The organism is Paraburkholderia sp. BR10937, assembly GCF_040965695.1.
Taxonomy (GTDB): domain Bacteria; phylum Pseudomonadota; class Gammaproteobacteria; order Burkholderiales; family Burkholderiaceae; genus Paraburkholderia.
This window is the reverse complement of sequence record NZ_JBFRCL010000027.1, coordinates 1-110,406: the sequence shown is the minus strand read 5'-3', so window position 1 is coordinate 110,406 and position 110,406 is coordinate 1. Positions and strand designations below refer to the sequence as shown.

108 protein-coding genes, 2 tRNA genes, 1 other RNA gene and 1 pseudogene (1 of these 112 only partly in view) are annotated in these 110,406 nt (G+C 65.7%); 63 read left to right on the top strand and 49 right to left on the bottom strand.

What is annotated here, in order from left to right; translation table 11 throughout:
* Positions 1 to 817: the 3' portion of a Gfo/Idh/MocA family protein gene (locus AB4Y44_RS22785; protein ID WP_368700951.1), read on the top strand. It extends 161 nt beyond the left edge of the window; the window shows 817 of its 978 coding nt (coding positions 162-978); its start codon lies beyond the left edge, outside the window; its stop codon occupies positions 815 to 817.
* Between the two features lie 69 nt (positions 818 to 886).
* On the opposite strand, the gene AB4Y44_RS22780 is transcribed toward AB4Y44_RS22785, so the two are convergent.
* The 7 genes from AB4Y44_RS22780 to AB4Y44_RS22750 form a co-directional block, all read right to left on the bottom strand.
* Positions 887 to 1,546 carry an amino acid ABC transporter permease gene (locus AB4Y44_RS22780; protein WP_368700950.1) on the bottom strand — a complete coding sequence of 220 codons (660 nt, stop codon included), beginning with the start codon at positions 1,544 to 1,546 and terminating at the stop codon, positions 887 to 889.
* A 122-nt stretch (positions 1,547 to 1,668) separates the two neighbouring features.
* Positions 1,669 to 2,466 carry a cystine ABC transporter substrate-binding protein gene (locus AB4Y44_RS22775; protein ID WP_368700949.1) on the bottom strand — a complete coding sequence of 266 codons (798 nt, stop codon included), beginning with the start codon at positions 2,464 to 2,466 and terminating at the stop codon, positions 1,669 to 1,671.
* 83 nt (positions 2,467 to 2,549) lie between these two features.
* The gene (locus AB4Y44_RS22770) at positions 2,550 to 3,584 is read right to left on the bottom strand and encodes a quinone-dependent dihydroorotate dehydrogenase (RefSeq protein ID WP_368700948.1); all 1,035 of its coding nucleotides are present in this window, start codon (positions 3,582 to 3,584) and stop codon (positions 2,550 to 2,552) included.
* 80 nt (positions 3,585 to 3,664) lie between these two features.
* Positions 3,665 to 4,429 carry an arginyltransferase gene (locus tag AB4Y44_RS22765; RefSeq protein WP_342920612.1) on the bottom strand — a complete coding sequence of 255 codons (765 nt, stop codon included), beginning with the start codon at positions 4,427 to 4,429 and terminating at the stop codon, positions 3,665 to 3,667.
* A gap of 253 nt (positions 4,430 to 4,682) precedes the next feature.
* The gene (aat, locus tag AB4Y44_RS22760) at positions 4,683 to 5,447 is read right to left on the bottom strand and encodes a leucyl/phenylalanyl-tRNA--protein transferase (RefSeq protein ID WP_342920611.1); all 765 of its coding nucleotides are present in this window, start codon (positions 5,445 to 5,447) and stop codon (positions 4,683 to 4,685) included.
* 26 nt (positions 5,448 to 5,473) lie between these two features.
* The gene (locus AB4Y44_RS22755; RefSeq protein ID WP_110384546.1) at positions 5,474 to 6,019 is read right to left on the bottom strand and encodes an NUDIX hydrolase; all 546 of its coding nucleotides are present in this window, start codon (positions 6,017 to 6,019) and stop codon (positions 5,474 to 5,476) included.
* A gap of 146 nt (positions 6,020 to 6,165) precedes the next feature.
* A tRNA-Met gene (locus AB4Y44_RS22750) sits at positions 6,166 to 6,242 on the bottom strand.
* 220 nt (positions 6,243 to 6,462) lie between these two features.
* On the opposite strand from AB4Y44_RS22750, the gene AB4Y44_RS22745 reads away from it, so the two are divergent.
* From AB4Y44_RS22745 to AB4Y44_RS22725, 5 genes are all read left to right on the top strand, one after another.
* On the top strand, positions 6,463 to 6,960 hold the full coding sequence (locus AB4Y44_RS22745; protein ID WP_368700947.1) for a heme-degrading domain-containing protein: 498 nt from the start codon (positions 6,463 to 6,465) through the stop codon (positions 6,958 to 6,960).
* Between the two features lie 4 nt (positions 6,961 to 6,964).
* Complete coding sequence (locus AB4Y44_RS22740) at positions 6,965 to 7,312, top strand: multidrug efflux SMR transporter (protein ID WP_042268604.1); 348 nt, start codon at positions 6,965 to 6,967, stop codon at positions 7,310 to 7,312.
* Between the two features lie 156 nt (positions 7,313 to 7,468).
* Positions 7,469 to 7,753 (top strand): DUF1488 domain-containing protein, encoded by a 285-nt coding sequence (locus AB4Y44_RS22735; RefSeq protein ID WP_069267565.1) that lies wholly within the window; start codon positions 7,469 to 7,471, stop codon positions 7,751 to 7,753.
* A 74-nt stretch (positions 7,754 to 7,827) separates the two neighbouring features.
* Positions 7,828 to 8,541, top strand: coding sequence for a TetR/AcrR family transcriptional regulator (locus AB4Y44_RS22730; RefSeq protein ID WP_342920608.1), 714 nt, complete (start codon positions 7,828 to 7,830; stop codon positions 8,539 to 8,541).
* A 72-nt stretch (positions 8,542 to 8,613) separates the two neighbouring features.
* Positions 8,614 to 9,771, top strand: a complete 1,158-nt coding sequence (locus AB4Y44_RS22725) for an enoyl-CoA hydratase/isomerase family protein (RefSeq protein WP_342920607.1) — start codon at positions 8,614 to 8,616, stop codon at positions 9,769 to 9,771.
* Positions 9,772 to 9,864: 93 nt separating this feature from the next.
* Here AB4Y44_RS22725 and AB4Y44_RS22720 read toward each other — a convergent pair whose 3' ends face one another.
* On the bottom strand, positions 9,865 to 10,290 hold the full coding sequence (locus AB4Y44_RS22720; protein ID WP_342920606.1) for a hypothetical protein: 426 nt from the start codon (positions 10,288 to 10,290) through the stop codon (positions 9,865 to 9,867).
* 412 nt (positions 10,291 to 10,702) lie between these two features.
* Between AB4Y44_RS22720 and ssuD the strand changes: the two genes are divergently transcribed.
* The 5 genes from ssuD (at position 10,703) to AB4Y44_RS22695 (ending at position 14,223) form a co-directional block, all read left to right on the top strand.
* Entirely contained in the window at positions 10,703 to 11,860 is a 1,158-nt protein-coding gene (gene ssuD, locus AB4Y44_RS22715; RefSeq protein WP_342920605.1) for an FMNH2-dependent alkanesulfonate monooxygenase, read from the top strand.
* A 35-nt stretch (positions 11,861 to 11,895) separates the two neighbouring features.
* Positions 11,896 to 12,756 carry an aliphatic sulfonate ABC transporter permease SsuC gene (gene ssuC / locus AB4Y44_RS22710; protein ID WP_342920604.1) on the top strand — a complete coding sequence of 287 codons (861 nt, stop codon included), beginning with the start codon at positions 11,896 to 11,898 and terminating at the stop codon, positions 12,754 to 12,756.
* Positions 12,753 to 13,634, top strand: coding sequence for an ATP-binding cassette domain-containing protein (locus tag AB4Y44_RS22705; RefSeq protein WP_342920603.1), 882 nt, complete (start codon positions 12,753 to 12,755; stop codon positions 13,632 to 13,634). Before ssuC ends, AB4Y44_RS22705 begins: the two co-directional genes overlap by 4 nt.
* A 55-nt stretch (positions 13,635 to 13,689) precedes the next feature.
* Positions 13,690 to 13,905 (top strand): molybdopterin-binding protein, encoded by a 216-nt coding sequence (locus tag AB4Y44_RS22700; RefSeq protein ID WP_028204871.1) that lies wholly within the window; start codon positions 13,690 to 13,692, stop codon positions 13,903 to 13,905.
* Positions 13,906 to 13,974: 69 nt separating this feature from the next.
* Entirely contained in the window at positions 13,975 to 14,223 is a 249-nt protein-coding gene (locus AB4Y44_RS22695) for a DUF6566 family protein (protein WP_342920602.1), read from the top strand.
* Here the strand turns inward: AB4Y44_RS22695 and AB4Y44_RS22690 are convergent.
* Positions 14,220 to 15,146, bottom strand: a complete 927-nt coding sequence (locus tag AB4Y44_RS22690; RefSeq protein WP_368700946.1) for a DnaJ C-terminal domain-containing protein — start codon at positions 15,144 to 15,146, stop codon at positions 14,220 to 14,222. The genes AB4Y44_RS22695 and AB4Y44_RS22690 overlap by 4 nt on opposite strands.
* A gap of 514 nt (positions 15,147 to 15,660) precedes the next feature.
* Here AB4Y44_RS22690 and AB4Y44_RS22685 point away from each other — a divergent pair.
* Together AB4Y44_RS22685 and AB4Y44_RS22680 are read left to right on the top strand one after the other, a co-directional pair.
* Positions 15,661 to 15,888 (top strand): hypothetical protein, encoded by a 228-nt coding sequence (locus AB4Y44_RS22685; protein WP_368700945.1) that lies wholly within the window; start codon positions 15,661 to 15,663, stop codon positions 15,886 to 15,888.
* Positions 15,889 to 16,417: 529 nt separating this feature from the next.
* On the top strand, positions 16,418 to 16,639 hold the full coding sequence (locus AB4Y44_RS22680) for a hypothetical protein (RefSeq protein ID WP_342920600.1): 222 nt from the start codon (positions 16,418 to 16,420) through the stop codon (positions 16,637 to 16,639).
* 1,045 nt (positions 16,640 to 17,684) lie between these two features.
* On the opposite strand, the gene AB4Y44_RS22675 is transcribed toward AB4Y44_RS22680, so the two are convergent.
* Both AB4Y44_RS22675 and dusA read right to left on the bottom strand, forming a co-directional pair.
* A tRNA-His gene (locus AB4Y44_RS22675) sits at positions 17,685 to 17,760 on the bottom strand.
* An 89-nt stretch (positions 17,761 to 17,849) separates the two neighbouring features.
* On the bottom strand, positions 17,850 to 18,851 hold the full coding sequence (gene dusA / locus AB4Y44_RS22670; RefSeq protein WP_368700944.1) for a tRNA dihydrouridine(20/20a) synthase DusA: 1,002 nt from the start codon (positions 18,849 to 18,851) through the stop codon (positions 17,850 to 17,852).
* A 417-nt stretch (positions 18,852 to 19,268) separates the two neighbouring features.
* Here dusA and AB4Y44_RS22665 point away from each other — a divergent pair, with 417 nt between their 5' ends.
* Complete coding sequence (locus tag AB4Y44_RS22665) at positions 19,269 to 19,541, top strand: hypothetical protein (RefSeq protein ID WP_028204875.1); 273 nt, start codon at positions 19,269 to 19,271, stop codon at positions 19,539 to 19,541.
* Between the two features lie 127 nt (positions 19,542 to 19,668).
* Here AB4Y44_RS22665 and AB4Y44_RS22660 read toward each other — a convergent pair whose 3' ends face one another.
* Positions 19,669 to 19,911 (bottom strand): hypothetical protein, encoded by a 243-nt coding sequence (locus AB4Y44_RS22660; RefSeq protein WP_342920501.1) that lies wholly within the window; start codon positions 19,909 to 19,911, stop codon positions 19,669 to 19,671.
* Positions 19,912 to 20,095: 184 nt separating this feature from the next.
* Here AB4Y44_RS22660 and AB4Y44_RS22655 point away from each other — a divergent pair, with 184 nt between their 5' ends.
* The 3 genes from AB4Y44_RS22655 (at position 20,096) to AB4Y44_RS22645 (ending at position 22,928) form a co-directional block, all read left to right on the top strand.
* Complete coding sequence (locus AB4Y44_RS22655) at positions 20,096 to 21,148, top strand: NADP(H)-dependent aldo-keto reductase (RefSeq protein ID WP_342920500.1); 1,053 nt, start codon at positions 20,096 to 20,098, stop codon at positions 21,146 to 21,148.
* 191 nt (positions 21,149 to 21,339) lie between these two features.
* Positions 21,340 to 22,401, top strand: a complete 1,062-nt coding sequence (locus AB4Y44_RS22650; protein WP_342920499.1) for a permease — start codon at positions 21,340 to 21,342, stop codon at positions 22,399 to 22,401.
* Between the two features lie 104 nt (positions 22,402 to 22,505).
* On the top strand, positions 22,506 to 22,928 hold the full coding sequence (locus AB4Y44_RS22645; protein ID WP_368700943.1) for a hypothetical protein: 423 nt from the start codon (positions 22,506 to 22,508) through the stop codon (positions 22,926 to 22,928).
* Between the two features lie 18 nt (positions 22,929 to 22,946).
* On the opposite strand, the gene AB4Y44_RS22640 is transcribed toward AB4Y44_RS22645, so the two are convergent.
* Positions 22,947 to 23,783, bottom strand: a complete 837-nt coding sequence (locus AB4Y44_RS22640) for an ABC transporter permease (RefSeq protein ID WP_368686393.1) — start codon at positions 23,781 to 23,783, stop codon at positions 22,947 to 22,949.
* Positions 23,784 to 23,841: 58 nt separating this feature from the next.
* Positions 23,842 to 24,756 carry a nodulation factor ABC transporter ATP-binding protein NodI gene (gene nodI / locus AB4Y44_RS22635; RefSeq protein ID WP_342920704.1) on the bottom strand — a complete coding sequence of 305 codons (915 nt, stop codon included), beginning with the start codon at positions 24,754 to 24,756 and terminating at the stop codon, positions 23,842 to 23,844.
* A 321-nt stretch (positions 24,757 to 25,077) separates the two neighbouring features.
* Here nodI and AB4Y44_RS22630 point away from each other — a divergent pair, with 321 nt between their 5' ends.
* Positions 25,078 to 25,548 (top strand): universal stress protein, encoded by a 471-nt coding sequence (locus AB4Y44_RS22630; RefSeq protein WP_069267551.1) that lies wholly within the window; start codon positions 25,078 to 25,080, stop codon positions 25,546 to 25,548.
* 61 nt (positions 25,549 to 25,609) lie between these two features.
* Here the strand turns inward: AB4Y44_RS22630 and AB4Y44_RS22625 are convergent, their stop codons facing one another.
* The 3 genes from AB4Y44_RS22625 to lexA form a co-directional block, all read right to left on the bottom strand.
* Entirely contained in the window at positions 25,610 to 26,293 is a 684-nt protein-coding gene (locus tag AB4Y44_RS22625; RefSeq protein ID WP_368700942.1) for a DUF2939 domain-containing protein, read from the bottom strand.
* Positions 26,294 to 26,389: 96 nt separating this feature from the next.
* Positions 26,390 to 26,767, bottom strand: a complete 378-nt coding sequence (locus tag AB4Y44_RS22620) for a hypothetical protein (RefSeq protein WP_133184263.1) — start codon at positions 26,765 to 26,767, stop codon at positions 26,390 to 26,392.
* 80 nt (positions 26,768 to 26,847) lie between these two features.
* Complete coding sequence (gene lexA / locus AB4Y44_RS22615) at positions 26,848 to 27,498, bottom strand: transcriptional repressor LexA (RefSeq protein WP_042268621.1); 651 nt, start codon at positions 27,496 to 27,498, stop codon at positions 26,848 to 26,850.
* A gap of 292 nt (positions 27,499 to 27,790) precedes the next feature.
* Here lexA and AB4Y44_RS22610 point away from each other — a divergent pair, with 292 nt between their 5' ends.
* The 6 genes from AB4Y44_RS22610 (at position 27,791) to AB4Y44_RS22585 (ending at position 34,009) form a co-directional block, all read left to right on the top strand.
* The gene (locus tag AB4Y44_RS22610) at positions 27,791 to 28,849 is read left to right on the top strand and encodes a sulfate ABC transporter substrate-binding protein (RefSeq protein WP_368700941.1); all 1,059 of its coding nucleotides are present in this window, start codon (positions 27,791 to 27,793) and stop codon (positions 28,847 to 28,849) included.
* Between the two features lie 143 nt (positions 28,850 to 28,992).
* Positions 28,993 to 29,892, top strand: coding sequence for a sulfate ABC transporter permease subunit CysT (gene cysT, locus AB4Y44_RS22605; RefSeq protein WP_342920495.1), 900 nt, complete (start codon positions 28,993 to 28,995; stop codon positions 29,890 to 29,892).
* Positions 29,889 to 30,857, top strand: coding sequence for a sulfate ABC transporter permease subunit CysW (gene cysW / locus AB4Y44_RS22600; RefSeq protein ID WP_368700940.1), 969 nt, complete (start codon positions 29,889 to 29,891; stop codon positions 30,855 to 30,857). The genes cysT and cysW overlap by 4 nt, the downstream gene beginning before the upstream one ends.
* Positions 30,858 to 30,859: 2 nt before the next feature.
* Complete coding sequence (locus AB4Y44_RS22595; protein WP_368700939.1) at positions 30,860 to 31,918, top strand: sulfate/molybdate ABC transporter ATP-binding protein; 1,059 nt, start codon at positions 30,860 to 30,862, stop codon at positions 31,916 to 31,918.
* 85 nt (positions 31,919 to 32,003) lie between these two features.
* Positions 32,004 to 32,930 carry a CysB family HTH-type transcriptional regulator gene (locus AB4Y44_RS22590; protein ID WP_266228933.1) on the top strand — a complete coding sequence of 309 codons (927 nt, stop codon included), beginning with the start codon at positions 32,004 to 32,006 and terminating at the stop codon, positions 32,928 to 32,930.
* Between the two features lie 50 nt (positions 32,931 to 32,980).
* Positions 32,981 to 34,009 carry an asparaginase gene (locus tag AB4Y44_RS22585; RefSeq protein ID WP_342920492.1) on the top strand — a complete coding sequence of 343 codons (1,029 nt, stop codon included), beginning with the start codon at positions 32,981 to 32,983 and terminating at the stop codon, positions 34,007 to 34,009.
* Positions 34,010 to 34,096: 87 nt separating this feature from the next.
* On the opposite strand, the gene lysM is transcribed toward AB4Y44_RS22585, so the two are convergent.
* The 4 genes from lysM to gcl form a co-directional block, all read right to left on the bottom strand.
* A complete protein-coding gene (lysM, locus tag AB4Y44_RS22580; RefSeq protein WP_069267544.1) occupies positions 34,097 to 34,606 on the bottom strand; it encodes a peptidoglycan-binding protein LysM in 510 nt (169 codons plus the stop codon).
* 450 nt (positions 34,607 to 35,056) lie between these two features.
* The gene (locus AB4Y44_RS22575) at positions 35,057 to 35,962 is read right to left on the bottom strand and encodes a 2-hydroxy-3-oxopropionate reductase (protein ID WP_368700938.1); all 906 of its coding nucleotides are present in this window, start codon (positions 35,960 to 35,962) and stop codon (positions 35,057 to 35,059) included.
* 57 nt (positions 35,963 to 36,019) lie between these two features.
* Positions 36,020 to 36,817, bottom strand: a complete 798-nt coding sequence (gene hyi / locus AB4Y44_RS22570; RefSeq protein ID WP_342920491.1) for a hydroxypyruvate isomerase — start codon at positions 36,815 to 36,817, stop codon at positions 36,020 to 36,022.
* Positions 36,818 to 36,906: 89 nt separating this feature from the next.
* The gene (gcl, locus tag AB4Y44_RS22565; protein ID WP_368700937.1) at positions 36,907 to 38,691 is read right to left on the bottom strand and encodes a glyoxylate carboligase; all 1,785 of its coding nucleotides are present in this window, start codon (positions 38,689 to 38,691) and stop codon (positions 36,907 to 36,909) included.
* 172 nt (positions 38,692 to 38,863) lie between these two features.
* Between gcl and AB4Y44_RS22560 the strand changes: the two genes are divergently transcribed.
* The 10 genes from AB4Y44_RS22560 to AB4Y44_RS22515 all read left to right on the top strand — a co-directional run bounded on the left by AB4Y44_RS22560 (position 38,864) and on the right by AB4Y44_RS22515 (position 46,658).
* Complete coding sequence (locus AB4Y44_RS22560) at positions 38,864 to 39,772, top strand: LysR family transcriptional regulator (RefSeq protein WP_368700936.1); 909 nt, start codon at positions 38,864 to 38,866, stop codon at positions 39,770 to 39,772.
* 124 nt (positions 39,773 to 39,896) lie between these two features.
* A complete protein-coding gene (locus AB4Y44_RS22555; RefSeq protein ID WP_368700935.1) occupies positions 39,897 to 40,685 on the top strand; it encodes an RNA polymerase sigma factor in 789 nt (262 codons plus the stop codon).
* Positions 40,682 to 41,608 (top strand): anti-sigma factor, encoded by a 927-nt coding sequence (locus tag AB4Y44_RS22550; protein ID WP_368700934.1) that lies wholly within the window; start codon positions 40,682 to 40,684, stop codon positions 41,606 to 41,608. Before AB4Y44_RS22555 ends, AB4Y44_RS22550 begins: the two co-directional genes overlap by 4 nt.
* Before the next feature lie 197 nt (positions 41,609 to 41,805).
* The gene (gene rpsF / locus AB4Y44_RS22545; protein WP_368700933.1) at positions 41,806 to 42,177 is read left to right on the top strand and encodes a 30S ribosomal protein S6; all 372 of its coding nucleotides are present in this window, start codon (positions 41,806 to 41,808) and stop codon (positions 42,175 to 42,177) included.
* A gap of 45 nt (positions 42,178 to 42,222) precedes the next feature.
* Entirely contained in the window at positions 42,223 to 42,522 is a 300-nt protein-coding gene (gene priB / locus AB4Y44_RS22540) for a primosomal replication protein N (protein ID WP_028204898.1), read from the top strand.
* A 2-nt stretch (positions 42,523 to 42,524) separates the two neighbouring features.
* A complete protein-coding gene (gene rpsR, locus AB4Y44_RS22535; RefSeq protein ID WP_027797225.1) occupies positions 42,525 to 42,800 on the top strand; it encodes a 30S ribosomal protein S18 in 276 nt (91 codons plus the stop codon).
* 27 nt (positions 42,801 to 42,827) lie between these two features.
* Positions 42,828 to 43,280, top strand: coding sequence for a 50S ribosomal protein L9 (gene rplI / locus AB4Y44_RS22530; RefSeq protein WP_254314096.1), 453 nt, complete (start codon positions 42,828 to 42,830; stop codon positions 43,278 to 43,280).
* 164 nt (positions 43,281 to 43,444) lie between these two features.
* Complete coding sequence (locus AB4Y44_RS22525) at positions 43,445 to 44,827, top strand: replicative DNA helicase (RefSeq protein WP_069267537.1); 1,383 nt, start codon at positions 43,445 to 43,447, stop codon at positions 44,825 to 44,827.
* Between the two features lie 183 nt (positions 44,828 to 45,010).
* Positions 45,011 to 45,637: a DUF47 domain-containing protein gene (locus tag AB4Y44_RS22520; RefSeq protein ID WP_342920487.1), complete on the top strand. Its 627-nt coding sequence runs from the start codon at positions 45,011 to 45,013 to the stop codon at positions 45,635 to 45,637.
* A 10-nt stretch (positions 45,638 to 45,647) separates the two neighbouring features.
* Positions 45,648 to 46,658 carry an inorganic phosphate transporter gene (locus AB4Y44_RS22515; protein ID WP_254314094.1) on the top strand — a complete coding sequence of 337 codons (1,011 nt, stop codon included), beginning with the start codon at positions 45,648 to 45,650 and terminating at the stop codon, positions 46,656 to 46,658.
* 63 nt (positions 46,659 to 46,721) lie between these two features.
* Here AB4Y44_RS22515 and AB4Y44_RS22510 read toward each other — a convergent pair whose 3' ends face one another.
* The 12 genes from AB4Y44_RS22510 to AB4Y44_RS22455 all read right to left on the bottom strand — a co-directional run bounded on the left by AB4Y44_RS22510 (position 46,722) and on the right by AB4Y44_RS22455 (position 60,143).
* Positions 46,722 to 47,528 (bottom strand): SDR family oxidoreductase, encoded by an 807-nt coding sequence (locus tag AB4Y44_RS22510; RefSeq protein WP_368700932.1) that lies wholly within the window; start codon positions 47,526 to 47,528, stop codon positions 46,722 to 46,724.
* Between the two features lie 136 nt (positions 47,529 to 47,664).
* The gene (locus AB4Y44_RS22505; protein ID WP_368700931.1) at positions 47,665 to 48,795 is read right to left on the bottom strand and encodes a C40 family peptidase; all 1,131 of its coding nucleotides are present in this window, start codon (positions 48,793 to 48,795) and stop codon (positions 47,665 to 47,667) included.
* A 234-nt stretch (positions 48,796 to 49,029) separates the two neighbouring features.
* The gene (locus AB4Y44_RS22500; protein ID WP_368700930.1) at positions 49,030 to 50,871 is read right to left on the bottom strand and encodes a PhoH family protein; all 1,842 of its coding nucleotides are present in this window, start codon (positions 50,869 to 50,871) and stop codon (positions 49,030 to 49,032) included.
* A gap of 399 nt (positions 50,872 to 51,270) precedes the next feature.
* Positions 51,271 to 51,732 carry a peroxiredoxin gene (locus AB4Y44_RS22495; protein WP_368700954.1) on the bottom strand — a complete coding sequence of 154 codons (462 nt, stop codon included), beginning with the start codon at positions 51,730 to 51,732 and terminating at the stop codon, positions 51,271 to 51,273.
* Positions 51,733 to 51,876: 144 nt separating this feature from the next.
* Complete coding sequence (locus AB4Y44_RS22490; RefSeq protein ID WP_028204907.1) at positions 51,877 to 52,773, bottom strand: polysaccharide deacetylase family protein; 897 nt, start codon at positions 52,771 to 52,773, stop codon at positions 51,877 to 51,879.
* A 24-nt stretch (positions 52,774 to 52,797) separates the two neighbouring features.
* A complete protein-coding gene (locus tag AB4Y44_RS22485) occupies positions 52,798 to 53,847 on the bottom strand; it encodes a bifunctional UDP-4-keto-pentose/UDP-xylose synthase (protein WP_133184282.1) in 1,050 nt (349 codons plus the stop codon).
* Entirely contained in the window at positions 53,844 to 54,800 is a 957-nt protein-coding gene (locus tag AB4Y44_RS22480; protein WP_342920483.1) for a formyltransferase, read from the bottom strand. The genes AB4Y44_RS22485 and AB4Y44_RS22480 overlap by 4 nt, the downstream gene beginning before the upstream one ends.
* Positions 54,797 to 55,903 (bottom strand): glycosyltransferase, encoded by a 1,107-nt coding sequence (locus AB4Y44_RS22475; RefSeq protein WP_368700929.1) that lies wholly within the window; start codon positions 55,901 to 55,903, stop codon positions 54,797 to 54,799. Before AB4Y44_RS22475 ends, AB4Y44_RS22480 begins: the two co-directional genes overlap by 4 nt.
* A 196-nt stretch (positions 55,904 to 56,099) precedes the next feature.
* Positions 56,100 to 57,263 (bottom strand): DegT/DnrJ/EryC1/StrS family aminotransferase, encoded by a 1,164-nt coding sequence (locus AB4Y44_RS22470; protein ID WP_368700928.1) that lies wholly within the window; start codon positions 57,261 to 57,263, stop codon positions 56,100 to 56,102.
* Between the two features lie 143 nt (positions 57,264 to 57,406).
* Positions 57,407 to 57,778 carry an SMR family transporter gene (locus AB4Y44_RS22465; protein ID WP_322033048.1) on the bottom strand — a complete coding sequence of 124 codons (372 nt, stop codon included), beginning with the start codon at positions 57,776 to 57,778 and terminating at the stop codon, positions 57,407 to 57,409.
* A gap of 137 nt (positions 57,779 to 57,915) precedes the next feature.
* Complete coding sequence (locus tag AB4Y44_RS22460) at positions 57,916 to 59,607, bottom strand: glycosyltransferase family 39 protein (RefSeq protein WP_342920480.1); 1,692 nt, start codon at positions 59,605 to 59,607, stop codon at positions 57,916 to 57,918.
* 161 nt (positions 59,608 to 59,768) lie between these two features.
* The gene (locus tag AB4Y44_RS22455; RefSeq protein WP_342920479.1) at positions 59,769 to 60,143 is read right to left on the bottom strand and encodes an Mth938-like domain-containing protein; all 375 of its coding nucleotides are present in this window, start codon (positions 60,141 to 60,143) and stop codon (positions 59,769 to 59,771) included.
* Between the two features lie 532 nt (positions 60,144 to 60,675).
* Here AB4Y44_RS22455 and AB4Y44_RS22450 point away from each other — a divergent pair.
* The 6 genes from AB4Y44_RS22450 to AB4Y44_RS22425 all read left to right on the top strand — a co-directional run bounded on the left by AB4Y44_RS22450 (position 60,676) and on the right by AB4Y44_RS22425 (position 67,048).
* The gene (locus tag AB4Y44_RS22450; protein ID WP_069267526.1) at positions 60,676 to 61,914 is read left to right on the top strand and encodes a pyridoxal phosphate-dependent aminotransferase; all 1,239 of its coding nucleotides are present in this window, start codon (positions 60,676 to 60,678) and stop codon (positions 61,912 to 61,914) included.
* A 49-nt stretch (positions 61,915 to 61,963) separates the two neighbouring features.
* Positions 61,964 to 63,295, top strand: coding sequence for a homoserine dehydrogenase (locus AB4Y44_RS22445; protein WP_368700927.1), 1,332 nt, complete (start codon positions 61,964 to 61,966; stop codon positions 63,293 to 63,295).
* Positions 63,296 to 63,305: 10 nt separating this feature from the next.
* A complete protein-coding gene (gene thrC, locus AB4Y44_RS22440) occupies positions 63,306 to 64,757 on the top strand; it encodes a threonine synthase (protein ID WP_342920477.1) in 1,452 nt (483 codons plus the stop codon).
* 240 nt (positions 64,758 to 64,997) lie between these two features.
* On the top strand, positions 64,998 to 66,275 hold the full coding sequence (gene glp / locus AB4Y44_RS22435; protein ID WP_368700926.1) for a gephyrin-like molybdotransferase Glp: 1,278 nt from the start codon (positions 64,998 to 65,000) through the stop codon (positions 66,273 to 66,275).
* 13 nt (positions 66,276 to 66,288) lie between these two features.
* Positions 66,289 to 66,546: a molybdopterin converting factor subunit 1 gene (gene moaD / locus AB4Y44_RS22430; protein ID WP_254314079.1), complete on the top strand. Its 258-nt coding sequence runs from the start codon at positions 66,289 to 66,291 to the stop codon at positions 66,544 to 66,546.
* Positions 66,547 to 66,565: 19 nt separating this feature from the next.
* A complete protein-coding gene (locus AB4Y44_RS22425) occupies positions 66,566 to 67,048 on the top strand; it encodes a molybdenum cofactor biosynthesis protein MoaE (protein WP_342920475.1) in 483 nt (160 codons plus the stop codon).
* A 100-nt stretch (positions 67,049 to 67,148) separates the two neighbouring features.
* Here the strand turns inward: AB4Y44_RS22425 and AB4Y44_RS22420 are convergent, their stop codons facing one another.
* Positions 67,149 to 67,709 (bottom strand): group III truncated hemoglobin, encoded by a 561-nt coding sequence (locus AB4Y44_RS22420; protein WP_368700925.1) that lies wholly within the window; start codon positions 67,707 to 67,709, stop codon positions 67,149 to 67,151.
* Between the two features lie 210 nt (positions 67,710 to 67,919).
* Here AB4Y44_RS22420 and AB4Y44_RS22415 point away from each other — a divergent pair, with 210 nt between their 5' ends.
* Both AB4Y44_RS22415 and clpB read left to right on the top strand, forming a co-directional pair.
* Positions 67,920 to 68,420, top strand: coding sequence for an Rrf2 family transcriptional regulator (locus tag AB4Y44_RS22415; RefSeq protein WP_368700924.1), 501 nt, complete (start codon positions 67,920 to 67,922; stop codon positions 68,418 to 68,420).
* Positions 68,421 to 68,674: 254 nt separating this feature from the next.
* Complete coding sequence (gene clpB / locus AB4Y44_RS22410; protein WP_368700923.1) at positions 68,675 to 71,272, top strand: ATP-dependent chaperone ClpB; 2,598 nt, start codon at positions 68,675 to 68,677, stop codon at positions 71,270 to 71,272.
* Between the two features lie 121 nt (positions 71,273 to 71,393).
* Here clpB and AB4Y44_RS22405 read toward each other — a convergent pair whose 3' ends face one another.
* From AB4Y44_RS22405 to AB4Y44_RS22395, 3 genes are all read right to left on the bottom strand, one after another.
* Positions 71,394 to 71,834, bottom strand: coding sequence for a YidB family protein (locus AB4Y44_RS22405; protein WP_342920471.1), 441 nt, complete (start codon positions 71,832 to 71,834; stop codon positions 71,394 to 71,396).
* A 120-nt stretch (positions 71,835 to 71,954) separates the two neighbouring features.
* The gene (locus tag AB4Y44_RS22400) at positions 71,955 to 72,539 is read right to left on the bottom strand and encodes a ComEA family DNA-binding protein (RefSeq protein ID WP_368700922.1); all 585 of its coding nucleotides are present in this window, start codon (positions 72,537 to 72,539) and stop codon (positions 71,955 to 71,957) included.
* A gap of 218 nt (positions 72,540 to 72,757) precedes the next feature.
* Positions 72,758 to 74,764 (bottom strand): sigma-54-dependent Fis family transcriptional regulator, encoded by a 2,007-nt coding sequence (locus AB4Y44_RS22395; protein ID WP_342920469.1) that lies wholly within the window; start codon positions 74,762 to 74,764, stop codon positions 72,758 to 72,760.
* Between the two features lie 475 nt (positions 74,765 to 75,239).
* On the opposite strand from AB4Y44_RS22395, the gene AB4Y44_RS22390 reads away from it, so the two are divergent.
* The 6 genes from AB4Y44_RS22390 to lipA all read left to right on the top strand — a co-directional run bounded on the left by AB4Y44_RS22390 (position 75,240) and on the right by lipA (position 81,357).
* A complete protein-coding gene (locus AB4Y44_RS22390; RefSeq protein ID WP_342920468.1) occupies positions 75,240 to 76,307 on the top strand; it encodes an NAD(+)/NADH kinase in 1,068 nt (355 codons plus the stop codon).
* A 49-nt stretch (positions 76,308 to 76,356) separates the two neighbouring features.
* Positions 76,357 to 77,133, top strand: a complete 777-nt coding sequence (locus AB4Y44_RS22385) for an SDR family NAD(P)-dependent oxidoreductase (protein ID WP_324161946.1) — start codon at positions 76,357 to 76,359, stop codon at positions 77,131 to 77,133.
* Between the two features lie 68 nt (positions 77,134 to 77,201).
* On the top strand, positions 77,202 to 78,179 hold the full coding sequence (locus AB4Y44_RS22380; RefSeq protein WP_324161944.1) for a thiamine pyrophosphate-dependent dehydrogenase E1 component subunit alpha: 978 nt from the start codon (positions 77,202 to 77,204) through the stop codon (positions 78,177 to 78,179).
* A gap of 46 nt (positions 78,180 to 78,225) precedes the next feature.
* A complete protein-coding gene (locus AB4Y44_RS22375; protein WP_342920466.1) occupies positions 78,226 to 79,230 on the top strand; it encodes an alpha-ketoacid dehydrogenase subunit beta in 1,005 nt (334 codons plus the stop codon).
* Between the two features lie 4 nt (positions 79,231 to 79,234).
* A complete protein-coding gene (locus AB4Y44_RS22370) occupies positions 79,235 to 80,356 on the top strand; it encodes an acetoin dehydrogenase dihydrolipoyllysine-residue acetyltransferase subunit (RefSeq protein ID WP_368700921.1) in 1,122 nt (373 codons plus the stop codon).
* Between the two features lie 2 nt (positions 80,357 to 80,358).
* Positions 80,359 to 81,357 carry a lipoyl synthase gene (gene lipA / locus AB4Y44_RS22365; RefSeq protein ID WP_368700920.1) on the top strand — a complete coding sequence of 333 codons (999 nt, stop codon included), beginning with the start codon at positions 80,359 to 80,361 and terminating at the stop codon, positions 81,355 to 81,357.
* A 44-nt stretch (positions 81,358 to 81,401) separates the two neighbouring features.
* Here the strand turns inward: lipA and AB4Y44_RS22360 are convergent, their stop codons facing one another.
* The 8 genes from AB4Y44_RS22360 to trxA all read right to left on the bottom strand — a co-directional run bounded on the left by AB4Y44_RS22360 (position 81,402) and on the right by trxA (position 90,305).
* Entirely contained in the window at positions 81,402 to 82,769 is a 1,368-nt protein-coding gene (locus tag AB4Y44_RS22360) for an MATE family efflux transporter (RefSeq protein WP_342920463.1), read from the bottom strand.
* Positions 82,770 to 82,776: 7 nt separating this feature from the next.
* Entirely contained in the window at positions 82,777 to 84,531 is a 1,755-nt protein-coding gene (locus AB4Y44_RS22355) for an ArnT family glycosyltransferase (RefSeq protein WP_368700919.1), read from the bottom strand.
* Between the two features lie 321 nt (positions 84,532 to 84,852).
* Positions 84,853 to 85,116: a type B 50S ribosomal protein L31 gene (locus AB4Y44_RS22350; RefSeq protein ID WP_069267507.1), complete on the bottom strand. Its 264-nt coding sequence runs from the start codon at positions 85,114 to 85,116 to the stop codon at positions 84,853 to 84,855.
* A 158-nt stretch (positions 85,117 to 85,274) separates the two neighbouring features.
* Complete coding sequence (locus tag AB4Y44_RS22345) at positions 85,275 to 86,111, bottom strand: M90 family metallopeptidase (protein ID WP_342920461.1); 837 nt, start codon at positions 86,109 to 86,111, stop codon at positions 85,275 to 85,277.
* A gap of 35 nt (positions 86,112 to 86,146) precedes the next feature.
* Positions 86,147 to 87,703 carry an MFS transporter gene (locus AB4Y44_RS22340; RefSeq protein WP_368700918.1) on the bottom strand — a complete coding sequence of 519 codons (1,557 nt, stop codon included), beginning with the start codon at positions 87,701 to 87,703 and terminating at the stop codon, positions 86,147 to 86,149.
* Positions 87,700 to 88,251 carry a MerR family transcriptional regulator gene (locus AB4Y44_RS22335; RefSeq protein ID WP_342920459.1) on the bottom strand — a complete coding sequence of 184 codons (552 nt, stop codon included), beginning with the start codon at positions 88,249 to 88,251 and terminating at the stop codon, positions 87,700 to 87,702. The genes AB4Y44_RS22340 and AB4Y44_RS22335 overlap by 4 nt, the downstream gene beginning before the upstream one ends.
* Before the next feature lie 162 nt (positions 88,252 to 88,413).
* Positions 88,414 to 89,676, bottom strand: coding sequence for a transcription termination factor Rho (rho, locus tag AB4Y44_RS22330; RefSeq protein WP_027818379.1), 1,263 nt, complete (start codon positions 89,674 to 89,676; stop codon positions 88,414 to 88,416).
* A 302-nt stretch (positions 89,677 to 89,978) separates the two neighbouring features.
* The gene (gene trxA / locus AB4Y44_RS22325; protein ID WP_027818380.1) at positions 89,979 to 90,305 is read right to left on the bottom strand and encodes a thioredoxin TrxA; all 327 of its coding nucleotides are present in this window, start codon (positions 90,303 to 90,305) and stop codon (positions 89,979 to 89,981) included.
* 456 nt (positions 90,306 to 90,761) lie between these two features.
* Between trxA and ffs the strand changes: the two genes are divergently transcribed.
* An RNA gene (gene ffs, locus AB4Y44_RS22320) (signal recognition particle sRNA small type) lies at positions 90,762 to 90,860 on the top strand.
* Here the strand turns inward: ffs and AB4Y44_RS22315 are convergent.
* On the bottom strand, positions 90,856 to 91,047 hold the full coding sequence (locus tag AB4Y44_RS22315; RefSeq protein ID WP_368700917.1) for a hypothetical protein: 192 nt from the start codon (positions 91,045 to 91,047) through the stop codon (positions 90,856 to 90,858). The two genes, ffs and AB4Y44_RS22315, sit on opposite strands and share 5 nt — an antisense overlap.
* 34 nt (positions 91,048 to 91,081) lie before the next feature.
* Here AB4Y44_RS22315 and dnaX point away from each other — a divergent pair, with 34 nt between their 5' ends.
* From dnaX to AB4Y44_RS22295, 4 genes are all read left to right on the top strand, one after another.
* Entirely contained in the window at positions 91,082 to 93,454 is a 2,373-nt protein-coding gene (gene dnaX, locus AB4Y44_RS22310) for a DNA polymerase III subunit gamma/tau (RefSeq protein WP_368700916.1), read from the top strand.
* An 82-nt stretch (positions 93,455 to 93,536) separates the two neighbouring features.
* Positions 93,537 to 93,863, top strand: coding sequence for a YbaB/EbfC family nucleoid-associated protein (locus tag AB4Y44_RS22305; RefSeq protein ID WP_028204938.1), 327 nt, complete (start codon positions 93,537 to 93,539; stop codon positions 93,861 to 93,863).
* A 176-nt stretch (positions 93,864 to 94,039) separates the two neighbouring features.
* Positions 94,040 to 94,636 carry a recombination mediator RecR gene (gene recR / locus AB4Y44_RS22300; protein ID WP_133184310.1) on the top strand — a complete coding sequence of 199 codons (597 nt, stop codon included), beginning with the start codon at positions 94,040 to 94,042 and terminating at the stop codon, positions 94,634 to 94,636.
* A 71-nt stretch (positions 94,637 to 94,707) separates the two neighbouring features.
* Positions 94,708 to 95,979, top strand: coding sequence for a CaiB/BaiF CoA transferase family protein (locus AB4Y44_RS22295; protein WP_368700915.1), 1,272 nt, complete (start codon positions 94,708 to 94,710; stop codon positions 95,977 to 95,979).
* Between the two features lie 83 nt (positions 95,980 to 96,062).
* On the opposite strand, the gene AB4Y44_RS22290 is transcribed toward AB4Y44_RS22295, so the two are convergent.
* Positions 96,063 to 97,034: an NADPH:quinone oxidoreductase family protein gene (locus AB4Y44_RS22290; RefSeq protein WP_133184312.1), complete on the bottom strand. Its 972-nt coding sequence runs from the start codon at positions 97,032 to 97,034 to the stop codon at positions 96,063 to 96,065.
* Positions 97,035 to 97,303: 269 nt separating this feature from the next.
* On the opposite strand from AB4Y44_RS22290, the gene surE reads away from it, so the two are divergent.
* From surE to AB4Y44_RS22265, 5 genes are read left to right on the top strand one after another with little or no spacing between them, the layout of a single operon-like run.
* Positions 97,304 to 98,065 (top strand): 5'/3'-nucleotidase SurE, encoded by a 762-nt coding sequence (gene surE / locus AB4Y44_RS22285; RefSeq protein ID WP_324158963.1) that lies wholly within the window; start codon positions 97,304 to 97,306, stop codon positions 98,063 to 98,065.
* Positions 98,062 to 99,123, top strand: a complete 1,062-nt coding sequence (locus tag AB4Y44_RS22280) for a protein-L-isoaspartate(D-aspartate) O-methyltransferase (RefSeq protein WP_368700914.1) — start codon at positions 98,062 to 98,064, stop codon at positions 99,121 to 99,123. The genes surE and AB4Y44_RS22280 overlap by 4 nt, the downstream gene beginning before the upstream one ends.
* A gap of 5 nt (positions 99,124 to 99,128) precedes the next feature.
* Positions 99,129 to 100,052, top strand: coding sequence for a peptidoglycan DD-metalloendopeptidase family protein (locus AB4Y44_RS22275; RefSeq protein WP_266229031.1), 924 nt, complete (start codon positions 99,129 to 99,131; stop codon positions 100,050 to 100,052).
* A 13-nt stretch (positions 100,053 to 100,065) separates the two neighbouring features.
* Positions 100,066 to 101,172, top strand: a complete 1,107-nt coding sequence (gene rpoS / locus AB4Y44_RS22270) for an RNA polymerase sigma factor RpoS (protein ID WP_342920454.1) — start codon at positions 100,066 to 100,068, stop codon at positions 101,170 to 101,172.
* A gap of 19 nt (positions 101,173 to 101,191) precedes the next feature.
* On the top strand, positions 101,192 to 101,971 hold the full coding sequence (locus AB4Y44_RS22265) for a 3'-5' exonuclease (RefSeq protein ID WP_342920453.1): 780 nt from the start codon (positions 101,192 to 101,194) through the stop codon (positions 101,969 to 101,971).
* Between the two features lie 15 nt (positions 101,972 to 101,986).
* Here AB4Y44_RS22265 and AB4Y44_RS22260 read toward each other — a convergent pair whose 3' ends face one another.
* Positions 101,987 to 102,868: an endonuclease/exonuclease/phosphatase family protein gene (locus tag AB4Y44_RS22260; protein WP_342920452.1), complete on the bottom strand. Its 882-nt coding sequence runs from the start codon at positions 102,866 to 102,868 to the stop codon at positions 101,987 to 101,989.
* Positions 102,869 to 103,146: 278 nt separating this feature from the next.
* Between AB4Y44_RS22260 and rlmD the strand changes: the two genes are divergently transcribed.
* Positions 103,147 to 104,565, top strand: coding sequence for a 23S rRNA (uracil(1939)-C(5))-methyltransferase RlmD (gene rlmD / locus AB4Y44_RS22255; RefSeq protein ID WP_342920703.1), 1,419 nt, complete (start codon positions 103,147 to 103,149; stop codon positions 104,563 to 104,565).
* 118 nt (positions 104,566 to 104,683) lie between these two features.
* Here the strand turns inward: rlmD and AB4Y44_RS22250 are convergent, their stop codons facing one another.
* Positions 104,684 to 105,580: an outer membrane protein assembly factor BamD gene (locus AB4Y44_RS22250; RefSeq protein WP_342920451.1), complete on the bottom strand. Its 897-nt coding sequence runs from the start codon at positions 105,578 to 105,580 to the stop codon at positions 104,684 to 104,686.
* Between the two features lie 41 nt (positions 105,581 to 105,621).
* Between AB4Y44_RS22250 and AB4Y44_RS22245 the strand changes: the two genes are divergently transcribed.
* The 4 genes and pseudogenes from AB4Y44_RS22245 to AB4Y44_RS22230 form a co-directional block, all read left to right on the top strand.
* Entirely contained in the window at positions 105,622 to 106,896 is a 1,275-nt protein-coding gene (locus AB4Y44_RS22245; RefSeq protein WP_368700913.1) for an RluA family pseudouridine synthase, read from the top strand.
* Positions 106,893 to 107,762 carry a peptidoglycan editing factor PgeF gene (pgeF, locus tag AB4Y44_RS22240; RefSeq protein WP_368700912.1) on the top strand — a complete coding sequence of 290 codons (870 nt, stop codon included), beginning with the start codon at positions 106,893 to 106,895 and terminating at the stop codon, positions 107,760 to 107,762. Before AB4Y44_RS22245 ends, pgeF begins: the two co-directional genes overlap by 4 nt.
* 510 nt (positions 107,763 to 108,272) lie before the next feature.
* Positions 108,273 to 110,189, top strand: coding sequence for a class I poly(R)-hydroxyalkanoic acid synthase (gene phaC / locus AB4Y44_RS22235; RefSeq protein WP_342920448.1), 1,917 nt, complete (start codon positions 108,273 to 108,275; stop codon positions 110,187 to 110,189).
* A gap of 90 nt (positions 110,190 to 110,279) precedes the next feature.
* Positions 110,280 to 110,406: pseudogene (locus AB4Y44_RS22230) on the top strand (acetyl-CoA C-acetyltransferase); the annotation flags it as partial.

Below are 110,406 nucleotides of genomic sequence, written 5' to 3'. Positions count from 1 at the left end.
GGTGTGCGAGAGCCTGGATGCGCTCTTCGCGAGCGGCATCGACGCCGTGTATATCGCCACGATGCAGGACAGTCACGCCCAGTACGCCATTGCCGCGCTCGAAGCCGGCCTGCCCGTGCTGTGCGAAAAGCCCGCCACCGTGAACGGCGCGCAGCTCGAACGCGTGCTCGACGCGGCGCGCCGCGCGCAGCGCCTCTTCATGGAGGCGATGAAGCCGCCGTTTTATCCCCTCTATCGAAAGTTGCGCGCGCAACTGGACGCCGATCCCATCGGGCCGGTCGGGCTCGTGCGCGCGGGTTGTTCGGTGGCAAGCGTGCCTGCCGAGCATCCCTCGCTGTCGTTCGAACACGCGGGCGGGGCGCTGCTCGACATCGGCGTGTATGAAATGTTTCTTGCGGTCGACTGGCTCGGTGCGCCGCGCGAAGTGCAGACCGTCGGGCGCCTCGGCTCGACTGGCGTGGATACCTTCGCGAGTCTCAATTGCCAGCATGAGCGCGGCATTGCGCAACTGTTCTGCGGGCTCGATCTGCACGGCTATGGCGACGCGCTGCTGGCGGGTCCACTTGGCAACGTGACGATCCACGCGAACTGGTGGAATCCGGCGCGCGCGACGGTGCGCTATGTCGACGGCCGCGTCGTCGAACTCGACGAGCCGTTCGAGGGCGGCGGACTCAACTACGAGACCGCGCACTTCTGCGAGCTGCTGCGCGCGGGCGCGCTCGAAAGCCCGGTGATGACGCACGACACCTCGCGCCGCATGCTCGCCATGGCCGACGCCGCGCGAGCGGCGCTCGGACTGCGTTTCCCCTGCGAGTGACAAGCTAAACTGCGGCCTGCAAGCGAAACGGCCCGCATGTGCGGGCCGTGTATGAAAACGCATGTGCTATCAGTGGCGCGCAGGCAGCGCGAGGCGCTTTTCGTACCAGTGCTGCACCCATTCGAGCACCTGGCAGAGCACCCAGTATACGGCGGCGGCCGCGAGATAGAGCGGTAGCGGCTGATACGTCGAAGCGATGATTTCCTGCGCGCTGCGCAGCAGCTCCGTCACGGTGATGACCGAAACGAGCGACGTGTCCTTGATGAGGCTGATGAGGCTGTTCGAGAGACTCGGCACGGCGATGCGCAACGCCTGCGGTGCGATCACGTAGCGCAGGGTCTGGCTGCGCGAGAGGCCGAGGCTATAGGCCGCGAGCCACTGTCCGCTATGAATGCCGAGAATCGCGCCACGCATGCTCTCCGAGAGATACGCCGCCACGTTCGCAGAAAGCGCGATCACGCCTGCGGGCGTCGGGTCGAGCGAGATGCCGACGCTCGGCAATCCGTAATAAATGACGAAGATCTGCACGAGCAGCGGCGTGCCGCGCATCAGGCTCACATACACGCGCGCGATGAAGACGAGCGCGCGGTTCGAGCTGATGCCCATGAGCGCGAGCACGGCACCGCCGATGAGCCCGAAGATCATCGAAAGCACGGCGAACTTGACCGTCAGCACCGCGCCCTGTGCGAGCACCGGCAGCGACTGGATGATGAGCGTATAGATGGGCATGGGCGTAGGTAACGAATGGAAGTGGCGCGGTTTGCAATGGATGCATATGTGCGAAGGGCGGCATCGTGCGATGCCGCCCTTCGCGTCAGCCGGACTGTGCGGCGCTCGCGATCATTGCCGGATCATTGCGAGATCGGCTTCGTCACGTCGATGCCGAACCACTTGTCCGAGATCTTCGTGAAGGTGCCATCGGCTTCGAGCTGCGTCATCGCTTCGTCGATCGCCTTGGCGAACTTCGGATTGCCCTTCTTGAACGGAATGGCCGACGGGTTGCCGGCGCCGACCGTTGCGCCCGTGCGCAGCGGCAGCTGCGAGTTCTTGAGCAGGTAGGCGAGCATCAGGCGGTCGTTCAGCGCCGCGTCGAGGCGGCCCGCTGCGAGGTCGCGCAGATATTCGGGGGCACCCGGATAGGTCTTCACGTCGATGCCCGGCACCGACTTGGCCATGTCCATGTAATTGGTGCCGAGGCCGACGCCGAGCTTCTTGCCCTTGAGGTCTTCGAGCGTCTTGAACTGGCGCGTGTCGTCCTTGCGCTGAATGAGTTGCGCAGCCGAGTACGTGTACGCCGGCGAGAAGTCGAGCGCGGCCTTGCGCTGGTCGGTCACGCCGACCTGGTTCACGATCACGTCGAACTTGCCTGCCTGCAGGCCCGCGATGATGCCGCTCCATTCGGTCGTGACGAATTCGGGCTTGAGGCCCATTTTCGCCGCGACGGCTCGCGCGATGTCGACGTCATAGCCGACCAGCTCGCCGTTGGGCGCCTTCGAGTTGAACGGCGGGAACGTGCCTTCGAGACCGATGCGCAGCGTGCCGCGCGCCTTGACCTGGTCGAGCAGGTCATCGGCGTGGGCGCTGGCTGCGACGAACGATGCGCCAACGATTGCAAGTGCAAGGAGTTTTTTCAGCAAACCGGATTTCATGTTTTCCTCTTGTTCTGCTGCTGCGATTCTGGTGCTAGTGCACAGCGCCTCCGATGCGCCATGACTAGCGTGCCACTATAGCTTTACGCGCGGCCCGAGGCCAGCGCCCGCGCACATTCGGCGACGAGCGCCGGGCCCCGGTAGATGAAGCCCGTGTAGACCTGCACGAGCGAGGCGCCGGCGGCGATCTTGGCGCGCGCGTCGTCGCCCGAAAAAATGCCGCCCACACCGATGATGGGCACGTCGCCGCCCAGCTCGGCGCGCAGCTTGCGGATCACGTTGTTCGAGGCGTCGAACACCGGGCGTCCCGAGAGGCCGCCCGTTTCGTTCGCATTTGGCATGCCTTCCACCGCTGCGCGCGAGAGCGTGGTGTTGGTCGCGATCACGCCTTCGATCTTGTGGCGCAGGAGCGTGTCGGCGATTTCCTTGATCTGCCCGTCGTCGAGATCGGGCGCGATCTTGAGCGCGAGCGGCACGAGCTTGCCGTGCATGTCGGCGAGACGCTGCTGCTTGTCCTTGAGTGCGGCGAGGAGGGCGTCGAGTTCGCCGCCGCCTTGCAGCTGGCGCAGATTCTTCGTGTTCGGCGACGAGATATTGATCGTCACGTAGCTCGCGAACGGATAGACGCGCTCGAGGCAGAAGAGATAGTCGTCGACGGCGCGCTCGATCGGCGTGTCGGCGTTCTTGCCGATATTCAGGCCGAGAATGCCGCGATAGCGCGCGGCCTGCACGTTCTTCACGAACTGCTCGACGCCGTGGTTGTTGAACCCCATGCGGTTGATGATGCCGCCCGCCTGCGGCAGCCGGAAAATGCGCGGGCGCGGATTGCCCGGCTGCGGGCGCGGCGTCACGGTGCCCACCTCGATGAAGCCGAAGCCGAGCGCGGCGAAACCGTCGATCGCGGCGCCCTCCTTGTCGAGGCCCGCGGCGAGCCCCACCGGGTTGCGGAAGGCGAGGCCCATGACGGTGCGCGGCGAATCGGGCACGCGCGGGGCGAGCAGGCCCGCCATGCCGGTGCGGCCGGCGGCGCCGATCATGCGCAGCGAGAGGTGATGGGCGTCTTCGGCGTCCATGCGAAAGAGCTGGTCGCGGACGAACGGATAAAGGGTGCTGAACACGGGGGAGAAGGCGCGGGCGCCAGAAAATGGGAACCCGCTATTTTAGCGGTAACGCGGAGCCTGGGCGATGCGCCCGGGGCTCAGGCTTCAGCCGTGAGTGCGGTCCATGCGCCGTCGAAGAGGCCTTCGAGCGGCTGGAAGCGCGCCTTGTAGGCCATTTTCGGGCTCTCGCGGATCCAGTAGCCGAGATAGACGTAAGGCAGCTGAAGGCTGCGGGCCTGCTCGATCTGCCAGAGGATGTTGTAGGTGCCGTAGCTCGTATGGAGCGTGTCCGGATCGAAGAACGTGTAGACCGAGGAGAGCCCGTCGCCGAGGATGTCGATCATGCTCACCATGCGCAACGCGCCGGGCTCGTCCGGATGCGCAGGGTCCGGCTCGCGGAATTCGACCAGCCGCGAGTTGATCCGGCTTTGCAGCAGGAACTGCTCGTACTGGTCGCGGCTGTCGCGATCCATGCCGCCGCCCGCGTGGCGCGCGGACTGATAGCGCATGTAGAGCGCGTAATGCGCCTCGTCGTAGTGCAGCGGCGCGACCGTCGCGACGAGCGCGCCGTGCCGCTTCCATGCGCGGCGCTGCGTGCGGCTCGGCGTGAAGCGCTCGACCGGCACGCGCACCGGCACGCACGCGCGGCAACCGTCGCAATAGGGGCGATAGGTGAACACGCCCGAGCGCCGGAAGCCGGCCTTCACGAGATCGGTATAGACGTCGGAATTGATGAGATGACTGGGCGTTGCCACCTGTGAGCGCGCGATGCGCCCCTCCAGGTAACTGCAGGGATAGGGCGCCGTTGCATAGAATTGCAGCGCGGAAAGCGGTGAAAGCGGCAGCTCGTTTGGATGCGTCACGTTGGCAGCTCTCGTAGCAGTTCGGATCGTCGCGTGGCGCGCGCGTCGCGCCCCCAGCCTCGCGCGCAAGCCTTGCCGGGCCATACGGCGCGCCGCACATGGCGTGCCAGGGAAGGCCGGGCGGCGACGGGTTCGCTATTGAGTCTAACATTGACGCCGAACATGTATCCATCGAATTGAGCGGGCTGTAGCAAGTGCGCACGCAGCAATCGTGCGCCGCTCATGTGCCACTCATTTACCGCTCACCGGCGATTCACGCTGCGGGCAAGAACTCGTCAGGCGCGCCTGTGCCGCCGAGCAGATCGGCGAGCACGGCTTTGTCGAATTTCCAGGGAATGGGCGCGGCGTTCACGTGCGTGCGCACGTGGGCGATGAACGCCTTGCGCGAGATTTCGCGCCCGCCGAGCGAGGCGAGATGCGCGGTGTTCTGCTGGCAATCGATCAACTCGACGCCGTGGCGGCGCAAATGCGCGACGAGCGCTGCGAGCGCGATCTTCGAGGCGTCGGTCATGGAGGCGAACATCGACTCGCCGAAGAACATCGTGCCGAGCGCCACGCCGTAGAGTCCGCCTACACGCTCGCCGCCGAACCAGGCCTCGACGCTGTGCGCATCGCCCACGCGGTGCAGGGTCGAGTAGGCGTCGATCACGTCGCCGGTGATCCAGGTGCCGCGCTGGCCGCGCCGCGGCGCGTTCGCGCACGCGCGCATCACGGCGGCGAAATTGTTGTCGACGCGAATTTCCCACGCATCCTCACGCAGTACGCGCTTGAGCGTTTTCCTGAAGGAGGGCGAGACCTTGAATTCGTCGGGGCGCAGGATCATGCGCGGGTCGGGGCTCCACCAGAGCACCGGCTGGCCGTCCGAGTACCACGGGAAAATGCCGCGCCGGTAGGCATCGATGAGGCGCGAGGGGAGCAGGTCCGCGCTCGCGGCGAGCAGGCCCGGCGCGCCGCTCGCCGCGCCGAGTGCGCGCTCGACGGCGGGAAACGGTTCGTCGGGCGAAAGCCAGGGGACCATCGTCGCGGGCGCAGTCAGAAGGGCGATCAGCCGTCGCGCAGCGAGCGCAGGACGTCGCCGGTGTGCAGCCCGAAGCTGCCCGACTGGCGATCGGCGAAGAAACAGCGCAGGGTCTGCCCGACCGTAGGGAACGCAATGTCGTCCCAGGGAATCTCGTGCTCCTCGAAAAGCCGCACTTCGAGGCTTTCCTCGCCAGCTGCGATATCGATGTCGAGCAGGCGCGCGAGATAGAACAGATGCACCTGATGCACGCGCGGCACGTTCAGGAGCGAAAAGAGGTTCTGCACCTCGACGCGCGCGCCGGCTTCCTCGAGCGTCTCGCGCGCCGCGGCTTCGGCGGTCGTCTCGCCCATCTCCATGAAGCCGGCCGGCAGCGTCCAGTAGCCGTAGCGCGGCTCGATCGCGCGGCGGCACAACAGCACCTTGTCTTCCCAGACCGGAACCGTGCCGACCACGTTGCGCGGATTCTGATAGTGGATGGTGCCGCAGTGTGAGCAGACGTAGCGTTCGCGATTGTCGCCGGGCGGAATGAGCAGGCTGACCGCCTGACCGCAAGTCGAGCAGAATTTCATGGGCACGATAGGGGGATGGGTGATGCGAGTTTATCACCGCTCAGCGGCTTCGCTCATGTGCCCAACGCTGGGAAGGCCGCGTCTTGAAGAGGCGTAAACGGAAAAAGGGTTACAGGCCAATGACCTGTAACCCTTTCGAATTCTGCTGGTTGCGGGGGTAGGATTTGAACCTACGACCTTCGGGTTATGAGCCCGACGAGCTGCCAGACTGCTCCACCCCGCGTCCGTCGAAGAAAAGATTATATGACAGTTCGCGCCGCGTTGCAACAACGAATGACGAGTGCCTTTCCAGGCGTTTGCAAAATGTTTGCAGGACGCGCGCGTCATGGCATCTTGAATCGTCAGGATAGAATCGGGGCTCGTTCGGCGCCGTGCATGCTCTTCGCAGCGTTCACGCTGCGCCTTTGCCTTCTACAGCGCACTGCGCTTCATTTGCCTCTTCCATGGACATTCCCCTCGATCTGCAATCGATAGCCGCTCAGGAGCACGCGCTGGTGTTTCCCCGTTTCGACGCCGATCGCGCCTGGCAGCTCGGCGCGCATCTGCATGAACTCGCGCGCGCTCGCGCGCTGCCTGTCGCCATCGATGTGCGCACCTTTGGCCAGCAGCTCTTCTTCTGCGCGCTGGACGGCGCCACGCCCGACAACGCCGACTGGGTGCGCCGCAAGTCGCGCGTGGTCGAGCACTTCCGGCGCAGCTCCTATGCGATCGGCTTGCGCATGCAGCAAACCGGCTCGACGCTTGCCGAAAAGCACGGCCTGCCCAGCAGCGAATTCGCGCCGCACGGCGGTTCGTTTCCGCTTACGGTGGCGGGCGCGGGCGTGATCGGCTCGATCACGGTCTCGGGCCTGCCGCAGCGCGCCGATCACGAACTGGTGGTCGAAGCGCTGTGCGCGCAACTCGACGTCGACTACGCGCAGCTCGCGCTCTCGAAGGTCTGAGACGATGCGCATTCCTCCGTTTTCGGCCTGGACCTGGCTCGTCATCGCGATTGTCGCGGAAGTCATCGCCACCTCTGCGCTGCGCGCGTCGGATGGCTTCACGCGGCTCGTGCCGTCGGCGATCGTCGTGGTGGGGTATGGCATCGCGTTCTACGGGCTCTCGCTGACGTTGCGCAGTTTGCCGGTGGGCATCGTCTATGCGGTGTGGTCGGGCGTAGGCATTGTGCTCATCACGCTCGTGGCGATGGCGCTCTATCGGCAGGTGCCCGATCTGCCGGCCGTGCTCGGGCTCGGTCTCATCGTGGCCGGGGTGGTCGTGCTGAATCTGTTCTCGAAGATGCAGGCGCATTGAAAGACGGCGGCGTAACCGGCGACTGCGTTGACCGCCGCATTGGCCACGTTCGCGCCAGACCTTGCGCCTCGCGCGTAACATGGCCGGTTACCGCCGTGTGCCGCGTCGTCCTCCGGCGGCAATGCTTTCTGCAGATTTTCCCCATTGGGGCTGGACATGATCATTCGCTTTCCCGCCGACGCGCCGCTCTATCGCGACGCCAATCTGACCGTGGTCTTTCCCGCACTCGTTGACGGCACACGCGTACCCTGTGCGATTTCCGTCGAGGCGCTCGAGGACCATTTCGGCGCGCTGCCCGCGAACCGCGACGCGTGGATGCAGGCGTTCGACGCCGGCCGCTCGCGCATCGAGGCTGTGGCACGCGCCCACCTCGAACTCAGCAACGGCACGCCGGTGCTGCTCAAGAGCGGTCACTTTCCGCCCGGACGCCTGGACTCGTAGGCTCGTACTCGTAGTCAGGCACGCCCGTTCGGGCGTCACGGGATTTTTGGTTGCCGCAACCGGCTAGCGTCGCCATGAGCATCGTCGAACGCAAGGACCGCGAACTCCACGCAAGGCAAGCAGCGCGCGCGCACGACCAGCGCGAGCGCATCCTCGACGCTGCGCGCCGCATCGTCATGCGCGAAGGCCTCGCCGCGCTTTCCATGCGCAAGATCGCCGATGCGATCGGTTATTCCCCTGCGTCCCTCTACCTTTATTTCGCCGGCCGCGACGAGATTGCCGAGGCGCTCGGCCGCGAAGGCTACGCACAACTGCTCGCGCAGCTCGAACCGCTCGCGCTGATCGCCGACGCGCGCGAGCGGCTTCATGCGCTTGCGCATGCATACGTGGCGTACGGCTGCGACCATCCGCAGACTTACGAACTCATCTTCATGGCGCACAAGGCGCGCCCGGAGCACGTGGGGCCGGCCGCCCGCCGTCAACGCGATGCGCTGGCCGATGCGGCTGGCGCGCCTGAAGCGGACGCCGCGCCGGCCTGCGGCGCGCAACTCTTTGCCGCCACGCTGTCCGTGCTGACGCCGGCGAGCGGGGCGCATGTCGATGGCACCCTGCTCGCGCAGTCGCTCTGGGCTACGCTGCACGGCGTGGTGATGCTCACGCTCGCGCGCGCTGGCTTTGAGCACGCGGCGCCCGGTCCGTTGATCGACGCCACGCTCGATGCCTGGTTCGGCACGCGCGCCGCCGCGGCCACGTTGCCGGCCGGGCAAGCGCACGGTGTGGCGTCGTGATAGCCTCAAAAAGTCTGTGCTCGCGCCTCGCCCGACGCAGGCGCCGCTCATCGTTCTGCCTTGCCAATCGCCATGTCACACGAAGCCAACGCAAGCCCGACTGCAGCCGATGCCGACTCGCACGTGCTTACGCGCGTAGCGAACCGCATCGGTTTTATCGAACTCGAGCGCCCGCAGGCGCTCAATGCGCTCACCACCGCCATGGTCCGCACGATGCACGCGGCCCTCGATCGCTGGCGCGACGACCCGGGCGTGCTCGCCGTGATCGTGCGCACGCGCCACCCGCGCGCGTTCTGCGCGGGCGGCGATATTCGCTTTCTGTACGAGTCGTACCGCGCGGGCGAACAGGCGGCGCTCGACACGTTCTTCGCCGACGAATATCGCCTCAACCACGCCATCTTCACCTTTCCGAAGCCGTACATCGCGATGCTCAACGGCGTGGTCATGGGCGGCGGCATGGGCATCTCGCAGGGCGCGCATCGCACGGGCGGGCTGCGGCTCGTGGGTCCGACCACGCGCATGGCGATGCCGGAGACGCGCATCGGCCTCTTTCCCGATGTCGGCATGGGCTGGTTCCTTGCGCGCACGCCTGGTGCGATCGGGCGCTATCTCGCGGTGACCGGCGAGACGCTCGATCAGGCCAGCGCCGTGTATGCGGGCCTCGCCGACGCGTCGCTCGACGAGTCCGCGTGGCCGTCGCTGCTCGATGCGCTGGAGAGCGAGCCGTTTGCGAGCGGCGCGGAAGTGGTCGCGCGCATCCGCCAGGCGGCCTTGCCTGCGCCCGGCTTGCGGCGCCTCGCCGAAGGGTCCTCGCTGGCCGCGGTGCGCGGCTGGATCGACCAGCATTTCTCGCTCGCCGATGTGCCGGCCATGCTGGCATCGCTTGAAGCCGCTCGCCATGCGGGCGCGGGCGACCAGGCGCAATGGGCCGGGCAGATGGTGGACGTGCTGCGCGAGCGTTCGCCGCTTTCCATGGCGGTGTCGCTCGAGGTGGTGTCGCGCGCGGAGGGCACGATGGCCGACTGCCTGCGCCGCGACCTCGACCTCACGCGCTCGAGCTTCGCGATCGGCGACGTGATGGAGGGCATCCGTGCGCGCATCATCGACAAGGACAATCATCCGCACTGGCGCTTCGCGAATAGCGAAGACGTGCGCCGCGAAGACGTCGAGCGGATGTTCGAGAGTCCCTGGAGCTTGATGGAGCATCCGCTGCGCGAACTCATCGGTTGAGCTGGCGAGGGCGAGGGAACGGTCGGGGAGGTGTGAGGGAAACGCGCGGCGGGAAAACCCGGGCCGCGCATTGCGCACGGCCCGCAGGCGGGCTCAGTCTTCGGCGGTTTCGCTCATGAACGCACGCATGAAAACCAGTGCGCCCCAGCCCCACATCGCATTCGAGGCGAAGCCCGTGGCAAGCCGCGGCAGCATGTTGCCGGTCGGCCAGATGCCGCGCAAGGGATCGACGACGAACACCATCGCCGCGGTGAGCACGATGCCGCCGAACACGAAGGCCTGAACCCACGGCGCGGGACGCGAAGGCGACACGCGCAGCAGCCACGCCATCAGCACGGCCCAGATGGCGCTCCAGATCGCATTCACGAGGAACTCGGGCAGCCCGAGCGGCTGGAACGGGTCCGTCGAAAATCCGGCCGCGTCGATGACTTGTGCGGCATGCAGGAGCGCGAGCGTCGCCTCGCGAAAGAAGAGCGACGCCAGAAAGCCGGATACGAACGGCAGAATCAGTTTTTGCATGGAGTCTTGCGAGAGCTTCTTGGCCTCGCTGCGCAATGCGCCTCATGGAGCGGTGCGCGCGCGGCGTGGCGGTGTTTTTGTGGGTGCGTGCGCCATTATATCGGCGCGCGGTGCGCGCGAGGCGCACCGTATGCTAAAGCGTCGGGCAAAGCACGAAAGTGGAAAACCTAAGCTCAAAAAAATCGTTCTAAAGGGTGCGAGCGGTCCCTAGACTGGTTCCCCATGAAGACGGCGCCGCCGTCGCCGGGCGCTCTCGCGAGGCGCACGGGGAATGCGCGAGCGCATTCCGTCTGCTGTCGAATCCTTTCAATCGAGCCACGAGCGGCGCATTCGTTTGCGCGGCGTGCCCGCGCGCGCTCGCTGGCCGGCAGTCACCCGATTCGTGTTTCGAATTTCCAGGCAGGAGCAACGCATGAATGTGTTCTGGTTCATCCCGACCCACGGCGACAGCCGCTATCTGGGCACGACCCAGGGCGCGCGCGCGGCCGATCTCGCGTATTTCCAGCAGATCGCCGTCGCCGCCGATACGCTCGGCTACGAAGGCGTCCTGCTGCCCACGGGCCGCTCGTGCGAGGACGCGTGGGTCGTGGCGTCGAGCCTCATTGCCGCGACGCGGCGTCTGAAGTTTCTCGTGGCGATCCGCCCGGGCCTCTCGTCGCCGGCACTCTCGGCACGGATGGCCGCCACGTTCGACCGGCTTTCCAATGGCCGTCTGCTCATCAACGTCGTGACGGGCGGCGACACTGCCGAGCTGGAAGGCGATGGCCTCTTCGTCGATCACGACACGCGCTACGAAATCACCGACGAGTTCCTGCATATCTGGCGCAAGCTGCTCGCGGCATCGCACGCGAACGAAGCGATCGACTTCGAGGGGCGCCATCTGCGCTCGGTGGGCGGCAAGGTGCTGTATCCGCCCGCGCAGCATCCGCATCCGCCGTTGTGGTTCGGCGGCTCGTCGCCGGCCGCGCACGCCATGGCGGGCGCGCACATCGACACCTATCTGACGTGGGGCGAGCCCCCCGAAGCCGTCGCGCGCAAGATCGCCGACATTCGCGCGCGCGCGGCCGGGCATGGACGCACGATTCGCTTCGGCATTCGCCTGCACGTGATCGTGCGCGAGACCGAAGACGAAGCGTGGGCCGCCGCCGACAAGCTCATCAGCCACCTCGACGACGAGACGGTCGCGCGCGCCCAGGCCGCGTTCGCGAAGATGGATTCGGAAGGCCAGCGCCGCATGGCCGCGCTGCACGGCGGCAAGCGCGGCACGCGCAAGGATCTCGAGGTGTATCCGAATTTGTGGGCGGGCGTGGGCCTCGTGCGCGGCGGCGCGGGCACGGCGCTCGTCGGCAATCCTGAACAGGTGGCCGCGCTCATGAAGGAATATGCGCAGCTCGGCATCGAGACGTTCATTTTGTCCGGCTATCCCCATCTCGAGGAATCCTACCGGTTTGCGGAACTCGTGTTCCCGCTGCTGCCGGGGCGCGCGGCGAAGGTCGCGGGCGGCCCGCTCTCGGGGCCGTTTGGCGAAGTGGTCGGCAATCACTATCTGCCGAAAGTGAGCCAGAGCTGAGGCGCTGGAGACAGGCAATCGTGGAGGACGCAACGATGACGCAATCCGTAGTAACGGCTGCACCCGCACGCGACCGCTCGCGCCCAGGCGGCGGCGTGCTGCGCGCCGCGCGGGCCTTCGTGCGGGCGGGCCGGCGGCGGCTCGCCCCCTGGCTCGTGCCGCTGGCGGTGCTGGCGATCTGGGAGATCGCCGCAAGAAGCGGCGCGCTCTCGACGCGCGTGCTGCCCGAGCCGCTCGCCGTGGTGCGGGCGGCATGGTCGCTGATCGAGTCGGGCGAAATGTGGGCCGACGTGCGCGTGAGCACGTGGCGGGCGCTTTCGGGGTTCGCGATCGGCGGCGGCATCGGGCTCGTGCTCGGACTGGCTACCGGGCTCTTCAAGCCCGCTGAAACCGCGCTCGATTCAACCGTGCAGATGGTCCGCAATATTCCGGCGCTCGCCATGATTCCGCTCGTGATTCTCTGGTTCGGCATTGGCGAGGAGGCGAAAGTCTTTCTCGTGGCGCTGGGCGTATTCTTTCCCGTCTACGTGAATACGTTCCACGGTATCCGCTCGGTGGACGCCAATCTCGTCGAGATGGCGCGCAGCTACGGGCTCAAAGGGTTCGCACTTTATCGCGAGGTGATATTGCCGGGGGCGTTGCCTTCGATTCTCGTCGGCGTGCGTTTCGCGCTCGGTCTGATGTGGGTGACGCTGATCGTCGCCGAAACGATCTCCGCGCAGTCGGGCATTGGCTACATGACGATGAACGCGCGCGAATTCCTGCAAACCGATGTGGTGGTGGTCGGCATCCTGCTCTATGCAGCGCTCGGCAAGCTCGCCGACTGGCTCGCGAAATCGCTCGAGCGCGTGGCGCTGCGCTGGCACCCCGCTTATCAACAGGAGAACGAAGCATGAGCGCGAGTCAACTGGCGCCGAACTACGGCGTAAAGCGGGAAGCCTTCGAGCGCGTGCAGGCGCGCGAACGCAACGACAGGGCGCAGGCGACGCGCGAGGGCGCGTCACTGCGTACACACGCACCTGAAGTGGACGCCGCCGTCGCCCTTCGCGGCGTGGGCAAGCGCTACGGCGAGCGCGCCGTGCTCGCCGGTTTCGACCTCGCGATCGAGCGCGGCAGTTTTGTGTCGATCGTAGGACGCAGCGGTTGCGGCAAGTCCACGTTGCTGCGCCTGATCGCCGGCCTCGAAACGCCGGACGAGGGCGCGGTGGAGCGGCGCGGCGCAGAGGGCGCGCCGCTCGATACGCGCATCATGTTTCAGGACGCGCGCCTCTTGCCGTGGAAGACCGTCTTGCAGAACGTGATGCTAGGACTTGGGCGCGGCGCGCGTGACGACGCCCGCGCGGTGCTCGACGAGGTGGGTCTGCTCGCGCGTGCCGACGAGTGGCCCGCGCGCCTCTCGGGCGGCCAGCGCCAGCGGGTGGCGCTCGCCCGCGCGCTCGTGCATCGTCCGAGCCTGTTGCTGCTCGATGAGCCGCTCGGCGCACTCGACGCGCTGACGCGTCTCGAGATGCATGCGCTGATCGAGCGCCTGTGGCGCGAGCATCGCTTCACCGCACTGCTGGTGACGCACGACGTGCACGAAGCCGTCGCACTGGGCGACCGTATTTTGCTCGTCGAGGCGGGGCGCATCGCGCTCGATCAGCGCGTGCCGCTCGAGCGCCCGCGGGCGCGCGTCGACGCACGCTTCGCCGCGCTCGAGGAGCGCGTGCTGCAGCGCGTGCTCGGCCACGGGCCACAGCAAGCCGCCGGACGGCCGTTGGGCGCTGTGGCTTGAATCATCGTTTATCAGGAATCCTCTTGTTTATCCTCGAACTCACGGAGCCGAGCTTATGAGCATTACCGCCATCAACGTACGCAACCAGTTTCGCGGCAAGATCAAGGAGATCATTCGCGGACCCGTCGTTTCGGAAGTCGATGTCGACACAGCATTCGGCATCGTCACCTCGGTCATCACCACGCGCTCAATCGACGAACTCGAACTGAAGGTGGGCTCGGAAGTGGTCGCGCTGGTGAAGTCGACGGAGGTGTCGATCGCGCGCCTGTGAAGCGTGCCCGCGCGTCGCGGTGTCCGGAAGTGCTAGCATGACCCGTCAGCGGACGACGGAGAGGCGAGCATGGAGCCGAAGGGCATCGACATGGGCGACTACCAGGAGCGCTACAAGGACTACGACATCGAAGTCGCGGTCGAGCAGGTGCTCACGGGCGTGAAGGCACACTATCGCGTGCTGAAGGACGATACGGTCGTGGAGGACTGGCAACTCGTGCATATCACGCGCCTCTGGTCCACCGAGCACGCGGCGGCCGAGGCGGGCTTCGAAGCGGCACGTGTGTGGATCGATGCGCGCGGCACGTCGGCGCGCTAGCGTTTGCCTTGCGAAACCGCGCCAGGCGGCTGGTTTGCCCGGCGGCCCGCGTCGGCGAACATGTCGCGTAGTTGCTGGCGCTCGGCGCCGGTCAGATGTGCGGCGGCGGCCGGCATCGTGAGCACGAGGTGCAGCGTAAGGTTGCCGTGCACGCCATTGCGGTCCGCGAGTCCAGCACCCGCCAGACGGATCGGCGTGCGCGCATTCGCGTTCGCGGGTATTTTCACATCGAACGTGCGGCCGAGCACCTTGGCCTGAACGCCGCCGCCTAGCATGGCCGTCACGAAGTCGACTGGAAGCTCGCAAGCGAGATCGAGCCCGTTGCGCGTAAAGCCCGGGCCGCAAACGATGGAGACGGAGAAAGTCGCGTCTCCCGGTGGGCCGCCGTTCACGCCGGGGTGGCCGCCGCCGGCCACCACCAGACGCTGACCGTCCCATGCGCCGTGTGGAATCTCGACCACTTCCGACTTGCGCCATGTCTTTACGCCGGTGCCGTGACATTGTTCGCAAAGCGCGCCGCGATCTTCCTGTTCGCACGCGGGACACGGACCTTTGACAGGGTAGTGGGCTTGAACGCCGCCGCCATTGAGCGCGACTTCTAGCGGCAGGAATAGCTCGACGAGGCAGTTGGCGCCGCGCATGGGCGGGGCCGCGCGGCGCTGACGCGGTTGCGCTTCGCCGTTGCGGGTCTTGCTGGCCGGACTCGCGGCGCCAGTTGTCCTCGCCGTTGGCGCGATGCGCCTGCCGCTCAGAATCTCGAAGGCCTCCTGAATGAGCTTGAAGACCGGCTCGACTGCCGCCTCGCGACCCTTGTTGCGGTCGGGGTGGTACTTCGCGCGCAGTTGACGGTAGGCGCGCTTGATTTCTGCCGGCGACGCAGTCTCCGGCAGTTGCAGCCGCCTGTAGTATTCCTCGAAGCTCAAAGGCGTTCCCGGGTGTCTCTCGTGCACAGACGCAAAAAAGCCCGCAACCAGTGCGGGCTCATTTGTTCACTGCTGAATTCTTTGGGGTGGCTGATGGGACTCGAACCCACGACAACAGGAGTCGCAATCGAGTCGTCGAACACCAAATTCAGGTTAAAAATCAAAGCCCTGTGATTTTGATTTCGGAAAATGCGCCACTTCATCGACCTGGCACTTGCGCGGGTTTGCGGCGGAGCGTTCCAAAATGTTGTTATTTTAGCCGGTCCAGCTAATTTCGTTGCTTTGGTATCCGCACTGAGCCCGAGCTTCAGGTCGCGGAACGCGCGTGCGACCTTAGGGATTCCGTTGCGATCGGTGACGAACTTCCAGCGGTTGTCCGACAGCTAGTCGATCATCATTCGCTACATGCCTTGAGTGCGTCGGTCCCCAGCTATTGGGGGCGATTACCAGTTACATGCATAGCGACGGCGCCGGCCATGCTACTATTTCCTTTCAATTTGAAAGGAGACTGCTGATGGGCTGGAACGTGCGCTTCACCGACTACCGTGGCTATGACCTTCATTCGGAAACACTTGAGTGCCCCAATGAAATGTGGGTATGGCGCGCGAAAGTAAGCAGGGGCACGGAACGCGACATCGCTTCGAGTCAAGACCTGGAGACGAGCCACAGGACTCGGGACGATGCGGAAAGCGCCGGGTTCGCTTGGGGGCGCGCGATGGTCGATGAAATCTTGACGGGCTAGGCTCGTCGCGCTCATTGCTGCCTGTAGCGCGCTCTGCGTCGCTCGCCCTTCGCACAGGCTTGCCCACAGTTTCTGTGGAGAACTGCGCGCTTTCGCCAAAACCTGTGTCACTCGGCGCTCTCGTCGCATCGGAAGGCGCGAGAGCGACTCGTTCGCCGGCGGCGATGAGTCGGCAGGCTTCGATGTGATCCGGGGCTCGACAGCGTGCAGACCTTTACCACGGCGCGAAGCGCGGCGTTGATGCGGATGTTTCGTTGATTGATGCCATCGCTTCCTCTATTCGCTACGCGGTCGTTGCTTCGCCGGCTGCTGCGATGCCCCTGCCGCGCGCTTCGCGCTTCGCTTGTCGATCTCGTTGTAATACGCAGTCATCTCTCTGCCGCTATGTGATGGGGGGATTGCCCCAAGTCGCTAAAGGTTGCTGCCACAGCCGCCGTTAACGATTTCCGTGGCGCGTCCACATTCACTTAACAATCTCTAAAAATTCAACCTCGGCGCCGGTGTTAGATTGCAACCGGGAGGAGAGCCAATGAACAATCACGTCATTCGCTACAAGGGATACATCGTCGATTTCACGCCGTTTGATGTTGGCAACGGAGAATTCGGTCCGCGGTGGGCCATCGCAATGGACGATATTGTCTGGGCTGGCAGTGTCCCGTTGTCTAGCGGTCGTTTGATGCATCGCGGTACTTACGAAGAGGCAACAGCAATCGGGAAGCTGCAAGCTTTGCAAATGATTGACCTCGACTAATGCTGCGTGTCAGGTTACGCAACCACTGCGCTGCGTATTGATTTGATTGATCTCGTCGTCGTACTTGGCCATCTCTCTGCTGTTGTGTGGCGCGGATCTGGCAGCGTACGAATGTACTGAACGCTGCCTCGAAAATCCTTGGTCGTTTCTGACGCTAATGTGTGATTAACTTGCTCCCGCTCGCGTCCATGCGAGCGGCGCAGCAAGCGTAATCGGTGCAATGGTGCGGAGAATCATTGCCAGTCGTCGGGGACAAACTTTGGACAAAGTTGACGAGCTCACAACTGCCTACGAGGCTTGGGTCGCGGCACGCGAAGCATTGGCGCGTGATCTTCCGCCGCTGATCCTCGAAAACCCAAACGACGATTTGATACGCGCCCTGATCGCACGCGAGGTCGCTACTCATCGGCAATTCGTTGCGGCGAGAGATCGCGCAAACGGCATTACTTAGGCGACGGTTCAAAAGTGTTTCATGCCTGGTTCAGGCTGACGACCCGGCCCAGCTCACTGCGGAGGCGCAATTCGCCAGACCTCAACATTTTCACGCAGCGCGCCAATGTTGCGGGGAAGCGCGAGTTCGTTGTTATGGCGATACCGAAGCACGATGTACCGAACCAGAATTCGGCGGCGGATGGCTTGAAGCATGCGATTTCAAGCGCGAACTCAACCGCGACACCTGTCGGTGCGATTGATTACGTTGACCAGGTTACCGCGGGGCACATGGGTGCAGACTGCCGCGTGCCCGATGCATATGTGCAGAACGTGCACACACAAAGGATTGCAGCCGTCGCATACGGGATCGCTTTCGCGGTCAACCGCTCGCGCCGCCTTTTGTTGACCGCCGCCGGCCGGCCACATGTAGCGCCTGGTTTTCAGAGCGGCAGGGCGCCGCATGGCGTTCACTGGATGAATCCGTCGGCTCGCGCCGCTTCGACTTGGTCTGCGGACGGTTCAGTCTGACGAAAATTGCTTATACCGGCGCTTGCACGGATTCCAGAAAGCAAAAAGCCCAGTTCATCGAACTGGGCTAAGTGCTTGAATTCTTTGGGGTGGCTGATGGGACTCGAACCCACGACAACAGGAATCACAATCCTGGACTCTACCAACTGAGCTACAGCCACCGCTGTTTTCCTCAATTAGCGCTGCTTCGAAAGCGGCGTCAATCAAGAAGGAAGATTATATACATACCAAAGCTTGCTTGCCTAGCCCTTTATTCAAGAATTTCGTCCGGAACGCGCAGATATTCGCGGGCCTCGTCGAAGATCGCGAGATCTGCCTTCGCGAGCTTGCGGCTGTCCGAGAGGATACGGCGCCAGCCGCGCGCGCCGGCCACGCCGCGATAGAGGCCCAGCGCATGGCGCACGATCGCGCCCAGGTAAGTGCCGCGCGCAATTTCGCTCGCGCAGTACTCGATTAGCTGCGCTTCCACCTCCTCGCGCGTAAGCGCAGCATCGGTCGAGCCATAAAAGCGCGTATCGACGTCGGCGAGCACGTAGGGGTTGTGGTACGCCTCGCGGCCGAGCATCACGCCATCGACATGCTGCAGATGCTGCTCGACTTCATCGAGCGTCTTGATGCCGCCGTTGATGATGATTTCGAGCTGCGGAAAGTCGCGCTTGAGCTGGTACGCGTAGTCGTACTTGAGCGGCGGGATCTCGCGGTTTTCCTTCGGGCTCAAGCCCTTCAGGATCGCGTTGCGCGCGTGCACGATGAACACCTCGCAGCCCGCTTCGGCAATCGTGCCGACAAAGTCGCGCACGAACGCATAGTCCTCGACCGTGTCCACGCCGATGCGGTGCTTGACCGTCACGGGCACGGAGACGACGTCGCGCATCGCCTTCACGCAGTCCGCCACCAGTTGCGGTTCGTTCATCAGGCACGCGCCGAACGCGCCGCGCTGCACGCGCTCGGACGGGCAGCCGCAGTTCAGGTTGATCTCGTCGTAGCCCCAATGTTCGCCGAGCTTCGCGGCGCGCGCGAGGTCGTCGGGTTCGCTGCCGCCCAGCTGAAGCGCGACCGGCGCCTCGGCCGGCGCGAACGCGAGATGGCGCGGCACGTCGCCGTGGATGAGGGCGCCCGTCGTCACCATCTCCGTATACAGCCACGTGTGCCGGGAGATGAAGCGATGCAGCGAACGGCAGTGGCGATCGGTCCAGTCCATCATCGGCGCGACGGAAACGCGGCGGGGGCTGGCTTGACGGTTGGCGGACATGGCGATGGGAAACCGATGAGTAGCGGCTGGCGTGGAACAACCTTGCATTTTAACGCATACGGGCCGCGTTCTTCGTACCCTTTGCGCACTGCGCCAATTTGCCGGATACCTCTGCAGGAAGCACGCCCGGTAGCCATTTTCGGCCGAAAAACCCTAACGCGGGTATGTAATCCGCAGGGAATTTGCTGCGTCGCGCAAATTATTTTGAGAGCTCTTTTAGGGTCTGTTCGTCGCTCAGCCCCGTCAGAACTGCCTGACAGGATTGTTGTGGAACGGAGAATAGTAAATTCGGATTATCGCGATTATTTTCCGATAGTAGGTGTATACACTGAGTTTCGTTGACGCAGCTCGTGGGCACTGACCTCCCAGGCGCGGCGCCTTCCCGATCCGCAACTGAACCTGATATTGGAGTCCACCATGAAGACCAAACTCATCGCAGCGCTGCTGGTCGCAGCTACCGCTTCTGTTGCCGCTCCGGCGTTCGCCAGCGGCTACGGCCCGGCACCGTTCTATCGCCCGGACGTCGGCGCGCCGGCTTCGCAGCGTGGCCAGAGTGTCCAGACCGTGGCCGCCGAACGCGTCCAGGAACAAGGCGCCCAAACGGCTTACGGCGGTGTCGCCGGCTCGGCTTCGCAGTCGGGCAGCCACGCGAAGGCCACGGGCCCGCAGTCGGTTTTCTTCGGCCAGTAAGTCGCGCCGAAGTTTCCGATTCGTTGCCCAGCCGCCCGTCAGTCGGGCGGCCTGAAAGCCGGATGTCATTGCGACGTCCGGCTTTTGCTTTTCTGCGCCCGTTCTGGTTTTTCCCCCGGGGCGACGCTCAGGATGCGGCGCGCACGCGCTTGTCGATCGCCTCGCGAATGCGATCGAAGGCCGCGTCGAAGGCGTTGTCCTGGGTCGGAAAGCGGCCGGCGGCGATGCCGTCGACGGGCACGTTGCCGTGTTCCGCGTCCGTGAGGCTCTGGATGATCTGCGTCGAGACGAAAAAGCCGACTTCGTGGTCGCCGTCCACGCCGGCTGTCATGTCGAAGCCCATGTATTCGTAGCTGCGTCGGTTTTCCATGCCGATTGCTCCTCGTAGGCGCCTGTGCGGATTCTGGCACGTCTGTCGCCGGGCGGCACCGCGACCGGCCGCGGCGCATTCCGCCACTTGCGGAAGAATGCGGCCGTATTCTGCAACTCCTGAAAAATTTCCCGCGTCGTGGTAGTTTCGGCGCTCCCCAACCGAACTGATGGACAACGTTTCCATGGAATACCGCACACTCGGCGATACCGACGTCAAGGTGAGCCTGATCGGGCTCGGCACGATGACGTGGGGCGAACAGAACACGGAGCGCGAGGCGCACGAGCAGATCGACTACGCGCTCGACCAGGGCGTCACGCTGATCGATGCCGCCGAAATGTACCCCGTGCCGCCGCGCCCGGAGACGCAGGGACAGACCGAGCGCTTCATCGGGACGTGGCTCGCGCAGCATCGCGCGGCGCGCGAGCGCATCGTGCTCGCCACCAAGATTGCGGGCCCGGCGCGCCAGCCGCACAATCCGCAGCACATTCGCGGGCCGCAGAACCAGTTCGACCGCAAGAATCTGACCGAAGCGCTCGACGGCAGCCTGAAACGCCTGCAGACCGACTACGTCGACCTCTATCAACTGCACTGGCCCGACCGCAGCACGATGACGTTCGGCCGCAGCATGTATCCGTATCTCGACGATGCGTACACGGTGCCGATCGAGGAAACGCTCAGCGTGCTCGCCGATTTCGTGAAGGCGGGGAAGATCCGCCATATCGGCGTGTCGAACGAAACGCCGTGGGGCGTCGCGCAGTTCCTGCGTGCGGCCGAAAAGCTCGGGCTGCCGCGCATCGTCAGCATCCAGAATCCGTACAGCCTGCTCAATCGCACGTTCGAAAGCGGCCTGTCCGAATTCGCGCACCGCGAAGCCGTGGGCCTGCTCGCGTATTCGCCGCTCGCGTTCGGCTGGCTGTCGGGCAAGTACGAGGGCGGGGCGCGTCCGGAAGGCGCGCGCATCACGCGGTTCGAGCGCTTCAAGCGCTACAGCAAGCCGGAATCGGTGGCCGCGACGACGCGTTACGTGGAACTCGCCCGCGCACACGGCTACACGCCCGCGCAGTTCGCGCTCGCGTTCGTCAACAGCCGGCCGTTCCTCACCAGCAACCTGATCGGCGCGACCTCGCTCGAGCAGTTGAAGGAAAATATCGCCAGCGCCGACGTCAAGCTCACTCCCGAACTGCTCGCGCAGATCGACGCGTTGCACGAGCAGCAGCCCAATCCGGCCCCTTAACGGGAAAGCCGGAAACCGCGCTGTCCCTTGCCGGGCCGCGCGGCGCCTTGCGAGTCGCCAACGCAGCAAAGTCGTTGGCGATTCGCAAGGCATACACTACGATCCAGCATGCGCCGCCCGGGGCGCCATCACGCCTCGCGTGACGGCGCCCCGGCGGCCGTCCATACGCTCAATCCCGGAGAATTTTCACAATGACGAGCGCACGTCCAGCGCAATCGCCCCCGTCTTACGGCTGGCCCATTTTCATTTTGCTGGCGGTGGCCGGCCTCTTCTACGTGAAGTGGTTCCCGTACTATCACCGCGCATTCACGGCCGAGGAGACGCACTCCATCGGCAAATCGATCCTGATGGGCGGCGCGGCCACGGCCCCCGACCCCTCGTTCTCCGCTGCGCTCGATTACGCCTACGCCTATGGCAAGGCGATCTGGCAGGCCATGGTGCTCGGCCTGCTGCTCGGCTCCGGCGTGCAGGCGCTCCTGCCCGTGCAGTGGGTCGCGCGCGTGCTCGGCCGGCGCGGTTTCGGCAGCGTGGCGGCGGGCGGCCTGCTCGCGGTGCCCGGCATGATGTGCACCTGCTGCGCCGCGCCCGTGGTCGTGGGCCTGCGTGCGCGCAATGCGTCGGCGGGCGGCGCGATCGCGTTCTGGCTCGGCAACTCCGTGCTCAATCCCGCCACGCTCGTGTTCATGGGCTTCGTACTCGGCTGGCAATGGAGTGCGCTGCGTCTCACGCTGGGCCTGCTGATGGTGTTCGGCCTAGGCTGGGTCTGCAACCGGCTCGTGACGCCCGAGGAATCGCGCGCCGCCGACGATCGGCTGGCGCAACTCGCCCAGCAGCACGCCGAAGGCGGCAACGTCTTCGTGCGCTGGGCGCGTATTTTTGCGCGCATGGCCGTGCGGCTGGTGCCGGAATACATCGTGCTGGTGCTGTTGCTCGGCGCGGCGCGCGCGTGGCTGTTCCCGCACATCGGCCCGGAAGTCACGAGCAGCCTTGGCTGGATCGTCACGTTCGCCGTGGTCGGCATGCTGTTCGTGATCCCCACGGCCGGCGAGGTCCCCATCATCCAGGCGATGCTCGCGCTCGGCATGGGCGTGGGTCCGGCGGGCGCGCTGCTGATGACGCTGCCGCCCGTGAGCGTGCCGTCGTTCGCGATGCTGGCGGGCTCGTTCCGGCCGCGCATGCTCGCTGTCGTGGGCACGACGGTGGTGTTCTTCGGCATCGCCGCCGGGCTCGCGGCGGTGGCCCTGGGCTTTTAGGGACGCCGGGACGAGGCAGGCGCCATGCGTTCAGCGTTGGCATTCTTGTAATACGCGGACGGTTCGCCGTCCGCCACGGAGCGGGCCGCGGCCCGAAAACCAGCATGGCAAAGCAAAAAACCAATCCGAAACTCGAGCAGGCGCTCACGCGCGGCGATCTCGCCATTCGCCAGGCCAATTCGGCCCGCGCCACGGCGGTGCTGCGTGCGCTCGGCAAGATGATCGTCGAGGCTTCGGCCACCATCGGCGTCGAGGCGGATGCCTCGATTCCCGACGGCGATCGCATCTACGACCCGGCCGACGGTCTCTGGCCGCAGTCGCTGCTGGTATCGCTCGATGGCCCGGTGGAGGAGTCGGATCCCGAAGAGATCCGCACGGTGCGTTTGCTCGCCCAGACCCAATCGACGATGTTCCGCGTGGAATGGCATCGCGCCGACGGCAAGGTCGGCCGCCAGGAAGGCGGCCCGTTCGCGACGGTTGCGTTTATTTCGGACGTCGATATTCCCTGGGGTGACGACGAGGACTGAGCGCCTCGCGGCGCCGTTTCAGCGCATCATGCGCCGGCGAAACAGCACGGATGCGATCGCGAACGGCACCACCACGTAGATCGCGAGCACCAGCAGGTGCAGGCCGGCCTGCTCGACAGGCCGGTCGAGCATGGCGGGGCGGATCAGCGCAACGGCATGCGCGAGCGGCAGCATCAGCGTGATGTGCTGCGCGGCCGCGGGCAGTTGCGCGATCGGAAAGAACACGCCGGAGAGCAGCAGCATCGGTGTGAGCACGAGCGTCTGATAGAACATGAAGAAGTCGTAGGACGGCGCGAGCGCGGTGACGATCATCGCGCAGCTCGCGAACGCGAGGCCCGCGAGCGCGATCACGGGCAGCGCGAGCAGCATGGAAGGAAAGCTCGCGTAGCCGAGCAGGCCCGCCACCACCATGATCGCCACGCCCGAGAGCACCGACTTGCTCGCGGCCCACATCACTTCGCCGAGCACGACGTCGCCGAGCGTGAGCGGCGTGTGCATGATCGCTTCCCACGTGCGCTGCACGTGCATGCGCGAGAACCCCGAGTACATCGACTCGAAGCTCGCCGACATCATCACCGAAGACGACACCGTACCCGCCGCGAGAAACGCGATGTACGAGACGCCGTCGACGTGCCCGACCATCAGCCCGAGCCCGAAGCCGAGACCGAAGAGATAGATCATCGGGTCGGCGAGATTGCCGAACATCGACGCGAGGGCGAGCTTGCGCCAGACCAGATAGTTGCGCCGCCACACGGCCATCCAGTGCGTGGCGTTCGAAGGCAGCGCGGCGCGCGGCTCGCGCACGCTCGCATGTTCGGGGCGCGAGGGCGTCGGGTTGTTGGTGCGTGTCTGCATGGTGTCCTTGGCGATTCGTACGCCGCCGTCGATCTTGCCGCCGTTAATCCTGCCGCAGTTAATCCTGCATCTCGCGGCCCGTGAGCCGCAGGAACACGTCTTCGAGATTCGCGGGCCGGTGCAGGTAGCGCAAATCGGAGCGATGACGCAGCTTCGCATGAACAGGCGCGGGGTCGTCCACATAGCAGAACAGCGTCTCGCCGCTGATCTCCGTGCGCTTCGCATCGCCCGCGAGTTCGTCGCGCAGCGCCACCGGGTCCGGTCCGTACACCTCGATCACATCGCAGCCGATCTCCGATTCGATCAGCGCTTTGGGTGCGCCCTCGGCGATCTTGCGGCCTTCCTCGATCACGCAGACGCGATTGCAAAGCCGTTCGGCCTCCTCCATGAAATGCGTAGTGAGGAGAATCGTCTTGCCGCGCGCGAGCAGCGAGCGCAGCCGCTCCCAGATCAGATGCCGCGCCTGCGGATCGAGGCCCGTGGTGGGCTCGTCCATCACGAGCACGTCGGGGTCGTTCACGAGCGCGCGCGCGAGCGTGAGACGCCGGCGCATGCCGCCTGAGAGTTCGCCCACGCGCGCGTCGGCCTTGCTTTCGAGGCGCGCGAATTCGAGCAGCGGCGCGACGAGGTCGCGCGTTTCGCGCGCGGACAAACCGAAGTAGCGGCCGAACACGAGCAGGTTCTCGCGCACGGTGAAGTCGGGGTCGAGATTGTCGAACTGCGGCACCACCCCCACGCGCTGGCGGGCGTGGCGCGCGCGCGCCGGCACCGGCTCGCCGCACAGGCTGATGCGACCCGCATCGGGCGAAACGATGCCGAGCAGCATGCGCAGCGTCGTGGTTTTCCCTGCGCCGTTCGGACCGAGCAGTCCGAAGCACTCGCCGGGAACGACGTCGAACGACAGGCCGTTGACGACCGTCCTGTCTCCGTAATGTTTGATGACCTGCTCGAATTCGATGGCGGGTGCGGGCATGGACCGGTTGAACGTGAGTCGAACGGGCATCGCGCGAGTCGCTCGACGTACCGAACGAAAAATCGCACGAAACAAGGCGGCCCATTTTAGTGCATTGCTGCGTGGCGGGTCGGGCATCGCTTACAAGCGTTTTGACGATGCACGAGGCAAATGCATGTCGCGGCAAGCATCCAGCACTGCGCAGGATCCGTACGCCGATCGGGACGCGTCTGGCGTTTTTAGATGCACACCTGGCGTTTTCCAGCCCTTGCGTGTGGATTTGCGGCGCACCATCATGAGAATCGCACAGCCTGCAAATCACGCGGGCGGGGAGAAGCGATCATGGCGAGCTATAAAAAGATTCTGCTCTGTTACGACGGCTCGCGCGAAGGCCGCAAGGCACTGCGTTGCGGCGCCGATCTTGCACTCGATCTGCAGGCTGAGACGCATTTGCTCTCGGTCGTCGACATGCGTTCGACGATTGCCCAGAGCGCCGGCCTGCTGACCGACGTGGCCTGCGGCCGCTTCGAGGAAACGGCGCGCGAGATTCTTCAGGAAGGCGTGGACTGGCTAACCGAGCGCGGCGTGCGTGCTCAGGGGCATTTCGCGTTCGGCCATCCGATCGACGAAATTGCGAATCTGGCGAACGAGCTGAATGCCGACCTCGTGGTGGTGGGTCACCGCTGCCGCACGGGACTCTCGCGCTGGTGGATGGGCGCGGGCAACACGCCGCTGCTCGACCGCGTATCGTGCAGCATTCTCGTGGCGTGTTCGTCGGCGGCTGAGGAAAAGCAGCAGCAAGCCGCCGCGTAGCGGATCAAGCGGGCCGGTTCGCACAGAACCGGCCTGTTTGCGCTTTCACTGCCGATCTGTCTCAGTTCGAGACGTTTCCTTCATTTAGCTCGACCGCCGAGAGCTTCCACGAGAAGAGCCCGTGACGCTGCAGGATGGCTGCGTAGTGCTCGCCCGTACTGCCGCGGTCCCACGTGAGCCCGAACTCATTGAGGCCGCGATAGCCGGCCGTGGTCACCGGCCGCGCCTCGGGTGCGGGGTTGCCGGATGCGGCCGGGGCCGGTGGCGCGTCGGAGGCGGGTGCCGATTGCGCCGGCTCTGCCGATTGCGTGGATGGCGCGCCGGATTCCGCTGGCGGCGGCGCGTGCGGCCGGTCGCCGGGCTTGCCCGTCGGCGGCATGCCATCGAGCAGGGCGGCCACGCCTTCCGGTGTGGCGTAGGCATCCACGAGCGGACTAATCAATGCCGCGCCAATCACGGCGCCGAGGATCAGCAACGGATTGCTGCTGTGCTGCCCCTCGACGCGCCGGTGCAGCATCTTGCCCACCTGCTGTTTCAGGCTCAGGCGCAGCGCAGGGTAATCGACGTACTCGTTGAGCGCGACGGCGTCACGCGCGTCGGCCGCTGCTTTCATGTGTTTCACCGCGATATAGGGCGACGCATAGGCGTAGCCGATCGCGGCAACGACCATTGCGACGGCAACCGTGATCGCAACGGGCTTTTTCCAGCCGTGGGTCTTACGCGGGGTAGAGAGAGATTCCGTCATCGGCAGAGAGCAAATCGTTCAAACACGGTGTTGACCGCAAACCTGGCCAAACGATCCCGCCCGTAACCTCTTCTCACATTTAAGCCGTGTTGCCGCTTACTTCGCGAGCGCCGCGGGCAGGTCGCTGTGCTGTTCTGCGATGCAGCGGTCGATCGCGCGGCATACCGCGTCGACCGTGCCGACGAGGATGAGCCGCGACGGACCCTGATAGACGCGCACGGGCGCACGACGCATGGGCTGTTCGGTATTGAGCGTGCTGTTGAGCGACACGCGCGCAAACGCGGGTTGAGCCGAGGGCAGCACGGGCAGGTCGGCCGTGCTGGCCGCCACCATCTCCGGCGAGTCTTCGAAAAGCGAGCCGCTCAGCGCGGCAGCCGAACCGCGCACTTCGCGGACCGCGCACGAGGCGATTCCACGGAGATGGCGAAGACGGCCGAATTGGCGGAAGGGCAGCAGGCGGGCAAGGCGTTCCATGACTCTCTCCAGGTAGTGCGCAGACGGTGCGTGCGCAAACTCTGCGCGAACTGCGCGCAAACTGCGCGCAGACGGATTGCTTAGAATTCGGTGGGGCGGATCAGGCCGACCGCGATGCCTTCGAGCGCGAATTCCGCGCTGCCGGCCTCGACAAAAATATTGTCGTAGTCGGGGTTCTCGGCGATCAGCTCGAGCCCGTTCGGACGGCGCTTCAGGCGCTTCACGGTGACGTCGTCGCCAAGGCGCGCCACGATGATCTGGCCGTCTTTCGCTTCGGCCTTCTTCTGCACGGCGAGCAGGTCGCCGTCGAGGATGCCGGCGTCGCGCATGGACAGGCCGCGCACCTTCAGGAGGTAGTCGGGGCGGCTCGAGAAGAGCGCCGGGTCGCACATGTAGTTCTGCGAGATGTGCTCCTGCGCGAGGATCGGGCTACCCGCCGCGACGCGGCCGACGAGCGGCAGCGAGAGCTGCATGATGCTCGGGTGCGGGAGCGTGAACTGGTGCGGCAGGTCGTCGGGCCCCGGCACGAGGCGGATGCCGCGCGAGGCGCCCGCAGCCAGTTCGATCACGCCCTTGCGCGCGAGCGCACGCAGATGCTCCTCCGCGGAGTTGGCCGAGCTGAAGCCGAGTTCCGCCGCGATCTCGGCGCGCGTGGGCGGGAAGCCCGTGCGCTCGATGGCCCGGCGAACCAGATCGAAAACCTGCTGCTGTCGTGCGGTGAGTTTGGTCATGGCGCCACTGTATGTTTGAACAGGTAACTGTATTTTTATACAGTACTCGTCACTTTTCAAGTGTTACTTGAAGTTCATCGACTGAGCGTTGCCATCAGGCCGTTTTCCCGTGTTTGCGCGGATGAAACCGCGTTCCAGCAGCGACTTCCTCTGTCCTTACCACTTTTGCGTATTAAAAAATGAGAAAACATCATTTTTAATAATGTAAGCGGATCGCTAGACTGGCCTCCATCGTTAGCTGCAACTCACCAATGAGCGCAAACGAGCACACACGAGAACGGAGAACAGATAGATGGGCACGACACATACGGGGCGCGCGGGCTGGCTGAAAACACTGGCGGCAAAACTGGTCATCGGCGTTGCGCCGCTCGTCGGGGTCACGGCGATGGCGGCCATGGCGCCCATCGCCGCTCACGCGGATACATCGCTGCTCAACGTCTCCTACGATCCGACGCGCGAGCTGTACCAGGACATCAACGAAGCCTTCATCAAGCAGTGGAAGGCGAAGACGGGCGAAACGCTCACCATCAAGCAGTCGCATGGCGGCTCGGGCGCACAGGCGCGCTCGGTGCTCGACGGCCTGCAGGCCGACGTCGTGACGCTCGCGCTGGCATGGGACATCGACGCGCTCGCCAACAAGGGCATCGTCGCGAAGGACTGGCAAAAGCGTCTGCCCGACAACGCCTCGCCGTACACGTCGACCATCGTGTTCCTCGTGCGCCAGGGCAACCCGAAGCACATCAAGGACTGGGACGATCTGACCAAACCGGGTGTCTCGATCGTCACGCCGAATCCGAAGACCTCGGGCGGCGCGCGCTGGAACTATCTCGCGGCGTGGGCGTACGAGCTGCACCAGCCGGGCGGCAACGAGCAGAAGGCGAAGGACTTCGTCACGAAGCTCTACAAGAATGCGGGCGTGCTCGACTCTGGCGCGCGAGGCGCGACGACGAGCTTCGTGCAGCGCGGCATCGGCGATGTGCTGATTGCATGGGAAAACGAAGCATTCCTCTCGCTCAAGGAGTTCGGCCCGGACAAGTTCGAGATCGTGGTGCCTTCGGTCAGCATTCTGGCTGAGCCGCCGGTTGCCGTGGTGGACAAGGTCGTCGACAAGAAGGGCACGCGCAAGGAGGCCGAGGCCTACCTGCAGTTCCTCTATAGCGAAGAGGGCCAGGAGATCGCTGCGAAGAACTTCTACCGTCCGCGTTCGGACAAGGTCCCGGCGGCGCTCACGGCAAAGTTTCCGAAGCTCAAGCTCTACACGGTCGACGACACCTTTGGCGGCTGGCCCAACGCGCAGAAGACGCATTTCGCGGATGGCGGCGTGTTCGATTCGATCTATCAGCCGCAGTAAAGCTGTCAAGCAGTCAAGCAGTCAAGCAGTCAAGCGGTCCGCATAACGACGTGACCGCATAACAACGAAGCGCGCCTACGGGCGCGCTTTTCGGCGCGAATCTGCACCGCACGAATCGCGCAACCCATGTCTGGACGATGAGCATGACAACGTTTCGATTGCGCAAACCCAGTGCGCTGCCTGGCTTCGGTTTGACGCTCGGCATCACGGTGGCCTATCTGAGCCTCGTGGTGCTCATTCCGCTTGCCGCCACCTTTCTCAAGACGGCGACACTCGACTGGAGCCAGTTCGTGCGCGCCGTGTGGTCGCCGCGCGTGATCGCGTCGTACCGGCTCACGTTCAGCGCCGCGCTCGGCGGTGCGCTGATCAATGCGGTATTCGGCTTCCTGCTCGCGTGGGTGCTCGTGCGCTATACGTTTCCGTTCAAACGGGTGATCGATGCGCTCGTCGATCTGCCGTTCGCGCTCCCGACTTCCGTGGCGGGCATTTCGCTCGCCGCCGTGTATGCGGGCAATGGCTGGATCGGCCAGTTTCTGCAGCCGCTCGGTCTGAAGATCGCCTTCACGCCGCTCGGCGTGCTCGTGGCGCTCACGTTCATCGGCTTGCCGTTCGTTGTACGCACGGTGCAGCCGGTGCTCGAGGACTTCGAACGCGAACAGGAAGAGGCCGCTGCGTGCCTCGGCGCCTCGCGCTGGCTCACGTTCCGCCGTGTCGTGCTGCCCGCGGTGCTGCCGGCGCTCCTGACCGGTTTCGCGCTCGCGTTCGCGCGTGCGCTCGGCGAGTACGGCTCGGTCATCTTCATCGCCGGTAATGTGCCGATGAAGTCGGAGATCACATCGCTCCTCATCATCACGAAGCTCGAACAATACGACTATGCGGGTGCAACCGCGCTCGCCGTGATGATGCTCTGCGTGTCGTTCGTCATGCTGCTGCTCATCAATTCGCTGCAGTGGTATTTGCAACGCCGCACGAGCCGGGGTGTTACGGCCGGCAGCGCGCCGAATGCCGCGGTGGGCGCAACCGTCGCGGGAGGTGCGCAATGAGCACGCTGCCGCAGCAACGAAGCACGCGCCGGCCGGACCCGGTCACCGAATCACCGTGGGTACGCTGGCTCCTGACTGGCATCGCGCTCGCGTTTCTCGCGCTGTTTCTCGTGGTGCCGCTCGTCGCTGTGTTCTGGCAGGCGCTGTCGAAGGGCATCGGCTTCTACTTCACGTCGCTCGTCGATCCCGACGCGCTCTCCGCGATCAAGCTCACGCTCATCACCGCGGCGATCGCGGTGCCGTTGAATCTCGCCTTCGGCCTCGCGGCTTCGTGGGCAATCGCGAAGTTCGAGTTTCGCGGCAAGGCGCTGCTCACCACGCTGATCGACCTGCCGTTTTCAGTTTCGCCCGTGATTTCAGGTCTCATCTACGTGCTGCTATTCGGCGCACAGGGTTGGCTCGGGCCGTGGCTCGAAGACCACAACGTGCAGATCATCTTCGCGGTGCCGGGCATCGTGCTCGCCACGATCTTCGTGACGTTCCCGTTCGTCGCGCGTGAGCTGATTCCGCTGATGCAGGCGCAGGGCAACGACGAAGAAGAGGCCGCGCATGTGCTGGGCGCCTCGGGCTGGCAGATGTTCCGCCGCGTGACGCTGCCCAATATTCGCTGGGGCTTGCTGTACGGCGTGATTCTCTGCAACGCGCGCGCCATGGGCGAGTTCGGCGCGGTGTCGGTGGTGTCGGGCCACATTCGCGGCCAGACCGACACGATGCCGCTGCACGTCGAGATTCTTTACAACGAGTACAACTTCGCGGCGGCGTTTGCCGTGGCGTCGTTGCTCGCGTTGCTCGCGCTCGTCACGCTCGGCCTGAAGCTGCTCGCGGAGCGCCGCCTTTCGGCGGAACTGCGCGGCGCGGACGAGGTTCCCGCCTACGCCGGCCCGCAACCTGCGGCCGTGCAACATGTTTCACAACACGCAGCGCCTCGCGCCGTGCGCCAACCGATTCAAGTAGGGGAGCAGTAAACATGGGCATCACCGTCAGCAATCTGCACAAGCGCTTCGGCGACTTTACCGCCCTCGACAACGTCTCGCTCGACTTTCCGCCGGGCGAACTGGTTGCGCTGCTCGGACCTTCCGGTTGTGGCAAGACCACGCTCCTGCGCGTGATCGCAGGCCTCGAATACGCCGACGCGGGCCAGGTCGTGCTGCAAGGCCAGGACGTGGGCGAGGTGGGCGCGCGCGAGCGTCAGGTGGGCTTCGTGTTCCAGCATTACGCGCTGTTCCGCCACATGACGGTATTCGAGAACGTGGCGTTCGGCCTGCGCGTGAAGCCGCGCAGCGAGCGGCCCTCGGAGGCCGTGATTCGCGAGAAGGTGCATGAACTGCTCAAGCTCGTGCAGCTCGACTGGCTCGCCCAGCGCTATCCGTCCGAGTTGTCGGGCGGCCAGCGTCAGCGCATCGCGCTTGCGCGCGCGCTCGCCGTCGAGCCGAAGGTGCTGCTGCTCGACGAACCGTTCGGCGCGCTCGACGCCAAGGTGCGCAAGGAGTTGCGCTCGTGGCTGCGGCGCCTGCACGACGACCTGCACATCTCGACGATCTTCGTTACCCACGACCAGGAGGAGGCGCTCGAGGTGGCCGATCGCATCGTCGTGATGAATCATGGGCACGTGGAGCAGGTGGGCAGCCCGCAGGACGTCTATGATCATCCGCAGACGGCCTTCGTCTACGAATTCCTCGGCGCCGCGAACCGGCTGCGCGGCAGCGTCGATGCACGCGGTTTCGTCGCCGAGGGCGCGGCGCAGCCGATCTCGGTGCACGCGGGCTTCGAAGGCCCGGCGCTTGCCTACGTACGGCCGCACGACCTCGTGCTGCACCGCGAATCGAGCGATCATCGCGACGGCATCGTGGTCGACGTGCGCCGCGTGGTGACGCTGGGCGGTTCGGTGCGCGTGGAGCTGGAAAGCCGCACGGGCGGCGCGCTCGAGGCCGAGCTCGACCGCGAGTCCTGGCGCGCGCTGGGGCTTTCGGTGGGCGAGGGCGTCACGGCCGTGCCGCGCGGGCTTCGCGTATTTCCGGCGCAATGAGCGCTGTAAAAAGCGGCCCAGCAAGGGTTACAGTGCTCACATCGACAAAAACGAATAATCGGTCAGCAGTCCCGGAGAGAAGACCATGAATTTTCAGCAGTTGCGTTTCGTACGCGAAGCCGTGCGGCAGAACATGAACCTGACCGAAGTGGCGAACGTGCTGTATACGTCGCAATCTGGCGTCTCCAAGCAGATCAAGGATCTCGAAGACGAGCTCGGCGTGGACATTTTCATTCGCCGCGGCAAGCGACTGACCGGCCTCACGGAGCCGGGCAAGGCCGTGCATCAGCTGATCGAGCGCATGCTGCTCGACGCCGAGAACCTGCGCCGCGTGGCGCGCCAGTTCGCCGACCAGGACAGCGGCCACCTCGTGGTCGCGACGACGCACACGCAGGCGCGTTACGCGTTGCCCAAGGTCGTGCACCAGTTCCGCGAAGTGTTTCCGAAGGTCCACCTCGCGCTGCGCCAGGGCAATCCGCAGCAGATCGCGCAGATGATCATCAACGGCGAGGCCGACCTCGGCATCTCGACTGAGGCGCTCGACCGCTTCCCCGATATCGTCACGTTTCCGTGCTACTCGTGGCATCACGTGGTGGTCGTGCCGAAGACGCATCCGCTCGTGGGCCGCGAAAATCTCACGCTCGAAGACGTGGCCGAGTATCCGGTCATCACCTACGACCAGGACTTCACGGGCCGCTCGCATATCGACCAGGCGTTCGCGAAGGCGAGCGTGGTGCCCGACGTGGTGCTGACCGCCATCGACGCGGACGTGATCAAGACCTACGTCGAACTCGGCATGGGCGTGGGCATCGTCGCGGCGATGGCCTACGACCCGAAGCGCGACAGCGAACTCGTCGCGCTCGACACGGAGCATCTCTTCGACGCGAGCACGACCCGGGTGGGCCTGCGCAAGGGCGCGTTCCTGCGCCAGTACGCGTACCGGCTCATCGAAATGTTCGCGCCGCAGCTGACCGAGCAGCAGATCGCGAGCCAGCTGCGCGAGGCAACCTGAAAAGCGCGCTGATTTTCTCGGCGGGCGGCGGATCGCTTAAAATCGCCGCCATGAATACTTCCACTTCCTCTTCCGCGGCGGCGCCCAGCGCGCTGCCGCGCATCGCCGTGCTCGCCACCGGCGGCACGATTGCGGGCTCTGCTGCAGACGCCGCGAACACCGCCGGCTACCAGGCCGGCGTGATCGGCGTCGCGCAACTGCTCGCAGCGGTGCCGGGCCTCGACGCCATCGCGCAGATCCAAGCCGAGCAGATCGCGAGCATCGACAGCAAGGACATGTCGCTTGCGCTGTGGACCACGCTCGCGCAGCGCGTGAACGAACTGCTGGCCAGCGACGAAGTCGACGGCGTGGTGATCACGCACGGCACCGATACGCTCGAAGAAACCGCGTACCTGCTGCATCTCACGGTGAAGAGCGCGAAGCCATGTATTTTGACGGCGGCCATGCGGCCCGCCACGGCGCTTTCCGCCGACGGCCCGCTCAACCTGCTCAATGCCGTCACGCTCGCGGCGAGCGAGGCGGCGGCCGGGCAGGGCGTGCTGGTGGCGTTCAATAACCGCATTCATTGCGCACGCGACGTCGCGAAGGTCAGCACCTACGCGGTGGATGCGTTCCAGTCGCCGGAAATCGGCGCGCTGGGCTGGGTGCAGGATGGCCGCGTCGAATTCCAGCGCCGCGCGCTGCGCCCGCATACGGTCGATGCGCCGTTTGCGGCGTCGGCGCAATGGCCCCAGGTCGAGATCGTGACGAGCTACGCGGGCGTGTCGCGCGCGGCGGTCGAAGCCCTCGTCGCCGCCGGTGTGGATGGGCTCGTCGTGGCGGGCACGGGCAACGGCTCGATTCACGGCGCATTGCAGCAGTCGCTCGCCGAGGCGGCCGCCAAGGGCGTGGCCGTCGTGCGCGCCTCGCGCGTCGGCTCGGGTCATGTGATGCACAACGGCGCGGCCAAGGACGATACGCTCGGTTTCGTGTCGTCGGGCACGCTCAGCCCGTACAAGGCGCGTGTGCTGCTGCTGCTCGCGCTGGCAGCGGGCACGACCGACAAGGCGGGACTGCAGGACGCGTTCGACACGTACTGAGGCTGGCCGCGCACAAGGAAGAACGGGCCTGGCGGATCGCTCCGCCAGGCCCGTTGCGTTTCTGGCCGTGCCCGCGTGCTGGCGCGCTTACTGCAGAGGCGGAATCACGAGCACCTGACCCGGATAGATCTTGTCCGGGCTCTTGAGCATCGGCGTGTTCGCCTCGAAGATCGCATCGTTCTTCGCGCCGCTGCCGTAGTACTTCTCGGCGATCTTCCAGAGGTTGTCGCCGGCAACGACCGTGTGGTGCTGCGCTTCGGGTGCAGGGTTCGTCACGGTCATCTGGTCGTCGACCTTGTCGACGTTCTGCACGTTGCCGGCTGCGACGAGGATCTTCTCCTTCGTCGGCTGGTCGGCGGCGTTGCCGGTGACCGTCACCGTGTGCGAGACGCCGTCGTAGGTCACGCCGAGGTTGTCGGCGTCGAGGCCCTGCGAGCGGATATAGGCCGCGATCGCGTCGCCGGCCTTCTGGTTCAGTTCGGCGAGATTCGCGGCGGGGTCTGCCGGTGCGGCGGCGGGTTCCGCGGCGGCGGCCGGCGCTGCAGCCGTGCCGAACAGCTTTTCGCCTGCTTCCTTGATGAAATTGATAATGCCCATCGATCACACTCCTCACGTGCTGGAAATGACTGGGTGGTCACGCGTCGGGTCTACCTTGACCCGTCTGCGTGACAGCCGGATGAAAGCACAATTCTAGAAACGCAGCCGCGAAGGCGTCCATCGGGGCAGCGTCAAAGAGTGTGAAATCGGGGAGAGAAAAGAGAGGGTAAAGAAAAACGGGCATCCGACACGCGGACACCCGATGACGACGTCTGACCGACCAAGGCTTCCCCGTCGTCACCGGGCGCCGCTTTCGGACCCCACTGGCCGCCCTCAGCCCAGAGCGGCACCGATTTGCCTCGCGGCGGTTGCCGCCGCCGCGAAGCGCCCCACGGGAGGCTCGTGCGCTTCAGTCGTTGCGCGCGAGCCGGTATGCGTGATCCGGTTCTGCGGGCGGTCCGCGCGTTGCGTCGCGCGAACCGCCGTCCTGCTACCTGCTACGGCAAAAACTCAAGCCGCCTTCACTTGCGTTTGCGGCTCGGCGATCTCGAAGTTCGCCATGATCTCGAGCGCACGGATCATGGCCGAGTGGTCCCATGCCTTGCCGCCGTTCGCGGCGCACACGCTGAAGAGCTGCTGCGCGCTCGCGGTATGCGGCAGCGCGATGCCCAGCTTGCGCGCGCCGTCGATCGCGAGGTTCAGGTCCTTCTGGTGCAGCTCGATGCGGAAGCCCGGATTGAAGGTGCGCCTGGTCATGCGCTCGCCGTGCACTTCGAGAATGCGCGACGAAGCGAAGCCGCCCATCAGGGCCTTGCGCACGCGCTCGGGGTCCGCACCCGAACGTGCCGCGAACAGCAGCGCTTCGGCCACGGCCTCGATGTTCAGCGCGACGATGATCTGGTTCGCCACCTTGCAGGTCTGGCCCGCGCCGTTGTCGCCGATGAGCGAAATGTTCTTGCCCATCAGTTCGAACAGCGGCTTGGCAAGATCGAACGACTTCTGCGGGCCGCCCACCATGATCGTGAGCGTGGCTTCGCGTGCGCCGACTTCGCCGCCCGAGACCGGCGCGTCGAGATAGTCGCAGCCGAGTGCGTTGATCTGTTTGGCGAACTGCTGCGTTTCGAGCGGCGAGATCGAGCTCATGTCGATCACGAGCTTGCCGGCCGAGAGACCCTTGGCGACGCCGTCGTCGGCGAACAGGACGTTGGCGACATCAGGCGTGTCCGGCACCATCAAGATGACGATGTCCGAGACCTTCGCGACAGCCGTCGAATCGGCGACGACTTCGGTTTGCGTGCGCAGGTCGTCGGGCACCGGGTACTTGCCGTTCACGGCGAGCGTGTGGCCGCCCTTGATGAGGTTGCGCGCCATGTGCGCGCCCATGATGCCGAGTCCGATAAAGCCAATCTTTGCCATCTTGTGTCTCCGTTAAAGCGAATGCGTGAATGTGCGTAGTTGCGTCCGATTGCGGGCTCAGGCGAGCTCGGCGGTGCGCTGCTTCGCGCTGCGCAGCCAGCCGAGGCCTTCGACGGTCGTCGTGCGCGGCTTGTACTCGCAGCCGATGTGGCCTTCGTAGCCGAGCGAGTCGAGCAGATCGAACAGGAACGGGTAGTTGATTTCGCCGGTGCCGGGTTCGTTGCGGCCAGGATTGTCGGCGAGCTGGATGTGCGCGATCTTCGCGAAGTGCTTCTTGATCGTCGCGGCGAGTTCGCCTTCCATGCGCTGCATGTGATAGATGTCGTACTGCAGGAACAGGTTGTCCGAGCCGGTCTTTTCGATCACGTCGAGCGCTTCGGCCGAGCGGTTCAGCGCGAAACCGGGGATGTCGTACGCATTGCACGGCTCGACCAGCAGGCGGATGCCTTCGCGTTTGAGCTCACCCGCGGCGTAGCGCAGGTTCTCGACGATGGTGGCGCGTGCCGTGTCGCGATCGACGCCGGCCGTCGGAATGCCGACGAGACAGTTCAGTTGCGGCACCTTGAGCGCCTTCGCGTATTCGATCGCGCGGCCCACGCCTTCCTTGAACTCGCCGCGGCGCTCGGGCAGGCAGGCAATGCCGCGCTCGCCCGCTTCCCAGTTGCCGGCGGGCAGGTTGTGGAGGACGAGCTTGAGCCCGTTGACCTCGAGGCGCTCGGCCAGTTCGGCGGCCTTGTACGGATACGGGAACAGGAACTCCACGGCGTCGAAGCCCGCTTGTGCGGCCGCTGCGAAGCGATCGAGGAAGGGCACTTCGTTGAACAGCATGGTGAGGTTCGCGGCGAATTTTGGCATGGTGCTGGGTCTCGCTGGTCGGTCAGTAAAAGAAGTCAGGCAGCGCGCCGATGCCTTGCGCGCTGCCCGTGATGCGGGCTCGAATACGCTCAGTCGAGGGCATTCATCGCGCTGATGGCAGTCGGCGCGTGCTCGGGCTTTTCGGCCAGTTCCTCGAACTCGTTGATGGCGTCGATTTCGGTGCCCATCGAGATGTTGGTCACGCGCTCGAGAATCACTTCGACGACGACCGGCACGCTGTGCTCGGCGGCGAGCGCCTGGGCCTCTTTAAGCGCCGGGGCGATCTCTTCGGGCTTGAACACGCGCAGCGCCTTGCAGCCGAGGCCTTCGGCGACCGTCACGTGATCGACGCCATAGCCGTTCACTTCAGGCGCGTTGATGTTCTCGAACGCGAGCTGCACGCAGAAGTCCATGTCGAACGCGCGCTGCGCCTGGCGGATCAGGCCGAGATACGAGTTATTCACGACGACGTGCACGTACGGCAGCTTGAACTGCGCGCCCACGGCCAGCTCTTCGACCATGAACTGGAAGTCGTAGTCGCCCGAGAGCGCCACGATGGGACGCGTCGGATCGGCTGCGCGCACGCCGAGCGCCGCGGGAATCGTCCAGCCGAGCGGGCCCGCCTGGCCGCAGTTGATCCAGTTGCGCGCCTTGTACACGTGCAGGAACTGCGCGCCGGCGATCTGCGAAAGGCCGATGGTGCTCACGTAGCAGGTGTCGCGGCCAAACGCCTTGTTCATCTCTTCGTACACGCGTTGCGGCTTGATCGGCGTGTTCTCGAAGTGCGTCTTGCGAAGCATCGTGCGCTTGCGCTCCTGGCAGTCGGCCACCCACGCGCTGCGATCCTTCAGCTTGCCCGCGGCCTTCCATTCCCTGGCGATTTCGACGAACAGTTCGAGTGCGGCCTTCGCGTCCGAGACAATGCCGAGATCCGGGCCGAACACGCGGCCGATCTGCGTCGGTTCGATATCGACGTGCACGAACTTGCGACCCTTCGTGTACACCTCGACGCTGCCCGTATGGCGGTTCGCCCAGCGGTTGCCGATGCCGAGCACGAAGTCGGAGGCGAGCATCGTGGCGTTGCCGTAGCGATGCGAGGTCTGCAGGCCGACCATGCCGGCCATGAGCGGATGGTCGTCGGCAATCGCGCCCCACGACATGAGCGTCGGGATCACGGGCACGCCCACGGTTTCGGCGAACTGCACGAGCAGGTCTTCGGCTGCCGCGTTGAGCACGCCGCCGCCCGAGACGATCAGCGGCTTGTCGCTCGCGTTGAGCAGTTCGAGCGCGGCTTCGATCTGCTTGCGCGTCGCTTTCGGCTTGTAGACCGGCAGCGGCTCATACGTGTCGATGTCGAATTCGATTTCGGCGAGCTGCACGTCGATCGGCAGATCGACCAGCACCGGACCCGGACGGCCCGAGCGCATCAGATGGAACGCCTGCTGGAACACGCGCGGCACGAGCGCCGGCTCGCGAACGGTCACCGCCCACTTGGTGACGGGCTTGGCGATCGACTCGATGTCGACGGCCTGGAAGTCTTCCTTGTAGAGGCGGGCGCGCGGCGCCTGGCCCGTGATCGCGAGGATCGGAATCGAATCGGCCTGGGCCGAGTAGAGGCCCGTGATCATGTCGGTGCCCGCGGGGCCCGAGGTGCCGATACACACGCCGATGTTGCCCGGCGTGGCGCGCGTATAGCCTTCGGCCATGTGCGAGGCGCCTTCGACGTGGCGGGCCAGCACGTGCGTGATGCCGCCGGCCTTTTTCATCGCCGAATAGAACGGATTAATGGCTGCGCCCGGCACGCCGAAAGCGGTGTCGATGCCTTCTTTTTCGAGCACCAGAACGGCGGCGTCGACGGCTCTCATTTTGGCCATGATTGTCTCCTGAATGTCTCGTATGCGAGGAATGGCGATGCGTTGAGGCCCACTTTAGGGGCGCAGGAAAGGTTTGATAAGATCAGTCCAGGTCGTTTATTCCGAAACAAAAAGTATGGAATGCCGGCGGGAGGGGGCTTTCCGGCTCGCAACCCGACGGGGGAGACACGCAATGGACCGCTTCAAGCAGATCGAGACCTTCGTGCGCGTCGCGGACGCGGGCAGCCTCGCGGCGGCGGCGCTCGAGGAAGGCGTTTCGCCGGTGATCCTCGGGCGTCGTATCGACGCGCTGGAAAAGCGCCTCGGCGTGAAGCTCATCTACCGTTCCACGCGGCGGCTCGTGGTGAGCGAGGAGGGCGCAGCCTTTCTCGAGCGCTGCCGCGGCCTGCTCGCCGACTGGGACCAGGCCGAAAACGAACTGTCCGCCGGGCGCCAGGTGGTGAGCGGCCATCTAATTGTTTCGGCGCCGGCGGCGTTCGGGCGCAAGCACGTCGCGCCGCTCGCGCCCGAGTTCCTCGCCGACAAGCCCGAACTGCAGGTGTCGTTCAACCTCACCGACCGCGTGGTCGATCTCGTGCGCGAGGGCTACGACCTGTCGATCCGCATCGGCGGCGCGGTGGACCCGAACTTCGTCGCCGTGAAGCTCGCCACCAACCGGCGCGTTGTGTGCGGCACGCCCGAATATTTCCGCAAGCATGGGCGGCCGAAAACGCTCGAAGACCTGCCGAACCACAACTGCCTCGCGTTCAACCTGCAGGGCGGCCAGAACCGCGGCTGGTACTTCAGCCGCGGCGGCAAGCTCGTCACCGTGCGCGTGGGCGGCACGCTCGACTGCAACGACGGCGAACTGCTGCACCGCTGGGTGACCGAGAGCCTCGGCCTCGGCTGGCGTTCGACCTGGGAGATCGACGCCCAGCTCGCGCGCGGCGAACTCGAAACGGTGCTCGACGAATACGCGCTGCCCGATTACGACATCCTCGCGGTGTATCCGCAGCAGCGCTACGTGCCGGCGCGCGTGCGCTACTTCATCGACTATCTCAAGGAGGTCTACGTGCGGCCGGGGTACTGGGCCGGCGCGTAGTCGCGCGTTTCGCATTTATTTTTCGTTTTCGTGCGCACGGAGCGGGAATAAACTGGCCCGAGCTTCGGTAGTGCCTGTATGCGGCCAAGGTCGCGCAAGCCAAACGAAGACGCGAGGGGACGACGTGGGAGAAACCGCGTACGAGCAGGACGAGGCCGCACGCAGCCGCCGCTTTCAGGCGCTGGCGCTGCCGCATCTCGATGCGGCCTACAACCTCGCGCGCTGGCTCTCGCGCAACCCAGGCGACGCGGAAGATATCGTCCAGGAGGCGTTTCTGCGGGCGTTCCGCTTTTTCGACGCGTTTCGCGGCGATGAAGCCCGCCCCTGGCTGCTCGCGATCGTACGGGGGGTCTGGTACGACGAATGGCGGCGGCGCGCGGGCGCGGAAGAAGTGGCGCCGTTCGACGAGTTGCGCGACGACGCGCCGCTCGAAGGCTGGGAAACGGGCGGCATCGATCCCGAGACGCTCGCGATCCGCGCCGAAGACACCCGTTATGTGCAGGATGCGCTCAGGCGCCTGCCGGTGGAGTATCGGGAAGTACTGGTGCTGCGCGAGCTGGAGGAGCTGGGCTATCGCGAGATCGCCGCGATCGCCGATCTGCCGCTTGGCACCGTGATGTCGAGGCTCGCACGCGGGCGCAGGCGGTTGGCGACGCTGCTGGCGGCGTACCACGGCGGCGAGCGCAACAGGTCGGCGGCAGGTAATGCAGTCGATGAGACTGCAGACGATTCGGTTGTCCGCGCCCACGGCTGCGCAGACGACAGGGCAGGAGTCGGGGGAAGCAGTCAAGCCAGGAGACCATCCGGCCGGGGGAACGGCGGTCGGTTCCGCGAGGAGCCGGCCGCCGACGGCGGAGCGCCGTTGCGCCCTCGCTCTCAAACCGAAGGCCCGAACGACGGAGGCGCCCGATGAACTGTAACGAAGCGCGCCCGCTGGTCGACGCGAGCGTCGACCGCGAACTCTCCGCCGCCGACGAATGGCGAGTACGCGAACACCTCGCGGGCTGCGAGCAGTGCCGCCGTGTCGCCGACGATGCGCAGGCCATCTCTCGATTGATCCGCTGCGCGCCATACCACCGTGCGCCGGCTGGGCTGGCTGCGCGTATCGTCGCGGCATTGCCGGCGACGGACGTACCGCCGGCGAAGGCAATGCCTTCGCCAACCCCCGCGCGCGCTTCGGGCGGCTGGCGCGCCTGGCTACGCAACTGGTGGCCGGGCAGCGGCGGCGGCGCGCGAGGCGAGGCGGGCGGTCGTGGCTGGGGCGCTGCGTCCGTCAACGCGGGGCCGCACGCGGCCACGCTCGCGTGGTTCGGCTGTGCGGTGTTGATCCTTTGCGCGCTGGCAGTGATTGCCACGCTGCATCTGCGCCGCCCGGCCGCTGAGACGGCCTTCGTCGACGATCTCGTTTCGAGCCACGTGCGGGCCCAGATTTCGGGCCGCGATATCGACGTGATCTCGACGGATCGTCATACCGTGAAGCCATGGTTCAATGGCCGGATCGACTACGCGCCGCCTGTCTTCGATCTGGCGCAGCAGGGCTTTGCGCTCGCGGGTGGACGTCTCGATTATGTGGGGCGCGAACGCGTTGCCGTGCTCGTCTATCACCATGGCAAGCACGTGATCGATGTCTATGTGTTCCCGCCGGGCGTGAACGGACCGGCCGTCTCGGGCGCCGCGCCGCAGAGTTCGAGCGAAGGCTACGCGCTCCTGCGCTGGCAGGCGGCGGGCATGACCTTGTGGGCGGTGTCGGACGCCGGTGCGGACGCGCTCGACGGCCTGCGCGCGGCGCTCGACGCCCGTCTCGCGGGCGGCGCGAGCGAGGCGGCCGGCAGCTAGGCTGTCGCCTCACACGGCCGCACAGGGGCGCCTTCATGGCGCTCCTCGCCGCGCAAGTCATTGAAAACACGCCCGAATCATCGCCCGAACGCACGATCTATCTTGCGTGCGTAGCCCATCCGCGCTACAATCTTCGGCTTCTCACTTGCCGCACCGGTTCCGACGCCCGGGTGGCTTAAATCCACAAGGAGTGATACATGCGTCATTACGAAATCGTCTTCATCGTGCATCCCGATCAGAGCGAGCAGGTGCCCGCCATGATCGAGCGCTACAAGAGCACGATCACCGCGCACGGTGGCCAGATCCACCGCATCGAAGACTGGGGCCGTCGTCAACTGGCCTACATGATCGAGAAACTCGCGAAGGCTCACTACGTCTGCATGAACATCGAATGCGACCAGGCCACGCTCGACGAACTGGAACACGCGTTCAAGTTCAACGACGCTGTTCTGCGTCACCTCATCGTCAAGATGAAGAAGGCCGAAACCGGCCCGTCGCCGATGATGAAGGAAGTGCAGCGCGAAGAAGCCAAGAAGGCGGCTGCCCAGCCGACCGAAGCGCAGGCTTAAGTACGTAAGCCATCAGGATTCGAGCAAAGTCATAGCCAACCCCGCGTGAACAGGCTGCAACTTACCGCTAGCGTCGTCGAACGCGAACCGGTGCGGTATACCCCCGCCGGCGTTCCGATCGCAAGCGTCACGTTGCAGCATCGCACGGAGGTCGTCGAAGCCGGCATTCCCCGCTTCGTCGAACTCACGATGCCCGCGGTCGCGGCCGGCAAGGCCTGCGGTCTCGTAGAAAGCTGTGAGATGGGCGTGGAAGCGCTCTTCACCGGTTTTCTGGCGAAAAAGCACCGCAATGCGCGAACCCTGGTGTTTCACATCACCGAAATGCAAGGCACAGGAAAGGACTAATCATGCCCCGCCCGACTGGTAAGAAATTCGACAAGCGTCGTCAGCAACAAAACCCGCTCTTCAAGCGCAAGAAGTTCTGCCGCTTCACGGCTGCAAACGTCGAACAAATCGACTACAAGGACCTCGACACGCTGAAGGACTTCATCGGCGAAAACGGCAAGATCACGCCGGCTCGTCTGACGGGTACGAAGGCACACTATCAGCGTCAGCTGGACACGGCTATCAAGCGCGCGCGTTTCCTCGCGCTGATGCCGTACACCGACCAGCACAAGGCCTAATAAGACGACGCGATAAGGAGCAATAGAATGCAGATCATTCTTCTGGAAAAAGTCGTCAACCTGGGTAACCTCGGCGACATCGTCAAGGTGAAGGACGGTTACGCACGTAACTTCCTGATCCCGAACAAGAAGGCACGCCGTGCTACGAAGGACGCAATCGCTGAATTCGAAGTCCGCCGCGCAGAACTCGAAAAGGTCGCCGCTGAAAAGCTGGCCGCCGCGCAAGCCGAAGGCGAAAAGCTGAACGGCCTGACCGTCCAGATCGGCCAGAAGGCCGGCGTGGACGGCCGCCTGTTCGGTTCGGTCACGAACGCGGACATCGCCGTTGCGCTCACGAAGCAAGGCTTCGCAGTGGAAAAGGCGCAAGTGCGTCTGCCGGAAGGCCCGCTGAAGATGGTGGGCGACCACCCGGTGCAGGTCGCGCTGCACACCGACGTCGTCGTCGACGTCACGGTGTCGGTGCTGGGCGAGCACGCCTAAGTACCCACGTGCGGTCCTCGCGGGCCGCGCGGTTTGACGCAGGACTCAGGAAGGGCAGGAGCCGCAGGGCTTCTGCCTTTTTTGTTGTGCGCTGCCTGGACGCTACGCGCGTTGCAAGTTTTCAAGCTTGTTCGAGGCACCCCCTTGTCCGATAATTGCCCTCCATGAACGCTCCGAAAGATCCCCAACTCGACTCGCTGAAAGTCCCGCCGCACTCGATCGAAGCCGAGCAATCGGTGCTCGGCGGCCTGCTGCTGGATAACGGCGCATGGGACCGGATCGCCGACTTCCTCTCGCAAAGCGACTTCTATCGCTACGATCACCGCATCATCTTCGAGCACATTGGCCGGCTGATCGCCGCCACGCGCCCGGCCGACGTGGTGACGGTGTACGAGGCGCTCGGCACCTCGGGCAAGGCGGATGACGTAGGCGGCCTCGCGTACCTGAACGCACTCGCGCAGAACACGCCGAGCGCCGCGAACATTCGCCGCTACGCGGAAATCGTGCGTGACCGCGCGGTGCTGCGCCGGCTCGTTTCCGTCGCCGACGAAATTTCCGCCGACGCCTTCAACCCGCAGGGCAAGGAAGTGCGCCAGCTGCTCGATGAGGCCGAGTCGAAGGTGTTCTCGATCGCCGAAGACGGCGCGCGCGGCACCCAGGGCTTCCTCGAGATCGGGCCGCTGCTCACGCAGGTCGTGGAGCGCATCGATACGCTCTATCACACGGCCAACCCGAGCGACGTGACGGGCACGCCTACTGGCTTCATGGACCTCGACCGCATGACGTCGGGCATGCACGGCGGCGAGCTGATCATCGTGGCAGGGCGCCCCTCGATGGGTAAGACCGCGTTCTCGATGAACATCGGCGAGTACGTGGCCGTGGAGTACGGCCTGCCGGTGGCGGTGTTCTCGATGGAAATGCCGGGCACGCAGCTCATCATGCGTATGCTCGGGTCGGTGGGCCGTCTGGATCAGCACCGCATGCGTACGGGCCGCCTGACCGACGAGGATTGGCCGAAGCTCACGCACGCCGTGCAGAAAATGAGCGAGGCGCAGATCTTCATCGACGAAACCGGCGGCCTGAATCCGATGGAATTGCGCTCGCGCGCGCGGCGTCTGTCGCGCCAGTGCGGCAAGCTCGGGCTCATCATCATCGACTACCTGCAGCTGATGAGCGGCTCGGGCACGGGCGAGAACCGCGCGACCGAAATCTCCGAAATCTCGCGTTCGTTGAAGAGCCTCGCCAAGGAACTCGACGTGCCGGTGATCGCGCTCTCGCAGCTGAATCGCGGTCTGGAGCAGCGTCCGAACAAGCGGCCGGTGATGTCGGACCTGCGCGAATCGGGCGCAATCGAACAGGACGCGGACGTCATCCTGTTCATCTATCGCGACGAAGTCTACAACCCCGACAGCCCCGACAAGGGCACGGCCGAAATCATCATCGGCAAGCAGCGTAACGGTCCGATCGGACCGGTTCGCCTCACGTTCCACGGTCAATACACGAAGTTCGATAATTTTGCCGGGGCGCAGACCTTCTACGGCGAATAACGCAAAGCGTTGCGCGGCTTGCGCCAAAGTGGCGCAAATGCCGCGTTGGCGGCTGCCGATCCATACGGTAGCTCTCGCCTGACGATACAATATTGCCGTTTCATGACAGTCAGCTCTGTCGCTTATTTTGCCGCGAAGTCACCGCTTCGTGACGGCAATCCGAGACCAATTTCCGGGATACCAATGTTCGGTCGATTCATGCCCACCGAGGGCAAGTTCTTCGAGATTTTCAATGCGCATGCGAAATGCATCGTTTCCGCGAGCCGCGAACTCGAACTCCTGATCGATAACCTCGCTGACGCCGAGGTTCACAAGCAGAATGTGCAGGCCTCCGAAAAGGCCGCCGACAAGCTCACGCACGAGGCGATCGACCTCCTGCACAAGACCTTCATCACACCGCTCGACCGCGACGAGATCCACAAGCTGATCACGACGATGGACGACTGCCTCGACCTGATGGAAGACGTCGCCACGGCCATTTCGCTCTACGACGTGCAAGCTGTGACCGCCGAGGCGAGCCAGCTGGCGCACGTGGTGACAGCCACGGCCGAGCGCGTGCAGCTGGCGGTGGGGCTCCTCTCCGACATGAAGCAGGCGCGCGAGATTCTGAAGGCCTGTGAGGACATCGACCGCCTCGAATCCGACGCCGACCGCTTGCTGCGCGCGGCCATTTCGAAGCTCTTCCGCGAGGAAGACGACGTCAAGAACCTGATCAAGCTGAAGGCCATCTACGAACTGCTCGAAGCGATCACGGACAAGTGCGAGGATGTCGCGAACATCATCGAAGGCATCGTGCTAGAGAACGCCTGAGCGCCCTGCGATGCAATCGATACAACTCGCTCTCTGGGCGGTCGCGACTCTCGTCGCCATCGCTCTCGTCTTCGACTTCATGAACGGTTTTCACGACGCGGCGAATTCCATCGCCACGGTCGTGTCCACGGGTGTCCTGAAGCCGCAGCAGGCGGTGGCCTTCGCCGCCATGTTCAACGTGATCGCCTACTTCGTGTTCCACCTGAAGGTGGCGCAGACGGTAGGCAAGGGCACCATCGACCCCGATATCGTCGACCACTACGTGGTGTTCGGCGCGCTGATGGGCGCGATCGGCTGGAACGTGCTCACCTGGTACTACGGCATTCCGTCGAGTTCGTCGCACGCGCTGATCGGCGGTCTCGTGGGCGCGGCGCTCGCGAAGTCCGGCTGGGCCTCGCTCAACTTCGACGGCCTCATGAAGACCGTGGCGTTCATCTTCATCTCGCCGCTGCTCGGTTTCGTGCTGGGTTCGTTCTTCATGCTCACGGTGTCGTGGCTGTACTTCCGCACGCCGCCCAGCAAGGTCGACCGGCGTTTCCGGCGCCTGCAGCTGCTTTCCGCGAGCCTCTATAGCCTCGGCCACGGTGGCAACGACGCGCAGAAGACCATCGGCATCATCTGGATGCTGCTGATCGCAACGGGCTACTCGGCGATCGGCTCGGACGCGCCGCCCATCTGGGTGATCGGCGGCTGCTATCTGTCGATGGGGCTCGGCACGCTGTTTGGCGGCTGGCGCATCGTACGCACGATGGGGCAGAAGATCACCAAGCTCAAGCCGGTGGGCGGTTTCTGCGCGGAGGCGGGCGGGGCGCTCACGCTCTTCACGGCTTCGTCGCTGGGCATTCCCGTTTCGACCACGCACACGATTACCGGCGCGATCGTCGGCGTTGGCGCGACGCAGAAGCTCAGCGCGGTGCGCTGGGGCGTGGCGGGCAACATCGTCTGGGCCTGGGTGCTGACCATACCGGCCTCGGCCACGCTGGCCGCGGCCGCGTGGTGGCTCGGTCACCGCTTCATGTAAAACCTGCGGCGCCTTCGGGCGCCGCAGTGTTTTTGAGGCCTTGCCCGCGCGCTGGCGGGCGCTTCAGATCAGCGGCGTACTCGCCCCATCCATCGGAATGAGCGCGCCGGTGACGTAGCTCGCGCGGCGGCTCGCGAGGAAGAGCGCGACATCGGCAATCTCTTCCGGCTTCGCATAGCGTCCGAGCGGCACCTTCGATTCGCCGCTCGCCAACGCCTCCTGTGCACCGACGCCCGCGCGTTGCGCCTCCAGCTGAACGGCCTCCTGCAGCCGTTCCGTGAGCGTCGCGCCGGGGTTGATCGCATTGATGCGGATGCCGTAGCGCGCGTGGTAGTGCGCGAGGCCCACGGTCGCGAGCATCAGCGCCGCGTTGGCCGCGCCGCCCGCGATATGGATGTCGCTCGCGAACTTGCCACCCATGCCGATGATGTTGACGATGGCCCCGGGCTCCATGCTCTCGCCCGACTTGATCCGCTGCACCATGCGGCGCAGCACCTCCTGCTGCGGGTAGATGTAGGGGAAATATTTCGCCTCCATCGTGGCCCTGAACGCGTCCGCATCGAGCATTTCCGGGTCGTAGCGGCGTGCGGCGCCCGCGCTGTTGACGAGGATATCGATGGGGCCGACCGCGGTGGAGACTTCTTCGACCACGTCGGCGGCGCTATGCGCTTCGTGCAGGTCCGCGCGCGTGAGGTGTACGTGCAGGCCAACGCTTGCCAGTTGCTCGCGGGCGCGCGCGAGATTGGCGGGGTCGCGCGAGACGATCGCCACGCGGGCACCTTCCTGCGCAAAGGCGCGCGCGCAGGCAAGGCCAATGCCCTTGCTGCCGCCCGTCACGAGTACCACCTTCTTGCTGAGTCCAAGATCCATCGTCGCCTCGCTGCGCGAAAGTATGAAAAACGGTCCCAAAACGATAGCAGAGGCGCGGGGCGCCGCAAACCGCTGCAAGCACGCTTGGCCGTCCGGCCGGGGGCAACAGGCCGCTCAGCGACGCGGCGGCGCCGCTTCAGTCGCCGCCGTTGGCAAAGCGCGCGATGGGGTCGTCGCTGGACTGGGTCGGGGCGGGCACGGCTGAGCCGGCTGTCGAGGCGCGCATGATCTGCGCGCCACCCGCGGCCGGCGACGCCGCCTGGATCGGCGTCGAGCCCACTTGGCCGGCCTGGCGCGCCGCTGCGCTTGCGGTGGGCGGCGGGGGCTCGAAGGCGTCGGCGGCGGCGTCGATGGCGTCGCGCGGGGCGCTGGCGGCGGGGCTGGCAGCGTAGGCAGGCGTGTTGTTGTTGCCGGGCGCAACCGCGGGTGCGAGCACGCCCGCGTCGCGTGCCTGCGTTTGCGCCGCGCCGAGCGAGGCGGGCGGCGGCTCGAATGCGTCGGCCGGGGCGGGGGCGGCCGGGGATGCCGTCGGCGCGGCGGCTGGCGTTGCCGCATAGGCGGGCTGCGGTGCGGCGACGATACGGTTCTGGCTCGCGGCCACGGCTCGCGGCGCGGGCTGCGCCGCCGCAGCGGGCGCGACGCTGGCCATTGCGACAGCCGGTGGCGCGGCGTTCGCACCAGGCACGCGTTCAGGCGGCGCAGACGCTTCCCAGGTCGGCGTCTCGAACGGCGTGCGCTTGGGCGGCGCCATGCGGCGGATGCCGTCGAAGCGCCTGGCCCAGTAGGGGTTGGTCAGATAGTCGAGACGCACCGTGCCGCCCGTCGAAGGCGCGTTGACGAAGCGCAGGTTGCCGACGTAGATCCCGACGTGCGAATGCGGCCGCCCCGTCGTATTGAAGAAGACGAGGTCGCCGGCGGCAATCTCGTCGGGCTCGATCGTTTCGCCGCGCATACTCATGTCGGCCGTGGTGCGGGGCAAGTCCACCGAGGCCGAGCGCGCGAGCACGTATTTGACGAGACCGCTGCAATCGAAGCCGCTATCGGGCGTATTGCCGCCCCAGCGATACGGAATGCCGACGAGGCCCATCGCCTGGATCGAGATTTCCTCGCGGCCCACGCTGTGATCGACGAAATTGGGAAAGCCCGGCGGCTTGGTGCGCCACGCGTTTTCGCTGGCAGACGAACCGCTGCGCGATACCCTTTGCGGCGCACTGGAGCACGCGGCAAGCAGGACTGCAATCAGAAGCGGAAGCCAGAGTCGACGCATGAAGCGGAGGTGGCGCGCGCGACGCTCGCGCCATCGGGAAAACGGGTCATGGGCGGATGGTAGCCCGCCTGTCAGGGCTTTCGCAAGAATTCTTCACAACTTACTTGAAGTTCGTGCGCCAACTGTTGTGCCTCGGGAACGCCCGGGCAATAAAAAAGGACCGTATCCGGTTCCCCGGATACGGTCCTCGCCATCTGCACGGGCGCCCCAGAAAGGCGGCGCCCAGCGAATGGATTACAGGATATCGGACGCGTAATCGGCAAGCCGCGAGCGTTCGCCGCGTGCGAGCGTCACGTGGCCGCTGTGCGCCCAGCCCTTGAAGCGGTCCACCACGTAGGTGAGGCCGGAACTGCCTTCGGTCAGATACGGCGTGTCGATCTGCGCGATGTTGCCGAGACACACGATCTTCGTGCCCGGACCCGCGCGCGTGACGAGCGTCTTCATCTGCTTCGGCGTCAGGTTCTGCGCCTCGTCGATGATCAGATACTTGTCCACGAACGTGCGACCGCGCATGAAGTTCATGCTCTTGACCTTCAGGCGCGAGCGAATCAGCTCCTGGGTCGCGGCGCGGCCCCATTCGCCGGCGGCGTCGTCGGTCTTCTGGAGGACTTCGAGGTTGTCGTCGAAGGCGCCCATCCACGGCTGCATCTTTTCTTCTTCGGTGCCCGGCAGGAAACCGATGTCCTCGCCAACCGGCACGGTCGCGCGCGTGACGATGATCTCGTTGTAGCGCTTCTCGTCGAGCACTTGCGCGAGGCCCGCCGCGAGTGCGACGAGCGTCTTGCCCGTGCCGGCCTGGCCGAGCAGCGTGACGAAGTCGATCTCCGGGTTCATCAGCAGGTTCAGCGCGAAGTTCTGCTCGCGGTTGCGCGCCGTGATGCCCCACACGTTGTTCTTGTGGTGGCCGTAGTCGCGCAGCGTCTGCAGGAGCGCCGTCTTGCCGTTAAGCTCGCGCACGATCGCGTGGAATGCCGGTTCGCCGTTCTGCGGCTCGAGATAGACGAACTCGTTCACGAGCATCGACAGGCACTCGGGACCCGTCACGCGGTAATACGTCGTGCCGGTCTTGGTGTCCTGCCAGGACTCCATGCCCTTGGCGTGCTTCGACCAGAAGTCCTGCTGGAGGGCGCGCACGCCCGAGTACAGCAGGTCCTTGTCTTCGAGAACCTGGTCGTTGAAGTAGTCTTCCGCAGGCAGGCCGAGCGCATGGGCCTTGATGCGCATGTTGATGTCTTTCGACACCAGGACGACGAGGCGGTCCGGCCGGTCGCGCTGCAGCGCGCGCACCACGCCGAGGATCTGGTTATCGGCCTTGCCCTGGGGCAGGCCGTCGACCGGATCGATATGCGTGAGCGTGGTCTGGAAGTACAGGCGTCCAAGCGCCTCCCGGCTGCCGAGGCGGCCGAGCGAAATGCCTTCCGAGATCGGGCCCGCATTGGCGACCAGCTGGTCGAGCGTGCGGCTCACCTGGCGCGCGTTGCGCGCCACTTCCGACATGCCCTTCTTGTGGTTGTCGAGCTCTTCCAACGTCATCATCGGCAGATAGACGTCGTGTTCCTCGAAACGGAACAGGCAGGTCGGGTCGTGCATCAGCACGTTCGTGTCGAGCACGAAGAGCTTCTGGACTTCGGTGCTCTCTTCGGGATGCACGCGCTTTTTCGCGCCGGCGCGCGCAGCGGGCGCAGCAGCGCCGCCGGAGGCTTTGGCCGAGGCGGGTTTGCCGCCGCGCGCCACGGGCGTGTCGTCAGCTTCGATGCGTGCCTCGAGAGGCTGCAGCAGCGCGGCCGCGACTTGCTTGCTGTTGTTGCGCTTGCTGCGCGCGGGCGCCGGTGCGACCGGTTCGAGCGCGGCCAGTTCGGCGCTGGCGCTCGAAAGCGGCACCGTGCGCAAGGTGGTCGCGGCGTTGGCGGCCTGCGTCATCGGCTCGGCGACACTGCCGGGGCCGTATTCTGCAACGTCGGCCGCGTCGTTCTCGCTCGCGGCCTTGCGTGTGCTGCGCGTCGTGCGGGCACGCGCCTTGTATTCTTCGGGCGGCAGCAGGTTGCCGAGCTTGCTGGGGGGAGTAGGCAAAGGCATGGTGTCCCTCGAAAAAATCGGGTCGAGTGGTCGCGGGGTTACCCAGTAAGGCGCGCTTTCGGGCGGTGCGTGCGGGTGCCGGGTAGGCCCCCGTCGTTACTGCGCAAGGTGCGCGCTCAGGTCAGAAAATGCCGGTTCGCCTGGTTTTCGATCAGCTCCTTGACGTTTGCGCGCGCCGGGTCGCAAAGCCGGCGCGAACGGGGAGAAAAGCGGGAGAGAACAGCATCGAACAAACAAAAAAGCCGCCGCCCCGGATGACGAGGCAAGCGGCTTCACTTCGGTGTTGTCCCGTTGCCTCGGATACGCACTTCCGGTCATTCCATGACCGGCTGCGAAACCGCCGCAACGCGACGTAAAAAGGGTTGGACAGGCACTCATTGCAGCCCAATATAACGCTCCTCAAAGCGCTTGTACAGCCTCCAGAACGTCCTCGACATGGCCCGGGACCTTGATGCCGCGCCACTCCTGGCGCAGCACGCCGGTCGCGTCGATCAGGAAGGTCGAGCGTTCGATCCCTCGTACCTGTTTGCCATACATTTTCTTCAATTTGATGACGTCGAAGAGCGTGCACAGCGCTTCGTCGGCATCCGATACCAAGGTAAACGGCAGTTCGAGCTTGGCCTTGAAGTTATCGTGCGAGCGCACGCTGTCGCGCGACACGCCCACGATCTGCGCGCCGGCCTTTTTGAACTTCGGTGAGAGGTCGCGGAACTGCAGGCCTTCGGTCGTGCAGCCCGGCGTGTTGTCTTTCGGATAGAAGTACAGCACCACCTTGCTGCCCTTCAGGCTCGACAGCGTGAAGTCGCCGCCGGTAGCGGGGGCGGTGAAGTCGGGAACGGGGTGGTCGACTGCGATGGTCACGTCAGGCACGTGGCTCTCCCTTTGTTATTGACTGGCGTTGCCGCAGCGCGCGGCGCCGGTTCGCCGGGACGGCGTGCCGCCCGCGGCGGGGTGTTGCGCGGGCGTGGGTCCTGGCAGGCACTGAGCGGCGCGCGGGCGGCGGATTCAGTCGGGCTGAACGATCAGCTGGCCGGAGCGGCCGGCGATCTCGCCCCAGGTGACAGGGTACGATGGCAGCGAATCCGGGTCCAGCGTCGCATGGTAGTCGCCCATCGTGGCAAACGTGTGGCCTTGCGCGCGCCAGCCGGCGAGCAGCTGCTCGAACACCGGGGCGAGCTTCTGGCCTTCGAGTTCGGCGTGCAGCGTGAAGACCTGGTCGTGCGGGTTGTTTTCGGTGCGCTTGAGCATCCAGGCGGCGACCGTATCGGTATCGACGCCATCCACACCGAGCACCTCGTCGAGCGTGGGCAGCGTGGTGGGCATCTGCACGTGGTTCAGCGTGCGGCCCGCCACCACCGGACGGTAGGGCGAATGACCGCGCCCGTCGGAGGCGTAGCGCATGCCCCACGTGTCGATCTGCTCGAAAGCGGCCTCGTTCATCTGCCAGCCCGCCGCGCCGTGCGTGACGGGCGGCGTGCCGAAGATGCGCGTGAAGCGGTCGTGGCTCTTCTGCATCTGGCGCGCGGTCCACTGCGCGTCGCGCTTGCGCACGTTGTCCTGCCAGTACACGTGATCCCACGTATGGATGCCGCACTCGAAGCCGGCCTCGTGAATCGCGCGCATTTCAGCCGCGGCTTCCACGCCGATGTCGGGGCCCGGCAGCAGCACGCCGTACATCAGCTGCTTCACGCCGTAGTGCTCGACCACCGACGTGCGCGAGACCTTCTTGAGAAAGCCCGGCCGCAACACGCGGCGCAGCGCCCAGCCCGTGTGATCGGGGCCGAGGCTGAACAGGAACGTGGCGCGCGCCTTGTAGCGGTCGAAGATGCGCGCGAGGTTCGGCACGCCTTCGCGCGTGCCGCGCAGCGTGTCAACGTCGATTTTCAGGACGATGCGGGCCAAGAGGCGGGGACCTTTCTCTGATGCTTAGTGTTGCTCGACGAGCGCACGCGCTTCGGCGACGTGGCCGCGGTACGCTTCGAAGATCTTGCGCAGCGCTTCGTCGAAGGTCGACTTCGGCGCCCAGCCGAGTTCCTGCTTCGTGTTGTCGATCTTCGGCACGCGGTTCTGCACGTCCTGATAGCCCGCGCCGTAGTACGCACCCGACGACGTTTCGACGAGCTGCACCTTCTTCGCCGTTTCCGCGTATTCCGGGAATTCGGCGGCGAGCGCCAGCATCTTGTGCGCGAGTTCGCGCACCGAGAAGTTGTTGGTCGGGTTGCCGATGTTGTAGATCTTGCCCGTGGCGACGCCGTCCTTGTTCTCGATGATCTTCATGAGCGCTTCGATGCCGTCGTCGATGTCGGTGAACGCGCGTTTTTGCGCGCCGCCATCCACGAGGCTGATGTTCTCGCCGCGCACGATGTGGCCGAGGAACTGCGTCACGACGCGCGACGAGCCTTCCTTCGGCGTGTAGATCGAGTCGAGGCCCGGGCCGATCCAGTTGAACGGACGGAACAGCGTGAAGTTCAGGCCTTCCATGCCGTAGCCCCAGATCACGCGGTCCATCAGCTGCTTCGAGCACGCATAGATCCAGCGCGGCTTGTTGATCGGGCCGTAGGTCAGCGCCGAGGCGTCCGGGTCGAACTGCTCGTCCGAGCACATGCCATAGACTTCCGACGTCGACGGGAAGACGAGGTGCTTGCGGTACTTCACGGCCGAACGCACGATCGGCAGGTTCGCTTCGAAGTCGAGCTCGAACACGCGCAGCGGCTGCTGCACGTAGGTGGCGGGCGTCGCGATGGCGACCAGCGGCAGGATCACGTCGCACTTCTTGACGTGGTACTCGACCCACTCCTTGTTGATCGTGATGTCGCCTTCGAAGAAGTGCATCCGCTCATGCTTGACGAGGTCGCCGAGGCGATCCGTCTGCATGTCCATGCCGAACACTTCCCAGTTCGTGCTTTCGAGGATGCGTTTGGAGAGGTGGTGGCCGATAAAGCCGTTCACACCCAGGATCAGAACTTTTTTGGTCATGGACGGGGGACAGATGAAATGAGTTCGGAGAACGCGGCGGGGCTGATGACGGTCTCCTGACCGTCATGCGCATGCCGCAGTTCGTGGATCGCGATGGCGCGTGCGTCGCCGCAGACGGCGAAAAACGCATTATCGCTTACGTGGATGCCGGCGGGCAATCCGGCGAGGGGGCGGACCCTTTCGGCGTCTTGCGAGCCGGGGCGCACGAGCCGCGCGCGGGCAATCACGAAACGCTCGTTGCCGATCTCGGTGAACGCGCCCGGATAGGGCGGCGCGACGGCGCGGATCAGGTTGTACACGTGTTGCGCGCTCTCGCCGAAATCGATGCGGCCGTCCTCCGGCTTGCGCCCGCCGTAGTAGCTGCCCTTCGTGAGATCGTTCGGCAGGTGCGGCGCCTCGCCCGCGATCAGCGCGGGCAGCACACGCCAGAGCGTCTGCTCGGCGGCGACCGTCACCTTGTCGAAGACCTGCGCGGCGGTGTCGTCGGGCAGGATCGGCACCGGGGTCTGCGCGACGATCGCGCCCGCGTCGGGCTTCGCGCCCATTTCGTGCAGCGTGGCGCCCGTTTCGGTTTCGCCGTTGAGCACGGCCCAGTTCGTGGGCACGCGGCCGCGGTATTTCGGCAGCAGCGAGCCGTGCACGTTGTACGCGCCGCGCCCGGCGAGCGCGAGCAGGTCCACGGGCAGCATGTGCCGGTAGTAGAACGAGAAGATGAAGTCCGGGCGCGCCGCGGAAACGGCCGCGCGCAGCTCGGCGCTCTTCGGGTCGGCGGGCGTGACGACTTCGATGCCATGCTCCTCGGCCACCGACTTCACGCTGCCGAACCAGATGTTCTCGGTCGGGCTGTCTTCATGTGTGACGACGAGCGCCACGTCGACGCCGCCCGCGAGCAACACCTGCAGACAACGCACGCCCACGTTGTGATACGCGAAGACAACGGCGCGCGGTTTCATTGGCCGGCTCCTTCGTTGGCCGGGTTCGTGGTGGCCGGCCGTGCAGCCGTACCGGCCGCTCGCGTGGGTTCAGCCGGCTGCGCGAAGGCGGCGGCCTGCATGAAATCCTGGCGCGGCGCATCGACGACGGCGCGGCCATTGCGCTCCTCGAGGATCGTCTGGATCAGGTAACGCGGACGCGCGCGCACCTGCTGGTAGATGCGGCCGATGTACTCGCCGAGCAGACCGAGCGCGAAGATGATCACGCCGAGCAGGAAGAACGTGATGGCGAAGAGCGTGAACACGCCTTGCACTTCCGCGCCGAGGATGAAGCGGCGAATCAACAGCAGCAGGAAGAGGCCTGCGGAGCCGAGCGAGAGGATCACGCCGATGAACGAGAGCCACTGCAGCGGCACGACGGAGAAGCCCGTCACGAGGTCGAAATTCAGGCGAATCAGGCTGTAGAGCGAGTACTTCGATTCGCCCGCGAAGCGCTCTTCATGCGCCACCTCGACCTCGACCGGGTTCTGCGAGAACGTGTAGGCGAGCGCCGGAATGAAGGTGTTGATTTCGCCGCAGCGGTTGATCGTGTCGATGATGCGGCGGTTGTACGCGCGCAGCATGCAGCCCTGGTCGGTCATCTTGATGCGCGTGATGCGCTCGCGCAGACGGTTCATCGCCTGCGAGGCCTTGCGCCGCCAGAGGCTGTCCTGGCGCTGCTTGCGGATGGTGCCGACGTAGTCGTAGCCCTCGCGCATCTTCTCGACGAGCTTGCCGATTTCCTCGGGCGGATTCTGCAGGTCGGCGTCGAGCGTGATGACGATCTCGCCGCGGGCCTGCTCGAAGCCCGCGAGAATCGCCATGTGCTGGCCGTAGTTGCCGTTGAGCAGGATCGCGCGCGTGGTATCGGGCCGCGCGCGGAACTGCTCCGCGAGCATCGCGGCCGAGCGGTCGCGGCTGCCGTCGTTGATGAAGATCACTTCGTACGAGGTGCCGAGCTTGTCGAGCGCCGGATAGAGGCGCGCGAACAGCGCGGGAAGGCCAGCTTCCTCGTTGTAGACCGGAATGATGACCGAGACTTCCGGCGTGTCCGGGGTCAAGGTGCCTTGTTCCGTTTGACTCATGTGTGCGTCGATTCCGTTATTGGATGCTTCGGTTTGCTGCATGCGCAAATCGGCGGCGCGTGCGCTGCGCCGTCCGCCTGCGTTTCCCCTGTGTCGACCCGGGTCCCGAGGTGGCGCTTTGACGCTGACTCGGGTCCCATGCCCGCCGGGGCGGCGTTATGCCGTCCCCGACTTCCGTTACTGCCTGTTTTGCCAACTACTTCGCAAACTTCGCGCAGATTTCGTTCACCGCGCCGCACACGCGCGCCACGTCGGCTTCGGTCATTTGCGTGAAGAGCGGCAGCGTGACCGTGCTCGCGCCGAAGCGCTCCGCGTGCGGGAACATGCCCGCCTTGAAACCACGCTCGCGGTAGAGCGTGAAGAGGTGGATGGCCGGGTAATGCACGCCCGAGCCGATGCCGCGCTCCTTGAGTTCGCCCATGAAACCGGCGCGGTCGATCGCGAGCTGGTCGAGCGGCAGCGTGATCTGGAACATGTGCCAGTTGCTGTTGGCGAAATCGGCGAGCGGCAGGCCGACGCCGAGCTTAACCGCCGCGCCGCCTTCGAAGCCGGCGAAGTAAGCCCGCGCAAGCTCGCGGCGCTGCCGGATGAAGCGCTCGATGTGCTTGAGCTGGCCGAGCCCGACGCGCGCCGCCACATCCGTGAGATTGTACTTGCCGCCGAGCACGTCGCAGTCCATCCCGTCGAAGCCCGTACGCGTAATGCCCTGGAGGCGGTACTTCTGCGCGAGCACGGCCTCGGCTTCATCGTTGAGGGCGAGCGCGCCGCCTTCGATCGACGTCAGGTTCTTGTTGGCGTGGAAGCTGAACGAGACGATATCGCCGATCGCGCCGATGCGCTTGCCGTTCCAGCTCGAGCCGAACGCCTGCGCGGCGTCCTCGATCACACGCAGCTTGTACTGGCGGGCGATCGCGTAGAGCCGGTCCATGTCGACGGGCAGGCCCGAGAGGAAGACCGGGATGATGGCTTTGGTCTTCGGCGTGATGGCGGCTTCGAGCTTGTCGAGGTCGATGTTGCGCGTGACGGGATCGATGTCGGCGAACACGGGCGTCGCGCCAACTTCGTAGACCACATTGCTGGTCGCGACCCACGAGGCGGGCGTGGTGATGACTTCGTCGCCGGGACCCACGCCGGCAAGGCGCAAACCGATTTCGAGCGTCGCCGTGCCCGAGTTGAAGGTGCGCACGGGACGGCCGCCGCAGTATTCGGAGAGCGCCGCCTCGAACGCCTGGTTCTGCGGGCCGGTCGTGATCCAGCCCGAGCGCAGCACGTCGACGACGCCCTGGATGGTTTCCTCATCGATTTCGGGACGCACGAACGGCAGGAACGGGAGGGGCGACTGCGGGGATGACTGGGTCATGAGTGCTTTGCTCTTTGCTCGTCAGAAAGTGGGGCCGGGCAGCAAGGCCGCCGCGGCGCATCTTACGAAATGCTTATATGGGCGCAATATGCTGCGCTGCAAGCGGCCTCGCCACGCGCGCCAGAAGCGCGCGCCGCGGCGCGTTAGCTGCGCGCCAGCACGAACACGCCGATCAGGATGATGCCGATACCCACGAGCCGCTGCACGCTCAGCACCTCGCCGAACAGATACCACGCCGCGAACGCGTTGACCACGTAGCCGAGCGAGAGCATCGGGTAGGCGATCGAGACGTCCACGCGCGAGAGCCCGACGATCCACACGACCACGCTGAACACGTAGCAGGTGAGGCCGCCGAGAATCGGCACTTGCGTCGCGAGCTTCATGCCAATGGGCAAGATGTTCGCACGGCTGAATTCGAAGTGTCCAACGGCATTGACACCCGCTTTCAGCAACAGTTGCGCGCATGCGTTGAGGCCGACGCCGGCGAGGATGCAGATGAGGGAAATCGGATTCATCGGAAAGGGTGGTTCAACGGGTTATCGGGTTGGGGCAGGAACCGGGCCGGGCCGCGCAGGCCGCGCCGGCCGCTTCAGCCCGTGCCTGCGCGGCCCGCCCAATTATCGCCCATGCGTCAATCGGGGCCAGGAAGCGTTCAGGATTGCGGCTTTTCAACGATCACGCGCCGCGCGTCGCGGGCGATCACCTGCATCGGCAGTCCCTGCGCGGCCAGTTCTTCGTAGCGCTTCACGGGAATCAGCGCGAGCGCATAGTGGTCGGCCTTCCAGCGCGCCTCCCAGTCGGCAATGGTCGGCACCCATTTTTGCGGTTCCTCGGAGATGCCGAAGGCCAGCTCGTCGGTGACTTCGACCATCGTCATCGTATGGCGCACGTAGAAGGGCAGGGTGTGGTCGAGTACGCCCACCGAGTAGAACGGCGTGTCGGGCGGCAGCTTCGCAATGGCGGCGCGCACCGCGGGCGCGAGCGGCGCGCCGGAACTCAGGGTGCCGAACACGTCGTGGCCCGTGCCCGCAATGGTCGCGAGCAGCAGCCACGCCGTGCCGAGCGCGAGCGCCGGTGCGCGCGCGCCGGTTTCGGGCGTGCGCTTCGCGCGGTTCAGGCGCAGGCCGACCATGGTGACGACGAAGGCCACCGCGGCCGCGGCGAACACCCAGACCTGGAACTCCCGGTAGAGCGCGTTCGGATTGCGCGCGTCGCCGAGCCGCGTGAGCACGAACGAGCCCGCCATCAGCACGACGGCGAACAGCGCGTAGCCCACGAGATGCTTGTTCCACTGGGCCCGCGTCATGACTGGCAGGTACATGCCGATGATGAGCGCCACGGGCGGCGCAATCGGCAGGACGTAGGAGACGAGCTTGGAGTGCGAGGCGCTGAAGAACAGGAAAATGAACACCGTCCACACGATCATCAGCGTGACGGGCGAGAAACCGTTGGGCTGACGCGGCGCGCGCAGCGCATGGCGCACGCTCTGCACGCTGACCGAAAGCCACGGCAGGAAGCCCACCAGCATGACCGGCACGAAGTAGTAGAACGGGCCGGGGCGGTTCTGCGCGGGCGTGAGGTAGCGCTGGAACTGCTGGACGATGAAGAAGAAGTTGAAGAACTCGGGATTGCGCTGCTGCACGAGGATGAACCACGGCGACACGATCGCGAAGAACACGATCAGGCCGCTCACGAGATAGAGGCGCTTCCAGAGCGCCCAGTCGCGCGAAATCGCCGTATAGAGCACGAGCACGGCGCCCGGCAGGATCAGGCCGACGAGGCCCTTGGACAGCACCGCCATCGCCATGGCCGCCCAGCACGCCCACATCCACAGGCGCGCGTTCGCTTTGGGCAGGCTCGGACGCTGCGCGAGCAGCAGCGCGCACAGCGAGAGCTGCATCCAGAACGACAGGCCCATGTCGAGCGTGTTGAAATGGCCCATCAGGTTCCAGTACGGCGCGCAGGCAAGCACGACCGCGGCGAAGAAGCCCGTGGCGGCGTTGAACACCCGCGCGCCGGTGAAGCCGATCAGCAGCACGCCCGCGAAGCCGGTGAGCGCCGTGTACAGGCGCGCCTGCCACTCGCCGATGCCGAACCACGCGAAGGTGAGCGCGTTCATCCAGGTTTGCAGCGGCGGCTTTTCGAAGTACTTGTAGTCGTTGTAGCGCGGCGTGATCCAGTCGCCGCTCGCGAGCATTTCGCGCGCCATTTCGGCGTAGCGGCCTTCGTCGCTCGGCAGCAGGTGGCGCCAGCCGAGCGGCAGGAACCAGATCACGGCGAGGGCGAGGATCAGGAGCAGGATCGCGCTGCGCTTGAGCGGTAGCCTCGATGGCGTATCGTTCATGGGTTTCAGCCTGTTCTTGTTGCAGTCGTTGCGGTCGGGGTGCGAAGCGTGCGCGCTGGCCACGCGCGATGTGCGGGCCAGGTCCGGAGCGCGCGCTACGCACGCGGCGCGCAAGTGTACTACGCCGCCGCGCGGCGACCTGATGGCAAGCTTAAGGCGCGTCAGCTTTCGATCAGAAGCGCGGCCGCCACGCGGCGGCCTTCGGCCATGAGGATGTTGTAGGTGCGGCAGGCGGCCTTGAAGTCCATCGCCTCCACGCCGATGCGCTTTGCGGCCAGCGCCGCGGTCAGGCGCGGATGCGGAAAGCGCAGCCGCTCTCCGCTGCCGAACACGACCACTTCGGGGTTCAGCGGGAGCAGCAGCTCGAAGAGCTCGGGCGTGAGGGCGTCGAACGACTGCACCGGCCAGGGGGTGACCGGCGCTTCGGGCATCACGATGATGCTGCCCGTATGGCGTTCGAGGTTCACTTCGACGTAGTCGGCGCCGTAACCGGTCACGGTGTTCAGCGCGGCGCTGGAGTCCTGGTGTAGTTTCAAAACGGGGTTCCGGGGTAAGGGCAGGTCGGGTGCGCAAGCGAGAGGGCGCATATCCTGTGCCGACGCCGGCCTCGGCGCGAACCGCCTTGCAGCCCGCCGTGTCACCCGCTTCGCGACCCGCCTCCTGGCCGATTGCGCATTGCGGAAGTTGGTCAAAATCCGCTAAATTATAGCTTTTTAGCCGCCGCTGCGGCGGCGTCCGCGGGTAGACCGCGCCGGCAGGCCGCTACGCGCGCCATCCGCGCATCGGGCGAGGGCAGCCACAAGCTGCTGGGGCGGCTTTGGGGTGGTCGGGTTGGCCAGCGTACGCTTTGCGAAGCGTCGCGCGTGCGCCCGGCGCTCCCTTCGCATTCGTGCACGGCTTTTGTCCCGCCGGGGGCGCCCTCCGGCTCCCTTGCCTGTCCTGTCCGCCAAGGCGCCATCCGCCGGCCGGCCAACGGCATTTCAGCTTGTTCCAGCCCTTTTACCGCGTCTTACTCGCCGCTGACGCCCTGACTGATTCTCTGACCGCTTCTCTGACCGATAGCCCGCCGTGAAACCGATTCTCAAATCCAACAAGCTGCAGAACGTTTGCTACGACATCCGCGGGCCGGTGCTCGAGCACGCGAAGCGCCTCGAAGAAGAAGGCCATCGCATCATCAAGCTGAACATCGGCAATCTCGCGCCGTTCGGTTTCGACGCGCCCGACGAGGTCATTCAGGACATGATCCTGAACCTGCCGGGCTCCTCGGGGTATTCCGATTCGAAGGGCGTGTTCGCCGCGCGCAAGGCGATCATGCATTACGCGCAGCAAAAGGGCATCAAGGGCGTCGAGCTCGACGACATCTACATCGGCAACGGCGCGTCCGAACTGATCGTGATGGCCATGCAGGCGCTCCTGAACGACGGCGACGAAGTGCTGCTGCCCGCGCCCGACTATCCGCTGTGGACGGCGGCGGTGAGCCTTTCGGGCGGCACGCCCGTGCACTACATCTGCGACGAGTCGAACGCGTGGATGCCCGATCTCGACGACATCCGCTCGAAGATCACGCCGAACACGCGCGCGATCGTCGTCATCAACCCGAACAATCCCACGGGCGCGCTCTATTCGGACGACCTGCTGCGCGGGCTCGTGGCGATCGCGCGCGAGCACGGCCTGATCCTGTTCGCCGACGAGGTCTACGACAAGATCATCTACGACGGCAAGACGCACACGGCGCTTGGCTCGCTCTCGGAAGACGTGATCACCGTCACGCTCAACAGCCTGTCGAAGAGCTATCGCGCGTGCGGCTACCGCGCGGGCTGGATGTTCCTCTCGGGCATGACGGGGGAAAACCGCCGCCGCTCGAAGGACTACACGGAAGGTCTCGGCATTCTCGCCTCGATGCGCCTGTGCGCGAACGTGCCGGGCCAGTACGCGATCCAGACGGCGCTGGGCGGCTACCAGAGCATCAACGAGCTGATCCAGCCGGGCGGGCGCCTGTATCGCCAGCGCGAACTCGCGTACAACATGCTCACGGCCATTCCGGGCGTGACCTGCGTGAAGCCGGAGGCGGCGCTCTACATGTTCCCGCGCCTCGACCCGAAGCTCTATCCGATCGAGAACGACCAGCAGTTCATCCTCGATCTGCTCCTGCAGGAGCGCGTGCTGCTCGTGCAGGGCACGGGCTTCAACTGGAAGCAGCCGGACCACTTCCGCGTGGTGTTCCTGCCGAACGTCGACGACCTGACCGATTCGATCAACCGCATCGCGCGCTTCCTCGACGGTTATCGTCAGCGGCACGGCACCTGAGCCAGCCACACGCATCCCCTTTTCAAACACTTGGACGAACACACGCTGCATGGATCCGATCAAAGTAGGTCTCTTGGGCTTCGGCACGGTGGGCAGCGGCACCTTCACGGTACTGCGCCGCAACCAGGAAGAAATCAAACGCCGCGCGGGCCGCGGCATCGAGGTGGCGCGCATTGCCGTGCGCAACCCGGCCAAGGCCACGACGGCGCTCGGCAGTGAAGCGGGCACCGTCGACCTGACGACCGACTTCAACGCCGTGGTCGACGATCCCGCGATTTCGATCGTCGCCGAAATGATCGGCGGCACGACGCTCGCCAGGGAACTCGTGCTGCGCGCCATTGCCAACGGCAAGCATGTCGTCACGGCGAACAAGGCGCTGCTGGCGGTGCACGGCACCGAGATCTTCGAGGCGGCGCGCGCCCAGGGCGTGATGGTCGCGTTCGAGGCGGCGGTGGCGGGCGGCATCCCCATCATCAAGGCGCTGCGCGAAGGTCTCACGGCCAACCGCATCCAGTACATCGCCGGCATCATCAACGGCACGACCAACTACATCCTCTCGGAAATGCGTGAGCGCGGGCTCGACTTCGCGACCGCGTTGAAGGCCGCGCAGGAACTGGGCTACGCCGAAGCCGATCCGACCTTCGACATCGAAGGCGTGGACGCCGCGCACAAGGCGACGATCATGAGCGCGATCGCGTTCGGCGTGCCCGTGCAGTTCGACCGCGCCTACGTGGAAGGCATCAGCAAGCTCGACGCCATCGACATCAAGTACGCGGAAGAACTGGGCTATCGCATCAAGCTGCTCGGCATCGCGCGCCGCACCGAGCGCGGCATCGAGCTGCGCACGCATCCCACGCTGATTCCGGCCAAGCGCCTGCTCGCCAACGTGGAGGGCGCAATGAACGCCGTGGTCGTGCATGGCGACGCCGTGGGCACGACGCTGTACTACGGCAAGGGCGCGGGCGCGGAGCCGACGGCCTCCGCCGTGGTGGCCGACCTCGTCGATGTGACGCGCCTGCACACGGCCGACCCCGAGCACCGCGTGCCGCATCTGGCATTCCAGCCGGACAGCCTCTCGAACACGCCGATCCTGCCGATCGACGAAGTCACGAGCGGCTACTACCTGCGCCTGCGCGTGGCGGACCAGACCGGCGTGATGGCGGCCATCACGCGCATCCTGGCGGACAGCGGCATCTCGATCGACGCGCTGCTGCAGAAGGAAGCGGAACAGGTCGACGCGCAAGGCAAGGCGGAAACCGACATCATCCTGATCACCCACGAGACGATCGAGAAGAACGTCAACGCGGCGATCGCGCAGATCGAAAAGCTCGCGACGGTGAAGTCGCAGGTCACGAAGCTGCGCATGGAAGGACTGAACTAAGGCAAGGGCTATGAATTACGTATCTACGCGCGGCGCGGGCGCCGGCGAGCATCATTCGTTTTCCGACATCCTGCTGGGCGGCCTCGCGCGCGACGGCGGCCTGTATCTGCCGGCCGAATATCCGCAGATCAGCAAGGAAGAACTGGCGCGCTGGCGCGGCCTTTCGTACGCGGATCTCGCGTTCGAGATCCTGTCGAAATTCGCCGGCGACATTCCCGCCGACGACCTGCGCGACATCACGCGCCGCACCTACACGGGCGAGACGTACCGCAACGTGCGCCACGGCGAAGACGCGAGCAAGATCACGCCGCTCACCACGCTCGGCGAGGAAAACGGCGCGCAGCTCTCGCTGCTCGAACTCTCGAACGGCCCGACGCTCGCGTTCAAGGACATGGCGATGCAGCTGCTCGGCAACCTGTTCGAGTACGCGCTCGCGAAGGCCGGCCAGGAGCTGAACATTCTCGGCGCGACCTCGGGCGACACCGGCAGCGCGGCGGAATACGCCATGCGCGGCAAGAAGGGCGTGCGCGTGTTCATGCTTTCGCCGCACAGGAAGATGAGCGCGTTCCAGACGGCGCAGATGTTCAGCCTGCAGGACCCGAACATCTTCAATCTGGCCGTGGAAGGCGTGTTCGACGACTGCCAGGACATCGTCAAGGCGGTTTCGAACGACCACGCCTTCAAGGCGCAGCAGAAGATCGGCACGGTCAACTCGATCAACTGGGCGCGCGTCGTGGCACAGGTCGTGTACTACTTCGCCGGCTACTTCGCGGCGACGCAGTCGAACGACGAGCGCGTCTCGTTCACGGTGCCCTCGGGCAACTTCGGCAACGTGTGCGCGGGCCATATCGCGCGCATGATGGGCCTGCCGATCGAAAAGCTCGTGGTCGCGACCAACGAGAACGACGTGCTCGACGAGTTCTTCCGCACCGGCATTTATCGCGTGCGCGGCTCGGCCGAGACGTATCACACGACGAGCCCGAGCATGGACATCTCGAAGGCGTCGAATTTCGAGCGCTTCGTGTACGACCTGCTGGGCCGCGATCCGGCGCGCGTGACGCAGTTGTTCCGCGACGTCGAGGAGAAGGGCGGCTTCGATCTCGTGGCGAGCGGCGACTTCGTGCGCGTCAAGCAGTTCGGCTTCGTTTCGGGCCGCAGCAGCCACGACGACCGCATCGCCACGATTCGCGACATCTACACGCGCTACAGGACGATGATCGACACCCATACGGCCGACGGCGTGAAGGTCGCCCGCGAACACCTGCAGCCCGGTGTGCCGATGATCGTGCTCGAAACCGCGCAGCCGGTGAAGTTCGGCGAGACGATTCGCGAAGCGCTGGACCGCGAGCCGGAGCGTCCGGCGGCGTTCGAAGGCCTCGAGGCGCTGCCGCAGCGCTTCGAAGTCGTGCCTGCCGACGCCCAGCGCGTGAAGGACTATATCGCCGCCCACACGGCGGACTGATCGACGCAGCCGGGGCAGGAACGGCTCGCGGTCCCGGCGTGTCGACATCGCAGCAGGTTTTACGCGGCGGCGGGTTGCCCGAATCCGCCCGCTGCATGACTCCAGCCGATCCTGCGCACGCGCCGGCATCGCGCGCCAGGGATATCCACGGCATAAGGCACAGCGCGCCGGTCGCGCCGCTACAATAACGGCAGACCAACCGCTGCTGGCGGCCCCACCGCCAAGTCCGAGACGACCTCGATGTCCACGCCTACGTCCCCGTCTTCCGCTGCGCCGGCGCCGCGCGCGCCGATGCTCTCTACCGCCGACGCCCTCGCCGCGCTGCTTGCCGCGGCGCAGCCGCTCGCCGGCGCCGAAACGATTTCGACGTTCGACGCGCTGAACCGCGTGCTCGCCGCAGATGTCGTTTCGCCGCTCGACGTGCCGCCGATGCATACGAGCGCAATGGACGGCTACGCGGTGCGCGTGGCCGATCTCGCGCAAGGCAGCCGCCGTCTGGCGGTTTCGCAGCGCATTCCCGCGGGTCACGCGCCACAACCGCTCGCGGCAGGCACGGCGGCGCGCATCTTCACGGGCGCGACGGTGCCGCCGGGCGCGGACGCCGTGGTGATGCAGGAGCAGACCGAGGCCGCGGAAGGCGCCGTCACCTTTCTGCACACGCCCAAGGCGGGCGAATGGATCACGGCGCAGGGCGCCGATATCCGCAAGAGCACGGTGATCCTGCCGGCGGGCACGCGCCTCACGCCGGCGGCGCTCGGGCTCGCGGCGTCGGTCGGGTGCGCCGCGCTGACCGTCGTGCGCCGCGTGAAGGTCGCCGTGTTCTTCACGGGCGACGAACTGACGATGCCTGGCGAGCCGCTCAAGCCCGGCGCGATCTACAACTCGAACCGATTCACGCTCACGGGCCTCTTGCGCAACCTCGGCTGCGAAGTGACCGACTACGGCATCGTGCCGGATCAACTCGACGTCACGCGCGCGACGCTGCGTGAAGCGGCCGCCGCTCACGACCTCATCCTCACCTCGGGCGGTGTCTCGGTCGGCGAGGAGGATCACGTGCGGCCCGCCGTCGAGGCCGAAGGCCGCATCAACCTGTGGCAGATCGCCATGAAGCCGGGCAAGCCGCTCGCGTTCGGCGCGCTGCGTCGGACGCAAGGGGCCACGGACGCGGAAGCCGGCGAGGCGTTCTTCATCGGGCTGCCGGGCAACCCGGTATCGAGTTTCGTCACCTTTCTGTTGTTCGTGCGCCCGTTCCTGCTGCGACTCGCAGGTGCGACGCAGGTGAGCCCGCGCGCGCTTTCGCTGCGCGCCGACTTCACCCAGGCGAAGAGCGACCGCCGCAACGAATTCCTGCGCGCGCGCGTGAACCCGGCTGGCGGTCTCGACCTGTTCCCGAACCAGAGTTCGGCGGTTCTCACCTCCACGCTCTGGGGCGACGGTCTCATCGACAATCCGCCCAATCATGCGATCAGCGCCGGCGAGACCGTGCGCTTTATTCCGTTCACCGAATTGCTGTACTGAAAACCCTCGAGCGATGAAGATCCAGTTGAAATTTTTTGCGAGTGTCCGCGAAGCGCTTGGCGTCGCGGACGAAACGGTCACGCTGCCGGACGGCATCGCGACGGTCGGCGACGTGCGCGGCTGGCTGCGCGCGCGTGGCGGCGTGTGGGCCGAGACGCTGGCGGAAGGCCGCGCGCTGCGCATGGCCTGCAATCACGTGATGACGGACCCGCGCACGCGTATCACCGAGGGCTGCGAAGTGGCGTTTTTCCCGCCGGTGACGGGCGGCTGAGCGTCACGGGAGACTCACGATGCCCGTGCGCGTACAAACGGAAGATTTCGACCTCACCGCCGAGGTGGCGCAGCTGCGCGCGCGCAATCCGGCGATCGGCGCGGTGGCGTGCTTCGTCGGCACGGTGCGCGATCTGAACGACGGCAGCACGATCGCCTCGCTCGAACTCGAGCACTACCCGGGCATGACTGAGAAGGCGCTGGAGGCGATCGTTGCCGAAGCGCAGCGGCGCTGGGCGGACATCGAGGTACTGATCGTGCACCGGGTGGGCAAGCTCGCGCCGCTCGACCAGATCGTGCTGGTCGCGACGACCTCGAAGCATCGCGGCGACGCCTTCGCGTCCTGCGAGTTCGTCATGGACTACCTCAAGACCGAGGCGCCGTTCTGGAAGAAGGAAGAGACGGAGCAGGGCGCGCGCTGGGTCGATGCCCGCGAGAGCGACGATACGGCGCTGGCGCGCTGGGGTGTGGCATCGGGGAATGCTTCGCGGGAATCCAGCTAGGCGCTGGTCCGCCCGGGTGAAGGGATAGATGTAGTTTACCGCCGCCCCTGTCTAACGCAACTAACTGCCTATCCCGGCGCCGCCCTGAAAGCAGATGCGCTCACTCTGCCGGCGTGCTCTCGTCGACATCCATCTGGCGGCCAACGAAACGGGCCGGAAACGGCTCGCCGGTCGGGCGCGTAGGCAAGTCGTGGCCGTGCCCGGCAGGGCGCCTGCGCGGCGCTACGCGATCGAGAAGGGCCTGTTGCTCGGGCGGAATCGCGTAATCCCAGCCAAAGCGGCTCAGTTGCAGGCTTTGCGCAATCCGCAGTGCGGGTTCCATGAACTGCACCGCCGCCGCGGGCTCGTAGCGAGCCTGAACCGTATCGAGGAAAAGATAGAGCCAGCGGCTGAAATGCTGCGGTTCGACGCCGGGCACCGGATCGTGCGCCTGCTGCACGTTGCCGCGGTAGCTTTTGGTGCCGAGCACGAGGCTCGACCAGAAACGGCACATCTTGGGCAGATGTTCGTCCCAGCGCTCGGCGAGCACGCCATCGAACACCGGGCCGAGCATGGCGTCGTCGCGCACGCGGTCGTAGAACGCGTAGACGAGTTCGCGGATGTTCTCTTCAGTCGGCTGGGCGTGCAGCGTGGCAGCGGGGCGGGTGTCGGGGCGAGTCATTTGGGGGCCTGGGTGATACCTGGGGTGCCTGGAGTGCAGTCAGCGGCGGGCGCTGGCACGGTGCGACAGTGAGCCGCATGCAAGCTGCCAGGCACTGCGAAGCGTCCATCGAAGTGACAATCATACCCAGTCCAGGCAAAACCTGCATGCTACCTGCATGTTATTGTATGGGTTTCTGTCACCCGCACCACCTCTGTCATTGCGACCGCCATGAGACTGACCGACTACACCGACTATTCGTTGCGCGTGATGCTGTATCTCGCGCTGCGTCGCGACAGCCTGGCCACGATCCAGGAGATCTCGGACGCCTACGGCGTGTCGAAGAATCATCTGATGAAAGTCGTGCAGCGCCTGGGCGAGCTTAGCTGGGTCGACACCGTCCGCGGGCGCAATGGGGGCTTGCGGCTCGCGCCGGCCTCGCTCGAGCTGAGCGTTGGCGCCGTGGTCCGTGAGACCGAGAGCGACTTCTCGCTCGTCGGCTGCTTTCCGGACGAGCATGGCGACCGGCGCAGCTGTGTCATCGAGCCGCAGTGCCGGCTCAAGCACGCACTGGCGGCGGCGCGCGATGCATTTCTCGCAGAACTCGACCGCCATACCATCGGCGAGCTGGCGCAGCCGGCAGGCGAACTGACCGGGCTGCTCGGCCTCACGCCGATCCAGTTCATGCCGCGCGCGCAGGCAGCTCGATCCGCGTCTTCGCGCGAGCATTGAAGGGCGCGTCAGCGTCCCCTCTTCGGTTTTTCTTCTCTCCCGGGCCGCGCCGCTCAGCGGTGGCGCGCTGCCTCGTGCGGCTGCGGCCGCCTCGCATTCTTTGCCCGTTTTCTCACGCCTCGGCATAAATTGGCGACGGACGCTGCCCGCGCCTGAATCGCAGAAATCGGAAAAAATGACGCCAGAGCGCTTGAAACCGGCGCGTCCCCCCTCAAATTTGGTGACAGTCTAGAAATCTGGAGGTCTCGCATCAAATGAGAATCGACAAACTCACCACCAAGTTCCAGGAAGCCATCGCCGACGCGCAAAGCCTCGCGGTGGGCCACGATAACCAGTACATCGAACCCGTTCACCTGCTGGCTGCGCTCGTCGCGCAGCAGGACGGCTCCGCGCGCTCGCTCATGTCGCGTGCGGGCGTGCAGGTCCAGGCGCTGCAGAACGCCCTGAACGACGCCATCAACCGCTTGCCGCAGGTGCAGGGGACCGACGGCAACGTGCAGATCGGCCGCGAGCTCACGGGTTTGCTCAATCAGGCCGACAAGGAAGCGCAGAAGCTCAACGACACCTATATCGCGAGCGAGATGTTCCTGCTCGCCGTGTCCGAAGACAGGGGCGAAGCGGGCCGTCTCGCGCGCCAGCACGGCCTGACGCGCAAGTCGCTCGAAGCGGCGATCGTCGCGGTGCGCGGCGGCGCGCAGGTGCACAGCCAGGACGCCGAGAGCCAGCGCGAAGCGCTCAAGAAGTACACCGTCGATCTGACCGAGCGCGCGCGTTCGGGCAAGCTCGACCCCGTGATCGGCCGCGATGACGAAATCCGCCGCTCGATCCAGATCCTGCAACGCCGCACCAAGAACAATCCGGTGCTGATCGGCGAACCGGGCGTGGGCAAGACGGCCATCGTCGAAGGCCTCGCGCAGCGCATCGTCAACGGCGAAGTGCCCGAGACGCTCAAGGGCAAGCGCGTGCTCTCGCTCGACATGGCCGCGCTGCTCGCGGGCGCGAAATATCGCGGCGAGTTCGAGGAGCGCCTGAAGGCCGTGCTCAACGACATCGCCAAGGACGAAGGGCAGACCATCGTCTTCATCGACGAAATTCACACGATGGTCGGCGCGGGCAAGGCCGAAGGCGCGCTGGACGCGGGCAACATGCTCAAGCCGGCGCTGTCGCGCGGCGAACTGCACTGCATCGGCGCGACGACGCTCGACGAATATCGCAAGTACATCGAAAAGGACGCCGCGCTGGAGCGCCGCTTCCAGAAGGTGCTCGTCGATGAACCGTCGGTCGAGGCGACCATCGCGATCCTGCGCGGCCTGAAGGAGAAGTACGAGCTGCACCACGGCGTGGAAATCACCGACCCGGCGATCGTCGCGGCGGCGGAGCTGTCGCATCGCTACATCACCGACCGTTTTCTGCCGGACAAGGCCATCGACCTGATCGACGAAGCGGCTTCGAAGATCAAGATGGAAATCGATTCGAAGCCCGAAGCCATGGACAAGCTCGATCGCCGCCTGATCCAGCTGAAGATCGAGCGCGAGGCCGTCAAGAAGGAGAAGGACGAAGCGTCGCAAAAGCGTCTGCAGCTGATCGAGGAAGAGATCGACCGGCTGAGTCTCGAATATAAGGATCTCGAAGAGATCTGGACCACCGAGAAGGCCGCGGTGCAGGGCGGCGCGCAGATCAAGGAAGAGATCGACCGCGTGCGCGCGGAGATCAATCGCTTCCAGCGCGAAGGCAAGCTCGAAAAGGTCGCGGAACTGCAGTACGGCAAGTTGCCGGAACTCGAAGCGCAGCTCAAGCAGGTGACGCTCGCCGAGGCGAGCGAGCAGAACAACCCTACGCGTTTGCGCCTGCTGCGCACGCTCGTGGGCGCCGAGGAAATCGCGGAAGTCGTGTCGCGTTCGACCGGCATCCCCGTTTCGCGCATGATGCAGGGCGAGCGCGAAAAGCTGCTGCAGATCGAAGAGAAGCTGCACGAGCGCGTGGTGGGCCAGGACGAAGCCATTACCGCCGTTGCCGACGCGATTCGCCGCTCGCGCGCCGGTCTCTCGGACCCGAACCGGCCGTACGGCTCGTTCCTGTTCCTCGGGCCGACGGGGGTGGGCAAGACCGAGCTGTGCAAGGCGCTGGCGGGCTTCCTGTTCGATTCGGAAGATCACCTCATCCGCATCGACATGAGCGAGTTCATGGAGAAGCACAGCGTGGCGCGTTTGATCGGCGCGCCGCCGGGATACGTGGGCTACGAAGAGGGCGGCTATCTGACCGAGGCCGTGCGCCGCAAGCCGTATAGCGTGATCCTGCTCGACGAAGTCGAAAAGGCGCACCCGGACGTGTTCAACGTGCTGCTGCAGGTGCTCGACGACGGCCGCATGACCGATGGCCAGGGCCGCACCGTCGACTTCAAGAACACCGTGATCGTGATGACGTCGAACCTCGGTTCGCACCTCATTCAAGCGATGGCGGGCGAGCCGCAGGAAGCCGTGAAGGACGCCGTGTGGAACGAAGTGAAGCAGCAGTTCCGCCCCGAGTTCCTGAACCGGATCGACGAAGTCGTAGTGTTCCATGCGCTCGATCGCTCGAATATCGAGTCGATTGCGAAGATCCAGCTGCAGCGTCTGCGCGAGCGTCTGGAGAAGCTCGACATGGAGCTCATGGTGTCGGACGAGGCGCTGGGCCAGATCGCCAAGGTCGGCTACGACCCGCTGTTCGGCGCACGGCCGCTCAAGCGCGCGATCCAGCAGGAGATCGAGAACCCGGTCGCCAAGCTGATCCTCGCGGGCAAGTTCGGGCCGAAGGATGTGATCCCGGTCGGCGTGAACGACGGCAAGTTCGTGTTCGAGCGCGTGGTGCACTAACGCGAGTAGCAAACCTCGGTTGAGGGGCGTGCCGCCAGGCGCGCACTGAGCCGAAACGAAAAGGGCAGCGGAGTGATCCGCTGCCCTTTTTTCATGCCTGCAAAGAGGCGCTAACGGGCGCTTACGCCTGCTTGTTGCCGCCGCCGAACAGCGACGCAAGGCCGCCAAGCGTGCCGAGCACGCTCTCGGCGTTGATCTGGCCGCCTTGCGGCACTTCGCCATTCGGCGTGCCGGCGTTGACCACGTGCGGCAGCACCTGGGCGAGCAGGCCGCTCACCTGGTCGGGCTGCATGCCGACCTTCTGGGCGAGACCCGAGACGACGTCCGAGCCGAGCACATTGTGCAGTTGATCCGCCGAAACAGGCTGGTTCTCGCCGTTGCCGACCCACGACTGCACGATGTCGCCGAGGCCGCCTTGCTGGAACTTCTCGATGAGGCCGTTCAGCCCGCCGGGCTGGTTGTTGACGAACTCCATCGCCGCGGCGAGGAGCTGGGCCTGGCCGCCGCCTTGCTGTTGCGACTGCGAACCGAGCAGGGAACCGAGGGTATCTAGCAGACTCATGACGATCTCTCTGGGTGATGGCCGCGACGGGGGGACGCGGCCGGTAAATCGGACGGCGCACGCGGCGCCGCGTTTTCGAGGTCCGGTGTACGGCTTGCGCGCGCCGGACGATGGCGGCGATCAGGCGCCGGAAGCGGCCGCCGCCGATGCGGCCTTGTCCTTCTTCGACTTCTTGGGCTTTTTCGCCTTCGTATCGGATGCGGTGGCCGGCGCAGCCGCAGCGGAGCCCACTTCGGGCGCGCTGGCAGCGGCCTTGTCCTTCTTGCTCTTGTGCTTCGACTTGCCTGCAGCCGTGTCCGAGGCGGCTTGCGCCGTGGTCGCGGCCGCAGGCGTCTGCGCCGTCATCGGATTGGCCGTGGTCGCAGCGGGCGTGGCGCTCGTGGCGGCGGCGCTCTTGCCGCTCTTCGCGCCAACCGTCTTGCCTGCCGGCGGCGCGGAGGAGCCGTTGATCGTGAGCCCTGCCGCCTCGAGGTTCTGCACCGACTTCGGGCCAATGCCCTTGACGCGGTTCACGAGGTCGTCGGCGTCCTTGAACGGGCCGTTCTTCGTGCGTTCGTCGATGATCGCCTTGGCATGGACGGGACCGATGCCCTTGACCGATTCGAGCGCGGTCTCGTCGGCGGTGTTCACTTCCACGGCTGCGGCGAGCACGGCGGACAGCGACAGGCCGATTGCGAGGAACAGCATCAGCAGCTTCTTGAGCATGGCAATCACTCCATTGAGGGCATTTCAGTTAGCCGGGAACGGACGACGCATCCAGCGGAGGGGGCTGCGGTACAAGAATAGGCCAGATGGCGTATCTGTGGATCGCAAGCGCTCGATTTATACCGGCCCAAGTGTGGCAAGTAAATCGCGCCGCACAATATTTAATACTTCTGTGCAACCGGGCGACGCGAAACGCGCAGCGGTCAGCGCAAACCGGCTCAAACGCGATGGGGCCCGACGATGGCGAGCTTCGCCATGCGTCGGTAGAGCGTCGCGCGCGAGATGCCCAGCGCCTGCGCGGCGGCGTTCGGACGCCAGCGGTGCGCCGTGAGCGCCGCGACGATGCGTGCGCGCTCGTCTTCGTCGGAGAGCGGCAATGCTGGCGGAATGCCGGCTGGGCAGCCGGACGCGGCCGGCGCTGCGAGTGGCGGCAGGCCCGCCGCGAGGTCAGCGCTCAGGTGCCGCGCTTCGACCAGCACGGTGTCGCAGACGGCGCATGCGTAGCGCATCGCATTGCGCAACTGCCGCAGGTTGCCGGGCCACGCGAACTTCGCGAGCCGCGTCGCGAGCGAGGCGTCGAGCGCGAGCGGCCGGCCGGCGGCCTGTGCTTCTTCGGCGAAGACTGTGTCGATGAGCATCGCGATGTCGCGCCGCTCGCGCAGCGGCGGCAGCGTGAGCACCGCGCCGCTCAGGCGATAGTAGAGATCGTCGCGGAATGCGCCCGCGCCGGCCATCTGCGCGAGGTCCCGGTGCGTCGCGCAGACCACGTCGATGTCGACGCGCACCGGCGTTTCGCTCCCGAGCGGCAGGACTTCGCCCTCGGCCAGCACGCGCAACAGGCGGGTCTGCAGCGCGAGCGGCATGTCGCCGATCTCGTCGAGAAAGAGCGTGCCGCCGTCGGCCATCGCGATCTTGCCGCGTGCGCCGTGGCGGCGCGCGCCCGTGAACGCGCCCGGCGCATAGCCGAACAGCTCACTCTCGATCAGCGACTCGGGCAGCGCCCCGCAATTCACCGCGACGAACGGGCGATTGCGTCGCGCGCTGGCGTCGTGAATGGCCCGCGCGAACACTTCCTTGCCGGCGCCGGTTTCGCCGAGCAGCAGGATCGGCAGGCGCTTGCCCGCCACGCGCTGCGCGATGCGCGCGTTCTCGGCTACGCGCGCGTCGGCGCTGCGCAGGAAGGGGCCGAGTGCGCTGCGGTCGTATTCGTGCGTCTCGGCGGCATCGCGCCGCAGCGGCATGGCGCCATGCGCCGCGCCGGTGCTGGGTCCGCTGCGTACGCTGTGTCCGCCGTAACCGCTCGCCCCGAGCGGCGCGCGAATGCGCGCATACAGCATCGAGCCGTTCGCGCGCAGGCGCAGCGCTGCGATGGTCTCGATGCGCCCGATGTCGCGCAACTGCACGTGCGACGAATCGAAGATCTCGTCGATATGACGCGGGCCGTCGAGACAGGGCATGCATTCGCGCGCGCGCCGGTTCGCGGCGACCACGTTGCCGTTCTCGTCGAAGGCGATCAGCAGCTCGGGCTGCGCTTCGACGTAATTGCGATTCTGGTGACCGAAGAGGATCCAGCACGACGCGAGACGATGCAGGAAATAGCCGTCTTCGATCAGCGTGGCGCTCTGGCGCACGAGCTGGTTGACGATGCGCTGGCTCTCGCGATTGTCGGGCGACTGCACGGCCGACGCATCGAGTACGCCGATCAGCTCGCCGCCCGGCGCGAAGATCGGCGCGGCGCTGCACGTGAGCGTGGTGAACGCGGCGCGGAAATGGTCGGTCTTGTGCACCGTGATGGGCGCGAGATCGGTGAGCACGTTCGCGATGCCGCAGGTGCCTTCCTCGCTCTCGGACCAGCACGAGCCGATATAGAGCCCCGCGTGCTTGAAGTCGTTGCGGCGCTCGCGGTCGAGGCGGTAGTCGATCGTCACGCCGTGCGCGTCGGTCAGCATCACGCAGTAGTCGGCCTCGCGCACCATGTCGTGCAGCCGCGTGAGGCACTGGCCCGAGGCACGCAGAAAGGACTCCTCGCGATCGCGGATCTCGCGCAGCTCGGCGGCGCTCAGCACGCGCGGGCCGATCACGGAGCCGGGGTCCAGCTGATAGCGCTCGAACGAGCGCTGCCACGACGAGACGAGGCGCGGCGAATCGGACGGCGCGGGCAGCCGGCCTTCTACGGCGCCACGCACGCGCTCGGCGTGCCGGGTAGACGCAAGGGCGTAGGGCATGAGCGGTTCCAGGCGACGGCTCGCGGTGAGCGTCGGGTAACGTCGGGTTACGTCGGACCGGAAAGCGTTCGGCGGGAGTCTTTTGTAGCACATCCTTTGCGCGCGATCACACCGCAGCGCAGCATGCGAGACGGCTGAGACGAACGTCTCAGCGTGTCGCGTCCCGCATTTCAATGCGGGGGAGAGGGGCGTTCAGTCGCAGCTCGGGCAGGCCACGCGGGGCCGTGCGCGTTTTCCTTCATGGGGACGGCTGATGGTGCGACCGGCGCATCGTACACGCGAGACGGCGGCTGAGACGCCGCGCGCGACGCGAATCGTGCAGGCGGCACGCCGTGCATTTGCCGCAGAACCCCGTCACACGGCCTTCTGCGCTATCGCCGCGCATTCTCGACGTCATTGGCATGACGCTTGCAGAGTCTGCTGCCAAAAGCGGCGCACGCAATGCACGGTGCGACGCCAACAGGAGACAAGACCCGTGACGACGCCCGTGACCGTAGGCGTGATCGCGAACCCCGCATCGGGCCGCGACATCCGCCGTCTCACTTCGCATGCATCCGTCTTTCCCACGGCCGAGAAGGCGAACATGGTCGTACGCCTGCTCGCGGGTCTCGGCGCGCTCGGCGTGGCGCGCGTGCTCACGTTGCGCGACAACACCGGCGTGGCCGCGCTGCTCCTGCGCGCGCTCGAGACGCACGCGGCGATTGCCGCGCACGAACCCTGGCCCGAAGTCGTGTTCGTCGACCTGCCGGTGAGCGAAAGCGTTGCCGATACGCACGCCGGCGTCGATCACATGATGCGTGAGGAGGTCGCGCTGATCGCCGTGCTGGGCGGCGACGGCACGCATCGCGCCGTCGCGGCGCATTGCGGCGCGACGCCGCTGCTCGCGCTCTCCACCGGCACCAACAACGCCTTTCCCGAACTGCGCGAGGCCACCGTCGCGGGCCTCGCGGGCGCGCTCGTCGCGACCGGCGCGGTGCCGGCCGGGTCGGCGCTCTCGCGCAACAAGCGGCTCGTCGCGCGCTGCGTGGAAGGGCCGTCGCGCGGGCGCGAAGAAATCGCGCTGGTCGACATTTGCGTGGCGCGTCAGCCGTTCATCGGTGCGCGCGCGATTTCAGAAAGTTCGGATATCGAATCACTTTTTCTGACCTTTGCGCCGCCCGACGGCATCGGTCTTTCGTCGATCGGCGGGGCATGGGCGCCGGTCGGGCGCGATGCGGCGCATGGTCTGCATATGACGTTCGCTCAGCCTGGTGCACCCGAGGGCAGCGGCGCGGGCGTGCCGTTGCTCGCGCCGATTGCGCCGGGCCGCGTCGAGCGCCTGACGATGTGCACCTGCCAGCGCCTCGAAGTCGGCGTGGCGCTGCCGCTCGAAGCCGACCACGGCACGCTCGCGTTCGACGGCGAGCGCGAGATCGAACCGGCACGCGGCGACCGCTATGAAGTGACGCTCGACTGGAATGGTCCGCTGACCGTCGATGTCGCGCGCACGTTGCGTTACGCGGCGTCGCATCAGTTGCTGCGCGAGGCCGCCGCGCGCGCATAGCGATCTGGCTTGCTCCCTCCACGCATAACCGAAACAAGGAGACGTTGACATGGACACACCCTTGAAAGGCCAGGTCGCGATCGTGACCGGCGGCGCGCGCGGCATCGGCCGCGGCATTGCGCTCACGCTCGCGCAGGCCGGCGCGGACGTGCTGCTCGCCGATCTGCTGGAAGAACCGCTTGCCGCGACTGCGGATGAAATACGGGCGCTGGGCAGACGCGCTGCGTTTGCCAAAGTCGACGTCACCCAGGCCGTTCAGCTCGAAGGGATGGTCTCGCAGGCGCTTTCGGAATTCGGTGGCTTCGATATTCTCGTGAACTGCGCCGGCGTGATTTCAATTAGTCCGGTATCCGAATTGACGGAGCGGGACTGGGACTTCGTCATGGGCGTCAATGCGAAAGGCGTGTTCCTCGGCTGCAAGGCTGCATTGCCGCATTTCCGCACGCAAAAGCGTGGGCGGATCATCAACGTCGCTTCGATCGCGGGCAAGGAAGGATTCCCGAATCTCGCGCACTACAGCGCCTCGAAATTTGCGGTGGTCGGCTTCACCAACGCGCTCGCCAAGGAGGTGGCCCGCGAGGGCATCACCGTGAATGCGATATGCCCCGGCATCGTGCGCACTTACATGTGGGACCGGCTCTCCGACGAATGGAAGACAGAAGGCGAGAGCGTCGAAGAGTCCTGGCAGCGCCATCAGCTCACGCTGATCCCGCAGGGCCGCGCGCAAACGCCTGAGGACATGGGCCGGCTCGCCCTGTTCTTCGCGACGATGGACAACGTCACGGGCCAGTCGGTGAACGTCGACGGCGGTTTCACTTTTCACTAGGAGCAGTGGCATTTCCCGCAGCAGGCTTGATCCGGAGCGGTACAGCGTCATACACCCAGGAGACAACCATGTCAGTTCAGTTGAACAAGGAGCAGTTGCTCACCGCGTATCGCTCGATGCGCACGATCCGCGAGTTCGAGGAACGCTTGCACGTCGAGTTCGCGACCGGCGAAATTCCAGGCTTCGTGCACCTGTACGCGGGCGAGGAGGCCTCCGCGGTCGGCACGATGAGCCATCTGAACGATAGCGACTACGTCGCCACCACGCACCGCGGCCACGGCCACTGCATCGCCAAGGGCGTGGACGTGCGCGAGATGATGGCCGAGATCTATGGCCGGGCCACGGGTTCGTGCCGGGGCAAGGGCGGCTCGATGCACATCGCCGATCTGTCGAAGGGCATGCTGGGCGCCAACGGCATCGTCGGTGCCGGCGGTCCGCTCACGTGCGGGGCCGCGCTCGCCGCCAAGCAGAAGAAGACCGGTGGCGTGGGCGTGTGCTTCTTCGGTGACGGCGCGTCGAACCAGGGGGTGATCTTCGAGTCGATGAATCTCGCCTCCGTGTGGCGCTTGCCGGTGATCTTCGTCGCGGAAAACAACGGCTACGCCGAGGCGACCTCGTCCACATGGTCGGTCGCGGCCGACAACATTGCCGACCGCGCGAACGGCTTCGGCATGCCGGGCGTGATCGTCGACGGCTTCGACTTTTTCGCCGTGCACGAGGCGCTGGGCGAAGCCATTGCACGCGCACGCAGCGGCGGCGGCCCGACGCTCGTGGAGATGAAGCTCTCGCGCTATTTCGGCCACTTCGAAGGCGACGCGCAAACCTACCGCGCCCCTGGCGAAGTGCAGAAGCTGCGCGAAGAAAAGGATTGTCTGAAGCGCTTCGAGGAGCGCGTGGTGCGCGCCGAACTCGCGAGCAGCGACGATCTGCGCAAGGTGGACGCCGAAGTGAAGCAGCTGATCGACGATGCCGTGTCGCAGGCCAAGGCCGCGCCGCTGCCGCCGGCCGAGGCGCTGCTCACGGACGTGTACGTGTCGTACCCTTAAGCGCTGAACACTCAGGTCATCAGGATTCCAGATCAAGGAGACGAAAATGGCACGAAAAATCACCTATTCGCAGGCCATCAACGAAGCGCTTGCCCAGGAGATGGGCCGCGACGAGAGCGTGATCGTGATGGGCGAGGACAACGCGGGCGGCGCGGGCGCGCCCGGCGAGCAGGACGCGTGGGGCGGCGTGCTCGGCGTGACGAAGGGCCTTTACGGCAAGTTCCCCGGGCGCGTGCTCGATACGCCGCTCTCGGAAGGCGGCTTTATCGGCACGGCAGTGGGCGCGGCGGCGTGCGGCATGCGGCCGGTCGCGGAGTTGATGTTCATCGATTTCATGGGCGTGTGCTTCGACCAGATCTTCAACCAGGCGGCGAAGTTCCGCTACATGTTCGGCGGCAAGGCGGTCACGCCGGTCGTGATTCGCACCATGTATGGCGCGGGCTTGCGCGCGGCGGCGCAGCACTCGCAGATGCTCACCTCGCTCTTCACGCATATTCCGGGGCTGAAGGTCGTGTGCCCGGCCACGCCCTATGACGCCAAGGGCCTCATGATCGAGGCGATTCGCGACAACGACCCCGTGATCTTCTGCGAGCACAAGCTGCTCTACACGATGGAAGGCGACGTTCCGGAGGAATCCTATTCGATTCCGTTCGGCGAGGCCAACATCGTGCGCGATGGCGACGACGTCACGATCGTCACATATGGACGCATGGTGCACTACGCGCTCGATGCCGCGCAGAAGCTCGCGAAAGACGGCATCGAGGCGGACGTGATCGACCTGCGCACGACCTCGCCGCTCGACGAGGAAACGATCCTCGAAAGCGCGCGCCGCACGGGCCGGGTCGTGGTCGTGGACGAAGCCAATCCGCGCTGCTCGATGGCGACCGACATTGCCGCACTCGTTGGCCAGAAGGCGTTCAAGGAGCTGAAGGCCCCGGTCGGCATGGTCACCGCGCCGCATACGCCGGTGCCGTTCGCGGCATCGCTCGAAGACCTCTATATCCCCTCGGCGGAGAAGATTGCCGACGCCGCGCGCGCAGCAAGGAGCTGAAGTCATGCCGATTCACATGATCACGATGCCCAAATGGGGCCTGTCGATGGAGCAGGGCCAGGTGAACGGCTGGCTCAAGTCGCCCGGCGACAAGGTCAGCAAGGGCGATGAGTTGCTCGACGTGGAGTCCGACAAGATCGCGTCCGGCGTCGAGTGCGCATTCGAGGGCGTGTTGCGGCGGCAGATTGCCCAGGAGGGCGACACGCTGCCCGTGGGCGCGCTGCTCGGCGTGGTCGCCGATGCCGAAGCGGCCGACGCGGATATCGACGCCGCGGTGGCAGAGTTCCAGCGCGACTTCGTGCCTGCGCAGGCGGGCGACGCCGATGCGGGACCGCAGCCGGAAAAGTCGGAGATTGGCGGCCGGACCGTGCGCTACCTGAAGCAGGGCGAAGGCGAGGGCGTGCCTGTCGTGCTGATCCACGGCTTCGGCGGCGATCTCAACAACTGGCTCTTCAACCACACCGATCTCGCGGCAGAGCGCACTGTCTGGGCGCTCGATCTGCCGGGTCACGGGGAGTCGGGCAAGGCGCTCGAGAGCGGGAGCCTCGACGAGCTTGCGCAAAGCGTGATCGCCTTCCTCGATGCGCAGAAGATCGACCGCGCGCATCTCGTCGGGCATTCGCTGGGCGGCGCGGTGGCCATGGCGGTGGCCGAGCAGGCGCCCGGGCGCGTGGCGTCCCTCGCGCTGATTTCGAGTGCGGGCCTTGGCAGCGAGATCGATGGTGCGTATATCGAGGGGTTCGTCGCGGCGGGCAATCGCAATGCGCTCAAGCCGCACGTGACGAAGCTGTTCGCCGATCCCGCGTTGGTTACGCGTCAGCTCGTCGAGGACCTAGTGAAGTACAAGCGGCTCGAAGGCGTGCAGGCCGCGCTCGGCAAGATTGCCGGGCAGGCGTTCGAAGGCGGCGCGCAGCGGCGCGTGTTCCGCGAGCGTGTGGCGACGCTTGCGCCGCGCGCGCTCGTGATCTGGGGCGAGGTCGACCAGATCATACCGGCGCGCCATGCGCAGGGCTTGCCGTCGCAGGTGCGCGTGGAGGTGATGGCGGGCAAGGGGCACATGGTGCAGATGGAGGCGGCGCAGGAGGTCAATCGCCTGCTCAAAGCCTTCTTCGACGAAGGAGCCTGAGCATGGAGGCCGCCACGTCTGGAACGCCCCGTTCGTCGAGTACGGCGCTGGGTCAGGAGGGCCTGCGCAGCCGCGAGAAGCTCGCGCGGATTCCGGTGAAGATCGTGCCGCCTGCCAGCGCCGACGCGGTCTTGCCGAAGCCGCCCTGGCTGCGCGCGCGTCCGCTCATGAGCGAGACCGTAGCGGGCGTGGCGGCCGTACTGCGCGAGCATCGGCTTCATTCGGTATGCGAAGAAGCGATGTGCCCGAACATCGGCGAATGCTTCGCGCAGCGCACCGCGACTTTCATGATCATGGGCGGGCTGTGCACGCGGCGCTGCCCGTTCTGCGATGTCGCCCACGGGCGGCCCGCGCCGCTCGACGAGGACGAGCCCGCGCACCTGGCGGCAGCGGTCGCGGCGCTGGGCTTGCGTCATGTCGTCATCACCTCGGTCGATCGCGACGATTTGCGCGACGGTGGCGCTTCGCACTTCGCGCGTTGCATTGCGCAGGTGCGCGAGCGCGTGCCGGGGATCGGCGTCGAGGTGCTCACGCCCGATTTCCGCGGCCGTATCCCGCGCGCGCTCGCGGCGCTTTCGCACGCGTGGCCCGACGTATTCAATCACAACATCGAGACCGTGCCCTCGCTGTATCGCGCGGCGCGGCCAGGCGCGGACTATTACGGCTCGCTCGACCTGCTTGCGCGCGCAAAAGCGGCCAACGGTGCGCTCGTCACGAAGTCGGGGCTGATGGTGGGGCTGGGCGAAACCGATGCGGAGTTGCTCGCGACGATGCGCGACTTGCGCGAGCATCGCGTAGAAGTGCTGACGATCGGGCAATATCTCGCGCCGTCGCGGTTTCATCTGCCGGTCAAGCGCTACGTGCATCCCGACGCATTCGCCACGTTGCGCGCGGCGGGGCTGGCAATGGGATTCAGCGAGGTTGTGGCTGGGCCGCTGGTCCGCTCGTCGTATCACGCGGCGCAGACCGTGGAGGCGGCGCGTCAGGCCGAGGTGGGGTGATCTACGTTTGCAACTAACTGCTCGTCGTCTCCGTTGCCGACGAGCTAGGCGCGATCTTGCACAAACCGCGCACTCACCCGCGAGAGATAAAACAGGAGTCCAGCACCGGCGATCAGCAGGCTCGCCATGTTGGCGAGCCAGAACCCGCGCGCGCCTGTCGCCCAGGCGGGCATCGTGCCGGTCACGTCGAAGCCCAGGGCGTAGCCGCCGCCGAGCCCCACGCCCCAGAGCGCGAGCGCATAGATGATGGTCGGCACGACCGCGACCTTGTAGGCGCGCAACGCGAAGGCCGTGGTGATCTGCAGGGCGTCGAACACGTGATAGCAGGTGACGATGGCGACGAGCGGCATGGCTGCGACCGCCACGGCGGGGTCCGGCGTATAGCCGCCGATGACGAGCGGTCGCAGCACGAACACGATCGCGCCGTAGCAGCACGCAATCGCCACGGCCGTCGCCACGCCGTGCCGCGCGAGCGTGCGCGCTTCGACGGGGCGATTGCCGCCCAGCGCCTGGGCGACGAGCGTCGAGGTCGCCACGCCGATCGAAAGCGGAGTCATGTAGAGCACGGCGCCGATGTTGCCGGCGATCTGATGGCCGGCGAGCGTGGTCGTGCCCATACGTGCGATGAAGATCGCCATGAACGTGTACGACGTCACTTCGATGAGGTACGAAAGCCCCATCGGAATGCCGAGCTTGAGCAGTTCGGCCTGGCGTTTCCACTCGGGCCAGCAGAAGTGCCTGAAGATTTCGAACGGCGCGAACACGTCCACCCGCGTGAGCGCGAAGGCCGCGCACAAGGCGAGCGCCCAGTTGATCGAGGTGCTCGCGAGCGCGCAGCCCGGGCCCCCGAGCGCAGGCACGCCGAGGCCACCGAAGATGAGCCACGTGTTGAGCGGCACCTTGAGTACCAGCGCGCCCACCTGCAGGAACATCACGAGGCGCGGGCGCCCCACGGCATTGGCGAGCGAGCTGTAGATGCGAAAGGCCAGCGCCGCGGGCAGCCCGAACGAGAGCAGCCGCAGATAGCCGACGGTGCGCGCGCGCAGCGCCTCCGGCGCGTGCGCGAGGTCGAGCAGCGGGCCGGGAAAATAGAGGATCGTGAAGCCGATCACCATCAGCACGAGCGCGAGCCAGAACGCCTGGCGCACTTCGAGGCCGATTTCCGTGTCCTTGCGCGCCCCATAGAGCTGCGCCGCTACGGGCTGCAGCGCGCTGAGAATGCCCGTGAGAGCGATATAGACCGAGATGTAGATCGACGAACCCAGGCCGAGCGCGGCGAGATCGAGCGCCGAGTAGCGGCCGACCATCGCGGTGTCGATCACGCCGAACGCGATGATCGCGAGTTGCCCGACCAGCACCGGCCACGCGAGCGCGGCGATGCGCCGGACGTCGCCGGCGAAGGTCGTCGTCACCGCGGCCTCAGTCCGGACGCTTGCGCCAGACATGTTTCTTGAGCGGCGGCGTCGGACGGTCGATGCGCACGTACAGGCGGAAGCGCTCGTCGCGGTCGGCGACGCGGCGGCCTTCCCAGACGAGCTTCCACACGTAGTCCGGCATCGAGCTCGGCTCGCCGTATTCCTGCGTGTCCTGGCGCAGGATCACGTCGCAATCCTCGTTGAACGCGAAGTGCATCCGGCCGAAGTACGCGAATGTAGCGATCTGCGCATCGCCGAGGCGGACGGGCGAGATGCACTGATAGTCGGCGGGCAGGTGCGCGGCGATCTGCTCGGCCACGTCCTTGTAGGTCCGGCTGTAGTTGACGACCGGCAGCCACAGCGTCATGAGCAGCACCCACATGAGCGTGGTACCGCCGCTCGAGAGCACGACGCTGCGCCACAGCACCTTCGGGTGGCGCGCCACGCGCCAGCGCACGAGCACCATCCAGCACACGGTGACGGCCACCGCGCACACGAACGAGAGAATCTTGAACTGCGGCACGAAGCCGGGCGCGAGGCGCGCGAGGTTGCGCGCGAGCGGCGCCGGGAAACCGGTCATGCCCGCGAGCCACACGAGCCACACGAAGGTGCTGAGGATCGTGAAGCTCAGCACCGCGAACCAGTCGATCGCGTTGATCGCGCCACGCTTGAGCGTGGGCAGCGCGAAGGTCGCGAGCACCGCCAGCGCGGGCAGCACGAGCATGAAGAGCCGGTTCGATTCGTGGCTCTGCACGACCACGAGGATGAGCAGCGGCACGATCACCGACAGCGGAATCGCGATGTGCGGTTTGCGGCGCAGTCCGGCCCAGCTCACGAAGGCCCAGATCGCGAGGGGCCACGCGGGCCACGTGAAGAGCGGCAGGTTCTTGGCGGCGTAGCGCAGCACGTAGCCAGGGGGGCCTGCGAAGGCGTTGACGTTGGTGTGCGCCCACTGGTTGAGGAACCAGACGGCGTCGTCGGGATACAGGTGCAGCGCCAGCAGTGGCCATGACGCCGAGACCACGAGCGCCACGGGCAGGCCCGCCACGAGCAGCCAGCGCGAGCGCGTTTCGGGGGCGATGGCGAGCATGGCGAGCGTGCCGATGAGGAGCGCACCTACGAGCACCGGGCCGCTCGAGAGCATCACGATGCCGAGCGCGAGGCCCCACCAGAGGGCGCCCTGGACCGGCTTGTCGATGGCGCGCACGACGCCGTACAGCAGCATGGCGATGCCCACGAACTGCATGAGCTGCGGCGTGGTTTCGTGACCGCGCTCGGCGAGGCCGAAGCAGGCCAGCAGAACGAGCAGGGCGCCGTCGCCGAGGGTGCGGCCGTAGTCGCGCGGCTCGGGCTCGCCGCCGAATGCGTACTTGAAAGGCTGCACTTCGGGGCGGCGGCCGAGCAGGTACGCGCTGTACCAGACGAACGCGCACGCGAGACAGAACAGCACGCCCGTGGCGATGCGCGACGCATTGCTGGCGTCGACCCACGGCGCGAACAGGCGGATGCAGGCGGCACCCAGCCAGTAGCCGAGAGGACCGTTCTCGGTCACGTATTTGCCGACGAGATTGGGCAGCAGCCAGTCGTGCGAGGTGCCGCCCGCCATCGTCCACATCACGCCGAAGCCTGCCGCATCCTCGTTCTTCCACGGGTCGCGGCCAAACAGGCCGAACGCCGCGAAGACGATACAGATGGTCAGCAACAGCCAGCGCGGCAGGGCGCTGGTGGCGGAGGCGGTCAGTCGAATGGCTGGCTTCATGCAGTACGAAGGAAGACGGATAAACCGGGCGTGTTCGAGCGGGTGGCTCACACGCAAAGGTCAAGCGGGCATGCGCGGCAGACGGTACGCCCGGCCGTGTGCCGCGGAGCAATCCGGCATTCTAGCCGGGCCGGCGACCGCGCGTCACGGCGTTAGCCGCGGGTTAATCCACGGAAACATCTCAAAAGGGGCGGTAAGTCGCACCTGTCTGGCTTCGCGGACGGCGCAACGGTGGCGCGGGCAACAAAAAAGGGCAGCGTATGCTGCCCTTTTTGTGCACGTTCAATGCGGGACCGGCCAGCAGCCGGTGCGGCGAGGCGATTACTTGCCGGCCTTGCCCGAGGCGCGTGCGCCGAACTTCTTGTTGAACTTCTCGACACGGCCTGCCGTGTCCATGATCTTTTGCGTGCCCGTGTAGAACGGATGCGATTCCGACGACACTTCGATCTTGGCGAGCGGGTAGGTCTTGCCGTTGAATTCGGCGGTTTCGCGCGTCTGGATGGTCGAGCGGGTCACGAACTTGAAGTCGTTCGAAACATCGATGAACAGGACTTCGCGGTAATCCGGGTGAATGCCTTCTTTCATGGTTATTCCTTAAATCTGGCGGTAGCCAACCCGCGTGCCTGCAACACCCTGTTGCCGACTTTGCTCGCGCGAGCCACTTACCCAAGGGTCGAAAAACGGCGATTATGCCAGATAATCAGCCGGTTGGCGAATTTTTAACGCGCCCGCGCGACAGGTTTTCAGGCCGGCTGGCCGGCCAGTGCGCCCACGCGCGCCGGATCCTGGCGGTAATAGCGCGCGAGCAGCCGGTAAAGCTCGGGATATTCCGCCTCGAACGCCTTCGGCTTGACGAACAGCGCCTCGCTGCACACCGCAAAGAACTCCGAGGGGTGGTCGGCGGCATAAGGATCGATCAGCGAATCGCGCTCGAAGCGCGCCCAGCGACGCTCCGGCACGGCGTCCACCTTGTCGCAGAACTGGTCGTAGGCGTTGTCGAACACGTCGGCCCATGCCTGCGCGTCGAGCGGGGCGTGCCAGCGCCGAAAGAGGGGCGGATGGCCGTCGGCCTCGCCGCCCAGCATGTCGATCTTGTGCGCGAACTCGTGGATCACGACGTTGTACGCGTCGCTGCCATCGGTCATCTGCGCGTCTTCCCACGAGAGGATCACGGGGCCGCCTTCCCACGCCTCGCCGCTCGCGTCGTGCTCCACCTCGTGGACCACGCCGTCCTCGTCCTCCACGGTCTTGCGGATCACGAATTCGCCCGGATACACGACCACGCCCACCCAGCCCTTGTAGAGGTCGAGTGAAAGATTGAGCACCGGCAGTGCCGCCTGCGCGGCGATCGCCACGGTCATCGGGTCGGTCAGTTCGAGATCGTGCGCCGTGGAGAACTCCTTTTGCGCGATAAAAAGGCTCGTCAGCTCGCGCAGGCGCACGAGGTCGGCCGCGTCGAGGTGCTTGAGAAAGGGCAGGCCCGCGAGCGTCGCCTGCCAAAGTGCGTCGTCGATCGCGTAGGTGCGCAGCGCCTTTTCGCGGCGGCGCGCGTCGAACCAGTGAGAGAGTTTCGAAAGCATCGCTGGGTGTGGGTTCCCGTGCGTCTGGATGTCGTTCAGTCGATCTGCTTTTGCCACGCGGCGAAGATCCCGCCGCACACCGCCACGCCGATCAGGAAGTAAAACCCGTCGAGCGAACTCAGAAAGCTCGCCTGCTGCGCGACCATGCGGCTCACTTCCGCGAGCGCCAGTCCGTGCGCTTCGCTCGCCGACCGTCCCATCATCTCGAACGAATGCGTGAGCGCCGCGTAGGTGCTCTGGAACGCCGGGTTGAACGGATTCACGAACTCGGCGAGCCGCGTCTGGTGCTGCGCGAGCCGGTGCTGCTCGACGATGATAACCGTCGCCGTGGCGAACGATATCGTCAACTGCCGGACGATGTTTTTCAAGCGGTAACCGTGCGTGAATTCTTCGATCGCGAAGATGCGGAACGTGAGATTGGCGACGGGCAGCACGATGAAGAGCAGCAGCAGGCCGCGCAGCAGCAGCGGCGGGATGAGCCAGGCTTCGCTTGCCTGCGGCGTGAGCCGCGTCATCCAGAACGAGATGAATGCCGAGAGCACGAAGCCGGGCACGATGATCCACTTCTTGTGCGTCACGAGCTTCGCGTAGCGGAAATAGAAAAAGAGCGCACCGGCCGAGATGAGCGACGTGATCCCAGTGAGGCGTCCGGCGTTTTCGACGGGGTAGTTGAAACCGCCTTCGAGCAGCCGCGAGACCAGGTAGCTGAGCGCCGTGCTCAGGTAGTAATAGACCATGTAGAGCAGCAGGCCCACCTGGAACGGCTTCTCGCGCAGCGCGTGCAGGCGCATGAGCGGCTTGGGGTGATGCCACTGGTGCCAGCCGAACCAGGCGAGCGCCGTGATCCCGACGAGCGTGAGCAGAATGATTTCCGGCGACGCGCTGAAGAGTTCGAAGCGCACCTGCTGCATGGCGATTTGCAGCGCGCCCTGCGCAAACGCGAAGATGAGGTACGGCCAGAAGTGCGCTTCACCGCGTTCCTCGGGCAGCAAGTGGCCCGTATCGGGCAGCGCGAGCAGGGCCAGCACGGCGTAGAGCACACCGGCGGGCGCGGAAAACGCGAACAGGGCGCGCCAGTCGAAATGCGCGACGAACTGGCCGCCCACGAGCGGTGCGAGCGCGCTGGAGAGCACGATGAGAATGAGGAACGCGCGCGTCGCGACCGGACGCTGCTGCGGCGTGAAGCTGATCTGGATGAGGATGCGGCAGGTGCCCATCATCGGGCCGATGAAGTAGCCCTGGAAGCCGCGCGCGAAGGCAAGCTCGATCGACGATTCGCACAGCGCCGCCGCGATCGCTCCGACGGCATAGAGCAGCAGGCAGCTCCCCACGTAGCGGCGGTAGCCCATGCGCTCCACCCACCATTGCTGCTGCAGGATGCCCAGAACGGCACACACGGCGTAGGCGCTCGACGACCAGACGAGCTCGTCGGGCGACGCGTTGATGCCGCCCGCGATATGGCTCGTGAAGAACGAGAAGATCGCGTTGTCGTAGTAGTCGAGGCCGGTCGCGAGGGCGAGCACCCACGGGAAAAAGTCGCCGCGCAAGCGCGCCGCGCTGAAGATCGGCTCCGGGGGCTGGGCCGTGCTCATGCCGATTCGTCGTTCTCGCGTGCTTTGCCCGAAGGCTCTGCCGGTCTGCCGCCCGTCGCGGCCGCGGCCGCCTTGCGGCGCCGCGTGGCGGCGAGGCGCTGCTCGATCAGCTGATCGGACGGCTCCCCCGCGAGGCGCCGCTGCAGATAGTCGAGGTCGTCGGCAAGCTCCGCGCGCACCGTCTGCGCTTCCTTCAACTCGCGGCGCACGGCCGCGATGCGCGTGTCCAGCGTCTCGATCTGCTGCGCGAGCGCGTCGGCGATCTGCTGGAGCGACTCCTGCGAATAGCGCCGGCGGCCTTCGCCGACCTGTTCGAGCGGCCGCTTGAGCATTTCGGTGATGCCGTGCAGCGAAAAACCGAGCGCGCGCAGCCGCAGGATGCGCGAGAACTGCTCGAGGTCGTGCTCGTCGTAGAGCCGGTAGCGGCCTTCGCTGCGCGAGGGGCTCACGAGCCCGCGTTCTTCGTAATACTTGAGCGTGCGCGGCGTGACGTTCAGGCGCTCGGCGGCGTCGCGCACCGTGAGCAGCGCGGGGGAATCCTTGGGCATGGGGCACTCCTTTTTCGCCGTGGGGCGACCAGGATATGCCGCGCATTATAATTGAACGTGAACGTTCACGTGCAGGTTGCGGCGTGCAGCGATCCGATGCCGGAAAAGAAAAACGCCCGCGAAGTCGCGGGCGTTTTGCGGTGATTCGAGCGGGCGAGGGCCTTAGCCGCCGCGACGCATCATGTCGAAGAACTCGGAGTTGTTCTTCGTCTGGCGAATCTTGTCGAGCAGGAATTCCATGGCCTCGACTTCGTCCATGTCGTGGATGAACTTGCGCAGCACCCAGATCTTCTGGAGGATGTCCGGCTTGATGAGCAGCTCTTCGCGGCGCGTGCCCGACTTGTTCAGGTTGATCGACGGGTAAACGCGCTTTTCCGCGAGACGGCGCTCGAGGTGCACTTCCATGTTGCCGGTGCCCTTGAACTCTTCGTAGATCACGTCGTCCATGCGGCTGCCGGTTTCGATCAGCGCCGTGCCGATGATGGTGAGCGAGCCGCCTTCTTCGATGTTACGTGCCGCGCCGAAGAAGCGCTTCGGACGCTGCAGCGCGTTGGCATCCACACCACCCGTGAGTACCTTGCCCGATGCGGGGACAACGGTGTTGTAGGCGCGCGCGAGACGCGTGATCGAGTCGAGCAGAATCACGACGTCGTGCTTCATTTCGACGAGGCGCTTTGCCTTCTCGATCACCATTTCGGCGACCTGCACGTGACGCGCAGCCGGTTCGTCAAAGGTCGAGGCGATCACTTCGCCCGCCACCGAGCGCTGCATTTCGGTCACTTCTTCCGGGCGCTCGTCGATCAGCAGCACGAACAGGACCACGTCGGGGTGGTTCTGCTTGATGGCGTGCGCGATGTGCTGGAGCATCACGGTCTTGCCGGACTTGGGCGAAGCGACCAGCAGGCCGCGCTGACCCTTGCCGATGGGCGCGATCATGTCGATGATGCGGCCCGTCACGTTCTCCTCACCGCGCATTTCGCGCTCGAGCAGCAGCACCTTGTTCGGGTGCAGCGGCGTGAGGTTCTCGAACATGATCTTGTGCTTCGAGGCCTCAGGCGGCTGGCCGTTGACCTTGTCCACCTTGACGAGCGCGAAGTAGCGTTCGCCGTCCTTCGGCGTGCGCACTTCGCCTTCGATCGTGTCGCCGGTGTGCAGGTTGAAGCGGCGGATCTGCGACGGGCTGATATAGATATCGTCCGTGCTGGCGAGATACGAGGTTTCCGGCGAGCGCAGGAAGCCGAAGCCGTCGGGGAGCACTTCGAGCGTGCCGTCACCGAAGATCGTTTCGCCCGTCTTGGCGCGCTTTTTGAGAATCGCGAACATGAGTTCCTGCTTGCGCAGGCGGTTCGCATTTTCGATCTCGAGGCCATTGGCCATCTCGATCAATTCGGACACGTGCAGAGACTTGAGCTCGGAAAGATGCATACGGAGAACCCGTCGGGGAGGAGTGCGACGAAAAGAATGGGGGAAAAGAAGCGAGCGGAACCGCTCAAGGACTTTTGGTTGAAACTTTGCTTCAAGCTTGCTTGAAACTTTTATAAGGGCGCCGGTAGACGCTTTATGAATTCTAGCATAGCACACGCCAGAAACCGTCAGTGAAGACCGACAGCAAGTTTCGGCGTGTTTTTATGGTGCGTGTTGTCGCGTGACAACACGCACCGTTGCATGGCGCATCCCTTGCTGGCCGGGCGATGCGCCCGGGCGGGGAGGGGCGGCCGGCAAGGAAGTTACAGGTGGCTGTCCAGGAACGCGGTGAGCTGCGACTTCGACAGCGCGCCGACCTTCTGCGCCGCCACGGCGCCGTTCTTGAAGAGGATCAGCGTGGGGATGCCGCGCACGCCGAACTTCACCGGCGTCGACTGGTGCTCGTCGACGTTGATCTTCGCGACCTGAAGGCGATCGCCGTAATCCTTCGCGACTTCATCGAGAATCGGCGCGATCATCTTGCACGGGCCACACCACTCGGCCCAGAAGTCCAGCAGCACGGGCTTGTCGGATTTCACGACGTCCTGTTCGAACGATGCGTCGCTGATATGCTTGATTTGTTCGCTCATTGTATGAATACCTCTTTCGATTCGAGGCTGAGTAAATTGCTCGCCACGATACACCAAAACTGAAAATTCATCCGGGGCCGCCTTGGCGGCCAGACCGAACCCGAGTCATACGTCCGAATCACACGCCATTCGCACGCAAACCGCGTGGCCCAGCCGATTGCCGACGCCAGTGTAGCCTAAATCCCTATGCGTTGCCGACGGTGATAGTACTCATGCCGCAAGCAGGGTTTCCGTCCTCCAGGCCACATTCGGCGGGACATTCGGGTTGTGGCGCGAGCCTTTTCGCGGGGCCTTTGCGTGCGATTCCTTGTGTTCCTCCACGCTATCTGGAGGCGGTGCGAGCCGTTGCAAGAGGGTGTCTTTCCCGGGGCGCACAACGATGCCTGGAGCGGCCCGGCGCGTTTTTTCGCACCGCAGCAGTCGCTTTGCCGCGCGACCGATGTTAGAATGCGCCGTGACGGGCCTCCTCGCATGGAGGGGCGGTCAACCTGGTCAGGTCGGGAACGAAGCAGCCACAGCCGTTTTCCGCCAGTGCCGAGGGTCAGGCTCGTCACCTTCCTCTTTTTTCTTCCGTTTTTCTCCCCGGATACGAGATTGGCGCCGCGCGATTGACTGCGCGACGCGGTTCTTCGTTGGTCGTGTTTGTCACGCCTGCATCGCCACTGTTTTCGTCGTCCGTCATCGCTGGCTCGCGCCATTGCACGGCGGCCGCGAACCGGGCATTGGCCGCCTTTCGATTCATCTGGACGCGCGGGCGTTGCTGATACAATTTCCGGATGACCTATCAAGTTCTCGCACGCAAGTGGCGACCGAAGGATTTTGCTTCGCTCGTCGGACAGGAGCACGTGGTGCGCGCGCTCACGCATGCACTCGACGGCGGCCGCCTGCATCACGCGTACCTCTTCACGGGCACGCGCGGCGTGGGCAAGACGACGCTGTCGCGTATCTTCGCCAAGGCGCTCAACTGTGAGACCGGCGTGACGTCGAAGCCCTGCGGCGTGTGCCGCGCGTGCCGGGAAATCGACGAAGGGCGCTTCGTCGATTACGTCGAGATGGATGCGGCGAGCAATCGCGGTGTGGACGAAATGGCCGCGCTGCTCGAGCGTGCGGTCTATGCGCCGGTCGATGCGCGCTTCAAGGTCTACATGATCGACGAAGTGCACATGCTCACGAACCACGCCTTCAACGCAATGCTGAAGACGCTGGAAGAGCCACCGCCGCACGTGAAGTTCATCCTCGCGACGACGGACCCGCAGAAGATTCCGGTCACGGTGCTCTCGCGCTGCCTGCAGTTCAATTTGAAGCAGATGCCCGCGGGCAACATCGTCGAGCATCTCACGCACATCCTCGGTGAGGAGAAGGTCGAGTTCGAGGCGCAGGCGCTGCGCCTGCTCGCGCGCGCCGCCGACGGTTCGATGCGCGACGCGCTTTCGCTCACCGACCAGGCCATCGCCTATTCGGCCAACCAGGTCACCGAAGAAGCGGTGCGCGGCATGCTCGGCGCGCTCGATCAAAGCTATCTGATCCGCCTGATCGACGCGCTCGTGGCCGGCGACGGGGCGAACGTGCTCGCCATCGCCGACGAAATGGCGCTGCGCAGCCTGTCGTTCTCCACGGCGCTGCAGGACCTCGCGAGTCTGTTCCATCGCATTGGCTGGGCGCAGTTCGCGCCTTCATCGGTGCTCGACGAGTGGCCCGAAGCCGACGACATCCGCCGTTTCGCGGAAGCGTTGAACCCGGAGCAGGTCCAGCTTTTCTATCAGATCGCGACCCTCGGCCGCAGCGAACTCGGCCTGGCGCCCGACGAATACGCTGGCTTTACGATGACGCTGCTGCGCATGCTCGCGTTCGAGCCTTCCGTGAGCGCGGGCAGCGTGGGCAGTGCGCCGGCGTCGAAGCCCGCTGCGGCGGGCACGGGCGCGCGCGTGGCGGCTCCGGTAGCGGCGTCGGCGCGGAGTGCGGCGCCTGTCGTTGCGCAGCCGGTCGTGCCGAAGCCGGCAGCACCGGTGGCGCAGTCGATCGAAGCCGCGCCGGCGAAGATGCCCGATGCCGAGCAAGCGAGCGCGCCTGCGTCGCTCGCGAGGCCGGCGGCCGAAGCCCGCGTCGTCCCACCCTGGGAAGATGAAGGCGAGACTGCGACGAAGGAGGGTACAGCGCCGCAAGCTGCGCCCGTGGCTCCGGTCGAACCGGCTGCGGCCGCTCCCGCTGCGCCAGAAGAGGTGCAACCTGTGCAGAGCGTGGCTGCTGTGCCCGTGCCGCAATTCGAATCTCCTGAGGAACCTGCCGCCGCGGCGTCTGCGCGTGGTGGTGCAAGCGCTGCGCTCGACGTGCTGCGCAGCAAAGGCATGCGCGTTGCTACGGGCCGTCCCGCTGCCGTTGCCGGCGCGGCTGCCCCGGCGCCCGCGCCGAAGGCCGCACCGCGCATGGAAGTGAAGGTGCCGACGCCCGATCCGGCTCGCCGCGCCGCCGCCGCGCAGGAAGCGCAAGCGCGCCAACCAGCGCGCAACGCCAACGCGCAGCAAGACGCTTCGGGCACGCCGCCGTGGGACGATATCCCGCCTGACGACTACGTGCCGCTGGGCGCCGACGACGCGTACTTTGCGCCGCCCGACGACGGTTTCGTGCCCGCCTACGCCAGTGAGCCGTCCGCGCCGCGCGCCGCCGCCCAGGTGCCGACGCCGTCGCCGGCCGTGGTCGACGTGAGCAAGCTGCCGCCGGGCATCCCGCTCGATCCGATCGGTTTCGCCGGTGACTGGCCCGCGCTCGCCGCCACGCTTTCGCTCAAGGGCATCTCGTACCAGCTCGCGTTCAACAGCGAGCTGACGGCGCTCGAAGGCACGCTGCTCAAGTTGAGCGTGCCGGTGCCGCAGTACGCCGAGGCCTCGCAGGTGGCGAAGCTCAAGACGGCGCTCGCCGAGCGTCTTGGCAAAACCGTTGAAGTGAGCGTGGAAGTCGGCCCGGCGCGCCGCACGGCGGCCGCGCTCGACGCCGCCGAGCGCGCCCAGCGTCAACGTGAAGCCGAGCGCGAGATCGGCGCCGACCCCTTCGTGCAGCAACTGATTCGCGACTTCGGCGCGAGCATCGTGCCGGGCTCGATCCGGCCGGTCGCGCCGGATGTCGCATCGGGCGGTACACAGGCCGCCCACTGATTTGCGCCGCGCGGCGCGGCAAGCGTCGCGCGCTTGTGAGCGCATCGATTCGAACGACTACGATCCAGAAGGAGCAGTGACTATGTTGAAAGGCCAACTCGCAGGGCTCATGAAGCAAGCCCAGCAGATGCAGGAAAACATGAAGAAGATGCAGGAGCAGCTCGCCCAGATCGAAGTCGAGGGTCAGGCTGGCGCCGGTCTCGTCAAGGTCACGATGACCTGCCGCAACGACGTGCGCCGCGTGTCGATCGACCCGAGTCTGCTCGCGGACGACAAGGACATGCTCGAAGACCTCGTGGCCGCGGCGTTCAACGACGCGGTGCGCAAGGCCGAAGCCACGTCGCAGGAAAAGATGGGCGGCATGACCGCCGGCCTGCCGCTGCCGCCGGGCTTCAAGATGCCGTTCTAAGGAACGTGGCGAGCGCCGCGTCTGCGTGAGGCAGGCGGGCGCTCGCGCGTCCCGCGTGCCGTGCCGCGACTGGCACGGCTGCGCGGGCGTCATGGCGTCAAAAGCAGCAAGCAGCAGGAAGCACCTCGAAGCCGGTTCCGCTTCAAACCCCGTCGCGCATCTCGCGCTGAATCCGCATGAAACAACCTTCCGCTCTCGCCGCTCTCGTCGAGGCGCTGCGCGTGTTGCCCGGTGTCGGGCCGAAGTCGGCGCAGCGCATGGCCTATCACCTGATGCAGCACGACCGCGACGGCGCCGAAAAACTCGGCAACGCGCTCCTGTTCGCGACCGAGAACCTGAAACACTGCGAGAAGTGCAATACCTTCACCGAAGCTCAGGTGTGCGAAACGTGCCTCGACGAGGAGCGTGACCCTACGCTCTTGTGCGTCGTCGAAACGCCGGCCGACCAGATCATGCTCGAACAGACCATGACGTACCGCGGTTTGTATTTCGTGCTGATGGGGCATCTGAGTCCGCTCGACGGCATCGGTCCGAAAGAGATCCATTTCGACCGGCTCGTGAAGCGCGCGTCGGACGGCGTCGTCAAGGAAGTGGTGCTTGCTACCAATTTCACGAACGAGGGCGAGGCGACGGCCCATTATCTCGGCCAGACGCTCAAGGCGCGCGGACTCGCGGTCACGCGCCTCGCGCGCGGCGTGCCGGTGGGCGGCGAACTCGAATATGTCGACGCGGGCACCATCGCGCGCGCCATGCTCGACCGGCGCTCGATGTAGCGTCCCGCCATGCCTCGATCGCGGCGTACCCGATAGGGCGACGCAGGCCGAACAGAACGACAGGAGACACCATGAGCGCAGCCGCAGCTTCCCCCGATTCCCGGTCGAACGCATCCGCAGCGAACGGCGCGGGCCCGCTCGCGGGCGTCAAGGTCCTCGAACTCGGCACGCTGATCGCGGGCCCGTTCGCGGCCCGCTTTCTCGGCGAATTCGGCGCCGAAGTCATCAAGATCGAAGACCCCAAGGGCGGCGATCCGCTGCGCAAATGGCGCAAGCTCTACCCGGAAGCGGGTGGCACGTCGCTCTGGTGGGCCGTGCAGGCGCGTAACAAGAAGTCCGTCACGGTGAACCTCAAAGCCGAAGAGGGCAAGGAGATCGTGCGGCGGCTCGCGAAGGAAGCCGACATCGTCATCGAGAATTTCCGGCCAGGCCTGCTCGAAAAGCTCGGCCTCGGCTACGACGTGCTCTCGAAGGACAATCCCGGCCTCGTGATGGTGCGGCTCTCGGGCTACGGCCAGACCGGCCCGTACCGCGACCGGCCGGGCTTCGGCGCGATCGCCGAATCGATGGGCGGCCTGCGCCACATTACCGGCTATCCCGATCTGCCGCCGCCGCGCATCGGCATTTCGATCGGCGACTCGATTGCCGCGCTCCATGGCGTGATCGGCGCGATGATGGCGCTCCATCATCGCAACATGAACGGCGGCAGCGGCCAGATCGTCGATGTCGCGCTCTATGAGGCCGTGTTCAACATGATGGAGAGCGTGGTGCCCGAGTACGGCGTGTATGGCATGGTGCGCGAGCGCACCGGCGCGTCGCTGCCGGGTATCGTGCCGTCGAATACCTACCCGTGCCGGGACGGCAGCATCGTGATCGGCGGCAACAGCGATCCGATCTTCAAGCGCCTGATGATGGCGATCGACCGCGCGGACCTCGCGAACGATCCGCAACTCGCGCACAACGACGGCCGCGTGCCGCGCACGGCGGAGATCGACGGCGCAATCGCGGCGTGGCTCTCAACGCGCACCATCAACGAAGCGCTCGATGTGCTCAATGCCGCCGACGTGCCCGTGGGCCGCATCTACAGCGTGGCCGACATGTTCGCCGATCCGCAGTTCGCGGCGCGCCAGATGATTCAGCAGTTCCGCTGGCAAGCGCCGGGTGAGAAAGAAGGCGAGGGCGTGGACATTGCGCTGCCCGCGGTCACACCCAAGCTCTCGGCGACGCCTGGCGACACCCGCTGGCTTGGCCCCGCGTTGGGCGAGCATACGGATGAAGTCCTGCGGACGCTGGGCTACGACGCGGACGACATCGCACGGTTGCGCGAGCAACACATCGTCTAAGGCGGCTTGCCTCATGCAAAACGGCTCGCCGGTGAACCACCGGCGAGCCGTTTTCGTTTTGCGTCCTGCGTGACAGGAAACGTTCAGGGCTCGATCACGATCTTGCCCGTCACCTTGCGCGAGGCCATGTCCTTGAGCGCCTGCGCGGTGTCGGCGAGCTTGTAACGCTTCGAGACGTACGGCTTGAGTTTGCCTTCGCCGATCCAGCCCATCATCTGCGTGAACGCCGCCGCATTGTGCTGCGGCTCGCGACGCGCGAAATCGCCCCAGAACACGCCGACGAGGCTCGCGCCCTTGAGCAGCGCGAGATTGAGCGGCAGCTTGGGAATCTCTCCATTCGCGAAGCCGACCACGAGATAGCGGCCGCGCCAGCCGATGCTGCGGAACGCCGGTTCCGCATACTCGCCGCCCACCGGGTCGTAGATCACGTCGGGGCCTTTGCCGTCGGTGAGTGCCTTGATGCGCTCGCGCAAGTCCTCGGTGCTGTAGTTGATGGTGGCGTCCGCACCGAAGCGGCGGCAGACTTCGAGCTTCTCTTCGCTCGAGGCGGCCGCGATCACGCGCGCGCCGAGCACCTTGCCGATTTCGACCGCCGCGAGGCCCACGCCGCCCGCCGCGCCGAGCACGAGCATCGTTTCGCCAGCGCGCAGCGCGGCGCGATCGACCACCGCGTGATGCGACGTGCCATACGCGAGCGTGAAGGCGGCGGCCGTTGCGAAATCGGCGCCCTCGGGCAGCGCCACGCACGCCGATGCGTCCGCAAGCGCCTGCTCGGCGAACGCGCCAGTGCCCACGTAGGCCACTACGCGCGTACCGGGCGCGAGCTTCACGCCTTCGCCCGCCGCGCGCACGACGCCCGCGAGTTCGGCGCCGGGCGTGAAGGGCAGCGGGGGCTTCATCTGATACTTGTTCTCGATGATGAGCACGTCGGGAAAGTTGACGGCCGCGGCCTTCACGTCGATCACGACCTGACCGGGGCCCGGCACGAGGTCGGGCGAGTCTTCGAGCGTGAGCGAGTCGGGTGGTCCGTACTGGTTGCAGCGGATTGCGCGCATCGTGTCTCCTGTCTTTTCCGGTTCGGTTGCTTGCAGTTGCGTCGGTCATGCATTCGCTACCGCGGGACAGTGTACGGCAATCCGCCGCAATGCGAACGATCGTGCGATTTATTTCGCGTCGATGACAGGTGGCTTTCGAGGCGTGCCGTGGATGCGAATGCGCCCCGGACCGGCGCATGATTTCGACGTGCAGCCCCGTGGCAGACACGCCCTGGCGCATGGGCCGGGCTGTCGTTCGCGTGCCTTCTTTCCTCGGTTACAATCGCTCGATGCGAATACTACTCAGCAACGACGACGGTTATCTCGCCCCCGGGCTTGCGGCGCTTTATGAAGCGCTCAAGCCGCTCGGCGAAGTCACGGTCATGGCGCCCGAGCAGAACTGCAGCGCCGCATCGAACTCGCTTACGCTGTGGCGCCCGCTGTCGGTGTTGCGATCGGCGAGCACCGGCTTCTATTACGTGAACGGCACGCCCACCGACTCGGTGCACATCGCGCTCACGGGCATGCTCGACCAGCAGCCCGACCTCGTGGTCTCCGGCATCAACAACGGCCAGAACATGGGCGAGGACACGCTGTACTCGGGCACGGTGGCCGCGGCGACCGAAGGCATTATGTTCGGCCTGCCGGCCATCGCGTTCTCGCTCGTCGATAAAGACTGGGTGCATCTCGATTCCGCCGCGCGCGTCGCGGCCGAGATCGTCGCGCATTACCTCGCGAATCCGCTGCCGGGTCATCCGCTGCTGAACGTCAACATTCCGAACCTGCCGTACGACGAGCTTGGCGACTGGCGTGTCACACGCCTCGGCAAGCGTCATCCTTCGCAGCCCGTGATCCGCGAGACCAACCCGCGCGGCGAGCCGATCTACTGGATCGGGCCGTCGGGCAGCGCACGCGATGCGAGCGAGGGCACGGACTTCCACGCGGTAGCGAACGGCCATGTGTCGATCACGCCGCTGCAACTCGATCTCACCCATACGCAAATGCTGTCCGCGACGCACGACTGGGCGCGCAAGGGCGGCAGTGCTTCATGACGGGCGAGCGCACGAAGCGTTTTCCGCTCGGGCTTGCGGATCTCGTACGCGAGCCGCGCCGGCGCGACGCGCGCCCGGGCGATGCACGCACGTCGCTCGCGAGCGCGGGCAGCAGCAGTCCGTCGAAACCGGGCGTCGGCGCGCTCGCGAAGCCCGGCGCGAAGGTAGGTAATCCGGCCGCCGCGAAGTCCACCGCGAGCACGCCGTTCAAGGCGCCGCCTGCCAAGCCGGTCAATGCGAAGCCGGTGAGCGCGAAGCCGGCGAGTTCGATCAAGCCTGTGCATCCTGCCGGCAACGCAGCCGCGCCGCGCGCCGCCATGCCGGGCGGCGCGAGTGTGCCGCGTGCCGCGATGGCCGTCACGGGCGCGCCCGCCGTTGCACTCAACGGCGCACATGCGCTGACTTCGGAACGCGTACGCGAACGCATGGTCGAACGCCTGCGTGCGAACGGCACTGCCGACGCGCGCGTGCTCCAGGCGCTCGCGGCCGTGCCGCGCCACATGTTCATCGACCCGGGTCTCGCTACCCAGGCCTACGAAGATGCGGCGTTGCCGATCGGTCATCACCAGACCATCTCGAAGCCTTCCGTGGTCGCGCGCATGCTCGAGCTCGCGGGCGCGGGCCGTGTGCTGGAGCGCGTGCTGGAAATCGGCACCGGCTGCGGCTATCAGGCAGCGGTGTTGAGCCAGATCGCACGCGACGTGTATTCCATTGAGCGCATCAAGCCGTTATACGAGCGCGCGAAGACGAATCTTCGTCCGCTGCGTATCCCGAATATCCGCTTGCACTACGGCGACGGACGGCTCGGTTTGCCGTCGGCGGCGCCGTTCGACGCGATCGTGATCGCTGCTGCGGGCTTCGACGTGCCGCAGGCGCTGCTCGAGCAACTCGCCATCGGCGGGCGGCTCGTGGCGCCGGTAGCGGTGTCCGGTACCCTGAGTGCCGCCGGCGAAGCGACGCAGGTCCTCACGCTCGTCGAGCGTACCGGGCCGGCGCAGTGGCGAGAGTCACGCCTGGATCGCGTTTTCTTTGTCCCCTTAAAATCTGGAGTGATCTGAATCCGATGAGTATGTTGCGCGCGATCAAAAGAAACCGCCTGAATGTCGACCTGCCCGAAGCCACGCTGATCGCAGCCCAGCGCGGCGCCGCGGTCGCCGCGCTCTGTCTTCTGGCCGCCTGCGCCACGCGACTCGATCAGGCACCTGTGGTGGACCGCACCGCGCCGCTCGGCACGGCGGCCGCACAGCCTCCAGTGCCGCTCGGGCCGCCGCCTCCGGGATATTACCGGGTGAAGCCGGGCGACACTCTCTATAGGATTGCGCTCGAAAACGGCCAGAATTATCGCGACATCGCGACGTGGAACAATCTCACCAATCCGAACCAGATTGAGGTGGACCAGTTGTTGCGCGTCGTGCCGCCGGGTGCGAATCCGTCGGCATACACGCCGGGTGTCGTGACCGCGCCGGTGCCGGGTGTGGGCGCGGCGCCGGGCGCTCCGGCAGCGGGGACGCCGGCGCAGCCGCCGATCTACGGTTCGGGTGCGAACGCTGCGCCGCCGACGGCCGCCGTGCCGCCGCAGCCGGGCGCAAGCGGCGGCGACATGGCCGCGGCGCCGGGCGGCAACATCGCGCTCGCGTGGCCGGTGCGTGGTCCGGTGCTCAACGGCTTCGACGACACGAAGAACAAGGGCATCAATATTGGCGGTGCGCCGGGCGATCCTGTCAAGGCAGCCGGCGATGGACGCGTGGTTTATGCCGGAAATGGGCTGCGCGGTTACGGCAATCTCATTATCATCAAGCATGACGCGACGTTTTTGACCGCGTATGCACACAACCGGACTTTGATGGTAAAAGAAGGGGATGCGGTCACCAAAGGTCAGAAGATCGCCGAAATGGGCAATACCGACTCAGACCGGGTGATGCTGCATTTCGAAGTACGCCGTCAGGGTAAGCCCGTCGACCCACTGAAGTACTTGCCGCCGCAATAAAAGCGAGCCGACCATGCCGAAATCGAAGCGCCGTCTGCAGCAATCCGAGTCTGACAGCCAAGCCGCCCAGGTTTCGGTGGAGGACGGCGCGCAGGCGGGCGACGACGACGCGTCGCCCGACCTCGACAGTGGCCGCGACTACGACGAGCGCGAGGAGCGTGAAGAGCGCGATTCGCAGTCCGACGAAGGCGGTTCGGGCGAGGGCGCCGAAACCGCCGAGGCCGCGCCCGACGCCGACGATTTCCGCGCCATGCTGCAGGCCGAACTCACGGCCGATACCATCCAGCATTATCTGAACCGGATCAGCGTGAAGCCGCTCCTCACTGTTGAGGAGGAGCAGCGTTACTCGCGGCTCGCCAAGGCCGGCGAGTTCGAAGCGCGTCAGGTCATGATCGAGCGCAATCTGCGCCTCGTTGTCAGCATTGCCAAGGGTTACCTCAATCGAGGTGTGCCGCTGCTCGACCTGATCGAGGAGGGCAACCTCGGCCTCATGCATGCAATCGAGAAGTTCGATCCCACGCGCGGCTTCCGTTTCTCGACGTACGCGACCTGGTGGATCCGCCAGAGCATCGAGCGCGCGATCATGAACCAGGCGCGCACCGTGCGTTTGCCGGTGCACGTGATCCGTGAGCTCAACCAGGTGCTGCGCGCGAAGCGACATCTGGAGAAGAATTCGCTCAACGCCGATTCGGCCTCCGAGCGGCGCGACGCGAGCATCGACGACATCGCGTATCTCACCGGCAAGACCACCGAGGAAGTCACCGACATTCTCGCGCTCAACGAACACACGGCCTCGCTCGACGCGCCGCTCGACCTCGACCCGGCCAGCAGCCTGCTCGACCTGCTCTCGGACGACCAGAGCCAGTCGCCCGATGCCGAAGTGCAGCATCGCGAGCTGGAAACGCTTACACGCGCGTGGCTCGGCCGGTTATCCGATAAGCATCGGCACGTCATCGAACGGCGCTTCGGGCTGAACCATATCGAGCCCGCCACGCTCGAAGAGCTGGCCGACGAAATGGGCCTCACCCGCGAGCGCGTGCGGCAGATCCAGCAGGAAGCGCTGGTGCGCCTCAAACGCTTTTTCGCTTCGAACGGCGTGCGCAAGGACGCCGTTCTCTAAACCCTCGCAGTCCATCTGAATGACAGTTCCTGTACTCGTATTCGACATCGAGACGATTCCCGATGTCGACGGCATTCGCCGTCTCGACGATCTGCCCGCAACGCTCACCGACACCGAAGTCGCCGAGCACGCCTTCGTCGCGCGCCGCGAGAAGACCGGCAGCGATTTCCTCCCGCATCACCTGCAGCGCGTCGCCGCGATCTCGTGCGTGTTTCGCGATGGCCAGGGCTTTCGCGTGCGCTCGCTCGGCACGCCCGAAGACGGCGAAGCGCGCCTGATCGATTCGTTCTACCGCACGATCGAGAAGTACTCGCCGCAACTCGTGTCATGGAACGGCGGCGGCTTCGACTTGCCGGTGCTGCACTATCGGGCGCTGGTGCACGGCATTCGCGCGGTGCGCTATTGGGAAACGGGCGAAGAGGACCGCGAGTTCAAGTGGAACAACTACCTTAGCCGCTACCACACGCGTCACACCGACCTGATGGACGTACTCGCGATGTACCAGCCGCGCGCGAATGCGCCGCTCGACGCGCTCGCGAAACTCTGCGGTTTTCCGGGCAAGCTCGGCATGGATGGCGCTCAGGTGTGGACCGCGTTTCAGGACGGCCGCATCGAAGAGATCCGCAACTACTGCGAAACCGACGTGGTCAACACGTATCTGCTCTATTGCCGGTTTCAGATGATGCGCGGCGGTTTCACAGAGCGCGAATATGCGGATGAGATCGAGTTCGTGAAGCAGTCGCTCGCCGCGGAAACCGCACCGCATTGGGGCGAGTATCTCAAGGCGTTCGCGAGCTAGGCACGGCGTCGTCTCTCAGCCGAGTTCGAGCACGATCGGCTGATGATCCGAAGCCTGGGTCGCGCCGTTTATCTCGCAGCTTCGCAAACGTGGGCGCAAATCCTCCGTGACGAAAACGAAGTCGCACGCGAGCGGGCCGTCCGACCATTGCTGCGTGTCGTAGACGCCGGCCGTCGGCGGTGGCGTCGCGCCCGCATGCAGCGCGGTCCACGCGTCGAGGAAGGCGGGGCTGCCCGCGAGCGGTTCGAGCATGCGTGTGTACGCCTCGCTGCCCCACGCGCTGTTGAAATCGCCGCAGACGATCGCGGATAGCGGGCGCGCGGTGCGGGCGAACGGGCCGACATCGTTTTCGGCGGGCGCGGGATGCGCCGCGTGATCGGCGGCTTCCTGCTGCAGGCGTCGCAACTCGTCCACTTGCGCGAGCCGCTGGCGCAGCGAATAGAACTCCAGATGCGTGACCAGTACGCGCAGCGCGCCGCCCGGCGCGTCGAGCACGGCTTCGAGCGCCACGCGTTGCATCGAGGGTGCGGTGGAGTCGGCGGGCCACGGCAGGGCGTGGCGAAAAACCTGCGCGACGCGCAAGCGCGTGGCGAGCGCGTTGCCGAACTGGCGGCGCGGCATCTGCGCCGCGATTTGACCGGAGGCTTGCGCGTCACCCAGCGCAGGCAAGTCGGCGCCGATGGCCTCGATGACCGTATAGCCGGGCAGCAGCGAGCGCAGTTCGGCGAACTGATCGTCGCCCGGACCACCTGGCAGCGCCCGGAAGCCGCGCGTGATCTCCTGCAGGCATAGCACGTCGAAGTCGGCGAGGCGCTGGGCCTCGCGCACCGTGCGCGCGAGATCGACGACGCCAGACGCGTCGCGTCCCCACTGCACATTCCAGCTCACCAGTTTCATCGGCACGCTCCTCGCATAGCGCGACGGGGATTCCCGCACGCACGTTTAACCCTAGCCTGGTTTCTCCCGACGTGTTGTATGACGAATGCGATGGCCGCGGTCGCTATGGGGCGCAGCGAGCACGATCGGACCAGTTCGAAAACAGCAGCGCCGGAGCGCGGGCGCCGACTTCGACTACAATCTCGCCTTCGCCCACAATTCACTCATCGTCAGTCAGGAATCCGCTGGTGTCTCAAGCTGCCCCCGACCCTCAAGCCGAGCCTGCCCAGGCCGAGCCCATGCCGTCCACGCCCCCGAAAAAGCGCAGCAAGCGCGAGCGCCGCGCCGAAAAGCGCGCCGCCATCGAAGCTTCGGTCGCTCATGCCCCCATTCTCGAGATCGAGTCGCTCGACATGGAGGCCCGCGGCGTTGGCCGCACCGTGACCGAGACGGGTGAGCCCGGCAAGGTGATCTTCGTCGAGGGCGCGTTGCCGGGCGAGCGCGTGACCTACCTGAGCTACCGCAAGAAGCCCACCTTCGAACAGGCGCAGGTGGTCGACGTGCTGCGCGAGAGCGCGATCCGCACGAAGCCGCAATGCGCGTTCTTCGGCACCTGCGGCGGCTGCTCGATGCAGCATCTCGACGTGCGCGCGCAGATCGCCGTCAAGCAGCGTGTGCTCGAGGACAACCTCATGCACCTCTCGAAGGTGCGCTCGGAGACGATGTTCCGGCCGATTCACGGGCCGTCGTGGGGCTACCGCTATCGTGCGCGCCTCACCGTGCGCAACGTGCCGAAGAAGGGCGGCGTGCTGGTCGGCTTCCACGAGAAGAAGAGCAGCTACGTGGCCGACATGACGAGCTGCGAAGTGCTGCCGCCGAACGTCTCGGCGATGCTCGTGCCGCTGCGCCATCTGGTGGCCGCGCTGTCGATTCGCGATCGCATGCCGCAAATCGAACTCGCCGTGGGTTCGAGCGTGACGGCGCTCGTGCTGCGTATCCTCGAGCCGCTCACGGCCGCCGACGAAGACCTGCTGCGCGCGTTCGCGGACGAGCACAACGTCCAGTTCTGGCTGCAGCCGAAGGGCCCGGACACGGTGTTCCCGTTTTATCCGCTCGACAAGGAACTGGACTACACGCTGCCCGAATACGGCATTCGCATGCCGTTCAAGCCGACGGACTTCACCCAGGTCAATCACCAGATCAACCGCGTGCTGGTGGGTCGCGCGCTGCGCCTGCTCGCACCGGAGGCCGGCGACCGCGTGCTCGATCTGTTCTGCGGCATCGGCAACTTCACGCTGCCGCTCGCGCGCCTCGCGCGCGAAGTGGTGGGGATCGAAGGCAGCGATACGCTGACGGCGCGCGCGCTCGAAAATGCCCGCGCCAATGGCGTGGACGGCCACACGTCGTTTGCGTGCCGCAACCTGTTCGAAGTCACTGCCGACGACATACGCGCGCTCGGCCACTTCGACAAGTTCCTCGTCGACCCGCCACGCGAGGGCGCGTTCGCCGTTTCCCAGGCGCTCGCGGAAATCGCGCAGAGCGGCAATGGCCCGCTGCCCAAACGCATCGTCTATGTGTCGTGCAGTCCTGGGACGCTGGCGCGCGATGCGGGCGTGCTCGTCAACGAGGCCGGCTACCGGCTCAAGGGCGCGGGCGTGGTCAACATGTTCCCGCACACGTCGCACGTCGAATCGATCGCGCTGTTCGAGCGCGATTGAGCAAGCGCGCGGCAGCGCAGGCACCTGGCCAACGCTGCCGCCGCTGAAGCCAAAAAAAACGCCACGGGAAACCGTGGCGTTTTGCTTTGCAGCGGGCCTCAGGCTAGAGGCGCGGCGATCACCAGATCTGCCACCAGGACTTGTTTTCCTTACCGGGACGCGCGTGACCGGTGATGTACGGGCTGTCCGGGAAGGTGCCGGCGAGCACGCGGCGCGTGTCTTCGGCAAGCTGCGGCTGATCGAGCTTCTGGTACGACAGGATCATGATGTGCAGCGCGTCTTCGATTGCCGGCGCGCTCTTGTAGTCCTGAATCGCGAGCTGCGCGCGGTTGATCGCCGCCACATAGGCGCCGCGGCGATAGTAGTAGTCGGCGGCGTGCACTTCGTGCGAAGCGAGCGCGTTCACGATGTAGCGCATGCGCTGGGCGGCGTCCGGCGCGTACTTGCTCTGCGGATACTTGTCGACCACGACCTTGAACGCGTCATACGACTCGCGCAGCGACTTCGGGTCGCGCTCGCTCATGTCCTGGCCCGAGAAGCGGCCGAACAGACCCAGGTCGTCGTTGAAGTGGATCATGCCCTTGAGGTAGTACGCGTAGGCGACGTCCGGGTGATCCGGGTGCAGCTGGATGAAGCGGTTGATCGCCTGGTCGGCGGCGTCGTTCTCGTTGTCCTTCCAGTTGCAGTAGGCCACGTTGATCTGCGCCTGCTGGGCGAAGTGGCCGAACGGGTCGCGGCCCTGGAGTGCTTCAAAATATTTTGCGCACTTGCCCCAGTCGCCGCCGGAGAGCGCGTCCTGGGCCTCCGTATATAATTTGTTGTTGTTCCATGCTGCCGTTTCGTCGGTCTTTTCCGGCAGGCCGTGGCAGGCCGCGACCACGACGAGCGCCGCGCCGCAAGCAGCAAGTCGAATGATGTTGCCGATCTTGCCGAGCGTGTTTGCTCGCGTCGCGCGCATTGCGTTTCGGGCCACCGCGTGTTGGGCCAGTTTCGTAATCGTGTTCAAGGCTCGCATTTATCCAGTCCAGCTTCAGGTCCACAGGTGACCCAGACTCAATGACCCGTACAGTTATTCCGGGGGCCGGCGCTCCCGGCGCCCAAAACAGCATCAGAGATTATAGCCTGGGCGATGCGCCCGATGACGCAGCCGCCAGTGAGGGGCTCGACGACGAACTCGCAGGCGAGGGCGCCGGCGGCGCCCCGCGTGTGCGCGGCGACGAGGCCCCGCGCTCGGTTCAGGTGCCAGATGAGCTCGCGGGCGAGCGCCTCGACAAGGTGCTCGCCAAAGTATTTCCGGAATTTTCACGCAGCCGTCTGCAGGGCTGGATCGAGGAGCAGCGCGTGCGCGTGGACGGCAAGCCGGCCAAGGTGCGCCAGCCGGTGCCGCTCGGCGCGACCATCGAGCTCGTGCCGGACCTCCTGCCCGAACAGCTCGCGTTCACGCCCGAGCCGGTGCCGCTCGACATCGTCTACGAGGACGACGCCATCGTCGTCATCAACAAGCCTGCCGGGCTCGTCGTGCATCCGGCCGCGGGCAACTGGAGCGGCACGCTCCTCAACGGCCTCCTGCATCGCTATGGCGAAGCGGCGGCGGGGCTGCCGCGCGCGGGGATCGTCCATCGGCTCGACAAGGAAACGTCGGGGCTGATGGTCGTCGCGCGCACGCTCCAGGCGCAGACCGACCTCGTGCGCCAGTTGCAGGCGCGCACAGTCAAGCGCCGCTATCTCGCGCTCGTGTGGGGCAACATGGCCGACGAAGGCACCATCGACGCACCCATCGGCCGCGACCCGCGCGAACGCACGCGCATGGCGGTGGTGAAGGGCGCTTCGGGCAAGCCCGCGCGCACGCACTTCCGGCGCATCGACAAGACGCTCTGGCACAACCAGCCGGTGAGCGCCATTCATTGCGACCTGGAAACGGGGCGCACCCACCAGATTCGTGTGCACTGCGCGCACATCGGTCATCCGCTGCTGGGCGATCCGGTGTACGGCCACGCGCGCGGCAAGCGCTCGGTCGCGGCGCTGCCCGATGGCTTTGCGCGCCAGGCGCTGCACGCGTGGCGTCTCGGCCTGGTTCATCCGGTCACGGGCCGCTCGATGCAATGGCGCGCCGAAGTGCCCGACGACCTGGACGCGCTGATCGAGGCGCTCGGCTTCGGCGGCGAGGAAGACGACGACGAAGCCGGCTTCGATGCAGACATGTTCGACAGCGCCTACACGGACGAAGGCTACGTGATCGGCAGCGACGAAGAAGATTACGAAGACGACGAAGACGACGAGCAAGACGAGCAAGACGAGCAAGACGAGCAAGACGAGGACAAGCACGCATGACGACCTGCCCGGAACTGACATCCGACGCTTTGCTGCATCCCGACTGGCAGGTTTCGCCGCGCGTACGCGCCCTGGTGACGACGCGCGACGGTGGCGTGAGCGAGCCGCCATTCGGGCGTTGGCAGGCGGCGCGGGGCGGTGAAGGCGTGGATCTCCCCGGCGGCCTGAATCTCGGCCGCGGCTCCGGCGACGATCTCGCGCACGTCGAGGCGAACCGCGCGCGGCTGCTCGCGCATGCGGGCGTGCCGGCCGCGTGGCTCAAGCAGATACACGGTCCGATCGTGGTCGACGCCGCGCAGGCGCTTGCCGCCGCGCGCGCGGGCGCTCCGCTCGAAGCCGATGCGAGCGTGACCGCCGAGCCCGGCATCGCCTCCACGGTGATGGTGGCCGACTGCATGCCCGTCTTGCTCTGCGATGCCGAGGGCCGCGCCGTGGGCGCCGCGCACGCGGGCTGGCGCGGGCTGGCCGCGGGCGTCATCGAGCGCACGGCCGAGCGCGTTGCTGCGCTCGCGGGCTGTGCGACGGCCGACCTGCATGCGTACCTCGGCCCCGCAATCGGGCCGACAGCCTTTGAGGTCGGCGCCGACGTGCGCGATGCGTTCATGACCCATGTGGAGCAGGTCGACGCGGTGCGACGCGATGCACACCGTGCCGCCACTGCAGCGGCCTTCGTGGCGCGCCCCGAGGCGAGCGGCAAATACCTCGCCAATCTCACAGCACTGGCGCGTCTGCGGCTCGATACGCTCGGCGTGCGCCACGTGAGCGGCGGCGACCTGTGCACGGTTACGCTGCGTGAGCGCTTCTACTCGTACCGGCGCGATCGCGTCACCGGCCGCATGGCCGCGCTGATCTGGCTCAATCCCTGACGTCGCCGCAACGTGCCGCCGCCGTGATGCAGCGCGGCGGCGCGTGGCGAGTCAGACGATTTTATGTTGCGCTGCAGCTATTCCCGCAACGCACTCTGCGCCACTCACCGCGCATTGGCTCCCCGATTACCGCATTGCACTGCAAACGCTTGCCGCGACGGCGGATTTTTGTGCGCCAGACCGCACAGCAATGTGTCGCGGCAGTTAAACAATTGATTACATCGGGAAAACGATAATTAAAAAAATATCGCAGCGCGGCAAAATCGGGCACAAGCATTGACACGCTTTGCAATGGGGAGCAAGAATGTCCTTCACCCACGGGACAGGTCGTGACGAGCGCCGCAATGGCGCCCGTATGCGTACCACCTGCCTCTCAACCAGTCCTTCGGGACACATCGGTCAAAAGCAGGCATGACGGCATCTCAACGTTCCAAGACTGCCCCGGGCACGGGCGCCTCAACTGATGGTGCAACGCGCGGCAATCCGCCTTTTGCTCCCGACGCAGCCGGCATGCAGCAGTATCTCGACGCGTGGACGAACGCCTGGAAGAGCGCCCTGAATGCTGCGCAGCAAACCGGCGGCGCGGCGCAGCAAGCGCCCTTCACGGGACTCGCGGCCAACTGGTGGCCGCCAGCAGGCAACGGTGCGCCGGGCAATCCGTTCGCCGCTGGCAATCCCTTTGCCGCAGGCAATCCTTTCGCTGTGTCCAATCCTTTTGCTGCAGGCAATCCCTTCGCCGCAGGTAATCCGTTCGCTGCCGGCAGTCCTTTCGGCGCGGCCAATCCGTTCGGTGGCGCGAACCCGTTCGAAGGTTTCAAGCTTCCGACGGCATCGATCGAACCCACCCGGCTGCAGCATCTGCAGGCGGAATATTCGCGCGACGCGCTCGACTTGCTGCGTCAGGCCACCGACACCACGCCAAAGGCGCCCGAACTCAAGGACCGGCGCTTCAGCTCCGACGCCTGGAAGGCCACGCCGGCGTATGCGTTCACGGCGGCGTGGTATCTGCTCAACGCGCGCTATCTGCACGAACTCGTCGACGCCATCGATACCGATGCGAAGACGCGCGAGCGCATTCGCTTCGCCGTGCAGCAGTGGACCGCGGCGGCCTCGCCGAGCAACTTCCTCGCACTCAATCCTGACGCGCAGAGCGCCTTGCTCGAAACTCACGGCGAGAGCCTGCGCCAGGGTGTGATGAACCTGATCGGCGACATGTCGCGCGGCAAGATTTCGCAAACCGACGAATCGCGCTTCGTGGTGGGCCGCAATCTCGCGACCACCGAAGGTTCGGTCGTGTTCGAGAACGCGCTGTTCCAGCTGATCCAGTACAAGCCGCGCACGGCCACCGTGCGCGAGCGGCCGCTTCTGATCGTGCCGCCGTGCATCAACAAGTACTACATCCTCGACCTGCAGCCCGAGAACTCGCTCGTCGCGTATGCGCTGGAGCAGGGGCAGCAGGTGTTCCTCGTCTCGTGGCACAACGGCGACGCGTCGATCGCGGACCGTTCCTGGGACGACTACATCGAAGAAGGCGTGCTCACGGCCATCGAGACGACGCGCAGCATCAGCGAGCGCGAGCAGATCAACACGCTCGGGTTTTGCGTGGGCGGCACGCTGCTCGCCACGGCGCTGGCCGTCGCGGCGGCGCGCGGCGAACATCCCGCTGCGTCGATGACGCTGCTCACCGCGATGCTCGACTTCGGCGACACGGGCGTGCTCGATGTGTTCGTCGACGAAGCCCACGTGCAGATGCGCGAGCAGACCATCGGCGGCAAGAACGGCGGCACGCCGGGGCTCATGCGCGGCGTCGAGTTCGCGAACACGTTCTCGTTCCTGCGGCCCAACGATCTGGTCTGGAACTACGTCGTCGATAATTATCTGAAGGGCCGTACGCCCGCGCCGTTCGACCTGCTGTTCTGGAACAGCGACTCGACGAGCCTGCCGGGGCCGATGTACGCCTGGTACCTGCGCAATACGTACCTCGAAAACAAGCTGCGTGAGCCGGGCGCGCTCACGGTGTGCGGCGAGGAAGTGGATTTGTCGCGCATCGACGTGCCGACCTTCATCTACGGCTCGCGCGAGGATCACATCGTGCCCTGGCGCACGGCGTATGCGTCGGTGCCGTTGCTGTCTGGGCCGCTGAAATTCGTGCTTGGCGCGTCGGGCCATATCGCCGGCGTGATCAACCCGGCGTCGAAGAACAAGCGCAGCTTCTGGAGCATCGAGGCCGACGCGAAGCATCTGCCCGAAGAGGCCGACGACTGGTTCGCCGCTGCCGAGGAAAAACCCGGCAGCTGGTGGCCGACCTGGGCTGAATGGCTCGATCAGTACGGCGGCAAGAAGGTGAAGCCGCGTGCGCAAGCCGGCTCGGCGGAGTTCCCCGAGATCGAGCCGGCGCCGGGGCGTTATGTGCAGCAGCGCGATTGAGGCAACTGGAACGCTTGCTGCGGAATTCGGATTAACAACTTGACGGGCGGGGCGCATGGCGCGCCACCAAGTCGCCCGGAGGATCTGGAAATGACTGACATTGTGATCGTTTCGGCCGCACGTACGGCAGTAGGCAAATTCGGCGGCTCGCTCGCGAAGGTGGCGGCGCCCGACCTGGGCGCAATCGTCATCAAGGCTGCGCTCGAGCGCGCGGGTG

Excerpts from the sequence above, each read along its gene's own strand:
- AB4Y44_RS22780 (WP_368700950.1), bottom strand. The coding sequence starts at position 1,546 with ATGCCCATCTATACGCTCATCATCCAGTCGCTGCCGGTGCTCGCACAG.
- AB4Y44_RS22775 (WP_368700949.1), bottom strand. The coding sequence starts at position 2,466 with ATGAAATCCGGTTTGCTGAAAAAACTCCTTGCACTTGCAATCGTTGGC.
- aat (WP_342920611.1), bottom strand. The coding sequence starts at position 5,447 with ATGGTCCCCTGGCTTTCGCCCGACGAACCGTTTCCCGCCGTCGAGCGC.
- AB4Y44_RS22755 (WP_110384546.1), bottom strand. The coding sequence starts at position 6,019 with ATGAAATTCTGCTCGACTTGCGGTCAGGCGGTCAGCCTGCTCATTCCG.
- AB4Y44_RS22745 (WP_368700947.1), top strand. The coding sequence starts at position 6,463 with ATGGACATTCCCCTCGATCTGCAATCGATAGCCGCTCAGGAGCACGCG.
- AB4Y44_RS22740 (WP_042268604.1), top strand. The coding sequence starts at position 6,965 with ATGCGCATTCCTCCGTTTTCGGCCTGGACCTGGCTCGTCATCGCGATT.
- AB4Y44_RS22735 (WP_069267565.1), top strand. The coding sequence starts at position 7,469 with ATGATCATTCGCTTTCCCGCCGACGCGCCGCTCTATCGCGACGCCAAT.
- AB4Y44_RS22730 (WP_342920608.1), top strand. The coding sequence starts at position 7,828 with ATGAGCATCGTCGAACGCAAGGACCGCGAACTCCACGCAAGGCAAGCA.
- AB4Y44_RS22725 (WP_342920607.1), top strand. The coding sequence starts at position 8,614 with ATGTCACACGAAGCCAACGCAAGCCCGACTGCAGCCGATGCCGACTCG.
- AB4Y44_RS22720 (WP_342920606.1), bottom strand. The coding sequence starts at position 10,290 with ATGCAAAAACTGATTCTGCCGTTCGTATCCGGCTTTCTGGCGTCGCTC.
- ssuD (WP_342920605.1), top strand. The coding sequence starts at position 10,703 with ATGAATGTGTTCTGGTTCATCCCGACCCACGGCGACAGCCGCTATCTG.
- ssuC (WP_342920604.1), top strand. The coding sequence starts at position 11,896 with ATGACGCAATCCGTAGTAACGGCTGCACCCGCACGCGACCGCTCGCGC.
- AB4Y44_RS22705 (WP_342920603.1), top strand. The coding sequence starts at position 12,753 with ATGAGCGCGAGTCAACTGGCGCCGAACTACGGCGTAAAGCGGGAAGCC.
- AB4Y44_RS22700 (WP_028204871.1), top strand. The coding sequence starts at position 13,690 with ATGAGCATTACCGCCATCAACGTACGCAACCAGTTTCGCGGCAAGATC.
- AB4Y44_RS22695 (WP_342920602.1), top strand. The coding sequence starts at position 13,975 with ATGGAGCCGAAGGGCATCGACATGGGCGACTACCAGGAGCGCTACAAG.
- AB4Y44_RS22685 (WP_368700945.1), top strand. The coding sequence starts at position 15,661 with ATGGGCTGGAACGTGCGCTTCACCGACTACCGTGGCTATGACCTTCAT.
- AB4Y44_RS22680 (WP_342920600.1), top strand. The coding sequence starts at position 16,418 with ATGAACAATCACGTCATTCGCTACAAGGGATACATCGTCGATTTCACG.
- dusA (WP_368700944.1), bottom strand. The coding sequence starts at position 18,851 with ATGTCCGCCAACCGTCAAGCCAGCCCCCGCCGCGTTTCCGTCGCGCCG.
- AB4Y44_RS22665 (WP_028204875.1), top strand. The coding sequence starts at position 19,269 with ATGAAGACCAAACTCATCGCAGCGCTGCTGGTCGCAGCTACCGCTTCT.
- AB4Y44_RS22660 (WP_342920501.1), bottom strand. The coding sequence starts at position 19,911 with ATGGAAAACCGACGCAGCTACGAATACATGGGCTTCGACATGACAGCC.
- AB4Y44_RS22655 (WP_342920500.1), top strand. The coding sequence starts at position 20,096 with ATGGAATACCGCACACTCGGCGATACCGACGTCAAGGTGAGCCTGATC.
- AB4Y44_RS22650 (WP_342920499.1), top strand. The coding sequence starts at position 21,340 with ATGACGAGCGCACGTCCAGCGCAATCGCCCCCGTCTTACGGCTGGCCC.
- AB4Y44_RS22645 (WP_368700943.1), top strand. The coding sequence starts at position 22,506 with ATGGCAAAGCAAAAAACCAATCCGAAACTCGAGCAGGCGCTCACGCGC.
- AB4Y44_RS22640 (WP_368686393.1), bottom strand. The coding sequence starts at position 23,783 with ATGCAGACACGCACCAACAACCCGACGCCCTCGCGCCCCGAACATGCG.
- nodI (WP_342920704.1), bottom strand. The coding sequence starts at position 24,756 with ATGCCCGCACCCGCCATCGAATTCGAGCAGGTCATCAAACATTACGGA.
- AB4Y44_RS22630 (WP_069267551.1), top strand. The coding sequence starts at position 25,078 with ATGGCGAGCTATAAAAAGATTCTGCTCTGTTACGACGGCTCGCGCGAA.
- AB4Y44_RS22625 (WP_368700942.1), bottom strand. The coding sequence starts at position 26,293 with ATGACGGAATCTCTCTCTACCCCGCGTAAGACCCACGGCTGGAAAAAG.
- AB4Y44_RS22620 (WP_133184263.1), bottom strand. The coding sequence starts at position 26,767 with ATGGAACGCCTTGCCCGCCTGCTGCCCTTCCGCCAATTCGGCCGTCTT.
- lexA (WP_042268621.1), bottom strand. The coding sequence starts at position 27,498 with ATGACCAAACTCACCGCACGACAGCAGCAGGTTTTCGATCTGGTTCGC.
- AB4Y44_RS22610 (WP_368700941.1), top strand. The coding sequence starts at position 27,791 with ATGGGCACGACACATACGGGGCGCGCGGGCTGGCTGAAAACACTGGCG.
- cysT (WP_342920495.1), top strand. The coding sequence starts at position 28,993 with ATGACAACGTTTCGATTGCGCAAACCCAGTGCGCTGCCTGGCTTCGGT.
- cysW (WP_368700940.1), top strand. The coding sequence starts at position 29,889 with ATGAGCACGCTGCCGCAGCAACGAAGCACGCGCCGGCCGGACCCGGTC.
- AB4Y44_RS22595 (WP_368700939.1), top strand. The coding sequence starts at position 30,860 with ATGGGCATCACCGTCAGCAATCTGCACAAGCGCTTCGGCGACTTTACC.
- AB4Y44_RS22590 (WP_266228933.1), top strand. The coding sequence starts at position 32,004 with ATGAATTTTCAGCAGTTGCGTTTCGTACGCGAAGCCGTGCGGCAGAAC.
- AB4Y44_RS22585 (WP_342920492.1), top strand. The coding sequence starts at position 32,981 with ATGAATACTTCCACTTCCTCTTCCGCGGCGGCGCCCAGCGCGCTGCCG.
- lysM (WP_069267544.1), bottom strand. The coding sequence starts at position 34,606 with ATGGGCATTATCAATTTCATCAAGGAAGCAGGCGAAAAGCTGTTCGGC.
- AB4Y44_RS22575 (WP_368700938.1), bottom strand. The coding sequence starts at position 35,962 with ATGGCAAAGATTGGCTTTATCGGACTCGGCATCATGGGCGCGCACATG.
- hyi (WP_342920491.1), bottom strand. The coding sequence starts at position 36,817 with ATGCCAAAATTCGCCGCGAACCTCACCATGCTGTTCAACGAAGTGCCC.
- gcl (WP_368700937.1), bottom strand. The coding sequence starts at position 38,691 with ATGGCCAAAATGAGAGCCGTCGACGCCGCCGTTCTGGTGCTCGAAAAA.
- AB4Y44_RS22560 (WP_368700936.1), top strand. The coding sequence starts at position 38,864 with ATGGACCGCTTCAAGCAGATCGAGACCTTCGTGCGCGTCGCGGACGCG.
- AB4Y44_RS22550 (WP_368700934.1), top strand. The coding sequence starts at position 40,682 with ATGAACTGTAACGAAGCGCGCCCGCTGGTCGACGCGAGCGTCGACCGC.
- rpsF (WP_368700933.1), top strand. The coding sequence starts at position 41,806 with ATGCGTCATTACGAAATCGTCTTCATCGTGCATCCCGATCAGAGCGAG.
- rpsR (WP_027797225.1), top strand. The coding sequence starts at position 42,525 with ATGCCCCGCCCGACTGGTAAGAAATTCGACAAGCGTCGTCAGCAACAA.
- rplI (WP_254314096.1), top strand. The coding sequence starts at position 42,828 with ATGCAGATCATTCTTCTGGAAAAAGTCGTCAACCTGGGTAACCTCGGC.
- AB4Y44_RS22525 (WP_069267537.1), top strand. The coding sequence starts at position 43,445 with ATGAACGCTCCGAAAGATCCCCAACTCGACTCGCTGAAAGTCCCGCCG.
- AB4Y44_RS22520 (WP_342920487.1), top strand. The coding sequence starts at position 45,011 with ATGTTCGGTCGATTCATGCCCACCGAGGGCAAGTTCTTCGAGATTTTC.
- AB4Y44_RS22515 (WP_254314094.1), top strand. The coding sequence starts at position 45,648 with ATGCAATCGATACAACTCGCTCTCTGGGCGGTCGCGACTCTCGTCGCC.
- AB4Y44_RS22510 (WP_368700932.1), bottom strand. The coding sequence starts at position 47,528 with ATGGATCTTGGACTCAGCAAGAAGGTGGTACTCGTGACGGGCGGCAGC.
- AB4Y44_RS22505 (WP_368700931.1), bottom strand. The coding sequence starts at position 48,795 with ATGCGTCGACTCTGGCTTCCGCTTCTGATTGCAGTCCTGCTTGCCGCG.
- AB4Y44_RS22500 (WP_368700930.1), bottom strand. The coding sequence starts at position 50,871 with ATGCCTTTGCCTACTCCCCCCAGCAAGCTCGGCAACCTGCTGCCGCCC.
- AB4Y44_RS22485 (WP_133184282.1), bottom strand. The coding sequence starts at position 53,847 with ATGACCAAAAAAGTTCTGATCCTGGGTGTGAACGGCTTTATCGGCCAC.
- AB4Y44_RS22480 (WP_342920483.1), bottom strand. The coding sequence starts at position 54,800 with ATGAAACCGCGCGCCGTTGTCTTCGCGTATCACAACGTGGGCGTGCGT.
- AB4Y44_RS22475 (WP_368700929.1), bottom strand. The coding sequence starts at position 55,903 with ATGAGTCAAACGGAACAAGGCACCTTGACCCCGGACACGCCGGAAGTC.
- AB4Y44_RS22470 (WP_368700928.1), bottom strand. The coding sequence starts at position 57,263 with ATGACCCAGTCATCCCCGCAGTCGCCCCTCCCGTTCCTGCCGTTCGTG.
- AB4Y44_RS22465 (WP_322033048.1), bottom strand. The coding sequence starts at position 57,778 with ATGAATCCGATTTCCCTCATCTGCATCCTCGCCGGCGTCGGCCTCAAC.
- AB4Y44_RS22460 (WP_342920480.1), bottom strand. The coding sequence starts at position 59,607 with ATGAACGATACGCCATCGAGGCTACCGCTCAAGCGCAGCGCGATCCTG.
- AB4Y44_RS22445 (WP_368700927.1), top strand. The coding sequence starts at position 61,964 with ATGGATCCGATCAAAGTAGGTCTCTTGGGCTTCGGCACGGTGGGCAGC.
- thrC (WP_342920477.1), top strand. The coding sequence starts at position 63,306 with ATGAATTACGTATCTACGCGCGGCGCGGGCGCCGGCGAGCATCATTCG.
- glp (WP_368700926.1), top strand. The coding sequence starts at position 64,998 with ATGTCCACGCCTACGTCCCCGTCTTCCGCTGCGCCGGCGCCGCGCGCG.
- moaD (WP_254314079.1), top strand. The coding sequence starts at position 66,289 with ATGAAGATCCAGTTGAAATTTTTTGCGAGTGTCCGCGAAGCGCTTGGC.
- AB4Y44_RS22425 (WP_342920475.1), top strand. The coding sequence starts at position 66,566 with ATGCCCGTGCGCGTACAAACGGAAGATTTCGACCTCACCGCCGAGGTG.
- AB4Y44_RS22420 (WP_368700925.1), bottom strand. The coding sequence starts at position 67,709 with ATGACTCGCCCCGACACCCGCCCCGCTGCCACGCTGCACGCCCAGCCG.
- AB4Y44_RS22415 (WP_368700924.1), top strand. The coding sequence starts at position 67,920 with ATGAGACTGACCGACTACACCGACTATTCGTTGCGCGTGATGCTGTAT.
- clpB (WP_368700923.1), top strand. The coding sequence starts at position 68,675 with ATGAGAATCGACAAACTCACCACCAAGTTCCAGGAAGCCATCGCCGAC.
- AB4Y44_RS22405 (WP_342920471.1), bottom strand. The coding sequence starts at position 71,834 with ATGAGTCTGCTAGATACCCTCGGTTCCCTGCTCGGTTCGCAGTCGCAA.
- AB4Y44_RS22400 (WP_368700922.1), bottom strand. The coding sequence starts at position 72,539 with ATGCTCAAGAAGCTGCTGATGCTGTTCCTCGCAATCGGCCTGTCGCTG.
- AB4Y44_RS22395 (WP_342920469.1), bottom strand. The coding sequence starts at position 74,764 with ATGCCCTACGCCCTTGCGTCTACCCGGCACGCCGAGCGCGTGCGTGGC.
- AB4Y44_RS22385 (WP_324161946.1), top strand. The coding sequence starts at position 76,357 with ATGGACACACCCTTGAAAGGCCAGGTCGCGATCGTGACCGGCGGCGCG.
- AB4Y44_RS22380 (WP_324161944.1), top strand. The coding sequence starts at position 77,202 with ATGTCAGTTCAGTTGAACAAGGAGCAGTTGCTCACCGCGTATCGCTCG.
- AB4Y44_RS22375 (WP_342920466.1), top strand. The coding sequence starts at position 78,226 with ATGGCACGAAAAATCACCTATTCGCAGGCCATCAACGAAGCGCTTGCC.
- AB4Y44_RS22370 (WP_368700921.1), top strand. The coding sequence starts at position 79,235 with ATGCCGATTCACATGATCACGATGCCCAAATGGGGCCTGTCGATGGAG.
- lipA (WP_368700920.1), top strand. The coding sequence starts at position 80,359 with ATGGAGGCCGCCACGTCTGGAACGCCCCGTTCGTCGAGTACGGCGCTG.
- AB4Y44_RS22355 (WP_368700919.1), bottom strand. The coding sequence starts at position 84,531 with ATGAAGCCAGCCATTCGACTGACCGCCTCCGCCACCAGCGCCCTGCCG.
- AB4Y44_RS22350 (WP_069267507.1), bottom strand. The coding sequence starts at position 85,116 with ATGAAAGAAGGCATTCACCCGGATTACCGCGAAGTCCTGTTCATCGAT.
- AB4Y44_RS22345 (WP_342920461.1), bottom strand. The coding sequence starts at position 86,111 with ATGCTTTCGAAACTCTCTCACTGGTTCGACGCGCGCCGCCGCGAAAAG.
- AB4Y44_RS22340 (WP_368700918.1), bottom strand. The coding sequence starts at position 87,703 with ATGAGCACGGCCCAGCCCCCGGAGCCGATCTTCAGCGCGGCGCGCTTG.
- AB4Y44_RS22335 (WP_342920459.1), bottom strand. The coding sequence starts at position 88,251 with ATGCCCAAGGATTCCCCCGCGCTGCTCACGGTGCGCGACGCCGCCGAG.
- rho (WP_027818379.1), bottom strand. The coding sequence starts at position 89,676 with ATGCATCTTTCCGAGCTCAAGTCTCTGCACGTGTCCGAATTGATCGAG.
- trxA (WP_027818380.1), bottom strand. The coding sequence starts at position 90,305 with ATGAGCGAACAAATCAAGCATATCAGCGACGCATCGTTCGAACAGGAC.
- AB4Y44_RS22315 (WP_368700917.1), bottom strand. The coding sequence starts at position 91,047 with ATGAATCGAAAGGCGGCCAATGCCCGGTTCGCGGCCGCCGTGCAATGG.
- dnaX (WP_368700916.1), top strand. The coding sequence starts at position 91,082 with ATGACCTATCAAGTTCTCGCACGCAAGTGGCGACCGAAGGATTTTGCT.
- AB4Y44_RS22305 (WP_028204938.1), top strand. The coding sequence starts at position 93,537 with ATGTTGAAAGGCCAACTCGCAGGGCTCATGAAGCAAGCCCAGCAGATG.
- recR (WP_133184310.1), top strand. The coding sequence starts at position 94,040 with ATGAAACAACCTTCCGCTCTCGCCGCTCTCGTCGAGGCGCTGCGCGTG.
- AB4Y44_RS22295 (WP_368700915.1), top strand. The coding sequence starts at position 94,708 with ATGAGCGCAGCCGCAGCTTCCCCCGATTCCCGGTCGAACGCATCCGCA.
- AB4Y44_RS22290 (WP_133184312.1), bottom strand. The coding sequence starts at position 97,034 with ATGCGCGCAATCCGCTGCAACCAGTACGGACCACCCGACTCGCTCACG.
- surE (WP_324158963.1), top strand. The coding sequence starts at position 97,304 with ATGCGAATACTACTCAGCAACGACGACGGTTATCTCGCCCCCGGGCTT.
- AB4Y44_RS22280 (WP_368700914.1), top strand. The coding sequence starts at position 98,062 with ATGACGGGCGAGCGCACGAAGCGTTTTCCGCTCGGGCTTGCGGATCTC.
- AB4Y44_RS22275 (WP_266229031.1), top strand. The coding sequence starts at position 99,129 with ATGAGTATGTTGCGCGCGATCAAAAGAAACCGCCTGAATGTCGACCTG.
- rpoS (WP_342920454.1), top strand. The coding sequence starts at position 100,066 with ATGCCGAAATCGAAGCGCCGTCTGCAGCAATCCGAGTCTGACAGCCAA.
- AB4Y44_RS22265 (WP_342920453.1), top strand. The coding sequence starts at position 101,192 with ATGACAGTTCCTGTACTCGTATTCGACATCGAGACGATTCCCGATGTC.
- AB4Y44_RS22260 (WP_342920452.1), bottom strand. The coding sequence starts at position 102,868 with ATGAAACTGGTGAGCTGGAATGTGCAGTGGGGACGCGACGCGTCTGGC.
- rlmD (WP_342920703.1), top strand. The coding sequence starts at position 103,147 with ATGCCGTCCACGCCCCCGAAAAAGCGCAGCAAGCGCGAGCGCCGCGCC.
- AB4Y44_RS22250 (WP_342920451.1), bottom strand. The coding sequence starts at position 105,580 with ATGCGAGCCTTGAACACGATTACGAAACTGGCCCAACACGCGGTGGCC.
- AB4Y44_RS22245 (WP_368700913.1), top strand. The coding sequence starts at position 105,622 with ATGACCCGTACAGTTATTCCGGGGGCCGGCGCTCCCGGCGCCCAAAAC.
- pgeF (WP_368700912.1), top strand. The coding sequence starts at position 106,893 with ATGACGACCTGCCCGGAACTGACATCCGACGCTTTGCTGCATCCCGAC.
- phaC (WP_342920448.1), top strand. The coding sequence starts at position 108,273 with ATGCAGCAGTATCTCGACGCGTGGACGAACGCCTGGAAGAGCGCCCTG.